Here is a 114,509-nt window from a genome sequence, read left to right as displayed (position 1 = left end):
GTCCTCCCGCCACTCCAATCGACCTGACGACGCCGCGTCTCAGGACTCCGGACCTGCCCGCGTGTGGACGCGCCGGACCCTGTTCCGGGGAACCACCGCGGCCGCCGGACTGGCCACTGTCGGAGGCGCCCCCGCCTACGCGGCCTCGACGAGCGCGCAGGTCTCCGATGCCGAGGCGGCTCCGGCAGGCGTCACGCTCAAGGTCTTGGTCAATACGCCGCATCTCGCCACGTACAACAACGTCCTGGCCCCCCGTTGGGAGCAGCAGACCGGTGGCAAGCTGGTGGCGACGGCGGTCCCCTACGACCAGTTGATCGCCGCGCAGATAGCGGACGCGCAGAGCGGGACCGGCGAGTACGACATCTTCGACTACTTCTACTACGGGCTGGGATCGCTGGTGGAGGCCGATGCTCTGGTCGACATCACCAGATGGATCGCCCGGCACAAGGAACTCAAGACCCGCGACTACCTGCCGTCCGTCTACGACGCGTACACCCTTTACGAGGGCCGGCGCTACGGCCTGCCGTTCGACGGCTGCCAGCACCTCGTCTACTACAACACCGAACTCCTCGACCGGTACGACCTCCAGCCGCCGACGACCTGGGACGAGTACGACGCCGCGGCCAAGAAGATCACCCAGGGCGGCGGTGGCGAGTACTACGGGGCCGCCGTGCAGGGCCAGCCGGCCGCACTGCTCCTGGGCTGCGCCTTCATCAACCGGCTCGTCGGGTACGGAGGCAGCCTCGTCAGCGCCTCCGGCAGGCCGACCCTGACCACCGACGCCGCGCTGGCCGCTGCCGAGCACCTGATCGACATCAATCAGTACGCGCTGCCCACACCGCTGACCACCGGCTTCTCCACCGCGAACAACGCCTATCTCAACGGCCAGGTCGCGATGATCGAGACCTGGACGGGCATGGCCCAGCGGGTCGCCGACCCCGCCCTGTCGAAGATCTCCGACAAGTGGGGCGCGGTCGCCATCCCGGTGGGCGGGAACAACACGACGCACCGTACGCCGCTCAACAACGGCTACGGCCTCGGTGTGTCGACCGCCTCCAAGCACCAGGCCGAGGCCTTGGCGTTCGCGGCGTGGGCGACCAGCCCCGAGGAGGTGCTCGTACAGGCGACCACGCCGAACAGCGCCATCGACCCCAACCGCACGAGCGTCCTGTACGACCCCTCCTACGCGGCGGCCACTCCGAGCGCCTTCGATCTCATCCGCGACGGCCTGGACGTCTACGCTCCCGCTGCCTGGCCCAAGGACGCCGCCGCGCCGCAGAACCTGCAGTTGCTGTGCGACCAACTCGCCCTGGCCGTCTCGGGCGAGCAGACCGCCAAAACGGCACTGCGGAACGCGCAGGCCGCCTGGGAATGGTGAGGTGAGCATCGGTCGTACGGCTGAGCAAGGTCTACACGCGTATCAGCCCGTGAAGACCCGTCCGACGTGAGAGGGGTCTACACGTCAGCCCGGGGACGCATCTGACGTGAGAGGGGTCTACACGTCAGCCCGGGGACCCATCTGACGTAAGAGGGGTCTTCACGAGCGTCAGCCCGTGAAGACCCCTCAGTCGTATGCCGGTTCGGTCAGCCGACGCCGACGCCGAACAGGTGCGTGTTTACACTCTTCGGCAGCGTGACCGACGCGATCCGCTTGCCCTCGGGTGCCTCGAAGGGCGCGGTGGCGAAGACGTACGCTGGACCGGCATGGCCCGGATTGCGGTACTCGGTCTTGGCCACCACGGTGTTGTCGAAGACGGGTTGGGAACCGCCGCCCGGATACACCCAGTCGCCGAACGACAGGTCGGCCTGCTCCGTACTGCCGTCGGTAAAGGTGACCGTGGCTGTCGTCCGTACGTCCCCGTAGATCGCCGCGCCCACGAACACCAGCCGTTGCGCGTCCGCGAGGTCGATGGTCTGACCGTCCGCGTAGAGGTGGTCGGGGCGGCCGGGCGGGGAGTCCGGCCAGGTGAACGTGGTGCCCGAAACCTCCACCTGGGCACCGGAGTTCAGCCCTGCGGCGGCCAGCGCCTGACGGGAGTAACTGCCGCCGGAGCGGTCGAAGTCGCCCTGCGAGGTGTCGGTGTCGCTGGAGACGGCGGTGGCGTTGTAGGCGGCCGCGAAGCTTCCCTCGGCGGCGACCTGGACGTAGACGGTCTGCTTGACCGCCGGGCCCCTGCCGCCACGCACGGTCACCGGGATCTCGTAGAACCCGTTGGGCGTGTCCGGCCCCGCGGTGGCGGTGAATTCGACGCTGCCGGAACCGCTGCTCCTGTCCAGCGTCAGCGTCTTCCTCTCCGCGCTCAGGCTCACTCCTTCCGGTGCCTCGGCGGTCACGGTGAGCTTGCGGTCCTGCCCGCTCAGCCGCTGCCCGTCCACGGCGAACGTCCCGGACTGGCCGGGCGCGACGGTGACCTGGTTGGGCGCGGCGCTCGCGAGGAAGCCTTCCTCGCCCTCCCGGTACGACGGCGGCGCGGCCTTCGCGGAGGTCGCCCAGGTGGTGTCCGGGGTGTCACTCAGCTTGAAGTCCAGCCTGGCGCCCTTGCGTACGACGTTCTGCGGCAGGTAAGTGCGCTCCCAGTCGGAGCCGTTGAGCTTGAGGTCGTGGACGTACTGGTTGTCCGCGGACGCCCCCGGCGCGCGGAGGTCGATCGTGTTCTTGCCGGGCAGATCGAGCACCGCGCGCTCGAACAGCGGGCTGTGCACGGTGAGATCGGAGGTGCCGGGCGTCGCGGGGTACAGGCCGAGGGCGGCCCACACGTACCAGGCGGACTGCGCGCCCAGGTCGTCGTTCCCGGGTTCGCCGTCGGGCGTGGGTCCGAAGAGCGTGGTGGCGACCTCGCGGACCGTCTCCTGCGTCTTCCAGGGTTCGCCGAGGTAGTTGTAGGCCCACGGCACCGCGAAGTTGGGCTCGTTGCCTGCCCACATGTAGGGCTCGTTGGGACCGGCGTTGAGCTTGGTCAGGAAGGTGTCGAGCCGGTCGGACGCCACCTCGCGGCCACCCATGGCGGTGGTGAGACCGGCCATGTTCTGCGGTACGAGCCAGTTGTACTGGGCGGCGTTGCCCTCGTCGAAGCCGCTCTGTCCGATCCCGGAGGTCGGGGCCTGGAAAGCGGGGCCGTCGGGGAAGAGCCCCTCCTCGGTGCGCGGCTGCAGGTAGTCGGTCGACGCGTTGAAGATGTTCTGCCAGTTCTGGCCGCGCCGGGTGAACTCGGCGGCCGTGTCGTCGTCGCCCACGGCCTCGGCGAGCTGCCCGATCGCGAAGTCGTCGATCGACCATTCAAGGGTGATGGAGGCACCGACGCGCTGGTGGTCGCCGCGCGCGGAGTCGTTGTTGGGCAGGTAGCCGAGGTCGACGTAACTCTCGATGCCTGGGCGCTCCTTGTACGCCCCGGGCGTCTCGTCCACCGTCGTCGCGCCCTTGACGAGGTACTTCAACGCCGTTTCCACGTCGAAGTCGCGTGCCCCGTAGGCGTACAACGCGGCTACCAGTGGTACGGAGTTGTCGCCGGTCATCTGGCTGGTGAACTGGTTGGCCATCGGCCAGCGGGGCCACCAGCCGCTCTGTTCGGCGTCGTTGACGAGCGACTGCGCCATGTCGCTCGCCTCTTCGGGAAAGAGCATGGCCTGGAGCGGCGCCAGCGAGCGGTAGGTGTCCCAGTCGGAGAAGTTCGCGTACTGCGTACGGCCCTTGGGCAGCGTGCGGATCTGGTCGTCGAAGCCGATGTAGCGGCCGTCGACGTCGTTGAAGGTGTTCGGGTGCATCAACGAGTGGTAGAGCGAGGTGTAGAAGGTCTTCAGCTCACCCTCGTTCCGGCCTGCCACCCGCACCTTGCGCAGCGTGTCGGTCCACTGGTCGCGGGTCTGCTGCGCGACCGCGCCGAGGTCCCAACCGGGTATCTCCGCCGCCATGTTGGCCTGCGCCCCGGCCACGCTCACATAGCTCATCGCCACCTTCGCCTGCACGGTGCGGTCCTCCCCGGCCGCCGTGTCGAAGGTCAGATAGGCGCCGGCCCGCTTCGCGTCCACCGTGTCGCTGCCCGGCTGGACCGTGGAGCCGTCCCAGGTGCCGTGGGCGGTGAACGGCTGGTCGAAGGTGATCGAGTAGTACAGCGTGTACGTATTGGACTTGCCGCAGAAGTGCCCTGTCGTGGCGGAGCCGGTGACCTGGTTGTCGCCGACGATCCTCATGTCGGCCGCGTCGTTCCCGCCGAGGCTCGCGCCGCCCTTGACCAGTACCTGGGCCGCGTCCGTGGCCGGGAAGGTGAAGGAGGCGAGCCCGGTCCGGGTCGTCGCGGCCAACTCGGCCCGTACGTCGGAGTCCTGCAGCGTCACCGCGTAGTAGCCGGGCTCCGCCTCCTCGGCGTCGTGCGAGTACTTCTCGGTGCGGTCCCAGGGCGCGGAGCCGACGTCGCCCACCACGGGCAGGATCGGCACATCGCCGAAGGCGCTGCATCCGACGGAGGCGTGATCGAGGCTGAAGCCGCGGATCCGGTCGTTGTGGTACTGGTACCCGGCGTAGCTGTTCTGGGTGTCGGGAGAGAACTGCATCATCCCGAACGGCGCCGCGGGGCCGGGGAAGTTGTTGATCTCACCGAACGAACTGCCGCTCAGGCCGGTGCCGATGAACGGATCGACATAGTCGGCGGGGTCGTCGACGAGAGCGGCTGCCCCGACGGCTGCCGACAACGTTGTCGGGGTGGCCTCGGCCGTTGTGGCGAGGCTCAAAAAGAGTGCCGTCGCGGCGGCAACGGCACTCAGGGAGTGGCGGATTCTTCGACGTCTCACGGGGAGGTCTCCGGGGGTGGGGGGCTGCGCGGGGACAGCGCCACTGTCCCGGCGTGATCGTTCCCGAGTCAACCCCTGCGACAGGCACGGCCGTCGGGCCGCCCCTCACGCGAGCTTCCCGGATATGAATCGACAAATAGACAGCCACGCCCTGTCGCCACCGCCCCATTGAGGAGCGGGACTTGATAAGGCATCAACACCCTCCGGAATTCGAGCTATTGACGGTCAGTCAAGTGTTCGTACGGTGATACGATCTGCGCACTTGCGGAGTGGGCAGATGGGTGTAAAACGACATCTCCGACTACGGGGACAGTCCGGGCGGCAACTCCGACGCCGGCAGTCCACCGGTCCACCGCATTGACGGAAATTCAGCAGCTGGCCGTCAGTCGCCTGAAGAGAGTCTTATGACGCATTACATACAGAACCCGATATTCTGGGCTCTCCTTCTCGTCTTCCTTGCCGCATTCGCCGTCATTGTTGTCCAACGCAGGGCGGCACGGGATTCGCGGCGGGAGATGGAAGAGCTGAGAGCTCGCCACTCCGAGCGAGAAAAAGATTACTCGCAATCCATTCTGGATTCCCAGGAGCAAGCCCAGGAGCAGGCCCAGGAAGAAATCCGAACAGTCCTCAAGTCCGCCATGCGGACACTCCAGGTAACCGCAGCTGAGCAGCAGAAAATCATCTCTCAGCTTCAGGAGAAATACGGGGACTCCGTAATTCTCCAGGACCTCCTGGAGATCGACCACACGAACTCACAGTTCGGCCGGCGCGCTCAGTCCATCGCCGTACTGTGCGGCGGCTGGCTGGGGAACCGGCGCGAGGTCGCCTCGGTCTACGACGTGGTCCGCAGTGCACAGGGAAGAATCCGCCACTTCCGGCGGGTGGACATTCTCTCGCAGGTCGACTTCGGCGTCACCAGCCGAGCCGTCGAACCCGTGGCACTGGCTCTCGCGGAACTCCTCGACAACGCCACGAGCTACTCCAGCCCGGACACCGTTGTCGAGATCAACATTCGTACCGTGCCCAAGGGGATCTGCATCGTCGTCGACGACGCCGGTGTCGGTATGAATGACGAGGAGAGGGCCCGGGCCGCGAAACTCCTGTCGAGTGAGCGGGTTTCCGGTGTTTCGGGACTCGGCAACCCTCCGCAGTTCGGTTTCGCCGTGATCGGCGTGCTCTGCGAGCGCTTCGGCTTCGAGGTATCCGTGGATTCCTCGTCCCCCTACGGGGGCGTGCGCTCGATTCTCCTGCTGCCGCACGAGCTGCTCGCCGGCATGCCGGAGCCGAAGGCTCAGCCGCCCGCCGTCCCCGTGGCCACGGTGTCGGGTCCGATCGGAACCGAACCCACCCTGTCCGTGTCCTCGACCGCCGACGGTCTGCCGAGGCGACGCCGCAAGCGGCCGATGGCCGTCGTGCCGGGCACCGCAACAGCGTCCGGCACCTCGACCCGCTCCGGCGCGGAGCGGGCAGCGATCTTCGGGGCCTTCCAACGAGGCACGACGTCCGGTCGAGACGCCGATCCGGACGCGACGGATCAGACGAGCGGCACACGTGGTGCAAGCAGCGAAGGACATGAGGTCTCGTGAACGACGATTCTGATCTGGCATGGATGCTCGACAGCGCCCTGGAGATACCCGGGGCCGTGCATGCGGTGCTGATTTCCGCCGATGGTCTGTTGATGACCCGGACAAAGGATCTCGACAGGGACGACGCGGACAGAGTTGCCGCCGCGATGAGCAGCATGCAGTCGCTCAGCCGCGCACTCGCGTTCTTCTGCGCCCACCCGCAGCAGCAGTGGCGGCAGACGCTGGTCGAGTTCGACGGCGGCTGGGTCTTCCTGATCTCCGCCGGACCGGGCGCCTATCTCGCGGTCTCGGCCTCCCCCGACGTCGACATGGCGGACATCACGTTCCGGATGCAGCAGCTCGTCAGCCAGCTGGGCAAGGCGCTGACGACGCCGCCTCGCGCGGACCTCGGCGCCCCCTCATGAGGCGGCACGACGAAGGGGAGTTCGAGGCAGGGGAGTTGGTGCGACCCTACGTCGTCACCAAAGGTCGCGGCCTCCCCGACGAGGCGAAGCTCTCGCTGATCACCCTGGTCACGGCGGTGGCCGACCACAACCAGCGGCCGACCCGGCTCTCTCCCGAGGAGCAACGGCTGCTGGACATCGCCGCCGTCGGTTATCTGTCGGTCGCCGAGGTCGCGGGGCACACGCAGTTACCCCTGGGAGTGGTGCGGATCGTTCTCTCCTCTCTCATCGAGGGGGGCTACCTCATCGCCCGGCCGCCCGTGGAACGTGCTGCCCTGGCTGACCAACAGATCCTTCAGGAGGTGCTGAATGGTCTCCGTTCAAGGTTTGGATGAACAGGCCTACGTCCGTGACGGGGCGACGCAGACCGCGGTGAAAATCCTGGTCGTCGGGCATTTCGCGGTGGGCAAGACCACCTTCATCGGGTCGATATCGGAGATCGTTCCGCTGTCCACCGAGGAGACGATGACGCGGGCCGCGGAAACGGTCGACGACCTCAAGGGCGTCCAGGGCAAGACGACCACGACGGTCGCCATGGACTTCGGCCGCCTGACCATCAGCGATCGGGTCGTCCTCTATCTCTTCGGAACGCCCGGCCAGCAGCGTTTCGTTCAGATGTGGGAGGACATGGCGCGGGGCGCGCTGGGAGCGCTGGTGCTGGTCGACCCCGATCGGCTCGCGGATTCCTTCCCCGTGATCGACCTGATCGAGCAGTACGGACTCGACTACGCCATCGCCGTGAACCAGTTCACCGGTGTGCCGGCCCGTGACGAGCACGCACTGCGCGAGGCACTGGACCTTCTCGACGACACCCCGGTCGTCACCTGCGACGCGCGGGACGAGAAATCGTCGGCCGAAGCACTGATCACACTCGTCCGCCACTTGCAGGACCGTGCCCTCTAGGAGCAGAGATGGACGCTCAATCCGCCGCACCCGTGCCCCCGCCCGGATGCCCGGCCCATAATTCCGGCGGCCGTGTGCCGCTGTACGGGCCGGAGTTCGCGGCCGATCCGCAGGCGTACTACGAGTTCATGCGCCACTACGGACCGACCGCGCCTGTGGAGCTGGCACCGGGGGTCGAGGCGACCCTCGTCACGGACTACGCGGCAGCCCTGCAGCTACTGCAGGACTCCAGTTCGTTCCGCAAGGACGCCCGCCGCTGGCGGGACTTCAACGACGGCAAAATCCATCCGGACAGCCCGGTCGCACCGCTGCTCGCGTACCGGCCCAACTGCATGTTCAGCGACGGCGCCGAGCATCTGCGCCTGCGCCAGGCTGTCACCGACAGCATGGCGCGCGTGGACTCCCGCCGGCTGGCCCGGAGCACCACACAGGTGTCGGACTACCTCATGGCCCAGTTCAGCGCTCGTGGTTCGGCCGACTTGATCAGCGACTACGCCAAGCAGGTGCCGCTGTTCGTGTTCAACGAACTCTTCGGCTGCCCCGCCGAGATCGGCGACCGGGTTCTCTTCGGTATCTCCGGCATGTTCGACGGCGTCAATGCCGAGAAAGCGGCCGGGGTGCTCTTCCAGGCCGTGGGCGAACTGGTCACGCTCAAGCGGGCCAGGCCCGGAGACGACGTCACCTCGTGGCTGATGCAGCACGAGGCAGCGCTTACCGACGAGGAAATGGTCTATCAGGTCGCGCTGCTCCTGTCCGCGGGGACCGAACCGCTGCGGAACCTTGTCGGCAACACCCTGCACCGCCTGCTCACCCACGACAAGTACGCCCACTCCGGCGGCCTGATCGAGGAAGCCCTCGAAGACACGCTGTGGGAAAACCCGCCCATGTCGAACTTCGCGCCGCACTACCCGGCATCCGACATGGAGTTCGCCGGGGGGAGGCTCGCGGCAGGCGATCTGGTGATGGTCAGTTTCGCGGCCGCCAACACCGGACCGGCGCTCTCGGCCGCACGTCAGGCGGGCAGCAGCCGGGCCCACCTGGCGTGGAGTGCGGGTTCGCATGCGTGCCCGTCCAAGGATCCCGCCATGCACATCACCGTCACCGCCATCGAGAACCTGCTCAACCGGCTGCCCGACACCCGGCTCACCGTGCCGGAGGACAGCCTGACCTGGCGGCCCGGCCCCTTCAACCGCGCGCTGGCCACACTCCCCACCCGTTTCACCCCGGTTCAGCCGGCGCGGCAGACAACCCCGGCGTCCCGGACCGAGGCGCCCGCGCGCGACAATGACGTCGCCGCGGCCCGCAAGCCGGAACGCTCAGGGTGGAGCGGGTTCCTGTCCTGGTTGCGGGGGTGACGTACCCGGCGACCGTCAACTCCCCATGACCGCATGAACCTTCAACCGCAGGGGTAATGAGCACGCGGCGTTGGTGCCGTGCTGAAGAAGGGGTGTGTGGTGTCTCACATATCCGTCGGCACCGCTTTCATCCAGCACTCCACCGCGTCGCTCCGCCCCCGGTCGTACATGTTCAGGGAGCGTGCGGACAGACCCGTACGGAGAACCCCACCGCACCAGCAGGCAGTCAAGGTACCCGCCCTCCGCAGGCGGGTACCTTCTTGCGGTCCTCTCCCACGTGCTGCTGCCTCAACACCGCGAAGTCGAGGGGCCTCCCGTTTCGCGCGTTCTTTCGGAGGTATGACGTGATTCGCACGGAAGCGGCCTGGGTGCTGTTCTTCGCAGGGCTCATATTTGTGTGGGCCCTGGTTCTCGGGGTGTGGAAATGGCAGCAGATGGCCGCCTCGCCGGACGGCACGGCGCACCCGTACGTCGACATCGCCCACAGATCCGCGCTGCTGTACTCATTCGCGACGGGGCTCATCGCGGCGTTCGTCCAGCTGTCCGGCTGGCCGTCCGCGGTCAACGGCAGCGCGGCTGCGGTGATCATCCTACTGTTCGCTGTGACGATTGCGAACTATGTCCGGCTTGCATGGCAAGGCGAGACCGACAACCAAATGCGCAACGCACCGCACAGCATGCGTTTTGTACTGGCCACACTGATCGCCGGTGAGATCGGCGGCTTCATCGTCCTCCTTGCAGGCTTCGCCGAAGCCCAGCTCTAGGGCCTGTCTGACAATTCCCGTCGTCGCCCGAAGGGCGGCGTCAGGTGCGTGCTCTCGGCGTGCCGGGCGTAGGGCCTCGCACTGGACGTACTCGGGTCTGCGCCCGGTGCGGCGAGAGTGCGTGCATGGCGTCGCGGGGCAGACGGGAATTGTCAGACAGGCCCTAGTCCTCGGCGGGCGGCGGAGCCGACGGCGACAAGTGGAGGCATTTCCTGTCCCGTTTGACAAGGTGATGTACACGACAACCGTCAACTCCCCATGACTGCATGGCAGTTCAGCTGCACGGGTAGTGAGTAACGCGGCAGTTGAGTTGCTACCAGACATAGGGGGTGTCGTGTACCACATACCTACCAGCGCCGCGATCACGGCCCAACGCCTGAGACGGCAAGACAAGATACCCGCCCCCGCAGGCGGGTATCTTCTTGTGCGCTCCGGCGTACAGCGAGACGAACGGTGACGGCCGCCCGGCCCGGTGACCGAAGCGGTTCGAGCACGCCGACACTCGGCGGGTTCACGACAGGCCAGCTTGTACGGCTGTGCGACGTCGTAGGTCTGGAACCGGCCGACGCGGAGATCTACGCGCGTGTACTCATCGAGGCCCTGGGTCCGTCGGCCGAACGTCCGCTCGACCGGCCGCCGCCCTCGGAGAGTCTGCTCTCAGACGATCACACCCCGGTGGAGTTCTCGCTCTCCTTCCTGCCGGACGCGGTCCCCACACTGCGCCTGCTGCTGGAACCGGGATGCGGTGCCCACGGTCCGACGCAGAGCGGTCGCACGGGACTGCGCGTCGTCCGGGAGATGGCGCAGCGCTGGGACATCGCCACCGGCCAACTCGACGAGTTGGAGGACCTGTTCTTCCCTGCCTCCGCCGAGGGCCCCTTCGCGCTGTGGTGTGCGCTGGAGCTGCGCCCCGGCGGGGTGCCCAGGGTCAAGGTGTATCTGAACCCCGCGGCGTCCGGCCAGGAGCACTCCGCCGGGACAGTACGGGAGGCCATGCGCCGACTTGGTCACCCGCGAGCGTTCGCGAGCCTGCCCGAGGCGGACGGCTACCCGTACTTCGCCCTGGACCTGGGTGACTGGGACACCCCCCGTGCGAAGGTCTACCTCCGGCACGACGACCTGTCGGCAGCAGAGGCCGGCCGCCTGCCCCGTACGAGCCCTGGCCACGTCGGATGCGCGGAGACCGAGGAGTTCTTCCGCACCGCAGCCGGCCTCGGGGCAGGTCCCGGGGAGAACGCGGTGCTGGGTGGCGGGCGCACGCAGTCCTGTCACGCCTTCACCGAGACGGCGTCCGGGCTGGCGAGCGGCTTCACGCTCTACGTCCCGGTCAGGGACTCCGTCGGGCACGACGGGGAGGCTCTCGCCCGTGCGGAGGCCGTACTCGAACGCCGCGGCGTGGACACCGCGCCGCTTCTGCGGTCACTGGAAGCCGTCACCTCTCGCTTGCCGCAGGACGGTGTGGGGCTCATCGCCTATCTCTCGCTCACCCACCACCGCGGTCGGCCACCGCGGGTGAACGCGTACATCTCCTCGGAGGCATACGCGGTCCGGCCGCCGGTCACCCGGCGGCATCATCAGGTCGAAATGGTGCACTGAAGCACTCCCGCACCGGCGAAGCTTGCCGGTGGTGGTCGGGCGTCACCGGACCACCACCGGCAGGAGCTTCGCCTACGACGTGTACGAGCCGTCCTGTTCGGCGCCCAGCTCCTGGAGATACGGAACGACGTCGACCTGGATGGAGGACCCCTCCGCCTTCCCGTAGCGGTCGACGACCCCGCGCACGTAGGCGCTGATCTCCTTGTGCATGACCTCCGCTGACGGCAGGACGACGTCGCCGTCGACGATCCGAGCCACCCAGTGCGCCTGGGCCTCCACGAGGCGGGTGATAGTGCCCACAGGGCGGACCAGACCGACGAAGTGCAGGCCCGGGTGATCAGGTGCGACGACCCGCTTGTACAGCTCGACCGCCCCCTGCGGGCCCGTCGGCCATCCATCGGGAAGGAACGGGAAGGCCATGCGGTACCCGGTGCAGTAGACGATCGCGTCGGCCTCTTCGGAGCTTCCGTCGGTGAAGCGAACCCGTCTTCCCGCCATGGACTCGATCGCCGGTCTGGGTATCACCGCGCCGTGACGTATGCGGCTGAGAATCTCGTCCGAGATGGTGACGGCCGAGGAGAAGATCCGGTGGTCGGGCTCGGGAAGGCCGTAGTCGGTCAGTCTCCCCCGCGCGACGAGCAGCGACTGCTCGACGAAGTGACGCTGCTCGGGCAAGGTCATCCGGGTCCACCATGGGGCGTTGGCTATCTCGTCGAGCGACAGGCCGTAGAGCTGCTTGGGAACGATGTGGAGCCCGCGGCGCACCGAGAGCAGCGTCCGCGCGGCGTGCCGGGACACGTCCGCCGCGATGTCCACCGCCGACGCGCCGAGCCCCACGACTATGACGCGCTTCCCCTGGAAGTCGCTGCCGTCGCGATAGTCGATGGAGTGCAGAATCGTTCCGTCGTACGAGTGGGATCCGGCCGGCAGTGGATCCGGGAAGGCCGGCCTCGTGTTGTGCCCCGAGGCGACGATCACTTGCCCGAACCGGCGCGATGCCGATACGCCGCCCGCGTCCCGGCTGACGACCGTCCATGTGCCGTCGGGATCCTGGCGCACGGACTCCACTTCGGTGCGCAGTTCGATACGTGACAGTACGTCGGCCCATTCCGCGTAGGAACGCAGATAGGTGGCGATGTCGCTGTGCCGGGGGTAGAGCGGAAAGGAGTCGGGCATCGGGAAACCGGTGTAACCGGTGAGCTGCTTGGCGGAGTTCAGGTGCAGCGCCAGATAGCCCGGACCGCGCTCCCCCGCCTGCGGCTGACGCCAGATCCCTCCGACGTCCGGTGCCTTCTCGAGGCAGACGAAATCGACGCCCCTGGCCGCGAGAGCGTGCGCGGTCGCCAGACCTGACAAACCCGCACCGATCACGCACACGGTCACGTTTACCCCCACAGAACACTTCCCTCCCACCAAGGGACATGAATGCCCAGTCACTTACAGCCCCACACCGATCAAAAAGAGCCACAGAAGGCCGAAGTTGGCCCTGCGCGGACCGGAGCCCGGACACGGTATGCCCAAGGTGACGATCACGCCGACCCGCGGTCCGCCATCTCAGCCGCCGACGGCGCCCGTCGTCCCCCTGATCTCCAGTGCGGGCGCAGCGAGATGGACGCGGCCCGGAGCACCGGGCGTGTCGAAGCGGTCGAGGAGGAAGCGCGCCGCGCGGCGGCCGACCTCGTGGCCGGCGTTGTCGACGGTGGTGAGCCAGACATGGCGCAGCCGGGCGATGCTCGTGTTGTCGTAGCCGGTGACGGAGAGGTCGCGGGGGACGCTCAGGCCGAGTTCCTCGGCGGCCGACAGCGCGCCGACCGAGGCGATGTCGTTGACGGCGAGGATGGCGGTGGGCCGCCGCGGTCCGCTGAGCAACCGCACCGTGCTGCGGTAGCCGCCCTCCTCGGTCATGTCGCTGGGCTCGACGAGCGCGCCGTCGGCGAGCCCGTGCGCCCGCATCGTCGCCTCGAAGCTCGCTCGGCGGAGCTCGCCGACGGCGCCGTAGCCCGCGATGTGCGCGATCCGGCGATGGCCGAGGCCGATGAGGTGCTCGGTGATCAGCCGAGCGCCCCGCTCGTCGTCGCCGGCCACCAGGTCGACGCCGGGCGGTACCGGCTCGCGGGCGCCCGCGACGACGACCGGGATGCGCCGGGCGACCGCGCCGAGTGCGGCCGGGTCCGGCAGGGTGCCGACCACGACGAGACCGTCGACCCCGAGGTCCAGGAAGGGGCCGGCCAAGTCCTGGCCGGTGCGGCGGTTGAGGCGGGCGTCCGCCAGGAGCATGTGCAGGCCGTTGTCGTGCAGCAGCGGGTTGAGGCCGTCCAGGAGGTCTACGAACCACGGGTTGCGCAGGTCGTTCAGAAGGACGCCGACGGTTCGGGTGCGCTGTTCGCTGAGGCTGCGCGCTGCGGCGTTCGGCCGGTAGCCGAGGTCCCGTACGGCCCGCAGCACAGCCTCGCGCTTCTCGGGGCGCACCTGGTCGGATCCGCGCAGCACCAGGGAGACCAGCGACTTGGAGACACCGGCGTGGTCGGCGACGTCGCGGATCGTGGGCGGTCGCGTGTCCGGACTCTCGGATCCCCTGTCCGGACTCGTCGGCGGTCTCATACCTGGACCGTTCCACGCACCACTCTCGCCTGTCAAAGGGTTGACAGCAGGCAGAACCCTGCCCAGGGTGGCCTGGACAGAATATGGACCGGTCCAAAGAGGGGCTGTCATGGTGGATGCGCTCGGTGTCGCCGTCGTCGGATTCGGCTGGATGGGCCGGGTGCACACCCAGGCGTACGCCCGGGTCCGCCACCACTACCCGCGGTTGGCCCTGCGCCCGGAGCTGGTGACGGTCGCCGAGGACGTGCCGGGCCGGGCCGAGGAAGCCGCCGCGCAGTTCGGGTTCGCCGGCGCGGTCCGCGACTGGCGTGAGGTGGCCGCCGATCCGCGCGTCCGGGCGGTGAGTATCACCGCGCCGAACTTCCTGCACCGCGAGATCGGCGTCGCGATGGCGGAGGCCGGCAAGCACATCTGGATCGAGAAGCCGGTGGGCCTCACCGCGGCGGACGCCCGGGCGGTCGCCGACGCGGTCGCGAAGGCCGGTGTGCAGGGGACGGTCGGTTTCAACTACCGCAACGCACCCGCCGTGGAAGCCGCCCGCGAGCTGATCGCCTCCGGTGAGCTCGGTACGGTCACCCATGTCCGCGTCCGCCTGTTCAGCGACTACGCGGCGCATCCCGAGGGCGCGCTGACTTGGCGGTACGAGCGGGAACGCGGCGGCAGCGGGGTGCTGGGCGACCTGGCCTCGCACGGCGCGGATCTGGCCCGCCATCTGCTCGGCGAGATCACCTCGCTCACCGCCGACACGGCGATCTTCGTGCCCGAGCGTGCCCGCCCGACCGGCTCGACCACCGGCCATACCCGTTCCGCCGACGGCGAGTTGGGCCCCGTCGAGAACGAGGATTACGTCAACTGCCTGCTGCGCTTCGCCTCCGGCGCCCGCGGTGTCCTGGAGGCCTGCCGGGTCTCGGTCGGCGAGCAGAACAACTACGGCTTCGAGGTGCACGGCACCAAGGGCGCGGTGTTCTGGGACTTCCGCAGGATGAACGAGCTGGGCGTCAGCCGCGGTACGGCGTACCAGGACCAGCCCGTCAGCACGGTGTATGTCGGGCCGGGCGACGGGGAGTTCGGCGCCTTCCAGCCGGGCGCGGCCAATGCCATGGGCTACGACGACCTGAAGGTGATCGAGGCGTACCGCTTCCTGCGTTCCGTCGCCGAGGGGAAACCGCACGGTGCCACGCTCCAGGACGCCGTGCGCAGTGCGGACGTACTCGATGCCATGGCGCGGTCGGCGGACAGCAGCTCGTGGGTCATCGTGGGGGCGTCGTAGGCATGTTGTAGGGCGTGACGACCTGGATCGCGGACGGGGGTGTCGGACCGGCGGGCGGCAGGGCGTCGTGGGCCCGCATGACGAGGCGGCAGGCCTCGCGCATGTCCTGGCGCAGATCGTGGTGGAGCACGGCGGACAGGCGGTGTTCGCGCAGCAGCCGGGTGTTGTCGTGGTCGAGGTCGTGGGCGATGAACACGGCACACTCACGGCCGAGGTCCGCGAAGGCGCGCAGGGTCGCGATGTTGCCGCCGCCGATCGAGTAGACCGCCCGGATGTCCGGGTCGCGCTTGAGCGCGGCCCGGACGAGGTCGTACTCGGTGGCGTCCAGGCCCTGCCCCTCGGCGATCTCGACGAGGGTCCGCTCCGGGTGCCGGGCGCGCATCGCGCCCCGGAAGCCCATCTCGCGCTCCTCCTCGTTGCGGAAGAAGCCGCTGCTGAGGCTGGTCAGTACATTGCCGGGCCGGTCGCCGAGCCACTGGCCCATGAGGTAGGCGGCCGTCGCGCCCGCCGCCCGGTTGTCGATGCCGACGTAGCCGAGCCGGGCGCTCGTGGGCAGGTCGGTGACCAGGGTGACGACGGGGATGCCGGTGGCGACGAGCCGGCCGACGGCGGCGGTCACCTCCGGCACGTCCGGGGCCTTGAGGATCACGCCCTGCGAGCCGCGTCGCGCGATTCGGTCGAGCGTCCTGACCAGCTCCTCCACCGGCCCGGTCTCGCGGAAGTGGAAGCGTGAACGCACGACCGCCGGGTGCAGGTCGGGCAGCTCGGCCTCCAGGGCGGCCCGTACGGCGGTGGAGAACCGCTCCGGTGTCTGCATCACGATGTCGATCATGAACGTACGGCCGACCAGCCGGACCTGGGTGCGCTGCCGGTCCAGATCGGCGATGGCCAGCCGCACCTCACGCACGGTGCTGTCCCGCACCCCGCCCCGGCCGTTCAGGACGCGGTCCACGGTGGCCTCGCTCAGACCCGCCTGACGTGCGATTTCCCGGATCGGGAAGGGGTGGCCCATGCGACGGCTCCCTGAGGGGTTTTTGATGGCTTGCTGCTGGTTGTTCGAAGGGTTTGTCATGACAAGAATGACAGAGCCGCACCGGTCCATGACCCGAGGGGACGACGATGTCCTTCACTTCCGCAGAACGCCGCGCCTGGCTCTCCGAGCAGGACTGCGACCTCGATTCCTTCCGCGCGCTGGTCGAGCGGCCGACCGACCTCTCCGCGTTCCCGTACGCCTCCTCCGTGGAACGCAACGTCCTCGTCTACGACAGCGACCGGCTGCGCAAGTCCGTGGCGGCCGGCGAGCGCCGCGAGGTCCAGGCCGAACTCGTCCGGGCCTTCGCCGAGGGGCCCGGAGTCGTCGTCCTCCAGGGCGCCTTCCCGGACACCTCGGTCGTCGACCGTACGACCGCCGTGTTCGACGCCCTGATCGCCGAGCAGCGCGCCTCGGGCGCGGGCGCCGGGGACCACTTCGCCAAGCCGGGGGCCAACGACCGGGTGTGGAACGCCCTGGAGAAGGCCGCGCTCTACGACCCGGAGGCGTTCGCCGACTACTACGCGAACGACATCCTGGCCCTGGTGTCCACCGCCTGGCTCGGCCCCGGCTACCAGGTCACCTCGCAGGTCAACGTGGTCCACCCGGGCGGCGCCGCGCAGACCGTGCACCGCGACTACCACCTCGGCTTCCTCACGAACGAGGTCGCCGCCTCCTACCCGGCGCACGTGCACCGCCTCTCCCCCGTGCTCACGCTCCAAGGGGCCGTCGCGCACTGCGACATGCCGGTCGAGTCGGGCCCCACGATGTACCTGCCGCACTCCCAGAAGTACGAGCCGGGCTATCTGGCGTGGCGACTCCCGGACTTCCAGGCCTACTTCGAGGCCCACCACATCCAACTCCCTCTCGCCAAGGGCGATGCCGCCTTCTTCAATCCCGCGCTCTTCCACGCGGCGGGCACCAACCGCACGGCGGACGTCCGGCGCATGGCCAACCTGCTCCAGGTGTCCTCCGCGTTCGGGCGGGCGATGGAGACGGTGGACCGCGAGGCGGTGACCAACGCGGTCTTTCCCGCACTGCTGAGGCGCAGGTCCGAGGGCGCGGGCGAGGAGTGGCTGGACACGGTGATCGCGGCCTGCGCGGAGGGCTACCCCTTCCCCACCAACCTCGACAGCGACCCGCCTGTGGACGGCCTTGCCCCGCCCTCGCAGGCGGACGTCGTACGCCGTGCCGTGCGCGAGGGATGGACCCCGGAGGCGCTCCGCGAGGAGCTGCGGGCCGGTACCGAGCGACGCGAGAGCTGAGGATCACCATGGGACTTCTCGACGACAAGGTCGTCCTCGTCAACGGCGGCAGTCAGGGCGTGGGCGCCGCGATCGCCCGGGCCGCGGTGCGCGAGGGCGCGGTGGTGGCCGTCACCGGTCGCCGCCCCGAGCCCGGTGAGGCCCTGGTGGCCGAGCTGACCGAGGCGGGCGGCAAGGCGATGTTCGTATGCGCGGACCTGGCGGACGCCGGGCAGGCGAAGGCGTCCGCGGCCGAGGTGATCGCCGCGCACGGCCGGGTTGACTGCCTGGTCAACTCCGCCGGGCTCACCTCGCGCGGCACGCTGCTCGACACCACGCCCGAGCTGTTCGACCAGCACATCGCGATCAACCTGAAGGCGCCGTTCTTCGCGATGCAGGCGGTGGTCGCGGACATGGTGGCGCGCAAGGCACCCGGCACGGTCGTCAACATCATCACGTCCTCGGCGCACGGCGGGCAGCCCTTCCTGGCGCCGTACGTCGCCGCGAAGGCCGGGCTGATCGGCCTGACCCGCAACGCCGCGCACGCACACCGCTTCGACCGGGTCCGGATCAACGGGCTGAACATCGGCTGGACCGCGACCGAGGGCGAGGACGCGACCCAGCGGGCCTTCCACGGCGCCGGTGACGACTGGCTCGAAAAGGCCGCCGAACGCGTCCCGATGGGCAAGCTCGGCCGGCCCGACGAGATCGCCGACTTCGTGGTGTTCCTGCTGTCAGACCGGTCCGGGGTGGTCACCGGTTCGGTCATCGACTGGGACCAGAACGTCCTCGGCGGACTCGACTGAGCCCCTTGCTCGACTGACCCCTTGTAAGAACCCGCACCTCCCAAGGAGCAAGAACCCATGCGTATCGGAATCCTCGGCCTCGGCCGCATCGGCGCCTTCCACGCCGAGACCCTCTCCGGACTCGGCGCGGTCGAGTCCCTCGTGGTGGCCGACCCGTTCGCGGAGGCCGCGAAGAAGGCCGCCGAGCGGTTCGGTGCCGAGGTCGCGGACTCCCCCGAGGCGGTGCTGGCCGCCGGGGTCGACGGTGTCGTGATCGCCGCGGCGACCGACGCCCATCCGGGCCTGATCCTCGCCGCCGTCGAGGCGGGCATCCCCGTCTTCTGCGAGAAGCCCGTCGCCAGGACCATGCGCGAGGGCGTCGAGGTCCTCAAGGCCGTCCAGGGCAGCGACGTGCCGATCCAGATCGGCTACAACCGCCGCTTCGACGCCGGTTTCGTCGCCGCGCGCGCCGCCGTGCACTCCGGCGAACTGGGCAAGCTGCACACCGTACGGTCGACCACGCTGGACCCGGCGCCCCCGCCCGCCGCGTACGTCGCCGCCTCCGGAGGCATTTTCCGCGACTGCAGCGTCCACGACTTCGACATCATCCGCTGGGTGACCGGCCGCGAGGTGACCGAGGTGTACGCGGTGGGCGGCAACCGGGGCGCCGAGTACATCAAGGAGGCGGGCGACGCCGACACCACCGGCGCGATCCTCACCCTGGACGACGGCACCATCGCGGTGGTCTCCAACTCCCGCCACAACGGCCGCGGTCACGACGTCCGCATGGAGATCCACGGCTTCAAGGACACCATCGCCGTGGGGCTGGAGGACAGGCTCCCGCTGCGCTCGGCCGAGCCCGGCGTGACCTTCCCGGCGGGCATCCCGTACGACTTCTTCATGGACCGCTTCGGGGCCGCCTACCGGGCCGAACTCACCGCGTTCACCGACGTCGTGTCCGGCACCCGGCCCTCCCCGTGCACGGTCGCCGACGCGTTGGAGGCCGGCTGGATCGCCGACGCGTGCACACTGTCCCTGCACGAGCACCGCCCCGTCACGATCCAGGAGGTACGGGAAGCATGAGCGAACCGGGCCGGGAGCCACTGCGCATCGGAGTGCTGGGAGCGGCTCGGATCACCGAGAACTCCCTCGTCGTCCCGGCCCGATCGACCGGCCACCGCCTCGTCGCGGTGGCCGCGCGCGACCGGTCCCATGCGCAGGCGTACGCCGCCGCGCACGGCGTCGAGCGGGTGGCGGACTCGTACGCCGACCTGCTCGCCGATCCGGAGGTGGAGGTCATCTACAACCCGCTCGCCAACGGCCTGCACGGACCGTGGAACCTCGCCGCGCTCGCGGCCGGCAAGCATGTCCTGTCGGAGAAGCCCTCGGCGAGCAACGCCGAGGAGGCCGCCGAGGTGCGGGAGGCGGCGGCCAAGGCCGGGACCGTCTTCATGGAGGCCTTCCACTACCTCTTCCACCCCGTCACGCGGCGCCTGCATGAGCTGCTGGCCTCCGGTGAACTGGGCGAACTGCGGCACGTCGAGACGCTCGTCGCGATCCCCGCGCCGCCGGACGCCGACCCGCGCTGGTCGCTTGAGCTGGCCGGCGGCGCCGTGATGGACCTCGGCTGCTACAGCCTGCACGCGCTGCGGATGCTGGCCCCCTGGGCGGGCGGCGCACCGCGGCTGGTCTCGGCCCGTGGCGGCGAACGTGCCGGTGCGCCGGGCGTCGACGAGTGGCTGGACGCCGAGCTGGCGTTCCCGAACGGCGCCACGGGCTCCGCCCGCTGTCACATGGCGTACGGCGAACTGGAGATGAGCTGCCGGATCGTCGGCAGCCGGGGCGAGGCGACCGCGCCGAACTTCGTGCTGCCGCACCGGGACGACCGGGTCGTGGTCCGTACGACGGACGGCGAGCGCACCGAGCGGCTCGGCACGCGGTCCTCGTACACCTATCAACTGGAGGCGTTCGCCGCCCGGTTGCGTAGCCGCGCTCCCCTGCCGCTGGGCCCGGACGACGCGGTGGCGACGATGACGCTGATCGACGCGTGCTACCGCGCGGCCGGATTCGAGCCCCGGCCGCGCACCTCCCTCCCAGGCTGACGGCGGCTGCGATCCAGCCGCCGTCAGGCGTCTTACGAGTCGTCAGACGCCGCAGGAGGGCAGGAACTTACGAGTCGTCAGGCGCCGCAGGAGGAGCGCAGGAAATTCACGAGTCGTCAGGCGCCGCAGGAACGCAGGAACTTGCGGGTGCGCTCCGCGATGGGGAACGGCTTGTCCGGTTCACACGGGTACATGTCCTGCTCGACGATCGCGAACAGCTCCACGCCAAGGCGCTGCGCCGCGACCAGCACCGGCTCCAGCTCCGGTACCCCGGACGGCGGTTCGCACATCACTCCGCGCGCCACGGCCGGTCCGAACGGCACCTCGTTCGCCCGTACGTCCGCAAGGATCTCCGGGTCGACCTGCTTGAGGTGGAGATAGCCGATGCGTTCGCCGTAGGTCTCGATCAGCTTGACGCTGTCGCCGCCGCAGTAGGCGTAGTGCCCGGTGTCCAGGCAGAGGTTGACCAGTTCGGAGTCGGTCGAGTCGAGGAAGCGCTCGACGTGGTCCTCGGTGTCGATGTGGGTGTCGGCGTGCGGATGCACGACGATGTCGAGGCCGTACGTCTCCTTGACCTCGTGCCCCAGACGTTCCATGCCCTTGGTGAGGTGGGCCCACTGGGCGCCCGTCAGCTCCGGCGGCTCCAGGACCTCGGCGGTCTTGTCGTCCCGCCAGAAGGAGGGGATGACGACGAGGTGCTCGGCGCCCATCGCCTGGGTGAGCGCGGCCACTTGGCTGACGTGCTCCCAGGTGGAGTCCCAGACGGCGGGGCCGCGGTGCATGCCGGTGAAGACCGTGCCCGCGGAGACCTTCAGCTCGCGCCGGGCGATCTCGTCGGCGAGCCGGGCCGGGTCGCTCGGCAGATAGCCGTACGGGCCCAGCTCGATCCAGGAGTAGCCGGCCTCGGCGACCTCGTCCAGGAAGCGCTGCCACGGCACCTGTTGGGGGTCGTCGGGGAACCAGACGCCCCAGGAATCGGGGGCGGAGCCGACCCGGATGCGGTCAAGGAAGGGACGGTCGGGCATGTCAGGAGGTCCCTTCGGGAGAAGCGGTCACCGAGGCCTTGAGGTCCCTCTCCTCGGGGAGCCCCTTCACATCGACACCGCGGACCTGGGCCAACTCGTTCTTGAGGGCCACGAGTTCGGTGCCGCCCGCCATGTGGTTGGTCAGTTCGTCGAGGGTGATCCGGTCGCGCTCCGCGCTGAGTTCGAGGGTGCCCAGGCGCAGCACGCTGAAGTGGTCGCCGACCATGTAGGCGTGGTGCGGGTTGTGGGTGATGAAGATGACGCCGAGACCGCGGTCGCGGGCGGCGGCGATGTACTTCAGCACGACACCGGACTGCTTGACGCCGAGGGCGGCCGTCGGCTCGTCCAGGATCAGCACGCGGGCGCCGAAGTAGACGGCGCGGGCGATGGCGACGCACTGGCGCTGGCCGCCGGAGAGGGTGCCGATGGGCTGTTCCAGGTTGTCCAGGACGATGCCCATGTTGCGGAGTTCCTCGTCCGCGGTCTTCTTCATCCTCTCGATGTCGAGGCGGCGGACCGGCCAGGGGCCCTTGGTCATCTCGGAGCCGAGGAAGAAGTTCCGCCACACCGGCATCAACGGGACGGTGGCCAGGTCCTGGTAGACGGTGGCGATGCCGCGGTCGAGGGCCTGGCGCGGGGTGGTGAAGTGCACCGGTTCGCCGTCGACGAGGAACTCGCCCTCGCTGTGCTGGTGCAGCCCGGAAATGATTTTGATCAGGGTGGACTTGCCGGCGCCGTTGTCGCCGAGGACGCAGGTGACCTGGCTGGGGCGGACGGTGAGGTCCACTCCGTGCAGGGCGCGGATGTTGCCATAGGACTTGCCGGCGTTGCGCAGCTCCACGAGGGAGGCTTCGCCCTGGGGCACGGTGTCCTTGAGGATGGCGCCGTGGGTGCCGGGTGCGTTGTTCGTCATAGGGGTCACCTCCGGGTCGCTGTGCGCTGGACCCACAGATTGATCAGGACGGCGCCGAGCAGCATCACGCCGAGGAACGCCTTGAACCAGTCGGGGTTCCAGCCGGCGTACACAATGCCCTGCTGCACCATGCCGAACATGAACGCGCCGAAGACCGGGCCGATCGCGGAGCCCGCGCCGCCGGTCAGCAGACAGCCGCCGATCACGGCCGCGGAGATGTAGATCAGCTCCTGGCCGACTCCCTCTCCCGACTGCACGGTGTTGAAGGAGAAGAGCTGGTGCATGCCGATGAACCAGGCTCCGAAGCCGACCAGCATGAACAGCGAGATCTTGGTGAAGGCCACCGGAACACCGACGGCTCGCGCCGACTCCTTGTTGCCGCCGACGGCGAAGATCCAGTTGCCGTACTTGGTGCGCAGCAGCACCCAGGTGGCGATGGCCGCGAAGAGCAGCCACCAGAAGATCGTGATCTTCACCTGCACGCCACCGATGTCGAAGCTCGACGCGAAGACCTTCTTGGCCTGGTCGAAGCCGTCCATGGTACTGATGTCGTCGGTCGCCACATTGCCGGTGACCAGCTTGGTGACCGCCAGGTTGACGCCCTGGAGGATCAGGAAGCTGCCCAGGGTGATCAGGAAGCTGGGCAGTCCGGTCTTGACCACCAGCCAGCCGTTGAGGAAGCCGATCCCCAGTGACACGACCAGCGCGGCGATCACACCGACCCATACGTTCATGGTCAGTTGGTAGCTGAGCATGCTGGCGGTGAGCGCGGAGGTGATGACCGCGACGCCGGCCGACAGGTCGAACTCCCCGCCGATCATCAGCAGGGCCACCGGCAGCGCCATGATGCCGATCGTCGACGACTGGTACAGGACGTTCGCCATCGAACTGGCCTCGCGCACCGGTGGCGCCGAGATCAGGAAGAACACGTAGACCGCGGCGGCGCCCAGGAAGACGCCGACCTCGGGACGGGCCAACAGCCTGAGCGCCAGGGGGCGTTGCGCGGTCCGGCCGTCGCTCTGCTTGGGGCCGGAGGCCGGCGGTGTGTTCACCGCCGGCTCGGCATGCTGGGTCATGCTCATCACCGGGTCCCGTTGGCGGCGAACTTGGCGACGCTCTCGACGTTGGTCTTGTCGACGAAGGCGGGGCCGGTCAGCACGGGCTGCTCACCGCCACCGCTGTAGTTGCCGTTGTTCTTGTAGAGCCACAGCGAGTCGACCGCCAAGTAGCCCTGGAGGTAGGGCTGCTGGTCCACGGCGAACTGGATGGTGCCCGCGCTGATGGCGCTCGTCAGGTCCTTGTTGAGGTCGAAGGTGGCGATCTTCGCCTGGCTGCCGGCGTCGGACACCGACTGCACGGCGGTCAGCGCGAACGGGGCGCCCAGCGTGACGACATAGTCGATGGCCTTGTCCTGCGTGAGCTTGGCGGTGATCGTCGACTTCACGGACGGCATGTCGGTGCCGTTGACGTTCAGCGTCTCGGTGGTTCCGCTGAAGGTCTTCTTCACACCGTCGCAGCGCTGGGTCAGACCGATGTTGCCCTGCTCCTGGATGACACAGACGACCTTCTTGGCGCCTTCCGAGTTCAGCTTGCTGCCGAGCGCCTCGCCGGCCACGGTCTCGTCCTGGCCGAAGAACTCCAGCAGGCCGAGGCTCTTCCAGTCGCTGACACCGGAGTTGAGGCCGACCACGGGTATGTTCGCGGACTTCGCCTTGCCCAGGACGTCCTTCATGGCGTCGGGCTTGGCGAGGGTGATCGCGATGCCGTCGACCTTCTGGTCGATGGCGTTCTGGACCAGGCTGGCCTGATTGCCCGCGTTCGGGTCGGCCGAGTAGATGAGCTTGATGTTGTCCTTGGCGGCGGCGGCCTCGGCGCCCTTGCGGACGATGTCCCAGAACGTGTCGCCGGGCGCCTGGTGGGTGACCAGGGCGACCGTCATACGCGGAGTGGTGGCCTGACCCGCGGAGGCACCGTCGGCGCTCTCCTCGGACTTCTTGCCGCCCGAACTGCTGGAGCAACCAGCGAGGGTCAGGGCCGCTGCCGCGGCCACGGCTACGAAGGGGGCCATTCTGCGGAAGCGGGTCTGAGAAGAGCGGTCCATCTTTCCTGCACCTCACTGTGCTGCGGTGGAAAGGGAGCAGAGATCACAAAGGATCCCGGGGCTCGGATCTGCGGAGATCCGGGTCTTACGTCACGAAAAGCGGCTGTCTCGTTGGGACGGAATCCAATCCCTGGGGGCGTCCGCTGTCAATACTTTGTTAAGACATCATTTCACAAGCAGGTCCGAATGTAAGTACAAACTATTGACAGCGTCCCCCTCCGCGACCTACACCTGGTAGGCGGCAGGCCCCCTCTGGGACCCGCCCCCTCCCCCTGCAGATCGAGGAGCGTCGCGCATGGCCGAGTCAGCCCAGTCCTTCGATCTGATCACTATGGGCCGGATCGGAGTGGATCTCTACCCTCTACAGACAGGCGTGCCTTTGGAGCGGGTGGAGACCTTCGGAAAATTCCTCGGCGGTTCGGCCACCAACGTAGCGGTTGCGGCAGCCCGGCTCGGACGCGGGACCGCGGTGATCACCCGCACCGGCGACGACCCCTTCGGCGTCTATCTGCACGAAGCGCTCAGGGAGTTCGGCGTGGACGACCGCTGGGTCACACCGGTCGCCGAATACCCGACCCCGGTCACCTTCTGCGAGATCTTCCCGCCGGACGACTTCCCGCTGTACTTCTACCGGCAGCCCAAGGCGCCCGACCTGGAGATCCGCACGGACGAGCTGGACTTCTTCGCTATCCGCGCGGCCCGGGTCTTCTGGATCACCGGCACCGGCCTGAGCGAGGAACCGAGCCGCTCCGCCACGCTCGCCGCCCTCAAGGCGCGCCACAGGGCGGGCATCACGGTCTTCGACCTCGACTGGCGGCCGATGTTCTGGCGGGACCCTGAGGAGGCCCGACCGTACTACGCCGAAGCGCTGCGTCACGCAACGGTCGCGGTCGGCAACCTCGACGAGTGCGAGATCGCCACCGGCGTCCGCGAACCGCGCGCCTGCGCCCAGGCGTTGCTTGACGCGGGCGTCGAACTCGCCGTCGTCAAACAAGGCCCCAAGGGCGTCCTGGCCATGCACCGCGACGGCACGACCGCCGAAGTGGCACCGGTCCCGGTCGAGGTGCTCAACGGCCTCGGCGCGGGCGACGCGTTCGGCGGCTCTCTCTGCCACGGGCTGCTGTCCGGCTGGGAGTTGGAGACAACCATGCGGTACGCCAACGCGGCCGGCGCCCTGGTCGCCTCCCGGCTCGCCTGCTCCTCCGCGATGCCGACCGAGTCCGAGGTCGAGGCCCTCCTCGTAAGTGCCGAAGCAGTTACTGAAGCAATCGCCGAAGCAGGCACCCGAGTGAGCGGCTGAGCGCCGTGGAGTACGCGGCCGACCGAGCCACCCCTGAACGGAGCTTCTCTTGAGCATCAGCATCGCCGACCTGGTCACGGTCAGAGCCCGGCATCCGGAGGCCGTCGCCGAGGCGGCCGCCCGGCGGGTGCGCCGCCCGCTGCTCGGTGACAGCGGCCGGCTGATGATCGTGGCCGCCGACCATCCGGCGCGCGGCGCCCTCGGCGTCGGCGGCCGGCGCGGCGCCATGGCCAACCGGGCCGATCTCCTGGAGCGCCTGTGCGTCGCGCTGTCCCGGCCGGGCGTCGACGGGGTGCTGGCCACCGCCGACATCCTGGAGGACCTGCTGCTGCTCGGGGTTCTGGACGGCAAGGTCGTGATGGGCTCGATGAACCGCGGCGGCCTCTCCGGCGCCAGCTTCGAGATGGACGACCGGTTCACCGGCCACCGCGCCCAGGACATCGCCCGGCTCCGCTTCGACGCGGGCAAGCTGCTGCTCCGTATCGACTACGCCGACGCGGGCTCGCTGACCACCCTGGAGTCCACCGCGCGCGCCATCGACGACATGGCGGCGGCTCGACTCCCGCTGTTCGTCGAGCCGTTCATCTCCCGCCGGATCGACGGCGCGGTCCGCAACGACCTGTCCGCCGAGGCCGTCATCCGCTCGATCGCCATCGCCTCGGGCCTCGGCGGCACCTCCGCCTACACCTGGCTGAAACTCCCCGTCACCCACGACCCGGACGACATGGCCGAGGTCCTGGAGACGTCGACCCTGCCCGCCGTCCTCCTCGGCGGCGAGGTCGGGGACGACCAGGAGGGCGCGTACGAACGCTGGCGCAAGGCGCTGCGCCTGCCCACCGTCCAGGGCATGGTCGTCGGCCGCTCCCTGCTGTACCCCGCCGAGGGCAGCGTGGAGACGGCCGTGGACACGGCCGTGGGCCTGTTGTGAACCGGAGGCACACGATGACCAGTGCGTTTCACCTTCCCGCCGGAAAGGCCCTGGGCGGCCCCTACGTCGTGGACGTCACCCCCGAGTCCGCCGTCTGGGGCTACTCCAGCCTGCGCGTCCTGGAGCTGCCGCCGGGCGGCGGGCACACCTTCGACACGGGCGACAGCGAGTGGATCGTGCTGCCGCTGAGCGGCGCCTGCACCGTCGCCGCCGACGACGACTTCGGTCACGAGACCTTCCAACTCCACGGCCGCGACAGCGTGTTCACCGGCGTCAGCGACTTCGGTTACGTCCCACGCGATTCCCGTACGACGATCTCGTCGACCGGCGGCGGACGCTTCGCCCTCACCGGCGCGCGCTGCACCCGCCGTCTGCCCGCCCGTTACGGACCGGCCTCGGCGGTACCGGTGGAGCTGCGCGGCACCGGGAACAGCTCCCGTCAGGTCAACAACTTCGGCGCGGCAGGAGTTTTCGAGTGCGACAAGCTGATCGCGGTCGAGGTGATCACGCCGGGCGGCAACTGGTCGTCGTTCCCGCCGCACAAGCACGACGAGCACCGCCCCGGCGAGGAGTCGGTGCTCGAGGAGATCTACTACTTCGAGTTCGCCGACCACGACGGCACTCCCGGCCTCGGCTACCAGCGCGTCTCCCCGTCCGGCCAGGGCCGTAACACGGACGTGCTGGCCGAAGTGCGCGGCGGAGACGTCGTGTTGATCCCCGACGGCTGGCACGGGCCCTCGATGGCGGTGCCGGGCCACCACATGTACTACCTCAACGTCATGGCGGGTCCCGAGGACGACCGCGCCTGGCTGATCTGCGACCACCCCGATCACGCCTGGGTCCGCGGCACTTGGCCCGAGCAGCCCGTCGACCCCCGCCTCCCCCTCTACACGGCACCGGAGAAGTCCTGATGAGCATCCCCACCCGCCGCCTGACCGTCGCCCAGGCCCTGGTGCGCTTCCTGTCGGTCCAGTACACGGAGCGCGACGGCGTACGGCACCGGCTGATCGCCGGTACCTGGGGCATCTTCGGCCACGGCAATGTGGCCGGCATCGGGCAGGCGCTCCTGGAGGTCGGCGAGGAGGCGATGCCATACCACCAGGGCCGCAACGAGCAGGCCATGGTGCACGCGGCGGTCGGCTACGCCCGCCACCTCGACCGGCTGTCCGCGCAGGCGGTCACCACCTCCATCGGACCGGGCGCCACCAACCTCGTCACGGGCGCCGCACTGGCGACGGTCAACCGCCTTCCGGTCCTGCTCCTGCCTGGCGACTACTTCGCCACGCGCGCCGCCGACCCGCTCCTCCAGCAGTTGGAGCACCCGGTCGAGGCGGATCTGTCGGTCAACGACACGCTGCGCCCGGTGTCCCGCTACTTCGACCGGATCACGCGCCCCGAGGCATTGATCCCGTCCGCTCTGAACGCCATGCGGGTGCTCGCCGATCCGGTCGAGACCGGAGCCGTAACTCTCGCTCTGCCGCAGGACGTTCAGGCCGAGGCCCACGACTGGCCCGAGGAGTTCTTCGCCGAGCGCGTCTGGCGCGTACGGCGGCCCGCGCCCGACCCGTTCGAGCTGGCGGAGGCGGTGGCTGCGATCCGGGCCGCCGAGCGCCCGCTGATCGTCGCGGGCGGCGGAGTCCACCACAGCCACGCCGAGGACGCGCTGAAGACCCTGGTGGACGCCACCGGCATCCCGGTCGCCTCCACCCAGGCGGGCAAGGGCTCACTCCGCCACGACCACCCCGCCGACCTGGGCGGCATCGGCCACACCGGAACAGCGGTCAGCGACGATCTCGCGCGCACCGCCGACCTCGTCATCGGCGTCGGCACCCGCTACACCGACTTCACCACGGCCTCCGGCACCCTCTTCCAGAACCCGGACGTCCGCTTCGTCAATCTCAACATCGCCGCGTTCGACGCGCACAAGCTGGCGGCGCGGACGCTGGTCGCGGATGCGCGGGCCGGTCTGGAGGCGCTTGCCTCAGAACTCCGGGGCCATCGCGTCGACGCCGGCTACGAGGCCGAGTACCGCACCGGCAAAGGGCGTTGGGAGCAGGTGGTCGAGGCGGCCTACCGCGCCGAGGACGAGAACGCCGTGCCGACGCAGACCCAGGTGCTCGGCGCCCTCGACGCGGTCGTGGGCGCCGAGGACGTGGTGATCAACGCGGCCGGTTCGCTCCCCGGCGACCTGCACAAGCTGTGGCGGGCGCGCAGCCCCCGCCAGTACCACCTGGAGTACGGCTACTCCTGCATGGGCTACGAGATCCCGGCCGGCATCGGAGTCCAGCAGGCCGCCCCCGGCACGCCGGTCTGGTCGCTGGTCGGCGACGGCACCTATCTGATGATGCCCACCGAGATCGTCACCGCCGTCCAGGAGCGCCTGCCCGTCAACCTGGTGCTGATCCAGAACCACGGCTACGCCTCCATCGGCGGCCTCTCCGAGTCGGTCGGCGGCGAACGCCTCGGCACCGCCTACCGCTACCGCGCCGCCGACGGCACCTTCACCGGCGCCCCGCTCCCGGTCGACCTCGCCGCCAACGCGGCCAGCCTCGGCATGGACGTGCTGCGCGCCAAGACGGTCCGCGAACTGCGCGAGGCGCTCGCCACGGCCCGCGCCTCCGACCGGCCGACCTGTGTGTACGTCGAGACGGACACCGCCACGTCGAACGCTCCCCCGGCCGAGGCCTGGTGGGACGTCCCGGTGGCCGAGGTGTCGTCCCGCGAGGCCGCGACGACCGCCCGCTCGGCCTACGACCGCCAGGTCGGCGACCGCCGCCGCCACCTCTGAACTTCCCTCCACCGAAAGGCCCTTGCACCATGAAGACCATCACCCACTGGATCGACGGCAAGCCCGTCGAAGGCACGTCGGGCCGTTTCGGACCTGTGTACAACCCGGCCACCGGCGCGCAGGAGAAGCAGGCCGCCTTCGCGACCGTGGACGACGTGGACGCCGCCGTGGCCTCCGCGAGGGCCGCGTTCGAGAGCTGGGGCACGGCCTCGATCGCCAGGCGCACGGCGATCCTGTTCAAGTACCGCGAGCTGCTGGACGCGCATCGTGACGAGATCGCCGAGCTGATCACCGCAGAGCACGGCAAGGTGCACTCGGACGCGCTCGGCGAGGTCGCGCGTGGCATGGAGATCGTCGAACTGGCCTGCGGGATCAGCGTGCAGCTCAAGGGCGAGCTGTCCACGCAGGTGTCGACCCGCGTGGATGTGGCCTCAATCCGGCAGCCGCTGGGGGTGGTTGCGGGTATCACGCCGTTCAACTTCCCTGCCATGGTGCCGATGTGGATGTTCCCGATCGCCATCGCATGCGGCAACACCTTCGTGCTGAAGCCGAGCGAGAAGGACCCGTCGGCCTCCTTCCGGCTGGCCGAACTGGCCTCCGAAGCGGGCCTGCCCGACGGCGTGCTGAACGTCGTACAGGGCGACAAGGTGGCCGTCGACCGCATCCTGGAGCACCCGGACATCGAGGCGGTGTCCTTCGTCGGCTCGACGCCGATCGCAAAGTACATCCAGCTCAAGGCAGTTGAGCACGGCAAGCGCGTACAGGCTCTGGGCGGCGCCAAGAACCACATGCTGGTGCTGCCGGACGCCGACCTGGACTTCGCCGCCGACCAGGCGATCAACGCGGCCTACGGCTCGGCGGGCGAGCGCTGCATGGCGGTGTCGGTCGTGGTCGCGGTGGGCGGCACCGGTGACGAGCTGGTCGCCAAGATCGCCGAGCGCGCCGGAAAGCTGCGCATCGGCCCGGGCAACGACCCGGCCTCCGAGATGGGCCCGCTGATCACCCGCGAGCACCGCGACAAGGTCGCCTCGTACGTCGCTTCGGCCGCCGAGCAGGGCGCACAGGTCGTGGTCGACGGCACCGGCTTCTCGGTCGACGGCCACGAGGACGGCTTCTTCCTCGGCGTCTCCCTCCTGGACAAGGTGCCGCTGACGGCGGACGCCTACCGCGACGAGATCTTCGGCCCGGTGCTCGTCGTCGTCCGCGCGGAGTCGTACGACGAGGCCATCAAGCTGATCAACGACTCCCGTTGGGGCAACGGCACCGCGATCTTCACCCGCGACGGCGGCGCCGCCCGCCGCTTCCAGCTGGAGGTCAAGGCGGGCATGGTCGGCGTGAACGTGCCGATCCCGGTGCCCGTCGGCTACCACTCCTTCGGCGGCTGGAAGGACTCCCTCTTCGGCGACCTGCATGTGTACGGCAACGACGGCGTCGCCTTCTACACCCAGGGCAAGGTGATCACCACGCGCTGGCCGGACCCGTCCGACGCCGGGATCAACCTCGGCTTCCCCAGCCACTCCTGACCCTCACCGACGATCCGAGAGGAGGAGCCGCCGTGGCCGCGACCCGTGACCGCTCCCGTGCCGTGACCGCCCCCGCACTCGACGCCGTGAACTTCGCCCTGAACCGCAGCAGTCCGGTGCCCTTGTACTACCAGCTCGCCCAGCAACTGGAGGCGGCGATCGAGCACGGGTCCCTTGCCCCGGGAAACCTCCTGGGCAACGAGGTCGACCTCTCCGTGCGCCTGGGCCTGTCCCGGCCCACCGTCCGCCAGGCGATCCAGTCCCTCGTCGACAAGGGCCTGCTGGTGCGCCGGCGCGGGGTGGGTACGCAGGTGGTGCACAGCCAGGTCAAGCGGCCACTGGAACTCAGCAGTCTCTACGACGACCTGGAGTCGGCCGGGCAGGGCCCCTCCACCCAGGTGGTGCGCAACGAGGGCGTGCCCGCGACCGCCGATGTCGCGGCCGCCCTCGGTGTCGCGGAGGGCAGCGAGGTCACCCTCCTGGAGCGGCTGCGCGCCACGCACGGCCAGCCCATGGCCCTGCTCTGCAACTACCTGCCCGCGAACCTGCTCGAACTCGACACCGCCCGGCTGGAGTCGACCGGCCTGTACCGGATGATGCGCACCGCGGGCATCACCCTGCACAGCGCCCGCCAGACCATCGGCGCCCGCTCGGCCACCGCCGAGGAGGCCGCCCGCCTCGACGAGCAGGAGGGGGCGGCACTGCTCACCATGCAGCGGACGGCGTACGACGACACGGGCCGTGCGGTCGAGTACGGGACGCACATCTACCGCGCGTCCCGGTACACCTTCGACTTCCAGTTGCTGGTCAGAAACTGACGTAGGACTCGCCTCGGCTCAGGTGCTGATTGCCCTGAGGATCAGCCGGCTGTAGCGGCGCCGGACGGCCGGATCGCGGATTTCCATGGCGCCGAGCTGCCGGGTGTAGCGGCCGAAGAGCACCCGGAAGTCCTAGATGGTGACCTCCGGGCCGATCCCGCCCTGTTCCCTGGCGGCGCCCAGCAGGGCTTCGATGCCGGTCATGATGTTGCGGTTGAGCTCCTCGGAGCTCTCGGGGACGACGTCCGCCAGTCCCCGGTCGCCCGCGAGCCGCTCTGCCACGTCGCCCAGAAGGGCACTCAGCGCGGGGTAGGCGTCAGCCTCCGCCAACGCCTGTGCGATCCGGTGTTCCATCCACCGCTGCAGAAGCTCTTCGAGGACTGAGTGACCGAGACGATGCGGGGCAGGTTCGTCCATCGATGCGAGGAGATGTTGTCGTTGAGCCACTCCCCTGAACCGGCGCCCGTGTTCGCGTCGAACTTCCACTCGCGTAGGTCGCCGAGTCCTACGCCGTTGTAGACGCCCCGGCGTGCGCCTGTGTAGTTCAGGCCCCAGTACACCCAGATGTCGTCCAGGTTGCCGGGGTAACCGTTGTTCCAGAGCGAGCTCACTTGGTTGCGGCAGCTGCCCCAGTCCGGGGCTTCTCCCGACCAGTCGTCGCACCATCCCGAGTGGTTGCTGTTGTAGTAGACGTGGAGATAACCGTCGGCGAGCTGGCTCTTCGAAGGCTCGGGAACGGGTTCCGATGCCTGAGCGGCCAGCGGAGTGGCTGCCACCGTCACCGGTCACTGCCGTCGCATACCTCCGCGCCGAATCGATCTCCCTGACCTTCGACCCGACCACCCGGACCCTGACCGCAGACACCCCACGAGGGAAAAGGATCGCCATCGACTGACAGGCACCACGGGCCACACGCGCGTGCACAACCACAGAGAAGGAGGAACAACGAAACACCCGCGCCCGACCAAAAGCCGGAGGCGGGTGTCAATTTGCCCTGCCCGCAAAACGGGCCTGAAGGGGGCCAATAGTGTGTCCGAGGGGGGACTTGAACCCCCACACCCGATAAAGGGTACTAGCACCTCAAGCTAGCGCGTCTGCCATTCCGCCACCCGGACTGGGTGTCTGCCACCTGGACGGGGGTGTTCCCCGTGGCGACATGCACAACAATACCAAGGTTTCGGAGCGCCTTTCACCTGCATATCCGGGCTGTCGGAGCGGGTACGCGGGCCCGCACTGAGGTGCTGTACGAGTCTCACCATGAGTGACGCGGGGACTACGGGAGAGACGGCGGGCGGCGCCCGGTTCCTGGGCGCCGCCCGCGCTGATCTCACCTCACGGCATGAGGTGGTAGTCAGGGAAGTTGCCCGGCAGCCGCTCCCCCGCCGGTCCCTGTGTCACCGCGCGCACCAGCAGTTCGCCGCCCACGAAGGCACCGCGCCACGACGCGCCGAAGCCGCCGAAGAGCTCGTCGCGGTCACCGCGGGAGCGGGGCTTGCCGTGCCCGACCTTGAACGCCCGGATCTGCGGTGCAAGGCGGTCGTACGTCGACTTGTCGTCCGTCGACAGGGTGGCGACCAGTGCGCCGTTGGACGCGTTCATGGCGGCGAGCAGCTCGGCCTCGGTGTCGACCAGGACGATGGTGTCGACCGGGCCGAAGGGTTCCGCGTGGTGCAGCGGTGAGGACGGGGGCGGGTTGAGGATCGTGACGGGATGGACGTACGCCGAGGTGTCCTGGCCCGGCAGGAAGCGCGCGTCGGACAGGTTGCCGCGGTGCAGCGGGACGGCGCCCCGGTCGATGGCCTCGGCGACCTGGTCGTGCAGGTCCTTGGCCTTGGCCGCGTTGATCACGGGGCCGAAGTCCAGGGACGGGAACGGGTCGTCGGGGTGCTCGACCGCGAGCGGGTGGCCGATGCGCAGGGTGCGGACCGCCGGGAGGTAGGCGTCCAGGAACTCGTCGAACAGGGTGCGCTGGACGACGAACCGCGGGTAGGCGGTGCAGCGCTGCTTGCCGTAGTCGAAGAGCTTGGGGATGACGGCGGTCAGTGAGTCCCAGTCCGAGTGGTTCCAGATGCCCCAGGTGTTCAGGCCCTCCTGCTCCAGGACGTGTCGCTTGCCCAGGTCGGCGACGGCGGTGGCCACCGCGGCGCCCGTGTCACGGCCGCCGACGAAGGAGACGCAGCCGATCTCGGGCGCGCGGACGAGCGCCTCGGACAGCTCGCGTCCACTGCCGCTGACGAGGGTGACGGGGATCCCTTCGCGCACGGCGAGTGCGCTGGCCAGGGTGAGGCAGGCGACGCCGCCGTCGGTCGGGGTCTTGGCGATGACCGCGTTGCCGGCCAGTGCCTGCACCAGCATTGCGTGAACGAGCACGCTCATCGGGTAGTTCCAGCTCGCGATGTTGGACACGGGCCCCTCCAGCGGGGTCCGGCCCTCCACCATGGGCTCGATGCCGTCGACGTACCAGCGCACGCCGTCGATGGCCCGGTCCACGTCGGCCTGGGCGAGCCGCCAGGGCTTGCCTATCTCCCAGACCAACAGGAGGGCGAGCAGTTCGCGGTGCTCGGTCAGCGCGTCGAGGGTCGCCGCGACGCGGGCCCGGCGCTCCGCGAGTGGCACATGGCGCCAGGCGCGGTGCTGGTCGAGCGAGGCGCGCACGGCCTGCTGGGCGGTGGCGCCGTCCAGGCGCGGCGGCCCCGCGATGGGGCTGCCGTCGACGGGGCTGATGGCGGGCAGCGCCCGGCCGTCCGCCTGCCAGCCGGAGCCCCAGAGGTTGAGGACCCGGTCGCCCTGGAACGCTTCCGGCGCCACCTGGAGGCAGCGCTGCCAGGCGTCGTTCCAGGACGTACCGGCCTTAAGGACGAGGTTGGTGGTGTCGAGGGTGGTTGTCATTGGATGTCTCCGCTCTCGGTGCACAGTCGGGGGCGGGGGGCCTGGCTTCTGCCGAACCGCAGGAAGCTCTGGCCCGCGCAAGCAGGTGTCGCGTACGTACGGAGTGGCTGTGAGGCAGCTGTGTCCGTACGAAGGAACGTAGTGAGGCCGTAATGTCTCCGGCAGTCACCTCACGTCAACTATGAGTGACGTCACGTTCCGCTTCGAGCTGGTTCAGTACCAGCCGCGCCGTCTCGGTCGGGGTGCCGCCCACGCGCACTCCGACCGCCTCCAGGGCCTTCTTCTTCGCCTGGGCGGTGCCCGACGAGCCGGAGACGATGGCGCCCGCGTGCCCCATGGTCTTTCCTTCGGGCGCGGTGAATCCGGCGATGTAGCCGACGACGGGCTTGGTGATGTGGTCGCGGATGTACGCGGCCGCCCGTTCCTCGGCATCGCCGCCGATCTCCCCGATGAGAACGATCAGTTCGGTGTCGGGGTCTTCCTGGAAGGCCGCCAGGCAGTCGATGTGGGTGGTGCCGACGACGGGGTCGCCGCCGATGCCGACACAGGTGGAGAAGCCGATATCTCTCAGCTCGTACATGAGCTGGTAGGTGAGGGTGCCGGACTTGGAGACCAGGCCGATGCGGCCGGGCTTGGTGATGTCGGCGGGGATGATGCCCGCGTTCGACTCGCCGGGACTGATCAGGCCGGGACAGTTGGGGCCGATGACCCGTGTGCCCTTCGCAGCGGCGTACGCGTTGAAGACCACTGAGTCGTGGACCGGGATGCCCTCGGTGATGACGACGGCGAGTCCGATCCCGGCGTCGGCGGCCTCAAGTACGGCCGCTTTGGCGAAGGCCGGCGGGACGAAGACGACGCTCACGTCCGCTCCGGTGGCCTCGATGCCCTCGCGCACCGACCCGAACACGGGTACCGCGCGGTCGTCGAAGTCGACGGTCCGGCCCGCCTTGCGCGGGTTGACGCCGCCGACGACGTCGGTGCCGGCCGCGAGCATCCGCCGGGTGTGCTTCATGCCCTCCGCGCCGGTCATGCCCTGGACGAGAACCTTGGATTCCTTGCTCAGAAAGATGGCCATGTCCACTTCCTTCAGGCGGCGTTGGCGAGTTGGGCGGCGCGACGCGCGGCACCGTCCATGGTGGTGGCCTGCTGCACCAGAGGGTGGGCGCGGTCGTCGAGGATGGCGCGGCCGCGGACGGCGTTGTTGCCGTCGAGGCGGACCACCAGCGGCTTGGTGAGGTGGACCGTGTCCAGGGCCTGCACGATGCCGTCGGCGACCGCGTCGCAGGCGGTGATCCCGCCGAAGACGTTGACGAAGACGGACTTCACGTCCGGGTCGGAGAGGATCACGGACAGGCCGTCGGCCATGATCTGGGCGGAGGCCCCGCCGCCGATGTCGAGGAAGTTCGCCGGGCGGGCTCCGCAGCCGGCGACCACGTCGAGCGTCGACATGACCAGGCCCGCGCCATTGCCGATGATGCCGACCTCGCCGTCGAGCTTGACGTAGTTGAGGCCCTTGGCGGCGGCCGCCGCCTCCAGCGGATCGTCGTGCTCGGTGCCCTGCTCGCCCCAGCGCGCCTGCCGGAAGCGGGCGTTGTCGTCGAGGGTCACCTTGCCGTCCAGGGCCAGGATCTGCCCCTTGGAGGTGCGGACGAGGGGGTTCACTTCGACGAGGACGGCATCCTCTCGAGTCAGCACCTGCCACAGTCGAACCAGGACGTCAACTGCCTGTGGTGGTAGGCCTGCTACCTGGATAATTTCGGTCGCCTTTGCGGACGTGACGCCTTCCGCGGGGTCGATCGGAATGCGCGCTACCGCTTCTGGCCTGCTAGCAGCCACTTCTTCGATCTCCATGCCGCCCTCGGCGGAGGCAATCGCGATGAATTGTCCGGCCGCCCTGTCGAGGACGTAGGAGACGTAGAACTCGCTCTCGATGTCCACGAGTTGGGCCAGCATCACGCTGCGAACGACGTGACCCTTGATGTCCATTCCGAGTATCTGACGCGCCGTCAGCTCGGCTGCGGCCGGGTCCGGGGCGACTTTCACCCCGCCCGCCTTGCCGCGCCCGCCGATCTTCACCTGGGCCTTTACCACCACATTGCCACCCAGTCGACGGGCGATCTCGCGCGCCTCCCGGGGGGAGTCCGTGACCTCGGCCCGCGGCACCACGATGCCGTGTTCCTCGAAGAGTGCCCGCGCCTGGTGTTCGTACAGGTCCATCATCAGGCTCCTGTCTTAAAAGTGGTGCACGCCCCCTGGACATCACCCATCGGATGCGGGATAACAATCTTCATACAGTATCCGTCGACTGTATGCAATGTGCCGAGCAGGGCTCAGGACCTGCGACGCCAGGGCGCTGGAAGCAACGGACAAGTGAGGTGACCTGTGACTACGAAGGCTCTCGAAGGCATCCGAGTCCTCGACATGACACATGTGCAGTCCGGTCCCTCGGCGACCCAGCTCCTGGCCTGGCTGGGTGCGGACGTCCTCAAGCTGGAGGCGCCGACCGGTGACATCACACGTAGACAACTGCGCGACCTCCCGGACGTCGACTCCCTCTACTTCACGATGCTCAACAGCAACAAGCGAAGCATCACCCTCAACACCAAAACCGAACGCGGCAAGCAGCTCCTCACCGAACTGATCAGCCGCTGTGACGTGATGGTCGAGAACTTCGGGCCCGGCGCCATCGACCGCATGGGCTTCCCGTGGGAGCGCATCCGCGAGATCAACCCGCGCATCGTGTACGCGTCCATCAAGGGCTTCGGCGAAGGCCCGTACACCAACTACAAGGCGTACGAGGTCGTCGCCCAGGCCATGGGCGGAGCCATGGCGACCACTGGCTTCGAGGACGGCCCGCCACTGGCGACCGGCGCGCAGATCGGCGACTCGGGCACCGGCATCCACGCCGTGGCAGGGATCCTCGCGGCGCTGTTCCAACGGGAGAACACCGGCCGCGGCCAGCGGGTCAATGTGGCCATGCAGCATGCTGTGCTCAACCTCTGCCGGGTGAAGCTGCGCGATCAGCAGCGCCTGGCCCATGGTCCACTCGCCGAATATCCCAACGAGGACTTCGGCGACGAGGTTCCCAGGTCGGGGAACGCCTCCGGCGGCGGCCAGCCCGGCTGGGCGGTCAAATGCGCCCCCGGCGGCCCCAACGACTATGTGTACGTGATCGTCCAGCCCGTCGGCTGGAAGCCGATCACCGCACTCCTGGGCCGGCCCGAGCTGGCCGAGGACCCCGAGTGGGCCACCCCCGAGGCGCGGCTGCCTAAGCTGGAGAAGATGTTCCAGCTGATCGAGGAGTGGACCAGCACCCTCTCCAAGATGGAGGTGCTGGAGCGGCTCAACGCCCACCACATCCCCTGCGGCCCGATCCTGTCCACGAAGGAGATCATCGAGGACGCCTCGCTGGTCGCCAACGAGATGGTCGTGACAGTGCCGCACCCCGAGCGGGGCGAGTTCGTGACCGTGGGCAGCCCGCTGAAGCTTTCCGACTCCCCCGTCGACGTGACCAGCCCGCCGCTGCTCGGCGAGCACAACGAAGAGGTCTACATCGGCGAACTCGGCCTCGGGGACGAGGAGCTACGGCTCCTCAGGTCGAGCGGGGTGATCTGACGTGACCACCGACGCGTACGGGATCACGGTCATCCATGAGATGGCCGTCCCGGACCACGAGCGGGAGGCAGGCGCCTCCCCGTACACGACCGAGAAGCCCATGGCCGCACTCCGCGCGAAGTACCGCCGGGGGCGGACGGCAGGGCTGTTGGGGGGCCGGTTCATGACCTAAGTCCGTGCGGGGGGACCCACGGTGCGCGTTGGCCACCCCCGGGACCCATAAGCGCACGAAAGGCATTTGGCAGGGGGCGCTGTCCAGATCTTTCGACGCAAGGGGTGCTTGAGCAATGACAACCACCGACTTCACAAAGCCCGTCTCCTACAGGGAGGTGACGGACACCAATGGCCGCCGGTACCGCATCGGAGAGACCGATCGGGACATCATGGGGCGACCACGATGGACCATGGTGCTCTTCCCATGGATGGGCATGCTGGGCATCAGCTCCTCGGAGTACGCGTTCACCTCGGCCGAGGACACGCTGCACGAGGCACACCTGTGGAACAGCGGGCACATCTTCTGGCTGATGGGCGTCTGGATCTTCTTCCAGGCAGCCGTCGCCTTCCCGGCCGGGCAACTCCGTGAGAGCGGAAAGCTGCCCGCGCGGTACGCCATGTTCCTCGGCGCGCTCGGTACGTTGCTGGGCTATCTCTCGCTCGCGTACGCACCGCACGTGATCGTCGCGTACATCGGGTTCGGCATGTTCAGCGGTATCGGAGCCGGTCTCGTCTACGCGACCTCCGTGAACATGGTCGGCAAGTGGTATCCGGAGCGCAAGGGTGGCAAGACCGGCCTGGTCAACGGCGGTTTCGCCTATGGCTCGGTGCCCTTCGTGTTCCTGTTCACGTCCTACTTGGACCTGAGCAACTACAAGACCGTCCTGGTTGCGGTCGGTGTGGTCTGCTGCACCGTCGTCGCCTTCGCGGGCTGGTTCTTCAAGGACCCGCCCAAGGGCTGGTGGCCGGCGCACGCCGACCCGCTGAAGGCCTCGGAAGACCCGAGGGTCCGCAAGGCGCTGGCGAAGAACCCGCCGGCGGTGAAGCAGTACACCCCCAAGGAGGCAGCACGTACACCTCTGCTCTGGATGATGTGGTTCTGCCTGCTGTGCACGGCCGGAATCAACATCTTCGGTATCGCATTCCAGGTGCCGTTCGGCAAGGACATGGGCTTCGCGGGCGGGATCGTGGCCACGGCGATGTCCCTGAAGGCCATCGTCAACGGCACCGGACGCGGCATCATCGGCTGGATATCCGACCAGGTCGGCCGACGCAAGACACTGATCATCGTGTGTCTGGTGCTCGGTACCGCCCAGTTCGGTGTGCTGGTCTCCGGCCAGATGGGCAGCATGCCGTTCTTCCTGTTCTGCTCCATGGTCTCCGGATTCGGCGGCGGCGCGATCTTCCCGCTCTTCGCCGCCATGACGGCTGACTACTTCGGCGAGGACAACAACGCCTCCAACTACGGAATCGTCTACAGCTCGAAGTTGATCTCGGGCCTGGTGGGCTCAGGCGTCGGCGCGCTGGTCGTCGACGCGTGGGACTACGAAGGTGCCTTCGTGATCGCCGGATCCATCGGGCTGATGTCGGCCGTGCTGGCGACGTTCCTCAAATCTCCGGGCAGGCCCAAGCCGCAAGATGCCCGGCGCATAGTTCCCAACCCGCAACCGCTTGGCGAGGAGATGGCGTAATGACGGCGGAACCAATCGCCGCGAAAGACTCGTCGGACAATTCCGACGCCTCGAACCGCGCATACCGTGAAGTCACCGATTCCCGGGGCCGTGTCTACCGGATCGGCGAAACGGACCGGGACATCCTGGGCCACTCACGCAAGTTCATGGTGTACCTGCCATGGATAGCCATGATGGCGATCAGCGTGTTCGAGTACGCGTACGGATCGGCCGAGGACACCCTGTCCCATGGACATGGCTGGACACAGAGCAACACCTTCTGGATTCTCAGCGTCTGGATCTTCTTCCAGGCCGGAATCGCCTTCCCCGCGGGCTGGCTGCGGGAGAAGGGGATACTGACCGCCCGCAAGGCCATGTACACGGGGTCGGTCATGTGTCTGCTGGGCTTCCTCGCCCTGTCGCACCTCGACAACGTCGTCCTGGCCATCCTGGGCTTCGGTGTCATCGGGGGCGTCGGCTCCGGCCTGGTGTACGCGACCTGCATCAACATGGTCGGCAAGTGGTTCCCCGAGCGACGTGGTGCGAAGACAGGATTCGTCAACGGCGGATTCGCGTACGGCTCCCTGCCGTTCATCTTCATCTTCAACTACGCGTTCGACACGGCCAACTACCACCGTGTGCTGGACCTCATCGGTGTCTACATCATGGTCGTGGTGCTGGCGACCGCGTTCTTCTTCAAGGACCCGCCGAAGAACTGGTGGCCCGCGGACATCGATCCGCTGACCTACGGCAGCACCACGAAGGGCGCGGCCAGCCTCGCCAAGAACCCTCCCGCGGTGAAGCAGTACACACCCAAGGAGGCCATCAGGACCGGGATGCTCCCCCTGATGTGGGTCGCCCTCGTCATGAGCGCGGGCGTATCCATCTTCGGCATCTCGTTCCAGGTCGACTTCGCCAAGGAGGTGGGCTTCGGTCCCCTCGTGGCGGCGTCTTCGATGGGTGTCATGGCCGTCATCAACGGCATCGGCCGTGGAGTGGTGGGCTGGCTGTCCGACACCTTGGGCCGTAAGCAGACCCTGGTGTCCGTCATCGTCATCCTGGGGCTCGCGCAGTTCGGCGTGATCTGGGCCGGTGACATCAAGAGCGAGTGGCTGTTCCTGGTGTTCGCCTTCCTCTCCGGCTTCGGCGGCGGTGCCTTCTATCCGCTGTTCGCGGCTCTGACGCCGGACTACTTCGGCGAGAACTACAACGCCACCAACTACGGGCTGGTGTACAGCGGCAAGCTGATCAGCGGCCTGTTCGGTGGCGGTCTCGGCTCTATGGTGGTCGCCGCCTGGGGTTACAACGGCGCCTACGCGCTGGCCGGCAGCATCTCCATGGTGGCGGCGGCGATAGCACTGCTCCTGCGCCAGCCGGGGCAGAACCGCACGGTGAAGGCATCCGTACCACAGCCGCAACCGGTGGGCTGAGCAAGGAGGTTCCGGTCGGCTGAGCACGTGCCGACCGGCGAAGCAAGGCAGTCCTGACATCGGGCGGCCCTCCCCACGTTCTGACTCGCGGGGAGGGCCGCCCGTCTGTGTTGCACGCGGTTCCGCTACCTGCGCTTCTTGCGGAGGGCCGCGAGGTTGTCGTAGCCGGTCTTCGCGTACGTCAGTGACTGCGCGAGATCCGTGGAACTCGGGGCGTTGTCCTGCTCGACCATCGGGTTGTGGTAGTTCCGCTCGCCGACGCGGGAGAAGAACGTGGTGTAGTCGATGACGCCGGTACCGAAAGGCACCATGTCGTAACCCATGCCGTTGGTGGTGTTGACGGTGCCGTCCTTCGCGTGGAACAGCGGGTAGCGCTTGTTGTTGCGGACGACGAGACCCGCCGGGTCGAAGACCTTCTCCCGGGTGGAGCCGTCGTGGGCGGTGTAGGTGTGGAACTTGTACTGGGCCACGTGCGCCCAGAAGATGTCCATCTCGAGCCAGACCAGTTTCGGGTCCGTGACCTTCAGGAAGTACTCCAGCTTGCGGATGCCGGAGCTGCGGGTGGGGCGGCCCTGGGCGTCGAGCGGCCCCCCGTCGAGCAGGAATCCATACGCCGCGTCGTGGTTGTGGGTGTACAGCTTGACGCCCTCACGGCGGGCGATCGCACCGAGCGCGTTCCATTTGTCGGCCGCCACGTCCCAGTCGGCGCGGTAGTCGCTGCCGGTGGGGTCGCCGCCGGTGCCCATGTGCGCGAGGCCCAGGATATTGGCGATCTCCAGGTGCCGCTTGAAGGTGTCGAGGTCGGGTGTCGTGAGCGGCCAGGACGGCGGTATGTAGCCGTGGTTGCCCTGCGCCCGCAGTCCGTAGTCGTCGAGCCAGGAGCGCAGCAGCTTTGCGCCCGTCACGGACTCCAGGTTGGCGCCGCCCGGGGCGTTGGCGTGCTGGCCGTATCCGGCGAACTCCACCTGCCGGTAGCCGTACCGCGAGAGCTGCTTGAAGACCTCTCGGAATCCGGAGGGCAGATCGGTGGTGAGCGGGTCACGGCCCGTGGCGTCACGGACGGTGTAGAGGATGATGCCGCGCCTGTTCGCGGGCACCAGGACCTCGCCGCGGTGGCCGCCGCCTCCCCGGCTCTGGGCCAGGGCCGGCGAGGCGCCGAAGACGGGTGCGGCGATCGCGGCGGTCGCAACGGCGGTGCAGGTGCTCAGAAAGCTGCGGCGGCCGACGCCGAGAGTGCGGCGCAGGGCCTCGTCGGTGCCGTCGGTGCCGACGGCTCTGTCGGTTCCGGGGGTGTGCTGAAGGTCGGTCACGGGTGCCTTCTCTCCTGTTGTTGCAGGTCAGACGCGTGCGTGCGGCTCCGCTGCACGCGTTGTCAGTGGCGCGTGCTTCACTTTCCGTAATTGCTCGTCACGTCTTGTCACGACTCGTCATGCGAGGCCGGCCAGGGTGAGGAGCAGGGATTTCACTTCGGTGGCCGCGACGCGGCCGGTGACTGTGCGGGGGGTGGAGCAGATGATGAGCGGACCGTCGTCGTCGCTCATGGGGAGGCGGCCGTGGCTGCCTCGAATAGGCGCGGGATCCAGCGGCACGACCGCCATGCGGTAGCGCATGCCGAGCTTCTTGCGGGCCAGCGCGCCCGCCGCCTTCACCTTCACATAAGGGTCGAGGGGGTCCATGAAGAGTTCGACCGGGTCGTAGCCGGGTTTGCGGTGGATCTCGACGAGCTGCGCGAAGTCGGGCGCGTGTGCGTCGTCGAGCCAGTAGTAGTACGTGAACCAGGCGTCCGGTTCCGCGACGGCGACGAGCTCGCCCGATCGCGGATGGTCGAGGTGGTGGGTCTTCTTGCCCTCGTCGTCGAGGAGTTGGTCGATGCCGGGCAGATCGGCGAGTGCCGCTTTCGTGGCGTCCAGGTCCTCGGGGCGGCGCACGTAGACATGGGCGATCTGGTGGTCGGCGACCGCGAAGGCGCGGGAGGCCATCGGGTCGAGGTACTCCATGCCGTCCTGCGTGTGCACTTCGAGGAGTCCGGCGCGGCGCAGGGCGCGGTTGATGTCGACGGGTCGGTTCACGCGGGTGATGCCGTACTCGGAGAGCGCGACGACGGTTCGGCCCTCGGCCTTCGCGTCGTCGAGAAGGGGAGCCATGGCCGCGTCGAGGTCCGCGGCCGCCTGGAGGGAGCGCGGGTCGTCGGGACCGAAGCGCTGCAGGTCGTAGTCGAGGTGAGGGAGGTAGCAGAGGGTCAGGTCGGGGTGCCTGGTGCGGATGATGTGGCGGGTCGCGTCGATGATCCAGCGGCTGGAGACGAGGTCGGCGCCGGGACCCCAGAAGTGGAACAGCGGGAACACACCGAGTTTGTCGGTGAGTTCGTCGTGCAGGGCCGGGGGCCGGGTGTAACAGTCGGGTTCCTTGCGGCCGTCGGCGTAGTAGACGGGACGGGGAGTGACGATGAAGTCGGTGTCGGCGCCCATGGCGAACCACCAGCAGATATTGGCGACCGTGTAGCCGGGGTGCGCGCGGCGGGCGGCATCCCACACCTTGTCGCCCGAGACCAGGCCGTTGTGCTGACGCCACAGGAGTACGTCGCCGAGCTCGCGGAAGTACCAGCCGTTGCCGACGATCCCGTGCTCGGAGGGGTGGGCGCCGGTGAGGAAGGTGGACTGGGCGGCGCAGGTGACGGCGGGCAGAACCGTGCCGAGCGGGGCGCGGGAGCCGGACTGGCCGAGCGCCTTGAGGTGGGGCATGTGGTCGAGGAGGCGGGGGGTGAGGCCTACGACGTCCAGGACGAGGAGCGGGGTGGGGCGCCCGGCATGTTCCGGTGAGGTGCTCTCGGGTGCTGTGCTCACGGCAGCTCCTTGAGGCCGAGGTCGGTCAACAGGTCGCGGGCGAGAGTGAGTTCGGCGGCGATGCCGTCGGCGAGCTGGGCTCGGGCGCGGGGGCGCAGTTCGGGTGGGAGGGCCTGCCAGGTGTAGGTCTCGACCTCCAGATGGTGGGTGAGCGGGTGCGGGCCGCCGACGAGACGGGTCAGGGCGGCGCGGAGTACGGGGAGTGTGGAGGTGAGGGGCGCGGCGGGGGCCGCGTGCAGCGGGACGTGGAAGTGGGCGCGCCAGGGTGCGCCGTCGGGCAGGGCGTCGCCGGCGAGGGCCTCACCCAGGTCGTCGGTGCCGCGCAGACCGGCGGACGTCCGGGTGCGGGTCTGGTGCAGGAAACGGGGTTCGTCGAAGGCGGCGAGGGCTGTTCGGACTTCGGGGAGATGGGGGTGTTCGGCGTGCAGGGCGGCTGAGAGCTGGGACTTGACGACGGGGACGCGGGCCTGTGCGAGGGCGTCCAGGGCGGTGTCCGGGTCTTCGAAGGAGGTGGCGAGGTGGCAGGTGTCGACGCAGATGCCGATGCGGGGGTGGCCGATGGCGGTGAGCGGGGCGATGGCGTCGTGCGTGGTCTCGACGGTGCAGCCGGGTTCCGGCTCCAGGCCGATGCGGATGGAGCGGCCGGTGAGTTCGTCGAGGGCGTCGAGTCGTTCGGCGAGCGTGGTCAGCGCGGTGCGGGCCGTCGCCGCCCGCTGGTCGTCGTACGCGGTGCGCCAGGCCAGCGGCAGGGTGGAGATGGTGCCTTCGGTGACGTCGTCGGGGAGCAGCTGGGCGAGGACACGGGCCAGGGCGGTGGTGTGGGCGAGGCGCTCCGGGTCGGCCCAGTCCGGCTGGTAGACGCGGTACTTGACCTCTTCGGCGCCGAAGCCCTCATACGGGAAGCCGTTCAGGGTGACGACTTCCAGTCCGCGGCGGTCGAGTTCGGTGCGCAGGCCGCGCAGTGCGGACGGGTCGGTGACCAGGGCGTGGGCGGCGTCCCTGGCGAGCCACAGACCGATACCGAGGCGGTCGCGGCCGAGGCGCCGGCGGACGGGTTCGCAGTGGTCGCGGAGTTGGGCGAGGACACCGTCGAGGGTCTCGGCCGGGTGGACGTTGGTGCAGTAGGCGAGGTGGACGGTCGAGCCGTCGGGGTGGCGGAAGCGCATCGTTCACTCCCCGCCGCGAAGGATGGAGTTGCCCTCGTGGGTGGCGTCCGGGGAGGTGAGGTCGAGGTTCAGGCGGCCGCTGAGCCCGTAGAAGGCCACGGGGTTGCGCCACAGCACCCGGTCGACCTCGTCGTCGGTGAATCCGGCCGCCAGCAGCGCGTCGCCGACCCGGCGGGTCTTGAGCGGGTCGCTTCTCCCCCAGTCCGCGGCCGAGTTGACCAGCACCTTCTCCGGTCCGTACGCCCGCAGGATCGCGACCATCCGTTCCTCGTCCATCTTGGTGTCGGGATAGACGGAGAAGCCCAGCCAGCAGCCGCTGTCCTTGGCCTCTTTGACGGTGGTCTCGTTGAGGTGGTCGACCAGGACGTGGTCCGGGGGCAGTGCGGACTCCCGGACCACGTCGAGGGTGCGGCGCAGGCCGGCCAGTTTGTCGCGGTGCGGGGTGTGGACGAGCGCGGGCAGCTCGTGGTCGGCGGCGAGCTGGAGCTGGGCGGCCAGGGCGGTGTCCTCGGCAGGGGTCATCGAGTCGTAGCCGATCTCGCCGACGGCCACGACCTGGTCCTTGACGAGATAGCGGGGCAGCTCGTCGAGGACGGGGACACAGCGGGGGTCGTTCGCCTCCTTGGGATTGAGGGCGAGCGTGCAGTGGTGGGCGATGCCGTACTGAGCGGCGCGGAAGGGTTCCCAGCCGAGGAGGGAGTCGAAGTAGTCGAGGAAGGAGGTGGGAGAGGTGCGGGGCTGGCCGAGCCAGAAGGAGGGTTCGACGACGGCGCGGACGCCCGCGGCGTGCATGGCCTCGTAGTCGTCGGTGGTCCGTGACGTCATGTGGATGTGGGGGTCGAAGATGCGCATCAGGACTCCTTGCCGGACGTGCCGGATGCCCGGGGCGAGCCGGAGCTGCCGGACGTGCCAGTGGGGGTGGCCGTGGGGTCGGTCAGGGTCAGGACACGGTGCAGGTCCTCGGGTACGGGACGGCCCGCGGCGGTGCGTTCGTCGGCGTAGTCGGCGAGCATGCGGGCGAGTTCGGCGTCGGCGCGGGCACGCCGGGGCAGCTCGGCCACCTCCGCGACGGGGACGCCGGTGAACAGGCACTTCAGCACGGCGTGGCGCCAGTTGTGGGCGTCGAGGTGGCGGGCGGCGTACGGACCGACGGCGGCGGCGACGAGGCGGGTGTCGTTGGTGCGCAGGGCGTCCTCGACGAGAGGCAGGGCGTCGGGCCCTGCCACCAGGTGGGGCAGCGCGTGCAGGACGGCTCGGCGTTCGGCGGCCGTCCCCTGGCGGTAGACGCGGGCGAGGGCGTTCATGTCGGCGCGGGCGGCGTGCAGGAGGAGCACGCGGGCGGCGTCGGCGTGCTCGGGTCCGCACCGGCGGCCGGCTTCGGCTATCCGTAGCTCCCAGACGGAGATGGGGCCGTGGGCGCCGGGGTGGGCGGCTGCCTCATCGAGGGCGTGGTCGAGCCAGGCGCGGGCGGCTCCGCCGAGGTGGGTGTTCAGGCGGGCGTGCAGCTCGGCGACGACGAGAGGGGTGGGGTTGCTCGCCGGTGCGTGGTGGCTGGGGTGCGGGTGGTTCACGGGATTCTCCCTTCGCGGCCGTGGGGGGTCTCCCGGGCCGCGCGGTGGAGGAATGGGAGGGACTGTTCGGCGAAGTGGGGGCCCGCGTGGGAGTGGCGGGGCAGTTCGACGACGGTGAGCGCCTGGTAGCCGGTGGCGGCCAGGGCTTCGAGTACGGGCGGGAAGTCGATCTCCCCGTCCCCGAAGGGGAGGTGTTCGTGGATGCCGCGTCTCATGTCCTCGATCTGGACGTGGCGCAGCCAGGGAGCGGCGGCCCGTACGCAGTCGGCGGGTGAGAGGGGTTCGAGGCACTGGCAGTGGCCGATGTCGAGGGTGAGGCCGAGGGCGGCCGGGTCGCCCAGTGCTCGGCGGAGGTGGTGGAAATCGGCGAGGGAGGAGAGCAGGTGGCCGGGCTCGGGTTCGACGGCCAGGGGGACTCCGGCGTGGGTGGCGGCGTCCAGCACGGGGGCGAGTGCCTCGGCGAGGCGCTTCCATGCGGTGTCCTCGTCCGTGCCGGCCGGGGTGACTCCGCTGAAGCAGTGCACGGCGTGGGCACCGAGGTCCGCTGCCACCCGCACGGCACGGGTGAGCAGGTCCACGCGGCGGGCGCGGTCCTCCGGATCCGGGTCGAGGAGGGACGGGCCGTGTTTGCGCCGCGGGTCGAGGACATAGCGGGCGCCGGTCTCCACGGTGACCGTGAGGCCGAGCTCATCGAGTCTTCGGGCCACCTTGGCGGTGCGGGCGGCGAGTTCCGGGGCGAGCGGGTCGAGGTGCATGTGGTCGAGGGTCAGACCGACGCCGTCGTAGCCGAGGTCGGCGAGCAGTGCGAGGGCGTCGTCGAGACGGAGGTCGGTGAGGCCGTTGGTGCCGTAGCCGAAGTTGAGGGGGTGGGGGGTCGGGATGGGGACGGTGCCCGGATACGAGGTCGTGCCGGGGCCCGGGGGTGGCGTCGGGCGGGGCTCCGGATGCACGGTCCGGTCCGGGGTGTGGGTCATGTGACGCTCACCTTCCTCGCGAACCTGCGGGCCGCCGGCGCGAGTGCGGCCGTCAGGAGGGCGGTGACGGGGGCGCCCGCGCGGGCGGCGAGGGCGGCCTGGAGGGGGATCATGGCGCGGATTCCGCCACCGACGGCTCGCTGGGTGAGCGGGGGTGAGGGGTTGAGCGCGGCGTGGAGGAGGGGCCGGGCGAAGGTCAGGGCGTAGACGAGGGTGAGGGCTCCGCGGAGGGCGGCTTCTGTGGGGGGCGGGGACGGGTCGGGGCCGGGTGCGGCTCGATTGGGGGTGAACGGGGGCGCGCTGACGGGGACTTGGCTGCTCCTCAGGACCGGGGTCTTGCTGGGTGCTCGGCCGCGCCACAGGACCGGGGTCTTGACGGGTGCTCGGCCGCGCCACAGGAGCGGGACTTCGACGGGAACCCGGCCGCTCCGCGGTACCGGTGGCTCGGTGGGTGCTCGGCCGAATGTCGGCTCCGATGCGACAACACGCCCTGAGTGAGGAGCTGTTGGTATACCCCCTGCGTCCTGTGCTCGTACGGCCACGGGGCGGCGTCCCGGCTGCTCTGCGACTCCCCGGTCGCTCAGCAGCCCCCAGGACAGCGCGCCCGTTGTGGCCAGCGCGGCCAGCGGCGCAACCGAGGAACCGCCTTGCGTCTCCCCTCGGGACACCACGGTCACCGCGAGGGTGTGGGTGGCCAGGGTGAGGGCGGAGGGGAGGGCCTGACGGACGGCCGTACGGCGATGGGTGTGTGGGCCGGGGAGAGAGGCCGTGGCCTGGGTGGCGGGGTCGGTGGTGGTCGCGCCGAGGAGTACGTCCAGGCCTCGGGCGGTGGCCATGGCCACCGGGCCCGCGGGGGTCTGCTTGAGCGCGAGGTCATACGCCCAGATGGTGGCCGCGAGGGGTACGGCGACCGCGAGAGAACGGCCGCCCGCGCGGGCCGCCAGGGCGAGGCCCGCCGCCGTCAGCGCTCCGGCCGCTGCGAGCGCCGCGGCCGGGTGGATACGGCCGGAGGGCAGCGGGCGATGCGGGCGGTCGACGGCGTCCTCGGCGCGGTCGGCCCAGTCGTTGAGGGCCATACCGGCCTCGTACAGACAGACAGAGGAACCGATGGCGAGCAGAGTGCGGGAGTTGGGGCGGGCCCCGACCGCGGCGGCACCCGTGAGTGCGTCTCCGGGGACGGTGAAGAGGGCGGGAAGGCGCAGGAGTTCGGCCCAGGCGCGGGCGCGAGACCGGATGCCGGCCCTGGGCCTGGCACTGGCACCGGCACCGGCACCGGCACCGGCACCGGCACTGGCACTGGCACTGGCACTGGCACCGATCCTGACACTGGCGTCGGATTTGCTGTCGGCTTTGGCGCCGGCACGGGCGTCGCGGCTGGTGCTGACGCCGGTGCCATCCCTGGCCTCGGCACGGGCGTCGGCACTGGTGCTGACGCCGGCACCATCGCCGGCCTCGGCACGGGCGTCGGCACTGGTCCTAGCCCCGGCCACGGCATCGCCACGGGTCCCAGCCACGGCATCGCTAGGGGCCCCAGCCTCGTCTCGCGCCGGCGTTCCGGCACTCACGGCATCGCGCCTTCCCGGCGCGCCCGACTTACCCAAGGCACCCAAACCGCCCACCTCCCCCGCCCCCTTCAACCCACTCAATCGACGCGACCTCACCGGACCCTCCGGACCCACCGGACCTGGTGGACCCACCGGACCTGGTGGACCCGGTGGGCCCACCGAACCCGCCGACCCCACCAAGCCCAGCCACCGCACCAGCCGCCCCCTCACAGCGCCTCCCCCGAGGATTCGCCAAGCGGTCCGGCAAGCCGCCCCGCCAGCCGGGCCAGCGCCGCGTACTGCTCCCCGAGCCCCGCGGGCGCCTCCCCCACCGGGTCCTTGAAGTAGAAGGCCAGTTCGCTCAACGGGCCGGAGAGGCCGACGTCGTGGGCGCGGGAGACCAGGCGGGCGAGGTCGAGGATCAGCGGGGCGGCGAGGGCGGAGTCGCAGCCCTGCCAGGTGGTCTGGAGGATCATGCGGGTGCCCAGGAAGCCGTCGAAGGCGATGTGGTCCCAGGCGGTCTTCCAGTCGCCGAGGGCGGGGACGTCGTCGATGTGGACCTCGCCCTCCGGGGCGGCGCCCAGCGTGTCCGCCAGCACGCGCTCCTTGCCGGCGTTCTTGGCCGCCGCGGCGGCCGGGTCGGCGAGGGAGGCGCCGTCGCCCCCGCCGAGGAGATTCGTGCCGGACCAGGCCCGCACCGTCAGGGCGCGCTGGGCGAACATCGGGCCCAGCACGGAGCGGAGCAGGGTCTGGCCGGTCTTGCCGTCGCGGCCCGCGTAGGGCAGACCGTCGGCCTCGGCGAGGGATGCCAGCGCCGGGTGGTGCAGGCCCGTGGACGGGGTGAAGTTCACGTAGGGGCAGCCGGCGCGCAGGGCAGCGGCCGCGTACAGGGAGCTCGGCGGCAGCGCGTCCCCGGTGGGCGCGGGCTCCGTGGAGGCCACGTTCACCACGACCGCGCGGGCCAGACCGCATCGCCGTACGAAATCCCGTATGTCCGTGGCGAAGGCCTCGATGAGCTCGTCGGGTTCCCGGGTGTCGCCGGGGCCGGGCCCGCCGGGACGGATCTCCCGGTCGGCGGCGGCCAGTTCGGCCGCCACCGCCGACGGGAGGCCGTACGGCAGGACGCCCCCGGCGGCCAGCGCCTCCGCGCGCTTGGGCAGCGGGCAGTCGACCGTGTCGTGGCCGCCGAAGACGAGAGACGACAAGGAGGGCAGGTCGCAGGCGGAGAACATGTCGGACTCGGTGACCATGCCGGTCGGGGCGTGCAGGCCCGCGGTGACGGCCGCGCAGCCCGCGACGACGGTGGTGGCGACGGAGCCGCGTGCTCCGATCAGCCACACCCCCACCCTTGGTTCCGAAAGGACCCTGGGTTCGGAAAGGGACGCGGACATGGGCAGCCTCCTTGTCGTACGTCAACCACGGAGAACAGGAGAAGGAGCAGAGAGGGAGCAGGAGCAGGAGCGGAAATGAAAGTGGAGGTGGAGTTGGAGTTGGAGGTCGAGTTGGAGAGGGGACGAGACGGCGGGCGGGAGTACGGCGTGTCCCGCCCGCCGCCGCTCAGTTGCCCTTCACGGGCAGTTCCTTGATCCGGATGTCGCGGAAGGACACCTCGTCGTCGGATCCGTGGTTCTGGATGCCGACGTGCCCGTCGCGCAGGCTTCGGGCCGGATCGGTGTTGGTGAAATCGTTGATCTTCACGCCGTTGAGCCAGACGCGGAGCCTTTCACCCTCCACGCGGATCTCGTACGTGTTCCACTCGCCGGGCGGGTTCAGCGCGCGGTCGCGCTTCTTGATGTCGGCGGACTGGAAGCTGTACACGGACCCGGTGGTGCGATCGGGAGCGTCGGTCGCGTCGATCTGGACCTCATAGCCGTTGTTCACGGCCGACCACGGGTCGTCGGAGGCCGGGAAGCCCACGAAGACACCGGAGTTGTCGTCTCCGGCGACCTTCCAGTCCAGCTTCAGCGAGTACGAACCAAAGCCGGCACCGGAGGCGGAGTTCGCGTACCAGAGCATCCCCAGCCCGCCGCCCGACGTCAGCGTGCCGTCCTCGCTCAGCGAGAAGGAGCCCGGCCCCGCCTGCCGCCAGGCCGACAGCGACTCGGCCGTGCCGTCGAAGAGCGGCCGGTAGCCGCTCTCCGGGCGACAGTCGGCCTGGGCGTCGCCGACGGCGTACCGGATTCCGCCCAACAGGTGCTCACGGAAGGCGGGTTCGGCGTACGACTCCTTGGTGTGGCCGGCCCCGGTGTAGAAGGCACGGCCGCCCCGGTACTCCTGGCACCAGGCGATCGGATGGTCGCCGCTCATCGTGCCGCCGGTGTAGGAGGACTCGTCGAGCGAGGCCAGGACGTGGGCGTGTTCCCGTGGGTTGGAGCGGTAGTTGTACCACTCGTCGGTACGGTTCCACGCTCGCGCCAGTCCAGAGGTGGCCGGGTGTGCCCGGTCCTCGACGTCGACCGTCGCGGGCTGGATCGCCGGGTGCGACTGGAAGTACGCCCCCGCGAGACCGCCGTAGAAGGCCCAGTCGTACTCGGTGTCGGCGGCCGCGTGGACACCCACATAGCCGCCGCCCCGCTTGATGTACCGCTCGAAGGCGCTCTGTTGGGCGGCGTCGAGGACGTCGCCGGTGGTGGACAGGAAGACGACCGCGCCATAGCGGGCCAGGTTGCGGGAGGTGAAGGCTCCGGCGTCCTCGGTCGCGTCGACACTGAAGCCGCCTGCCACGCCCAACTCTCTTACGGCCGCGATCCCTTCGGGTATCGAGTCGTGCCGGAAGCCGGCGGTCTTGGAGAAGACCAGGACCCGTGTCTCATCGGCCCCCGTCGACGCGGCGCCTTCCGACGCGGCTCCCGTCGACGCGGGTCCCTTCTCCTCGGCTCCCTTCGACGCGGCCGGTCCCGACACGGAGCCGATGAGCACGGCCGCCGCCGCGGCGGACGTCATCACTCGCGCTGGTGCGCGCATCACGGCAACACCCCCTCAGCCGCTCGTCGTGAAGGTGAAGTCGTCCACGTCGTACAGCGCGCCCGCACCGCTCCCCTTGAAGACGAGGTAGAGCGAGGTCGTGCCGCGCGGTGCGCGGGACAGATCGGCGCTGACGTCCTGGAAGGTGTCCCAGCCGCCGGTCACCGGCACGGTGGCCTTGCCCAGCAGCCGGCCGGTCGGGGAGCCCGCGCGGACTTCGAGCGTGCCGCCCGCGCCGGCGGACGAGATACGTGCCGTGATCTTCTGGGCGTTGCCCAGCACGTACGGCGTGAACGAGATCCAGTCGCCGTTGCTGATGTCGCCGACCGTCTCGCCGCCGTGGGCGGTCGCCTTCGACATGACCGTGATCCCCGAGGACGTGCCGAAGTGCTCGGCCTGGCGGTGCTTGGGCTGGACGACGTGCTGGTCGTGGCTGGTCAGCGGAGCCTGGCCGCCGCCACCGGCGTCGGTGTACTCGGCGTCGAATACCCCGAAGATGTTCGCGTCGTCGTCGTGGCCGTCGCCGGCGCCGGTCACGATGGCGCCGGTGCAGCCGTTGGCCGAGGTCAGCACATGGCCGTGACTGTCGTGGCCGAGAATGAAGTTGACCTTCACCTTGGCGCAGTCGATCGTCCTGCCGTCCTCCGGGTCGGTGACCTTCACCTTGAACGGCACCGTGTCACCGAAGCTGAACAGCTGCCCGTCCTGCGGCAGTTGGAGTGTCACCGTGGGCGCGGTGTTGCCGACCACGATCTGCACGCTCGAACTACCCGTCCGGCCGGTCGGGTCCTTGGCGGTCAGTGTCGCCGTGTAGGTGCCGTTGTTCTTGTACTTGTACGTCGGGTTCGCCGCGGTCGAGGTGCCGCCGTCGCCGAAGTCCCAGCTGTAGGTGAGGGCGTCACCGTCGGCGTCGGTCGAACCAGCCGAGGAGAACTTCACCTTCAGCTTCGCCTGCCCCGAGGTGCGGTCGGCGGTGGCCTGCGCGACCGGGGAGTGGCCGTCGGTGGCGTTCTCGATCCGGTACAGGCCCGAGTGCTCGTCGCCGCCGAACCAGGCGGTGCCGTAGTCGAGGACGTACAGCGCTCCGTCAGGGCCGAACGCCATGTCCATCACCTGGGTGCCCGTCCAGGGGATGTCGTTGATGGACTGCACGGCGCCGCTCGCGTCCGACTCGATCCGCTTGATCCAGCGGCGGCCGAACTCACCCGCGAAGAAGTCGCCGTCGTACGCCTCCGGGAACTTCACGGGCGAGTCGAGCGAGGCGTCGTAGTGGTAGACCGGGCCGCCCATCGGGGACTCCGAGCCGTCGCCGAACTCCGGGACGGACGCGCCGTCGTAGGGGATCCAGGCGGCCTGGGCCGGGGGCAGGTCCGTGAGACCGGTGTTGTGGGGCGAGGTGTTCTTGGGGGCGGCGCAGTCGAAGGCGGCGCCCGAGGTGCCGGTGGCGAAGTCGTAGTCCACGTAGGCGTCGTTGTCGCCGGTGCAGTACGGCCAGCCGAAGTTGCCGGGGGCGGTGACGCGCGCGAACTCGACCTGTCCCGCGGGACCTCGCGTCGGGTCGGCGGCGCCGGCGTCCGGGCCGTACTCGCCGACGTACAGGATGCCCGTCGCCTTGTCGACGCTGAAGCGGAACGGGTTGCGGAAGCCCATCGCGTAGATCTCGGGGCGCGTCTTGTCCGTGCCGGGCGCGAAGAGGTTGCCGTCCGGGATGGAGTACGAGCCGTCGGCGTTCACCTTGATGCGCAGGATCTTGCCGCGCAGGTCGTTGGTGTTGCCGGCCGAACGCTGGGCGTCGAAGGCCGGGTTGCGGTCGGCGCGCTCGTCGATGGGCGTGAAGCCCTGCGACTGGAAGGGGTTGGAGTCGTCGCCGGTCGACAGATAGAGGTTGCCGGCCGCGTCGAAGTCGATGTCGCCGCCGACGTGGCAGCAGATGCCGCGGGAGGCCTGCACGTCGAGGATCTTCGTCTCGCTCGCGTTGTTCAGGGTGCCGTCGGCGTTCAGGACGAACCGCGAGAGGCGGTTGACGCCGTCGAAGGGGGCGAAGTCGGCGGCCGTGCCGGTCTCGGGGGCGTCGCCCGCCGGGGTGTTCAGCGGGGGCGCGTAGTAGAGGTAGATGAATCGGTTCTGCGCGAACCCGGGGTCGAGGCCGACGCCCTGGAGGCCCTCCTCGTCGTGCGAGTACACGGCGATCTTGCCGGCGAGTTTGGTGTTGCCCGCCTTGTCGGTGAGGCGGAGTTCGCCGTCGCGTGAGGTGTGCAGGACCGAGCTGTCCGGGAGCACGGCGAGCGACATGGGCTCGCCGACCTCGGGCTCGCCCTTGGCGAGGGTGACCTGCTGGAAGTCCTCGGCAGCGGCGGTGACTTCGGCGGGGTCGGCGACGGCTGCGCCGGCCGATGGCGACGTGAGGGTGAGCGAGGCGGCCGCCAGGATCGCGCCGCTCAGCAGGGCGAGTGCCCCGCGGAGCCTCGGGCGTCTGATGCGGCTTCCGTTCTTCCTGTTACTGGCCTTACGGGCGTACGGGTGCACGAAATGCCTCCATGAAGGGGCTGGTCGTACGGGCGGGTGCCGCGGTGCGGCGATACGCCGGGGTGCGCCGTCACCCCGGAACCTTGAAAGATGTGAACCGCGCGACGAGAACGCCGCGAGGTGAACTGGGTTGTGCGGCCTAGTCGTTGCCGCCGAACGCCGCGTCGAACGAAGCCGACGGCGGATCGAAGTCGTATGCCTTGAGGCGGGTCAGGGCCTCCGGTGCGCCCTGGAGCCGGTCCATCCCGGCGTCCTCCCACTCCACGGAGATGGGACCCGTGTAGTCGATGGAGCGCAGCATGCGGAACACGTCCTCCCAGGGGACGTCGCCGTGGCCGGCGGAGACGAAGTCCCAGCCGCGCCGCGGGTCACCCCAGGGCAGGTGTGAGCCGAGGCGGCCGTTGCGGCCGTCGAGCCGCTTGCGGGCCTCCTTGCAGTCCACGTGGTAGATCCGGTCGCGGAAGTCGTAGAGGAAGCCGACCGGGTCGAGGTCCTGCCACACGAAGTGCGAGGGGTCGAAGTTGAGGCCGAAGGCGGGACGATGGTCAACCGCCTCCAGTGCCTTGTGAGTTGTCCAGTAGTCGTACGCGATCTCGCTCGGGTGGACCTCGTGCGCGAACCGCACGCCCTGCGCGTCGAAGACGTCCAGGATCGGATTCCAGCGTTCGGCGAAGTCCTCGTATCCGCGCTCGATCATCGACTCGGGCGCGGGCGGGAACATCGCGACCAGGTGCCAGATGGCGGAGCCAGTGAAGCCGATGACGGTGTCGACTCCGAAGGCGGCTGCCGCGCGTGCGGTGTCGGCGATCTCGGCGGCGGCCCGCTGCCGTACGCCTTCACCGTCGCCGTCGCCCCAGATGCGGGCGGGCAGGATGCCCTTGTGGCGTTCGTCGATGATGGCGTCACAGACGGCCTGGCCGACCAGGTGGTTGGAGATCGCCCAGCACTTGAGGCCGTACTTGTCGAGGAGCGCGTGCCGGGACTCGATGTAGGTCGGGTCCGCGAGCGCCTTGTCTACCTCAAAGTGGTCGCCCCAGCAGGCGAGTTCGAGTCCGTCGTAGCCGAAGTCGCGGGCCAGTCGGCAGACTTCCTCAAGGGGCAGGTCGGCCCACTGGCCGGTGAAGAGTGTGAAGGTACGCGGCATCGTTAAAGGCCTCCTCGAACCGCTATGGGCGTATGGACCGCTGTCGGTGTGTAGACGGAGTTCTTCTCGGCGCTCTCCTCCACCGCCGCCAGCACGCGCTGCACCTGCAGCCCGTCGGTGAAGGAGGGCACGGGACGCCGGCCGGCCGCGATGGCCTGCACCAGGTCGCGGGCCTGGTGCACGAAGCTGTGCTCGTAGCCGAGGCCGTGGCCCGGCGGCCACCAGGCGTCCAGGTAGGGGTGTTCGGGCTCGGTGACGAGGATGCGGCGGAAGCCCGCGTACGAGCCGGGCTCGGTGTGGTCATGGTAGGAGAGTTCGTTGAGGCGTTCCAGGTCGAAGGCCAACGAGCCCTGCTCGCCGTTGAGTTCGATGCGCAGCGCGTTCTTGCGGCCGGTCGCGAACCGGGTGGCCTCGAAGGAGGCGAGGGCGCCGGAGGCGAAGCGGCCGGTGAAGAGGGCGGCGTCGTCGACGGTGACCGTGCCGATGCCTCCGCCGGTTTCCGAGGCCGCCGACAGGCCGCTCGTCGTCCCGCCGGGCAGCGGCCGCTCCCGTACGAACGTCTCGGTGAGCGCGGAGACCCCGACGACCGGCTCCCCCGCCAGATACTGCGCGAGGTCGATGATGTGGGCTCCCAGGTCGCCGAGCGCTCCCGAGCCCGCGACCTCCTTGCGCAGCCGCCAGGTGAGCGGGAACTCCGGGTCCACCAGCCAGTCCTGAAGGTACGTCACCCGCACGTGCCGCAGGGCGCCCAGTCGTCCCTCGGCGACCATCGAGCGGGCGAACGACGTCGCGGGCAGCCGACGGTAGTTGAAGCCGACCATGGCCAACTGCCCGCGCTGCTCAGCTGCTTCGGCGGCCTCCGTCATCGCCTCCGCCTCGGCGACGGTGTTCGCGAGCGGCTTCTCGCACAGCACGTGCTTGCCGGCCTCCAGGGCGGCGATGGCGATCTCGGCGTGGGTGTCGCCGGGGCTGCAGATGTCGACGACGTCGACGTCGTCCCGGGCGATCAGCGCACGCCAGTCGGTCTCGGCCGCCGCCCAGCCGTGCCGGTCCGCCATGGCCCGGACGGCTTCGCCGTCACGGCCGCAGACGGCTGCGAGGACCGGTCGGCGCGGCAGGTCGAATACGTGGCCGACAGTGCGCCAGCCCTGGGAGTGGGCGGCGCCCATGAAGGCGTAACCGACCATGCCCACGCCCAATGGCGGCTTCGCGGCTTCGGCGTCCGCCGACGCCCCGGCGGCTGCCTCGGCCTCGTCGCCCTGGTGCGGCTGTCCCATGCGGATGTCCTCCTCGTGGTCGTAACACGGTGGGGGGTGAGGGCCTGCTCCCTGGGCGGGACCCTGGAGGCCTGAGCCAACGGCCGGCCTCCGGAGGCCCGACCCGAGAGCGGGCCCGGAAGACCTGATCCGTGGGCCAGGCCCCGGAAACCTGACCCCAGAGCCGACCCCGAAGACCTGATCCATGGACCAGGCCCCCGAAACCCGACCCCAGAGCCGACCCCGAAGACCTGATCCATGGACCAGGCCCCCGAAACCCGACCCCAGAGCCGGGCACGGGCGCGCGGCGCGGCACTCGCGCACGGCGCGGGCCACCGAAGGCCCGATCCGTGGGCCGGCCCCTGGAGACCCGATCCGGGAGCCAGACTCCGAAGACCTGGTCCATGGGCCACGCTCCGAAGACCTGGTCCATGGGCCACGCTCCGAAGACCTGGTCCATGGGCCAGACTCCGGAGACCCGGTCCCTGGGCCGGGCCCCTGCCTGCCGGCCGCCTCACTTGAAGCCGGTGGCCATGTACTGGCCGACGTTCTCCTTGTCGACGACGGCCGAGTAGAGCGTCAGGGAGGCGGGGATCTCGAACTCGGCGAGGCCGCCGATGCCCTTGCTCTGGCCGAGCGCGCGGGCGAGGTCGATGGCGGAGGCGGCCATGGTCGGCGGGTAGAGGACGGTGGCCTTGAGGACGCCGTCGTCCGATTCGATGGCCTGCATGGCGGAGAGCGCGCCCGCGCCGCCGACCATCAGGAAGTCGTCCCGCCCGGCCTGCTCGATGGCGCGCAGGGCGCCGACTCCCTGGTCGTCGTCGTGGTTCCACAGTGCGTCGAAGTCCGACTGGGCCTGGAGGAGTTGGGACATCTTCGCCTGTCCCGACTCGACGGTGAACTCGGCGGCCTGCCGGGCGACCTTCCTGATGTTCGGGTAGTTCTTCAGGGCCGCGTCGAAGCCCTGGGTGCGCTGCTGGGTCAGTTCCAGATTGTCGAGCCCGGCGAGTTCGATGACCTTGGCGCCCTGCTTGTCCTTGAGCTTCTCGCCGATGTAGTTGCCGGCGTTGAGACCCATGCCGTAGTTGTCGCCGCCTATCCAACAGCGGTAGGCCTGTGGGGAGTTGAAGATCCGGTCGAGGTTGACGACCGGGATCCCCGCGCGCATGGCCTTCAGGCCCACCTGGGTGAGCGCCTTGCCGTCGGCGGGCAGGATGACCAGGACGTCGACCTTCTTGTTGATCAGGGTCTCGATCTGGCCGATCTGGGCCGCCGTGTCGTTGGAGCCCTCGGTGATCTCCAGCGTCACGTCCGAGTACTTCTCGGCACGGCTCTTGGCGTTGTCGTTGATCGCGTTGAGCCAGCCGTGGTCGGCCTGCGGCCCGGCGAACCCGATCGTCACCTCCTTGCCGGGGGTGTCGGAGGCGGCCGGCTGGTCGTTCGCCGCGGGGTTGTCGTCGGACTCGTTGCTGGTGCACCCGGCGAGCAGGACGCCGGCCCCGACGGCGGCGGTCCCGAAGAGCAGTCCCCTGCGGCTCGTGAGCTCTGGCATGGCGGTGGACCCTTCCCTCAAGTCGTGCTTGCGGTACGGCGCTGGACGAGCACGGCGGCCACGATGATCGCGCCCTTGGCGATCTGCTGGACGTCGCTCTGCAGGTTGTTGAGCGCGAAGATGTTGGTGATCGTGGTGAAGATCAGGACGCCGAGCACCGAGCCGACGATGGTGCCGCGGCCCCCGGTGAGCAGGGTGCCGCCGATGATCGCGGCCGCGATGGCGTCGAGTTCGTAGAGGTTTCCGTTGGTGTTCTGGCCCGATCCGGACAGGATGATCAGCAGGAAGGCGGCGATGCCGCAGCACAGTCCGGAGAGCAGATACAGGTACAGCCGCTGCCGTCGTACGTCGATGCCCGCGAGCCGTGCCGCCTCCGCGTTGCCGCCGACGGCTACCGTGCGGCGGCCGAAGGTGGTGCGGTTGAGCAGCAGCCAGCCGATGATCGTGACGACGGCGAAGACCATGACCAGCGGCGGTACACCGAGCACGTACGAGTCCCGCTCGCCGAGCTTCAGGATGCCGTCGATGGAGACGATCTGGGTTTTCCCGTCGGTGATCTGTAGTGCCAGTCCGCGGGCCGAGGCGAGCATGGCCAGCGTCGCGATGAACGGGACCATCGCGCCGTACGCGATGAGCATTCCGTTGACCAGACCGCAGCCGACGCCGACGAGGACGGCCGTGAAGAGGACGCCCGCGAAACCGAAGTCCTGGGTGGCGACCGTGGTCGCCCACACCGAGGAGAGGGCGACGATCGCGCCGACCGACAGGTCGATGCCGCCCGAGGTGATGACGAAGGTCATGCCGACGGTGACGACCCCGATCACCGAGGCCTGGGTGAGGACGAGTTGGAGGTTGCGGGTGTCGAGGAACTCCTCGGGTTTGGTGATGCCGCCGATGATGATCAGGGCGGCGAGTACCCCGAGGAGGGAGAGCGTACGGACGTCGGCGCGGGCCGCGACCGTCCGCCACGGGCTTGTCCGGTCCACCGGCGGGACCTTGCGGGTGTCACCGGGCCTGGGAGGTGACGCTGGCTGCGTCATGACGTTGACGTTCCTTCCATGACGAGGTCGAGGACGCGGTGTTCGTCGAGCTCCCGGGCCGGGGCCGTGTGGACGACCCGCCCCTCGCGCAGGACGAGCACCCGGTCGGCGAGGCCGAGCACTTCGGGCACTTCGCTGGAGACCAGCAGGACGGCGAGGCCCTCGTCGGCGAGGCGCCGGATGACGGCGTAGAGCTCGGCGCGGGCGCCGACGTCGACGCCTCGGGTCGGCTCGTCGAGCAGCAGCACCCGGCAGCCGCGCAGCAGCCAGCGTGCGAGGACCGCCTTCTGCTGGTTGCCGCCGGACAGCGTCCGGATCGGCACGGACGGGTTGTCCGGGCGCAGGGACAGCTCGCGGGTCGCCGAACGCGCCGCGGCGCGTTCGGCGCCGCGGTCGATCCAACCGGCGCGGGAGAAGCGGGACATGGAGGACACCGACACATTGCGGGTGACGGACTCCAGCATCAGCAGGGCCTGCGCCTTGCGCTCCTCGGGGGCGAGCCCGAGCCCGGCGCGGACGGCGGCGCGCACGCTGCCGGGTCGCAACACCCGCCCGTCGACGATGACTTGGCCCTGCGACGCCTTGCGCGCCCCGTAGATCGTCTCCAGGATCTCGGAGCGCCCGGAGCCCACGAGCCCGGCCAGTCCGACGATCTCGCCGGGCCGCAGATCGAGGTCGAGGGACTCGAACTCCCCCGCACGGGCCAGGCCTTGGACCTGGAGAATCGGTTCACCAGGAGGCCGTGTCACAGGCCTGTCCGGGAAGACGTACTCGACGTTGCGGCCCGTCATCAGCGCCACCACCTCGCGCGTCGGTGTGGACTTCGCGGGCAGCCCGCCCGCCACCGCACGCCCGTCCTTCAGCACGGTCACGCGGTCGCCGATGCGGCGGATCTCCTCCAGGCGGTGCGAGATGTAGACGACGGCGACGCCGTCCGCGGTGAGGTCTCCGACGATGCGGAAGAGGTTGTCGACCTCGTCGGGGTCGAGGGCGGCGGACGGCTCGTCCATGACGATGAGCCGTACGTCGTGGGAGAGCGCCCGCGCCATGGACACGATCTGCTGCTGGGCTGCCGACAGTTCACCGACGAGCCGCGCCGGATCGATCTCGGAGTGCCCAAGTCTTCTGAGGAGGGCAGCCGTTGACTCCTTCGCCGCCTTCCCTCGTACGACGAAACCGGCGGCCGTGGGCTCATGCCCGAGGTGCACGTTCTCGGCCACCGACAGGCCCTCCACCAGGTCGAGTTCCTGGTAGATGGTGGCGATGCCGAGGCGCATGGCGGCGATCGGCGACCGGAGGGTGACGTGGTCGCCGCGCCAGCCGATGGTGCCGTCGTCGGGCTGGTGGGCGCCGGCCAGGACCTTGATCAGCGTGGACTTTCCGGCGCCGTTCTGGCCGAGCAGACAGTGCACCTCGCCGGCCTGGACGTCGAGGTCGACACCGTCGAGGGCCCGGACTCCGGGGAACGATTTGGTGATGCCGGACATGGTGAGCAGCGGTGGTTCTGGTGCCATGACGGTTCCCTTTGGCAGGCGTGCGGGCCGGTTGCAGGGCGGTGCGCGTGCGGAGCAGGCGTGTTTCGGGCAGGGCAGAGCAGGGCGCTGTGCTGGTGATCCGTTGAACCGAGAGTGGTTACGCGGGTGAGAACAGGTGGTCGCTGATGAGCCGGGCACCGCCGATGACTCCGGCGGTCGGGCCCAACTCACCCAGCACGATGGGGAGATTGCCGGTCGCCAGGGGCAGCGACTGGCGGTAGACCTGGGTACGGATCGCGGCGAGCAGGGTGTGGCCGAGACCCGTCACCCCACCGCCGATCACCACCAGGCCCGGATTGAAGAAGCTGACAAGGCCGGCGATGACCTGACCGGTACGGTTTCCGCCCTCGCGGATCAGGTCGAGCGCGGTGGCGTCGCCCGCGGCGGCCGCGGCGGCGACATCGACCGCGCTCAGGCTGCCGTTCGCCTCAAGACGGGTCGCGAGGTCCGTGGAAAGTCCCTGCTGGGCGGCGTCCGTGGCATCGCGGGCGAGCGCGGCACCGCTGAAGTGGGCTTCCAGGCAGCCCCGGTTGCCGCAGGCGCACGGACGGCCGTCGGGCACGGCCTGGATGTGCCCGATGTCGCCCGCGCTTCCCGTCGTACCGCGGTAGACCTCGCCGCCGACGACGATGCCGCAGCCGATGCCGGTACCGATCTTGACGCAGAGGAAGTCGCCCACGGAGCGTGCGACGCCCGCGTGCTGCTCCCCCATGGCCATCAGGTTCACGTCGTTGTCGACCATGACCGGGCAGCCGAGATCCTGGCTGAGCGCCTCCCGGACCGGGAAGCCGTCCCAGCCGGGCATGATCGGCGGCGCGACGGGGATGCCCTCGGGGAACCGGACGGGTCCCGGTACGCCGATTCCGGCGCCGTCGAACCCTTCCGCCAGCCCCGACGCCCTCAACTTGGCCGCCATGGCGAGGACTTGCTCGAAGACCGCGACCGGGCCCTCGCGTACGTCCATGGGCTGGTTGATGTGCCCGAGTACTTCCAGCTCGGCGTTGGTGACGGCCACGTCGATCGAGGTCGCGCCGATGTCGACGCCCAGGAAGCGCAGCGCCGGTGCGAGCCGGATGTTGTGGGAGCGACGGCCACCGCGGGAGGCGGCCAGTCCGTCGGCGACCACGAGGCCGGTCTCCAGGAGCCGGTCCACCTCGACGGCCAGCTTCGACCGTGAGAGGTCGATCTGATCGCCCAGCTGGGCACGGGAGTTGGGGCCGCCGTCACGCAACAGCCGCAGCAGCCGCGCCTGGTGCGCGTTGGCGGGTCGTGCCGTCATACGTCTCACGAGCCCCTCCCCGCCTCAATTGGCTTGCGTCCGCCAGTTCCGGCCACCTCGCCGGGTCTGCTTTCGAGTGGAACGTAGCAGCGGCTGCCTGGGGTGGGAAGAAGTCGCGCAGAGATTGCTGCCAACTTTCTCCACTGACAGGACAAAGAAGGGTCCGCGGGCATGCAAAACGGGCCACAGCCAGGGCTGTGACCCGCTCTCCCGGTGTCCGGATCCCGTCCGGGCTACTTCTCCCGCTCGTGGTACATCTTCCGCGTGTGCTCGGTGTGGGTGCGCATGACCGCCGTGGCACGCTGCTCGTCACGGTCCGCTATCGCCGCTATCAACTCGCGGTGCTCGATCCAGGACTGACGGCCACGCTGGCGGGCGATCGGTGTGTAATACCAGCGGACGCGCCGGTCGACCTGCGCGGCCAGCTCGGCGAGGACGGTGTTTCCCGCGAGTTCCATGACCGTCGCGTGGAGCCGGGCGTTCGTCGCGACCGCGGTGTCCACGTCGTCGGCGGCGACCGCACGCTCACCCTCCGCGCACAGTGCCTCGAGGGTGGCGATGGCCTCGGGACCCGCGTTGGCGGCGGCGAGCCGGGCGGCCTCGGCCTCCAGGAGCGTACGGACCGTCAGGAGCTGGTCCGCCTCCTCCTCGGTCGGCTCGTGCACGAAGGCGCCCTGGGCGGGCCGCAGATCGACCCATCCCTCGGTGCTGAGCCGCTGCAGGGCCTCGCGCACGGGCTGCCGGGACACCCCGAGGTGCCTGGCGAGTTCGCTCTCGACGAGGTGCTGGCCCGGTGCCAGGGCGCGGGTGGTGATGAGTTCGAGCAGCGCTTCGTAGACACGGTCGCGCAACGGGCCGGGCCGTTCGAGCTTGGGCACCGCTCCCTGCGGCAGTCCTGTCGACAACATCACGGTCCCCTCCTGGGCAGCGTTGTCGCTGCATTGCGAAAGGCAATTATGAATTGTCTTTCGCCTACAGTCTACGGCGCACAAAGGCCAGCAGGCACGGGAGTTGGGCTCGGCACACCATCATGCCGGGGGCTGTTCACGGGCAACGGACGACCTGTCCGGCGTACGACAGGTTCCCACCGAAGCCGAACAGCAGTACCGGGTCCCCCTTGGAGAGTTCTCCGCGCTCCACGAGCTTGGAGAAGGCAAGCGGAATACTAGCCGCCGATGTGTTCCCCGATTCGACGACGTCACGGGCGACGACGGCGTTGACCGCGCCGATCTTCTCGGCGAGGGGCTCGATGATGCGCAGGTTCGCCTGGTGCAGGACGAGCCCTGCGAGGTCCTCGGGAGCGAGTCCCGCGCGTTCGCAGGCCTTGCGGGCGATGGCCGGGAGCTGGGTCGTCGCCCAGCGGTAGACGCTCTGGCCCTCCTGCGCGAAGCGGGAGGGCGTCCCCTCGATCCGCACCGCGTTGCCCATTTCGGGGACCGAGCCCCACAGCACCGGGCCGATCCCCGGTTCGTCGGAAGCCTCGACCACGGCGGCGCCCGCCCCGTCGCCGACGAGCACACAGGTCGTACGGTCGCTCCAGTCCGCCACGTCGGACATCTTGTCGGCGCCGATGACCAGGGCCCGGGTCGCGGCGCCCGCGCGTACGGCGTGGTCCGCGGTGGCCAGCGCGTGGGTGAAGCCCGCACAGACGACGTTGATGTCCATCGCGGCCGGCGAGGGGATGCCCAGCCGGTTGGCGACGCGGGCGGCCATGTTCGGGGAGCGGTCGATCGCCGTGGAGGTGGCGACCAGGACCAGGTCGATGTCGCTCGGGGTCAGGCCCGCCGCGGCGAGCGCCTTGGCGGCGGCGTACGCGGCCAGCTCGTCGACGGGCTCGTCGGGCCCGGCGATGTGCCGTGTGCGGATGCCCACCCGGCTTCTGATCCACTCGTCGCTGGTGTCGACCAGGCCCGCCAGGTCCTCATTGGTGAGTACCTTGGCGGGCTGGTAGTGACCGACGGCGGCGATCCGTGAGCCGTTCATGGGTGGGTCCCCCTCGTTGCCTTGGGTAGCGGGATCCTCCAGTGTGATCAGTGACCCATGGGTACGACGGCAAGTGATGCCACAGGATTGGGGCGCCAGGCTTGTCGGCTTCTGTCAGCCCCCGGGACACCCGAACAGTCATCCCGTGAACAGCTGGGTCGCCTTCTGTACGAGTTCGTACACCCCGTAGACGAGCGGCGCGCCCACCCAGAGCCAGGCGAAGGCGATCAGCGGCCGCCGGTCGGGCGGGCTGTCGCCGGTCGTGTCAGGCGGACTGCTGCTGGACATCGGTGGCCTCCCTGGGTGCGGGAATGTGGTGCCGGACGTGGACGGGTCGTACGAGCTCGTTGGCCACGAAGCCGACGACGAGCAGGCCGATCATGATCAGGAACGACGTGCCGTAGAGCGCTGAGCCGGACTTGCCCGCCTCCTCCTGCCGGTCGGCGATCCAGTTCACGATCAGCGGGCCGAGCACGCCCGCGGTGGACCAGGCGGTGAGCAGGCGGCCGTGGATCGCGCCGACCTGGTAGGTGCCGAAGAGGTCCTTCAGATAGGCGGGGATGGTCGCGAAGCCGCCGCCGTAGAAGGAGAGGATCACCAGCGCGCAGAGGATGAACAGCGGCTTGGACGAGTCTCCGAACCAGGCGATGGTCGCGTACATCAGGGCGCCGACGCCGAGGTAGACGCGGTAGATGTTCTTGCGTCCGATCAGGTCGGACGTCGAGGACCAGCCGATACGGCCCGCCATGTTGGCCGCGGAGAGCAGCGCGACGAATCCGGCGGCGGCCGAGACGGACACAGGTGTGGAGGAGTCCGCGAAGAAGTCCGTGATCATCGGGGCGGCCTTCTCCAGGATGCCGATGCCCGCGGTCACGTTCATGCAGAGGATCACCCACAGGCACCAGAACTGCGGGGTGCGTACGGCGTTCCGGGCGGAGACCTGCACTCCGTCGAGGGAGCTGGGGCCGGCGGCGACGGGCTTCTCGCTGCGCGGCACGCGGACCAGCAGCACGCCGAGCGACATGAAGACGGCGTACGTCAGCCCGTGCACCAGGAAGGCGAGCGCGATCCCGGAGGAGTCGGAGCCGAAGGACTCCAGCATCTGCGCGGACCACGGCGAGGCGATCAGCGCGCCGCCGCCGAAGCCCATGATCGCGATGCCGGTGGCCATGCCGGGCCTGTCCGGGAACCACTTGATCAGGGTCGATACGGGCGAGATGTAGCCGATGCCGAGGCCGATGCCACCGACGAATCCGTAGCCGAACACGATCAGCCAGTACTGCTCGGTGGCGGCGCCGAGCGCGGCGATCAGGAAGCCGGAGGAGAAGCAGACGAGGGCGACGGTCATCGCCCAGCGCGGCCCGTTGCGCTCCACGAGCGTGCCGCCGAACGCGGCGGACAGACCGAGCATGACGATGCCGAGCTGGAAGGGCAGCGCGCTCTGGGTGCCGCTGAGGCCGAGCGCGGATTCGAGCGGCGGCTTGAAGACGCTCCAGGCGTAGGCCTGGCCGATGGAGAGGTGGACGGACAGGGCCGCCGGCGGGACGAGCCAGCGGCTCCAGCCTGGGGGTGCGACAGGGGGGCTCATGATCCCAAACGATAGGAAGCGGTTGCTCGTTGGGGAAGCCGGGCGGCAGAAACGCGTCGACGGTATGCGGTGAGCGGTATCCCTGACGCGACGAACGGCAGCCGGGGTCCGACGAACGGTTTACGCCACCGTGATCGCGCCAACGGTCCGAGCACACGCGAACCGCGGCCCAACGCGACTGAAGCGCCTCGCAAAAGCCGTGCAAAGGCAGCGTTGTCGGCCCCCCACGTGCTGTCCCAGCCCTTGCCGCCCATCATTCCATCCTGTAGACAATATTTCGTCGACAGAGTTCGGCAGTTCCTCGGTACCCTCGACCGAACGGAGCGCCACACAGTGAAAGTCGCAGTTCTGGGCGCCGGTGCGATCGGCGCCTACGTCGGCGCCGCGCTGCACCGCGCAGGCGCCGATGTGCACCTCGTCGCCCGTGGACCGCATCTCGCGGCCATGAGGCAGCACGGAGTCCGCGTGCTCAGCCCCCGCGGTGACTTCACCGCGCGTGCCCACGCCACCGACGACCCGGCCGACATCGGTCCGGTCGACTACGTCTTCCTGGGTCTCAAAGCCAACTCGTACGCGGCGTGCGGGCCGCTGATCGAGCCACTGCTGCACGACAAGACAGCGGTCATCGCCGCTCAGAACGGCATCCCCTGGTGGTACTTCCACCAGCACGGCGGGCCGCACGACGGCCACCGTCTGGAGAGTGTGGACCCCGACGGCGCGGTCAGTGCGGTGCTCGCGCCCGAACGGGCCATCGGATGCGTGGTATATGCCGCAACGGAGCTGGAAGGGCCGGGAGTTGTCCGGCATCTGGAAGGCACCCGGTTCTCCATCGGTGAGCCGGACCGGTCCACCTCCGAGCGCTGTCGGGCGTTCAGCGAGGCCATGGTGGAGGGCGGGCTCAAGTGTCCGGTCGAGCAGGACCTGCGCAATGACATCTGGCTCAAGCTGCTCGGCAACATCTCCTTCAACCCGATCAGCGCGCTGTCCCGGGCGACGATGCGGCAGATGTGCCTGCACGGCGGCACACGCAAGGTCATCGAGATCATGATGGCCGAGACGCTCGCGGTCGCGGAGGCCCTCGGCTGCAAGGTGGGCATCTCCATCGAGCGGCGGCTGGCCGGCGCGGAGCGCGTCGGCGACCACCGCACCTCCACGCTCCAGGACCTGGAGCGCGGCAAGCCGCTCGAACTCGACGTGCTGCTCGCGGCCGTCGTGGAGCTGGCGGAGATCACCGAGGTCCCGGTGCCGACACTCCGCACGGTGCACGCCATCTCGGATCTGCTCGCGCTGCGGACCGCCGCATGAGCAGACCCGAACCGCAGCTCCACACCAGGCCGGTACGTCCACCGGTCCTGGACGTCGACAGCGACATCGCGCTGGCCCACGCGGTCGGCCGCGAGATCATCCGCGCGGGCCTCGCCGACCATGCCTTCATCGAGAGCGCCACGAGCGGTTTCGAGGAGTACAGACAGCTGGTCGAACCGTGGACACCGTCGCTGGCCGCGAAGGTGACGGGCGTACCGGCGTCCGCCGTACGGCAGTTGGCGCAGTCGTACGCCCGGCAGGACCGGGCGTACGGCAGCGCCGAGCAGCCTGACGGCGACGGCTCGGAGCACGCTCGCGCGCTGGCCAACCTGTCACTGCTGACGGGGCGCTCGGGCGTGGGCGGCGGTCGCCGGGCGGCCTTCGAGCTCGTCCGGCACGACCCGCCCGTCGGCCTGACGGACGAGCGCTACCCGATCCGGCTCACCACGGGTCGCCGTCTGGGCGGCGGCGGTGCCAGGCCGCCACGGCACCGCAGTGAGTACGTAGAGCTGTGCCCGGAGGACGCCGAGCGTTACGGCGTGGTCGTGGGCGAGCAGGTCAGGGTCGCCTCGCGGCAGGGCTCGGTGGTGGCACCCGTATGGGTGGACACCGAGCTGCGGCCCGGGCTGGCCTTCATGGCGGCAGCGCACGTTCCCGACGAGGTGGACACCGGCCTGCTGGCGACCGGGACGAACAGTCCCATCGCCGGTACGGCGGAATTCACCGCGTCGGCGGTCCGGATCGAGCGGCTGCCGGCCGTGACCGGGCCCCCGGCGGACGAGGGGGTGGAGTGGGCCGCCCCCTGATCGCGCGGGTGCAGGACAATGGCCGGGTGAAGGTCACCCGGCCGTACGACGGTCCGGCGACTCACGGCAACCTCCACAGCAAGGGCCGCTCAGGCCACCAGTACGGACAGAACCGGGGCTGATCAACATGGGACGAGTGACGGAACGACGCAAGGTGCTCCGTATCCGCGACGGGGCGGTCTCCACCCGGCCGGACACACTCGTCGCCGAGGAGCCTCTGGAGATCCGGCTCAACGGCAAACCCCTCGCCATCACGATGCGCACCCCCGGTGACGACTTCGCGCTGGCGGCGGGCTTCCTCGTCAGCGAGGGGGTCCTTGGCCGGGCGGACGAGCTCGCCAACATCGTGTACTGCGCGGGCGCCACGGTGGACGGCTCCAACACGTACAACATCGTCGACGTGCGGACGGCGCCGGGCCTCGTGATGCCCGACATCACGCTCGAACGCAATGTGTACACGACGTCCTCCTGCGGTCTGTGCGGCAAGGCGAGCCTGGACGCGGTCCGTACGACGGCCCGCTGGACCATCAACGACACTCCCCCGGTGCGGCTGGAGCCCGAGCTCCTCGCCCTCCTCCCCGACCGGTTGCGGGCGGCGCAGCAGGTCTTCGACCGGACCGGGGGTCTGCACGCGGCGGCGCTCTTCACCGAGGAGGGCGAGCTCGTCGACGTACGGGAGGACGTGGGCCGGCACAACGCGGTCGACAAGCTGGTCGGCCGCGCCCTGCAGAACGGCACGCTGCCGCTGTCCCGGACCGTACTTCTGGTCTCGGGGCGGGCCTCCTTCGAGCTGGCGCAGAAGGCGGTGATGGCGGGCATTCCGGTGCTCGCGGCGGTTTCGGCCCCGTCGTCCCTCGCGGTCGACCTGGCCGCGGAGACGGGCCTGACACTGGTCGGGTTCCTGCGCGGCGCCTCCATGAACGTGTACGCGGGCGAGCACCGCATCGCCCTGCAGGCCGCGGCCGCCCAGGGCTGACCGGCTTTCCCGCGTCACGGCGGCGGGGCCTCTACCGGCGGGGAGCGCCCCCTGCGCCGGAGAGGCCCCGCCTCAGCCTCAGCTCCACTCCTAGGTGAACCGCACCTCCGCGGAGGTCACCACCGTGCCCAGGCGCGGGAAATTCAGGCTCACCGCCGCCTCGTGCTCGGGGGCGGTGAGAGCGGCCATGGCGTCCTCGACGAAGACGAGGTCGTAGCCGAGGTCGCCGGCCGCGCGGGCGGTGGACTCGACGCCCAGGTTGGTGGCGACGCCGCCGAACACCAGGGTGGTGACGGCGCGTTCACGCAGGCGCTCGTCCAGCCCGGTGCCCTGGAAGGCGCCGATCGTCCGCTTCACGATCTCCACATCACCCTCCGTCGCAAGCCCGGCGACGAGTTCACTGCCGGGCGGCTGCCGGGGAATCCCGGGCCGCTCCACCCGGACGAGCACGACGGGCGCTCCCACCGTGCGGAACGCGGCCGCCAACTCCTCGGCCACTGCGAGGACTTCGGTCCCCTTGCGGGGTTCCAGGGGCAGCCCGACGATGCGGTCCATCAGATCGACGAGCACCAGCGCGGTGTGAGTGGGGTCGAGGGCGAGCCTGGGTTCGGCTTGGGGTGCGTTCATGACGGAACGTTAGCCCGCGTCAGCCGTCCGTATCGGAAATCCGGATCAACAAGCCCGTGAACTGCTCCCGTTCGGCCGTCGAGAGCGAGGCGAGCAGTTCGTCGTTCGCCTCGCGCGCCGCCTTCTCGCAACGCTTCAGGAGCCGGCGCCCCTCCTCGGTGATCGACACCGCGTTCTTGCGGCGGTCCGCGGGGTCCGGCTCCCGGACGACCAGGCCGGCGGACTGCAGGTCGTTCAGGACGCCGACCAGGTCCTTGGGGTCGAGCCGGATACCGCGGCCCAGCTCCGCCTGGGCGACGGGGCCGAGGTCCGAGACGGCGGAGAGCGCCACGTGGTGCCACACCTTCATGCCCTCGGCGGCCAGCGCCTCGGCGACGAGCGCGCGGCCATGGGCTGCCGCCCGGCCGAGGAGCCAGCTGGGGAGCGCACGAATGGCGGACAGAGACGCAGACACACAAACATCCTATCCAATAATCATTGGACATCCCAACGATTCTCTGGATATCGTTGGGACTCCCAACGAATCAATGCCCTCAGGAGGACGCTGCGTGACCGCACCGCGGAGCACCCCTGGCACAGCGATACCCCGGCCCTGACACCTCGTCACCAGTTGTCCAGCCGTATGAAGGGCAGGGCCGCACCATGCCGTCGAGTCTCCGCGCTCGTCTCAGATCGACCGTCACCGCCGTGCTGACCACCGCCTCGCTGCTCGCGCTGCCGGTCCCGGCCGGAGCCGAACCGGCTGCGGCGGCGAGCGAGTTCGAGCAGCAGGTGCTCTTCAAGGCCTCGCAGGATCCGGGCTACTCCTGCTTCCGCATCCCCGCCGTCGTACGGACGGCCAAGGGCACACTGCTGGCGTTCGCCGAAGGGCGGGTCCTCAACTGCGGGGACGCGGCCGACATCGACATCGTGGTCAAGCGGTCCACCGACGACGGCCGCACCTGGAGTCCGCTCCAGGTCGTCAACGAAGGCGACGGCGACACCCACGGGAACCCGGCACCCGTCGTGGACCGCGAGACCGGCCGCATCCTGCTGGCCGAGACCTACAACACGGGCCGGACGGACAGCGCGAACTGCGCGGTTCCCTGCGACCGCACCCCGCACATGCAGCACAGCGACGACGACGGCCTCACCTGGTCGCAGCCGCGCGACCTGAGCGAGGAACTCCTCCCGGCCCACTGGAACTCCTGGTACGCCACCGGTCCCGTGCACGGCATCCAGCTCACCGCCGGCGCGCACGCGGGACGCCTCGTCTTCGGCGTCAACACCGAGACGTGGGAGGGGAGCCGGCCCATCACCAACCACGCGGCGCTGATCACCAGTGACGACGGCGGCGAGCACTGGGCCATCGGCGCGACCGACTCGTGGCCCATCGCCGACGACGGGACCTTCCGCCAGAAGCCGTCCGAGATCGCGCTCACGGAGCGCGCGGACGGGTCCGTCCTGGTCAGCGGGCGCGAGCAGGACGGCGCCGACCTCGGGCACCGCACCCAGGCCGTCAGCAGCGACGGCGGCAGCACCTTCGCCGCGCCCTTCAAGGACATCCCGGATCTCTACACACCCCAGGTTCAGGGCTCCCTGCTGCGGCTGGGCAACCGGCTGCTGCTCGCCTGCCCCGGCGACCCGGACCGCCGCCGGACGATGATGATCCGCTCCTCGTACGACGAAGGGGCCACCTGGGAGAGCGTGGACCGCGGCACGGTCGTCACGACGGACTGGTCCGGCTACTCGGACATGGTCGCGATCGACTCCGGCACCGTGGGCCTGCTGTACGAGGGCGGCGCCGTCGACGCGCGCGACGAGATCCGCTTCGCCCGCTTCACCGAGGACTGGCTGAAGCCCAGCCGCGGCGCGGACCCGACGACCCTCGACCTGGCACCGGGCGCCGAGCCGGCCGCGGTCCTCGGCGGCGCCCGGGAGACGCCGGGCGTGCTCGGCGGCGCGCTCCAGTTCGACGGCACCGACGACGCCGTACGCCTGCCCTACCGGGAGCAACTCCCGCTCGGAAGCAAGGCCTTCACCGCCTCCCTGTGGTTCCGCTACACGGCCACCACCGGTGAACAGCCACTGCTGTGGATGGGCGGCTCCGGCAACTCGCAGCCGCAGGTGTGGCTGCGCGGCGAGCCCGAGTCCGGCCGCATCACGGGGCTGATCACCACCCGGGACGGCGCGGCGCCCCCGACCACGACGTCCGTGCGCACCATGGGCGCGTACAACGACGGTCAGTGGCACCACCTGGCGCTGCGCCGCGGGGACGGGCAGCTGACGCTGTTCATCGACGGTACGTCGCTCAGCTCGGCGGACCTGCCCGGATCGGTCAGCCGGAACTCGCCGTTCGGGGTGCACATCGGGCAACGGATGGACGGCCGGGCGCACTTCACCGGCGCGATCGACGAAGTCCGGCTCGACGCGCGGGCGTTGACCGACGAGGAGCTGACCGACCTGCGCACGGACAACTTCCTCCCTGTGACGCAGGACACGGTGCTGTGGCTGCCCATGGACCACGTGAGCGGCGGCCGCTAACGTCCCGTGCGTGCCGGACGCCGCAGGAGCACGACGCCAGAACGGGACCGCGCTCGGCATCCTGCTCGCCCTAGTCTGCGCCGCCGTACTGCTCACCGCCCTCCCGGACGACGACCGGGAGGGCGGCGACGCGTGCACGGCTCGTACGCTCACGTCCTGGACCGCCGAGGAGCGGCTCACGGACGAGTTCGCGCGGTACGGGGACGACGCCTCACGCGTCGACGACTGGACCGGCGGCGACGGCACGCACTCGGTGCGGCTGCCGGACGGGCGGTTGCTGTGGCTGTTCTCGGACACCTATCTCGGCCAGGTGTACGCGCCGCCGAACCCGGTGGGCGAGTCCTTCGCCTGGCGCGACGCCTCGGCTCCGCTGGTGCGCAACTCGGCCGTGGTGATGTCGGAGTCCGGGCGCCTGGAGACCACGCTCCCCGCGCCGGTCTTCCCCGATCCGGCGCCGCAGCAGTGGCGCTGGCCGGTCGCGGCACAGGTCGAGCCGCGCTCCCCCGGCTCCTCCGAGCAGGTGCTGCGCGTCCTGCTGTGGACCCGTACGGCGGGCCAGGCCCCGTGGATCTACGGGGTGCCCACGGCCACCGAGGTCGCCACGCTCTCCCTCCCGGACCTGCGGCTCGAAGGCATCACGACGGTCCTGGACCAGAGTTCCGTCGCGGATCCCTCCCGGCGCGTGCTGTTCGGCACCACGACGGTCGACGCGGGCGAGTGGACGTACGTCTTCGGCGGCGACGACGGGCAGGCCGCCTCCCGGCCGGCCTCGAAGGCGTACGTGGCGCGCGTGCCGCGCGGCGGGCTCGCCGAGCCGGGGGCCTGGGAGTACTGGGACGGCGAGCGCTGGGCGGCGCGGGCGGCTCCGCGGCCGGTTCTGGGGGACGGGCAGCGCACGGGGGTGGGCAGCGCGTTCAGCGTGGTGCGTGACGACGGGACGTACGTGCTGTTCACGATGGCGGCGGGGACCGCGGGACTGAGCACGGTCACGTCGTACTGGGCGTGCTCGCCGACGGGGCCCTGGCACGGGCCCACCCGGAGTTTCAGTCCGGAGCTGCCGCAGGGCGAGGTGGCGGCGTACAACCCCCAGGTGCACCTGGAGTTGAGCGACGAGGACCGGCTCGTGCTGAGCTACGACGTCAACTGGCTGGACGCGACAGGTGCTTCGGCGCAGGCGAACCTCAGCCGGAATGTGTCGCTGTACCGGCCACGATTCTTGACCCTGCGACTGGGGTCCGATCCCTGACCACCTCGGGGTCGAGGGAGCGCCGCTTGGCGATCACCGCGCACACCATCAACTGCATCTGGTGGAAGAGCACCAGCGGCAGCACGGCGAGTGAGGCGTGCGCGCCGAACAGCACGCCGGCCATGGGGAGTCCGGAGGCCAGGGACTTCTTCGACCCGGCGAACTGGACGGTGATCCGGTCCTCCCGGTTGAAGCCCAGCGCCTTCGCGCCGTACCAGGTGACCGTGAGCATCACGGCCAGCAGCACGGCCTCGACCAGCAGGAGCCCGGCCAGCCGGGCGGGGCTGACCGCGTGCCAGATGCCGTGCACCATGCCCTCGCTGAACGCCGTGTAGACCACCAGGAGGATCGAGCCGCGGTCGACATATCCGAGGAGCTTCCTGTGCCGCACGATGAAGGTGCCGATCCAGCGCCGCAACACCTGTCCGGCCACGAACGGCACGAGGAGCTGGAGCACGATCTCGACGATCGAGTCGGCGGAGAAGCCGCCGCTGCCGCCGAGCAGCGAGGCCGCGAGCAGCGGCGTGACCACGATGCCGGCCAGCGAGGAGAAGGAGCCCGCGCAGATCGCGGCGGGCACGTTGCCGCGCGCCATCGAGGTGAAGGCGATCGACGACTGGACGGTCGAGGGGACGAGCGTGAGGAAGAGCAGGCCCTGGTAGAGCGGGTCGGTCAGGAACACCGGTTCGAGGCCGCGGGCGGCGAGCCCGAGCAGCGGGAACGCCACGAAGGTGCAGACGAGAACGGCGGTGTGCAGCCGCCAGTGGCGCAGTCCGTCGATCGCCTCACGGGTGGAGAGGCGCGCTCCGTAGAGGAAGAAGAGGAAGGCGATCGCACCCGTCGAGGCGCCCGAGGCGACGTCGGCGCCCGTACCCCGCGCGGGCAGCAGCGCGGCGAGGCCGACTGTTCCGAGCAGCATCAGGATGTACGGGTCGATCGGCATCCAAGCCGGCCACTTCAGGCGTCTCACGGTTCTCCACTGCTCGTTCTGTGCGGGTTTCAGTACGTCATCGTCTGAGGTGGGTCGTGCCCTCTCCATCGTCCTCCCCCCGAGCGCAATCGGGAATCCTTCACACTGCTCTGACTGTCATCACGTCTCGCGATAACATCCGGACATGTACGACCCGTCCCAGCTGCGTACCTTCCTCGCGGTGGCGCAAACGCTGAGCTTCACCCAGGCCGCCCGGCGCCTGGGGCTGCGCCAGTCCACGGTCAGCCAGCACGTACGGCGTCTGGAGGACGCCACCGGACGGCAGCTGTTCACCCGCGACACGCACTCCGTGGAGCTCACGGAGGACGGCGAGGCGATGCTCGGTTTCGCCCGCCGGCTGCTGGACGTGCAGGAGCAGGCGACGGCCTTCTTCACGGGGACCCGGCTGCGCGGCCGGCTGCGGTTCGGCGCCTCCGAGGACTTCGTCCTCACCCGGCTCACGGAGATCCTGGAGAGCTTCCGGTACGACCATCCCGAGGTGGACCTGGAGCTGACCGTCGAACTGTCCGGCACGCTCCACGAACACCTCGCGGCGGGCAAGCTCGACCTGGTGCTGGCGAAGCGGCGGCCCGAGGACCCGCGCGGCGAACTCGTCCGGCACGACCGCCTGGTGTGGATCGGCGCGGAACGCCTCCGCCTGGATCCCGACCGCCCGGTCCCGCTGATCGTCTACCCGCCGCCGGGCATCACACGGGCCCTGGCGCTGGAGGCGCTGGAACGCCAGGGCCGGTCGTGGCGGATCGCGTGCACCAGCGGCAGCCTCAACGGACTCATCGCGGCGGCCAGGGCCGGGCTGGGCGTCATGGCCCACTCAAGGGGACTCATCCCGCCGGGGCTGGTCCGGGTCCCCGAGCGGGCCGGGCTGCCGGAACTGGGCGAGGTCGACTTCGTCCTGCTGCACGGGCGGCGCCGGAGGGCGGCCCAGGGGGCGGCGGACGCGCTGGCGGCGGCGATTCTCGGGGGCGGGGACCGATTGCGGCGGGGCTAGCCTGGCGGGCGGCGGCGCCGCTGACAGCAGGGCGCCCATCCGGTGACAGTGGGTGACACTCAAGGGCCGGAAGAGGACTTCCAACCCGGCATCCGGTGCGGAACGGCTCGTACAGATTCGGTGGAGATTACGGGACGGAAACCTACGGAACCGTAAGAGTTTCCGGCCGGCCCTTCCCCATGTGCGGGCATTTCCGCGACATGTGTGGGCATTTCCGCGACTGACCAGTAGGTATGCCTAACCTCTGTGCGCTCCGACCCCCCTCCCGCCCCGCCTCACGGTGAGGTAGCTTTCACGGCGCTGTGCGGAGCGCCACTAGGAGCGGATTTGCGCGAGTTCACCAACCCTCCGTTGGCGTCGGCGCCGCCGGTGGGCGGTTTGGCCGACGTCGTCTTCGATCATGCCCAGGAGGACCCGCTCCACATCGCCCTCGGCCGCAAGGACGAGCAGGGGCAATGGCGTGATGTGACCTCCGCCGAGTTCCGCGACGAGGTGCTCGCGCTGGCCAAGGGGCTCCTCTCCGAGGGGATCCGGTTCGGGGACCGGGTCGCGATCATGTGCCGTACGCGCTACGAGTGGACGCTCTTCGACTACGCGCTCTGGACGATCGGCGCCCAGGTCGTACCCATCTACTCCACCTCCTCGGCCGAGCAGGTCTTCTGGATGCTGTACGACGCACAGGTGTCGGCCGTCATGGTGGAGCACGAGGACCACGCGATGACGATCGCCACGGTCGTGGACCGGCTGCCGCAGCTCCACAAGCTGTGGCAGCTCGACGTCGGCGCGGTGCACGAGCTCTACGAGGCGGGCGCGCACATCGAGGACGAGGTCGTCCACCGGCACCGGCGCGCGGTCACACCCGAGTCGGTCGCGACGATCATCTACACCTCGGGCACCACCGGGCGCCCCAAGGGCTGTGTCATCTCCCACGCGAACTTCATGTTCGAGGCGGACACCGTCATCGAACGCTGGGAGCCGGTCTTCCACTCCAAGCGCGGCGACGAGGCGGCCACGCTGCTGTTCCTGCCGCTCGCGCATGTCTTCGGACGCATGGTGCAGGTCGCCGCGATCCGCGGGCGGGTCAAGTTCGGGCACCAGCCGCAGCTCAACGCCGCGGCCCTGCTGCCGGACCTGGCCGCCTTCCAGCCGACGTTCTTCCTCGCGGTCCCGTACATCTTCGAGAAGGTCTTCAACGCGGCCCGCCGCAAGGCCGAGAAGGAAGGCAGATCGGGTCCCTTCGAGAAGGCCGTCGACATCGCCGTGCGGTACGCGGAGGCGATCGAGGCGAAGGCCTGGGGCATCGGTCCCGGCCCCTCGGCCGGTCTCCGCATGCAGCACCAGGTCTTCGACAAGCTCGTCTACTCCAAGGTCCGGGCCGCGATGGGCGGCCGGGTGAAGCACGCGATGTCGGGCGGCTCGGCGATGGACCGGCGGCTCGGGCTGTTCTTCGCGGGCGCGGGCGTCTTCATCTACGAGGGGTACGGGCTCACCGAGTCCACGGCGGCCGCGACCGCCAACCCGCCCGAGCGCACCCGGTTCGGCACCGTGGGGCAGGCCATCCCCGGCACCACCGTGCACATCGCGGACGACGGCGAGATCTGGCTGCGCGGCGACAACGTCTTCCAGGGCTATCTGAACGACCCCAAGGCCACCGACGCCACCCTGCACGACGGCTGGCTCGCCACCGGCGACCTGGGCTCGCTCGACGAGGACGGCTACCTCACCATCACCGGGCGCAAGAAGGAGATCCTGGTGACCTCCGGCGGCAAGAGCGTCTCGCCCGGGGTGCTGGAGGAGCGCGTACGCGACCATCCGCTGGTCGCCCAGTGCATCGTCGTCGGCAACGACCGCCCCTACATCGCCGCGCTCGTCACTCTCGACTCCGAGTCCGTCGAGCACTGGCTCCAGATGCGCGGCAAGGAGCGGATGGCCCCGGCCGACCTCGTGCGCGACCCCGACCTGGAGACCGAGGTACGGCGTGCGGTGGTCACCGCGAACACGCTGGTGTCGCAGGCCGAGTCGATCCGTACGTTCCGGATACTGGCCCACCAGTTCACCGAGGAGCACGGGCTGCTGACGCCCTCTCTGAAGCTGAAGCGGAAGGCGATCGAGGACGCGTACTCGGCGGAGGTCGAGGCGCTCTACAAGGCGTGAGCCCCTCCTCGTCCTACAGGCGTGAGCCTCCTCGTCTCACCAGGCGTGAGCCTCCTCGCTAGGCGCGGTGGCGGGGTCGGTCGGGTGGCGAATCCACCGACCAGGAATGCGACACGGCCCGTGATCGTTGACGATGGTGGTATCACCCGACGACTGAAGGATCGAGAGCTCGTGAGCAAGGTCCCCCCGATCATCCTGAACAACGGCGTCGAGATGCCGCAGCTCGGTTTCGGCGTCTGGCAGGTGCCGGACGACGAGGCGGAGCGGGCGGTCGCCACCGCGCTGGAGGCCGGGTACCGCAGCATCGACACGGCTGCGATCTACGGCAACGAAGAGGGCACCGGCAAGGCGATCACCGCCTCCGAAGTCGCCCGTGAGAATCTCTTCGTCACCACCAAGCTGTGGAATGGCGACCAGGGGTACGACTCCACCCTGCGCGCGTTCGACACGTCCCTGGAGAAGCTCGGCCTGGAGTACGTGGATCTGTACCTGATCCACTGGCCGACGCCCAAGCGGGGCAAGTACGTCGACACGTACAAGGCCTTCGAGAAGATCTACGCGGACGGCCGCGCCAAGGCCATCGGTGTCTCCAACTTCCTTCCGGAGCACCTGGAGTCGCTGATCGAGGCGACATCCGTCATCCCGGCCGTCAACCAGATCGAGCTGCACCCGCAACTTCAGCAGATCGCGGCGCGTGAGTTCCACGCGGAGCAGGGCATCGCCACCGAGGCCTGGTCCCCGCTCGGCTCGGGCAGGGGCCTCCTCGAAGTGCCGGCGATCGTGGCCATCTCCCAGAAGCACGGCCGCACCCCGGCCCAGATCGTGCTGCGCTGGCACCTTCAGCTGGGGAACGTCGTGATCCCCAAGTCCGTGACCCCGTCCCGGATCAAGGAGAACATCGACGTCTTCGACTTCTCCCTGGACGCCGAGGACATCGCGGCGATCTCCGCCCTGAACGAGAACCGCCGCCTGGGTCCCGACCCGGCGACGTTCAACGGCGCCTGACCCGCACAGACACCGGGATCGGCCCGGATGCGCACCGCGCGTCCGGGCCGACGTCGTACTCGGAGGGTCCGTCAGACCGGCTGCCCGATCGGCCGCACCACCACCGTGTTCACATCGACCCCTTCCGGCTGCCGGATCGCCCAGACGATCGACTCGGCGAGCTGGTCGGCAGTCAGCAGATGGCCGGGCGGCAGGCTGCCGTAGCTGTCCCAGAACGGGGTCTCCACGCGCCCGGGCGAGATCAGGGTGACGCCGACCCCGAACTCGGTGACCTGACGCCGGGTGTTCTCGGCGAGCCCGGTGACGGCCCACTTCGTCGCCCCGTAGATGTTGCCCGGGCCGTGCACATGACCCGCGACGCTGCCGACCAGCACGATCCGCCCCCGCGTCTCCTTGAGGGCGTCGATGGAGGCCCTGATCAGCAGCGCGGGACCCAGCACGTTGGTCAGCACCATCTCGGGCCACCCCGCGGGGTCGCCCTCGGCGACGGTGTCGTGCGTGGCGAAGCCGGCGTTGGCGATGACGGTGTCGAGCCGCCCGAACTCCTTGAGCGTCGCCTCGACCGCCGCCTGCACATGGTCGTACTCGGCCGCGTTCCCGGCGATCGTCAACAGGCCCTCGGGGCGGCCGAGTTCCTCGGCGAATCCGCGCAGCCGCTCCTCGCCCCGCCCGGTGACCGTCACCCGGTGCCCGGCGTCAAGGAGCCTCCGTGCGACAGCGGCGCCGATACCGCTGCCGCCGCCGGTGATGAGCGCTACAGGCGAGTCGGTCATGGTTTCCCCCATACGTTGGCCATGCGGTTCAGGTGAACGCGGGAAGTCCATCATTTGGAGCGCGCTCGAAGTCAAGTGGCCTCAATCTCGGCCGGGCGGGGCATGCCTGGCGCCGGCGCCCCCAGCGGGAAACTCCGTTGCGTGCCGGGCGGGCGTCGACGGACAGTGGATCCATGAGCATGCCCACCCCACCGTCCGGCCTGACCGTGCGCCCGGCGACGTTCGACGACGCGGCGGCGGTGCACGCGCTGCTCAACGAGATCGACCTGCTGGAGATCGGTCGCGCCGACACCGAACTGACCGAGATCCAGACGGACTTGAAGCACCCCGAGACCGACCTGGAGCACGACTCCTGGCTGCTCTTCGACGACGCCCGGCTGGTCGGATACGGCCTGCTGTGGGACGAGTCCGGCGGCGAGCGGATCGACATGGACCTCTACACGCTGCCCGACCAGCCGCAGGGGACCCAGCACCTGTTCGGCCTGATGGAGACCCGGGCCGCGGAGCGCGCGGCCGCCAACGGGGCGGTACGAGCGGTGGTGCACCTGCACCTCAACATCGCCCCCACCCTGGACCTGGCGGCGTTGCGCGGACGGGGCTGGCTCCCGGTCCGCCGCTACAACGTGATGGACCGTCAACTGTCCGGCACCGCCGACCCCTTGCCTGCCCCTCCGCCCGGTGTGGCCCTGCGCCCCTGTCCCACCGAGCCGGACCGCCGACTCGCCCACGCACTGCTCCAGGAATCCTTCGCCGACCACTTCGACTTCCAGCCGCGTACGTACGAGCAGTGGCTGGACGACATCGACGCCGAGCGGGTCGACTGGTCACTGGTCTGGATCGCGCACCTCGACGGCCTCGGGGACGTGGCGGCGCTGCGCAGCACCGACAAGGGCGACTCGGCGGCCTGGATCGCCAGTATCGGCGTCCTGCGCAAGGCCCGGGGCCAGGGCCTTGGCAGTTATCTGCTGCGCCACGCCTTCGGGCACTTCGCGGCGCGGGGCCGCGACCGGATCGGCCTCGGCGTGGACACGGACAACAGCACGGGCGCGCTCGCGCTGTACGAACGGCACGGCATGACTCTCGACTTCGCCGTCGACACCTGGGAGCTGATCCGCCCGGTCTGACCGAGCGCGTCGCTCCCTGCTCCGGGGGCCGGCCGAGTGGCTACTCCGGCTTCACTCCCACGTACACGGTGTGTGCCATCAGCAGGAACGCGTCCGGCCGGTGATGCACGCTCGCCTTGTCGTCCGGGTCGAGGAGCCGGTCGAGGGTGGCGAGGTCGTCGGCGTCGAGGTGCTCGCCGAGGACCTCGCGGCGGTGGGTGAGGGCGGAGACGACGAAGGTGCGGGCGTCGTCCGCGAGGGGGGCGGGCAGGTCGAGGAGGAACGTGCGGGTGGCGGTGTGGCGCAGCCCGACGGCGTTCATCAGGGCGGGCCAGTCCTCCGTCTCGGCCACCGCACCGGGCAGCTCGGCCCGCATCGTGGTGAACCCCTCCTCCTGGATCGCGTCGATGCGGGACTGCAGGCCGGGGCGGCCGATCCCGAGGTCGCGCGGGAAGTAGCGCGCCGGCAGTCCGCCTTCCAGGAGGGCCACCGCGCCGCCGGGTGCGAGCGCCCGCGCGAAACCCGCGAGAGCGGCCCGCTGGTCGCCGACGTGGTGCAGGGACCTGCTGGCCCACAGCAGGTCGGCGGGGTATTCCAGGTCGTCAAGTCCGTCGTCGAGCTCGGTCCGCAGGGTGCTGAAGCGGTCGGCGAGGCCGAGCCTGTCGGCGCGCTCGCGGGCCCGCTCCAGGAGGGGTTCCACGGCGTCCACGGCGACGACCCGCGCCTGCGGGAAGGTGCCGGCGAGGAGACAGGCGACGACGCCGGGTCCGCTGCCCGCGTCCACGATCATCTCGGGCTCGGGCTGCCACTCACGCAGCCACGCCGCCACGCTCGCGTAGAGCGGGGAGGACAGCTCGGCCTCCTGTTCCAGGTAGGGCAGCATCTGGGCGAAGTCCATGTGCGCGTGGTCGTGCGCCGGGTGACCCTCATGCGTGTGGTCATGATCGTGTGCCATGTTCCGAGCCTCTCGTCCGGGTGTGGACAGCGTGCTCCGCCACTCCCGGAAACGGCTACTCGTGTTGCGCAAACAGCAAAATCCCGGGGCGGCACAGGTGCGTCGGCATCGGCCACAACACCGGGTACGCCGAACTGGGTCGCAGCCTCACCCGAGGGACGGTTTCCTGAAGGCCAGCAGGGTGAACTCCGGGTCGGTACGCGGGACTTCCTGTTCGGGGAGAGCCTCGATGCGGGCGATGAACTGCTCGGTCAAGGGGTCGTCCGGCGCCAGCTGGGTGAACCAGCCCCGGCGCAGGTCCGCCGTCGTGCCGCGGGGGCTGCGGCCCTGACCGTGGCCCCGGAACCGGGCCCGGCCCGCCGGGACGAGTCCGTGCTCGACGGCGTACGACGCGACGCGCTCGGCCCGGTCCTGGGCGGGGCGGCGCGGCCGCGGGGCGAGCACGGCGTCGATGTCGCTGCCGACGTCGTGCGCGGCGGCCTTGTCGACGGTGGTGACGTACACCCCGCCTGGCCGCAGCACCCTCGCGCACTCGGAGACGACGGCCCGCGCGTCCCCGGGGCGGTCCATCAGATGCAACAGCCACACAGTGGTCACGGCGTCGAACTCCCCTTCGGGGAAAGGAAGTCGGCGGCTGTCGGCGAGTGCCACGGCGCCCGGCAGCCGGGCCGCCGCCATCCGCGCCATGCCGTCCGCGGCGTCCACTCCCGTCACCCGCAGTCCCGGGCGCCCGGCTGCCAGCCGCCGGGTGACCATCCCGGTGCCGCAGGCCACGTCGAGCAGAGTGCGCGCGGTTTCGGGGACGAGGCCGAGTACGGCGTCGGCGGCCGCCGTGGCCCTCGGCTCACCGCCGCGCGTGCTGTCGTACGCCTCGGCTTCCTTGTCGTAGTCCAGCATGCGGGTCAGCGCGCGCCGTGCCCGGGGGCCAGTTCCTCGACCCTGCGGGCGAGCGTGAGGTCGAGCTCCGTGACCGCGCCGCCGACGCTGTGGGTGTTCACGGTGAGGGCGACGGTGTTGTAGCCGAGGGTGAGGTCGGAGTGGTGGTCGAGTTCGTCCTGCACCTGCGCGATGTGCACGACCAGACCGGTCGCCGCGAAGTGCGAGCCGAGCCGGTAGGTGCGGGCAATCCGGTCGCCGTCCAGGGACCAGCCCGGCAGCTCCGCCAGTTGCTCCTCGATCTCCTTCTGCGCCAGCGGTTCGACGGGCATGACCTGGGCTCCATTCGTACGGCGAGAGGGTGCGTTCGGGGCTGTTCCTCAGCGTGCCACAGTCCCCGGAACCCGGCTCCGGCTGAGCTCCCGGTGGACGCGCTCAGGCCCGTACGCACTCCGCCGCGAAGTCGTCCGCCAGGACCGTGATCGTGGCGCGTCCCTCGATCCGCTCCAGCCATTCGTGCGGCAGCCCGTGGTCGCCGTGCAGGGCGCCTAGGAGGTTGCCGCAGAGGGAGCCGGTGGAGTCGCTGTCGCCGGAGTGGTTGACGGAGAGGAGGAGGGCGTCGGTGACCTGGGGGGTGGCGAGGGCGCTGTAGACGCCGATGGCCAGGGCCTCCTCGGCGATCCAGCCGGCGCCGAGGGATTCGAGCTTCTCGGCGCTCGGGGCGCCTTCGGAGGCCAGGTCGAGGGCCCTGTTCAGGGCGGCCGTCGTCTCCTCGTGGCCGGGGTGGCGGCCCAGCAGCCGCAGCGTGCGCAGGACGGCGCCCTCCAGGGAGTCGCCGGAGACCAGGTGCGTGACGATCGCGGCGAGAGCGCCGGAGGCGTAGTAGCCCGTGGGGTGGCCGTGGGTCATCTGGGCGCAGCGGGCGGCCATGCCGAACGCGGTCTCGGCCGATGTCCTGGCCAGGCCGAAGGGTGCCGAGCGCATGACCGCGCCGCAGCCCTTGGAGTCGGAGTTGACCGGCCCTGGCGGGCCGAGCACGGCCGCCGGGTCGGGGACGTGGTCCTCCTGCTGGAGTCCGGAGAGGCAGGCGTTGCCGGGCGCCCGTCGCGCGTACAGCCAGCTCTGCGCGGCGAGTCCGCCGTGGACGTCCTGGTCGGGGCCGGCCTTCAGCTGTGTGTCCAGCCACCGCCCGTACGCCCATCGCACCAGCCGGGACCAGCCGCCCCCGATGCCCTTCAGCCGCTCGCGCGTGTGCGCCTGCTGGACGCCCTCCGCCGTGAACAGGGTCATCTGCGTGTCGTCGCTGACGCGGCCCACCACGCCGTCGCCGTCGGGGACCAGGCCGGTCACCCCGCGGGGGCCGTGCGCGGCGCGGATCCGTTCCAGCGAGTCGAACTCGACGGGATAGCCGAGCGCGTCCCCGATCGCCCCGCCCAGCAGACAGCCGCGTACCCGTGCCCGGTAGACCGCCTCGGCCTCCCGGACCGGCCGCCGGTTCCCCATCTCGTTCACGCACCACTCCTCGACTACGGTCCTCGTATGAGCATTGTCGCGCCGAGTGCCTCCCCGCTTCCAAGTGCCCCCGCCGGCAAGGGCGTCGGGCCGCTGCTGCGCGGCTGGCGGGAGCAGCGGCGGGTGAGTCAGTTGGAGCTGGCGCTGCGGGCCGGTTCGTCTTCGCGGCACATCAGCTTCATCGAGACCGGCCGCTCCCGGCCGAGCGAGGAGATGGTGCTCAGGCTGGCCGAGCACCTGGAGGTCCCCGTCCGGGAACGCAACGCGCTGCTGCTGGCCGCCGGATACGCGCCCCACTACGCCGAGACCCCGCTCGACGACCCGGCGATGAACGCCCTGCGCGAGGGCGTGGAACGGCTGATCCAGGGCTACGAGCCGTATCCCGCGCTGGTGGTCGACGCCACCTACAACGTCCTCGCCGCGAACCAGGGCATCACCATGCTCCTGGACGGCATCCCCGAAGCCCTGCTCACGCCCCCGCTGAACGCGATGCGTCTCACCCTTCACCCCGAGGGCCTGGCGCCGCGCATCCGCAACCTCCACGCCTGGCGCGGCCACCTGCTCGACCAGATGGAACGGCAGGTCGCGCTCAGCCGCTCCGAGCCGCTGCGCGCGCTGTACGAGGAGGTGGCCGCGTACCCGGTCCCGGATCCCGGCCGGGAGGACGAACTCTTCGACGCCGTCCCCTGTTTCGCGCTCCCGATGCGGATCGAGCACGACGGCCGGGTCCTGTCCTTCGTCTCCTCCATCTCGACCTTCAACACCCCGATGGACGTGACGGTCTCCGAGCTGGCCATCGAGACGTTCCTCCCGGCCGACCCGGCGACGGCCAAGTACCTTCAGAGCCTCGTTTCCTGATCAGGGCCTCCTCTCCTGATCAGAGCCTCGTTTCCTGAGGCGAGGCCGGGGTGACCCGGCCGACCCTGTGAGGGCCGTGGGGGAACATGACACACTGCGCGTGTACTTCGGCGCTTGGGGAGGCGTGGCGTGAGTGAGCGGCGGCCCGCGCCCACGGTGGGTCAGGTGGTTCTGGGGCGGAGGCTCCAGGAGCTGCGGGAGAGAGCGGGCCTCAAGCGGGAGGAGGCCGCGCGCGTACTGCGTGTGGCCCCGGCGACCGTACGGCGGATGGAGATGGCCGAGGTCGCGCTCAAAATCCCTTACGTACAGGTGCTGTTGACGACCTACGGCGTGGCCTCCGACGAGGTGGCCGCCTTCGTCGGGCTCGCCGAGGACGCGAACCGGCCGGGCTGGTGGCAGCGGTTCCACGACGTGCTGCCGGAGTGGTTCAGCCTGTACGTCAGCCTGGAGGGCGCGGCCCGGCTGATCCGCTCGTACGAACCGCACTTCGTGCCCGGGCTGCTGCAGACCGAGGACTACGCGCGGGCCGTGCTGGAGGCGGGAACGGTCGGGCAGACGGGTCCGGAGGCCATCGAGCGGCATGTGGCGCTGCGGATGAAGCGGCAGGGTCTGCTCACCGGCGAGAACCCGCCCCACCTCTGGGTGATCATGGACGAGACGGCGCTGCGGCGCCCCGTGAGCATCGACAGCTCGGTCATGCGCGACCAGATCGACCGGCTTCTGGAAGAGGCCGAGCACGATCACATCACGCTCCAGGTCGCCGAGTTCGCGAACGGCCCGCACCCGGGGACGTACACGTCCTTCGCGCTGTTCCGCTTCGCGGAGCCGGAGCTGCCCGACATGGTCTACAGCGAGTACGTGTCCGGTGCCCTCTACCTCGACTCGCGCATCGAGGTGGCCCTGCACCTGGAGGTCCTGGACCACATGACGGCCCACGCGTCCTCCGCCCAGCGCACCAAGCAGATCCTCCAGGAGTTCCGGGCGCGCTTCTGAACTGCAGAAACGTACCCCCTGATCGCTGAACCCATCACTGAGCCCGTTGCCGAACGCAATTGAAGACCCGACACCGAGGAGCACTGTTGTGACCGGAAGTGACGCCGAGTCCATCCGTATCGACACCAGTCGGCCGCATCCCGCCCGGGTGTACGACTGGTGGCTGGGCGGCAAGGACAACTACCAGGTGGACGAGGAACTGGCCCGCAAGATCCTCGGCGTGGACGAGGCCGCGGTGCGCAGTGCGCGCTCCAACCGCCGGTTCATGCACCGGGCCACCCGGGTCGCGGCCCGGGCCGGGATTCGTCAGTTCCTGGACATCGGCACGGGCATTCCCACCGAGCCCAACCTCCACCAGGTCGCCCAGGAGATCGCCCCCGAGTCGAGGGTGGTCTACGCCGACAACGACCCGATCGTCCTGCGGCACGCCGAGGCACTGCTGCAGGGCACCGCCGAGGGCTCCACCGAGTACGTGCACGCCGACGTCCGCGACCCCGACACCATCCTGCGCCTGGCCTCCGAGTACCTGGATCTCGGCCGGCCCGTCGCGCTGTCGCTGGTCGCGCTCACCCACTACCTCGACGACGCTCCCGACGGCGACGACGTGTACGGCCTGGTCGGCAGGTACGTCAACGCCCTCGCCCCCGGCAGCTTCGTGGTCCTCTCCCAGGTCACCCCGGACCTCAGCGCCGCGACCATCGGGAAGGTCGCGGCACTCTTCCGGGAGAGCGGCACGCCCTTCCACCCGCGCACCCACGCCGAGTTCTCCCGCTTCCTGGACGGCCTGGAGCTGCTGGAGCCGGGCGTGGTCCCGGCCGTCGACTGGCGGCCCGAACCCGTGGACGTGGCCGCCAAGGCGGAGGGCATTGTGCCCCTGTACGCGGGGGTCGCCCGCAAGTCCTGACCCGTGTGGACGCCATGAGCGGACGCAATGCACTGCCCGCCCCCAGGTTCGACCTGGGGGCGGGCAAGGGCGCGTGCTGCGAGCTGCCCTGACGGCGGGGGCACTCCGGTCCGCGGCCGAGCCGCCGGCCCCGGTCGCCGTCCATGGGCGATGCATTTATGTTGGGTCGGGGGTACCTGGAGGCCGTCTTGGACCACTCGCCCGAAGCCACGTCCGTACCCGAGCCCGCGCGGGGCCTTCAGGCCGCGCCGCCCGGCGGCGATGTGCCGCAGGCCACCGGTGGCAGTCACGAGCACCGGTGGCTGATCCTCGCGGTGGTCGGTATCGCGCAGCTCATGGTCGTCCTCGACGCGACGATCGTGAACATCGCGCTGCCGTCCGCGCAGAAGGACCTGGGTTTCACCAACGGCAACCGCCAGTGGGTCGTCACCGCGTACGCGCTCGCCTTCGGCAGCCTGCTGCTGCTCGGCGGGCGCATCGCGGACCTGGTGGGCCGCAAGGTCGTGTTCCTCGCCGGGCTCGCGGGCTTCGCCCTGGCCTCCGCGCTCGGCGGTGCCGCGACCAGTTTCGCGATGCTGGTGGGGGCCCGTGCCCTCCAGGGGCTGTTCGGCGCGTTGCTCGCGCCGGCCGCCCTCTCGCTCCTCACGACGACGTTCACGGATCCACGCGAGCGCGCCAAGGCGTTCGGCATCTACGGCGCCATCGCGGGCGCGGGCGGCGCGGTGGGACTGCTCCTGGGCGGCGTACTCACCGAGTACCTGGACTGGCGCTGGTGCCTGTACGTGAACGTCTTCTTCGCCGCCGTGGCCATGGTCGGCGGGGCGCGGCTCCTGCACGCCGGAAAACCCGCGGACCGGCCCAAGCTGGATGTGCCGGGCACGCTTCTGGTGTCGGCCGGGCTGTTCTGCATCGTCTACGGGTTCTCGAACGCGGAGACGTCCTCGTGGAGCGACGTGAAGACGTGGGGCTTCCTCGTGGTCGGCGCGGTCCTTCTCGTGGGATTCGCCTGGTGGGAGACACGGGCCGAGCATCCACTGCTGCCGCTGCGCGTGGTCCTGGACCGCAACCGCGGCGCGTCGTACCTCGCGATGTTCATCGCCGGTGCCGGCATGTTCGGCGTCTTCCTCTTCCTGACCTACTACCTCCAGGAGATCCTGGACTACTCGCCGATCAAGACGGGGCTGGCGTTCCTGCCCATGGTCGCCGTGATGGTGGTCATGTCCGTGACCACGACCAACTACCTGGTGCCGAAGCTCGGTCCGAAACCGATCGTTCCGCTCGGCATGGCCCTCGCCTCGGCCGCGATGGCCTGGCTGACCGCGCTCGGTCTCCACAGCAACTACCCCCAGCACGTGCTGCCGCCGCTCCTGATGGCCGGCCTCGGCCTCGGCATGATCTTCGCCACGGCGATGAACCTGGCGACGTCCGGCGTCGCCGCGCACGATGCGGGCGTGGCCTCCGCGATGGTCAACACCAGCCAGCAGGTGGGCGGTTCGATCGGTACGGCCCTGCTCAACACCCTCGCCACGAGCGCGGCGACGAGCTACCTCGTCGGCAAGCAGCCCACGGCACAGGTGCAGGCGCAGGCCTCGATGGAGAGCTACTCGACCGCGTACTGGTGGTCGGCGCTGTTCTTCGCGATCGGGTTCGTCGTGACGCTGGCGCTCTACCGCCGCGAGGTGCCCACGCAGCAGGCGGCGAGCCAGGCGGTGCACATGTGACGCGGCCGGCCGCGACCCGATGCGGTTCGGGCCGCGGCCGGCGCGGCGGTGCTGAAGTCCGGCTGGTGCGGAGTTACTTGAGGGCTCGCTTGTCCGCCTTCAGGCTCTCGGTGAGCTTGAAGGTGATGAACTCGTTGTTGTCCGCCTTGCCGGGCGTACGGCCGGAGGAGAACGGGAAGTTGTTGTCGTTCAGGACTGCCAGCGTCCGGTTGTCGAGGAGGACGACGTCCTCGATCGTGGTGAACGGGAAGGTGAACGTCTCCCCGAAGCCGCCGAGGCCCTTCGGGTTCGCGATGTTCATCAGGTCGGCCACGAGGGTCTTGTCCATGACCCCGTCACCGTTGCGGTCGCGGGTGTCGGCGAGGTAGATCCGCTTGAACTTGGCGTCGGCGCCCTGGCCACCGTCACGCTCGATGACCAGGAAGCGGTTCCTGTCGACGGCGATGGCGTCACCGATGGCGTTGGAGGGCGACTCCAGCCGGTAGGTGAAACGCTTCCCGGTGTAGTCCCGGATCTTCAGGTCGAACTCGCTGAAGCGCAGGTCGCCGGGGGTGTCACCGTTGACCGTGCCTTCGAGCAGCGGGTAGAGGTGCCGGCCGTCGACCGAACGGACCATGCCCTCGAAGCCCTTGCTGCTGCCGGTGGTCGGCTGGGCACCGTTCAGGTACGGGTTCTCCGGCGCCTGCACTCCGTCGAGCGAGATCGGGGCTTCGAGAAGCTTGCCGGTCGAGGAGAAGTGCAGCAGGAACGGGCCGAACTCGTCGCCCAGCCAGTACGAGCCGTCGTACGCCCGCACGATGGACTCGACGTCGAAGTCGGCGCCGGTCAGCACCCGGTCGGTCCGGGTGAGCGGGAACGGCACCTTGTGGTACGGGTCGCTGAGGTTGAAGCCGCCCAGGACCTTGACCTTGCCGGTCTTGGTGTCCGGCTCGACGCGGTGTATGCGCAGCAGGAAGTCGGCGCTGTTGGCCTTGTTGCCGTAGCCGTTGTCGGACAGCACGTCGTAGCTGCCGTCGTGGCGGTTGACGGCGCCGCTGAAGCCCTGGACCGGCTGGTCGGCGAACGGGCCGGTGATGCCGTTGAACGGACCCGCGCCGACGGCCGAGCCGGACGGTTCGCTGTTCGGGACGAACGTCTCGGCCGGAAGCGAGGCGAAACCGGTCAGCGTGGCCTGGCCGAAGGGGGTGGTCCGACCGGAGGCGGTGGCCTCACCGGAAGCCGTGGCCTGACCGAGGTCCGTGGCCTGACCGAGGTCCGTCGTCTGACCGAGGTTCTCGGAGTCGCGGTCGGCCATGGCGGGCGACGCGAGTCCGACGGTCAGCGCGACTGCGCTGACCGTGATCGAAAGTCTCTTCATGACCCGCACGTTAGGGAGGCCGGGTGACGGGCGGCCGAACACCGGGCAACACCAGGCCCCGCTGTACTAGGCAGCACCACCCCTCGCATCCTTCCCCGTGTCCGCATCTCCACCCCTTTCCCTCTCTTCGTCCACGATCTCCGCGTCCACCACGCCCTCCTCCTCGCTCGGGGCATGCTCGGTGGCCGGCTCGTCCTGCGGGGGCGTCTGCGGCGGCGCCTGCTGGGCCTGCGCGTACATCGCCTGCCCCATCCGCTGGCTCACCGTGGCGAGCTTCTCGACGGCGGCCCGCAGCGCGCTCGTGTCGGCGGGCTCCTCCAGGAGTTCCTTCAGCTCCGCGATGGCGGACTCGACCTCCGGCTTCGTGTCGGAGGGGATGCGTTCCTCGTTCTCCCGGAGGAACTTCTCGGTCTGGTAGACGAGTTGCTCGGCCTGGTTGCGGGTCTCGGCGGCCTCACGGCGCCCGCGGTCCTCGTCGGCGTACTGCTCGGCCTCGCGCATCATGCGGTCGATGTCGTCCTTGGGGAGCGCGGAGCCGCCGGTGACGGTCATCTTCTGCTCGCGTTCCGTGGCGAGGTCCTTCGCGGAGACGTGCATGATCCCGTTGGCGTCGATGTCGAAGGCGACCTCGATCTGCGGCACCCCGCGCGGCGCGGGCGGCAGCCCCGTGAGGTCGAAGACGCCGAGCTTCTTGTTGTACGCGGCGATCTCGCGCTCGCCCTGGTAGACCTGGATGCCGACCGAGGGCTGATTGTCCACGGCGGTCGTGAAGATCTCCGAACGCCGGGTCGGGATCGTGGTGTTGCGCTCGATGAGCTTGGTCATGATGCCGCCCTTGGTCTCGATGCCCAGGGACAGCGGGGTGACGTCGAGCAGCAGGACGTCCTTGACGTCACCGCGGATGACACCCGCCTGGAGCGCGGCGCCCACGGCGACGACCTCGTCCGGGTTGACGCCCTTGTGCGGGTCCTTGCCGGTGAGTTCCTTCACCAGGTCGGTGACGGCCGGCATCCGGGTCGAGCCGCCGACCAGGATGACCCGGTCGACCACGGACAGCTTCACGCCCGCGTCCTTCACCGCCTGGTGGAAGGGGTTCTTGCAGCGGTCGAGCAGGTCGGCCGTCAGTTCCTGGAACTGGGCGCGCGTCAGCTTCTCGTCGAGGTGCAGCGGGCCGTCGGCGGTGGCGGTGATGTAGGGCAGGTTGACGGTGGTCTCGGAGGCGCTGGACAGCTCGATCTTGGCCTTCTCGGCGCCCTCGCGCAGCCGTTGCAGCGCCATCTTGTCGTGTCCGAGGTCGATACCGTGCGAGGCCTTGAACCGCTGGGCGAGATGCTCGACGATCCGCTGGTCCCAGTCGTCGCCGCCCAGTTTGGTGTCACCGTTGGTGGCCTTGACCTCGATCACGCCGTCGCCGATCTCCAGGAGCGAGACGTCGAAGGTCCCGCCGCCCAGGTCGAAGACGAGTACGGTCTGCTCCTCGCCCCGGTCGAGCCCGTACGCCAGGGCCGCGGCCGTCGGTTCGTTGATGATCCGCAGGACCTTGAGCCCCGCGATCTCGCCCGCCTCCTTGGTGGCCTGGCGCTGCGCGTCGTCGAAGTAGGCGGGCACGGTGATCACGGCGTCCGTGACGTCCTCGCCGAGATACGCCTCGGCGTCCCGCTTCAGCTTCTGCAGGACGCGCGCGGCCAGCTCCTGCGCGCGGTACCGGGTGCCGTCGATGGCGCCCGTCTCCGGAAAGCGCCAGCTCGCATCTCCCATGTGACGCTTGGCGGAACGCGCGGTGCGCTCCACGTTCGTCACGGCCTGCCGCTTGGCGACCTCCCCGACGAGCACCTCGCCGTTCTTGGCGAAGGCCACCACGGAGGGCGTGGTGCGCGCACCCTCCGCGTTGGCCACGACCGTGGGGTCGCCGCCTTCCAGAACAGCGACCACGGAGTTCGTCGTACCGAGATCGATCCCGACCGCACGTGCCATGTCCGTCCCCTTCCGCCCGGTTCTGCCCGCCCCCAAGCACAAAACTTGAGTGCGTTCTTGTCAATGGGGCGGGAGCCCCGGGTGGGGACGGGCGGGCATGGGCGGGCCCGGACGGAGGCCTTGTACGGCGGCCCGGAACATGACGGCGCCGCGACCCCCTCCGGGGACCGCGGCGCCGTAGTGCCTACTGGACCGTCAGGCGAGCTTCGCCGACAGGGTGATCGTCGTGCCGGTGAGCGCCTGGCTTACCGGGCAGTTCTTCTTGGCGTCCTCGGCCGCGGCGATGAAGGCGTCCTCTTCGATGCCCGGCACCGTGCCCTCGACGGTGAGGTGGATGCCGGTGATGCCCTCGCCCGGCTGGAAGCTGACGTCGGCGGAGGTGACGAGCTTGGTGGGCGGGGTACCGGCCCCCGCGAGGGCGTGCGAGAACGCCATGGAGAAGCAGCTGGAGTGGGCGGCCGCGATCAGCTCCTCGGGGCTGGTCTTGCCGTTCGCGTCCTGGGAGCGCGACGCCCACGTCACGGGCTGCTCGTCGATGGCGCCGGAGGAGTCGAAGGTGACGACGCCGTTGCCCTCGAGCAGGTTGCCTTCCCAGACGGTGTGTGCAGAGCGCGTGGTTGCCACGATGAGTCCTTTCGGGTGTGGTCCCGTTACCGGGGTTCCGTATCCCCCATCCGATCACACCTCCGCCCGGACCACCCAGTTGATGCGGCTCGCGCCCCCTCAACTCACCCGGAACACCGGCCCCCGCGCGGTGAACGGCAGCCGCGCGCCCTGCGGAATCAGGTACGCGTGCTCGCGCCGTACCCGCAGGACGTCGCACCAGCCGTCCGTGATGACCAGCATGGGCGCGCCCGGCGGGAAGTCGTCCGCGCGGTGCAGCAGATCGATGCCCGGCTGCAGGACCGTACCGCCGCGCCCGCGCACCTGTACCCGCCCGGCGATCTCCGTCACCGGCAGATATCCGGCGTCGTGCGGGGCGGCGTCGCAGAAGACGACGCGTGCGGCCGGTACGTCACGGGCCTCGGCGTACGAGGCGATGGCACCCAGCGCCTTGCCGAGGAGCGTGCGGTCCATGGAGGCCGAGGTGTCGAGAACCACGCCGAAGGTGCAGCGGGCGATCTCCTCGGGCGGGAAGTAGCGGCCCGCGCGCGGGATGTCCGGGGTCGCCGCCTGGCGGCGGGAGGGACGCGCGTACGACCGCAGCGGCTCGGGGCGGGGCACGAACTCGTCGAACCAGCGGGCGAGTTGGGCGTCCCAGGCCAGCGGCGGATGGCTGAGCGCGCGGATCTCCTCGACCAGGCCGCCGGGCAGGAAGCCGCGCTCCTCCCGCTGGTGCAGGTCGAGTCCCTGGGCCAGGCCCCTGCGGTAGAACTCGTCGAGGTCCACGTAGTCGCGCGGTGAACCGAGCGGGCCGCCGAGCATGTCGCCGACGCCCTTGCCGCGCAGTGTGGACAGGCGGCGCATCCGGCGCAGGTCCGTCGCGATCCGGTCGTACACCTCCTCCGCCGACAGATCCCGCAATTCCACGTCGTACAGCAGCCCTTCGGGCATGACGCCGACCTGCATGTCGCACAGCCAGCCGTTGATGACGTAGTCCGCGGCGATGTTGAAGAGAAACTGGTCGCGGGTGCCGCAGCGGTCGCTGTGGCGCAGGGCGGCGTGCAGCATCTCGTGGGCGAGGACGAACCGCCATTCCTCGTCGTCGAATTGGCGCAGCGGGTTGATGTAGATCTCGGCCGCCTCCGCGTTGACCGCGGCGATGGAAATGCCGTGGGCGCGGGCGAGTTCGGCGTCGGCGACGACGGTGATGCCGGCCGCGATGCCACCGAGGAGGGGGTAGGAGGACACGAACCAGCTCAGCGCCTTCTCCCAGGGCTGCAGTTGGGTGGGGCCGCCGCGCATGGAGTCGCGGCGGCCGCCCGCCATGTCCATCGCGGCGGCCATGGTCCGGGTCAGCGCGTGTGCGAAGGCGAGCTGCCAGTCGGGCGCGGTGCCGCCGTTCCAGGTGTGCCAGGTCACCAGGAGCTGGTCCGGCTCACCACCGGCCGTACCGCAGCGCTCGTACTCCGCCGGAATCCCCTCGCGGCGCCAGCGCGCGGCGAGCTGCTCCTCGTCGCCGGCGGGGTAGGAGGCCGGCAGGTCCTCGGGGGTCTGGCCGATCGGGAAGCCGAGCAGGAAGCGGTTGACGACGGCACAGCGGGCGGCGAGGTCGAAGCGGTCGGGCTGCACGCGTTCGCCGGTGGCCGCCGGGACATGGCCGAAGCCGAGGTGGATGACGGCGTGCGCGGCGGCCCAGGCCCACTCGGCCGGCTCCGCGCGGCGGGTGGGGTGCACATGCAGCACTCCGCTGGAGTCGACGAGGACGAGGCCGTCGCGGGGCCCTGCCGGGCAGTCCTTCTGACGGCAGACACTGAACTCGACGGCGGCCAGCGCGCGGTTGCCCCGCACCAGCCGCATCCCCTCCGCGAAGGCCTCGGCGGCCGGATCCGGCTTCTCCTTGTCGCCCTGCTTGCGCCTACGGCTCACCGCCGCGCCTCCACCGTGCACTCGCTGCTCATCGCCGCGGCCCTGCCCTTCACTCGCTGCTCATCGCCGCGCCCCGACCCTGAATTCGCCGCTCATCGCCGCGCCCCGACCCTCCACTCGCTGCTCACCGCCGCGCCTCCACCAGGCGGGGCATGTCGCGTGCCGCCTCCACGAGGAACCACGCGGGCAGTACGGGGTTGCCGTCGAGGTCGGACGCGATGACGCTCTGGGCGACCTCGACGGAGATCTCGGCGAGCTGGACGAGCAGCGACTTGGCGCGGAACGCGGTCTGCCGCCCGTGCTCCGAGGCGTGCTCCTTCCTGGCGGGCAGCTCCTTGACGAGGCGGCCGCGGAAGGACTCGGCGAGGTAGTAGAGCAGGTCGCGGTCCTCGATGCGGCTGGGCCAGCGGGCTTCGCCCTTGATGATGGCCTCGATACCGAACCGGCTGCGCACGATCTTGACGTAGCCGCAGAAGGCGACCGCGTGCGCGGGCGTCAGCGTGCCGTGCGCGATCACCTTCAGGGTGCCCTCGTCGAGGTCCGGGCCGAAGGAGCGCAGGGCGTCGGACAGCATGTGCCAGGAGCGGGGCGTGGAGAAGGGCTCCTCCGTCTTGGGCGGCTTGGACCACAGGTGGTCGGGGCGGTCGGTGAGATGGTCCAGGACCCACGGGTGGATGTCGTTGGCGGCGGCCCACCCGAGCCAGTCCTTCGAGGACGCCTCCAGATGCACATGGGCCAGGCGGTTGATCAGCGCGGAGGAGATGGGGCGCGCGAGGGCGTTGTCCGTGGCGCGGTTCCCCGCGCCGATCACGATCGAGCCCTTCGGCAGCTCGTAGTTGCCGATACGGCGGTCCAGGATCAGCGAGTAGAACGCCTTCTGGACGTCCGGCGTCGCCGCGTTCAGCTCGTCCAGGAACAGGCAGTACGGCTCGTCGCGGGCGATCGCCTCCGGCGGGCAGAACACCGAGCGCCCGTCGCGGATCTGCGGGACCCCGATGAGGTCCTCGGGCGCGAGCTGGGTACCGAGCAGGCTCACGCACTCCAGGCCCAGCGACTCGGCGAACTCCCTTACCAGGGAGGACTTTCCGATGCCCGGAGCACCCCAGAGGAAGACCGGCCGAACGGTCGCGAGACCGAGCAGCAGCTCCGGTATACGGGCGGGAGTGACGGTGACGGCTGCCTGCACGCAAGTGCTCCAGGGGTGTACGGGTAGGACGCGCAGGTGTGCGATGTCCGGTGCGGCCAGTGTGTGCGCGGGAACCGTTCACCGCAGCCCATTTTCCGGCGCGCGTGACGAGGACCTGTCCTAGGCAGCCCGCTCGTCCGGCTGTATCCCCAGCGGCACTTGAGGGCCGTCCAACTCGCGCAGCCACCGGCGCAGTACGTGGTGCACCTGCTCCGCGCCGACCAGTTCGGCTCCGTCCTCGACGGGCAGGGACAGCGCGACCGGCGACAGCAGGAAGGGCCGTCCCTGGGCGCCGCCGAGTCCGCCGTGCGAGCCGATCTGCTCCTCGAAGGCGAGGACTTCGTCCTCCGCGGGGTCGTACCAGGAGTTGACCATGATGTCGGCGACGTGCGGGAAGGAGTGGGTGCGCCGGACGGCGTCGGCGGCTCCGGGGCCGAAGTCGGCCAGCGGGCCCGGGTGTTCGTCGTCGAGCTCGTCCACCGGAACCTCCGCTCCGTGCGCGCCGAGGACGAGTCCGCCGTACTCCTCGCTGCGTACGAGGACGAAGCCGACACCGGGATGGTTGGCGAGCGTGGACAGCAGCGCGGGATGGCGCCGGTCGATCTCCTCGCGGCTCATCCGGTGCGGCACGTCCGGGAAGGAGACGAGTCCCAGGTTGCCGGAGGCCAGCACGACGGGCTCGGCGCCGCGCGAGGGCCGGTGCTGTTCGGCGCCCTCCTCGACGGGCCTGCGCAGCGCGGCCCGCACGGCCGCCCGCGCCTCGGCGCCGCTGTGGGTGCGCCGCGCCTTGCGCGGCACGGGCAGCCCGCAGCCTGCGCGGACCAGGTTGCCGAGGGTGAGCCCGTAGCGGGTCAGGAAGGTCTCCCCCGGGCTCTGGCCGTGGTCGGAGAGCAGCACGATCCGGTACGGCCGCGGGGCGTGCTCGGCGACCTTCGCGATCAGCGCGAGCGAGCGGTCGAGGCGGGCCAGGACCTTCTCCGCGTCGCGGCTGCGCGGCCCGGAGTGGTGCGCCACCTCGTCGTACCCCACCAGGTCGGCGTAGACCGAGTTGCGCCCGGCGAGCATGTCGCCGATCACCGCGGCGACGACGACGTCCCGCTCGACGATGGTCGCGAAGGCGCGGATGAAGGGGTACAGCCCGCCTCGATTGACGCGCGGACGCTGTTTCCTGGCACGGCACCGGGTGGACTGGCCGATCTCCCGGAACACCTCGGCGACGAAGGACATGGCGGTGCGGACGGCGTTGGCGGGGTCGCTGAAGTACGCGAAGTAGCCGGAGCGGGAGCGGTTCTCCTTGCCCCTCCGCGCGGCCATGGACAGCACCAGGGCCAGTTGGTCGGCGCCGCCGCTGAAGAGATTGCCGCGGCTGGCTCCGTCGACGGTGAGCAGTCCCCCGTCACCCGTGTACTCGACGGCCCGGCGCTGGAGTTCGGCGGCGCTGCTGGGCCGGTTGCAGACCATGACCTCCTGGCTGTCCTTCTCGTACCACCGGAAGGCCGGGACGTCATGGTTGCTGCCGTGCAGGATGCCGAGCTGACTGGCGCCGGTCTGACTGGACCAGTCGGTGCGCCAGTGGATGAGCCGGTGGGTGGCGCGGGGCCTCACACCGCCGCTGCCCAGCCACTGCGCCACGGTCGGCATGAGTCCCTTGCCGACGGCCTCCCGCAGTACGTCGTGACCGACTCCGTCGAGCTGGAGGAAGAGGGCGGCGGGGGTCGAGGGGCCCGCCTGCCCGTCGGCGCGCCTGCGACGCCGGTCGGCGAGCCGGTACAGCCTGCGCCGGTAGGCGTCGTCGTCCCGTACGGCGAGGGCACCACCGGTGGCCGAGGCGACGGCGGACATCACGGCGGCCACGACCACGGCGGTCTCGGGTGCGGCCTCGCCCCGCCCGGAGGGATTGATCCGCAGGGCGATCAGCAGCAAGGACCCGTTGAGAAAGAAGACGAGCAGCCCCAGGACGAGCGCGGGCACCAGCAGCAGCGCTCTGACGAGGAGGGGCCACACCAATGAGGACAGCAGACCGAAGACGCCCGCGCCGACCCCCGCGGTGATCGCGATCCGGGTGGCGCTGTCACCGGTGTCCGTCTCCAGCTCGAAGTCGGGCAGCACACCGGCGAGAACAAGCATCGTGACCGTGGACACGGCCCACACCGCGACACTCCGCCACACCCCGCTGAGAACCCGCCGCCATCCCCCGCCGCCCACGCCCTGCCCACCTCGCATCCCGGCCCGCCCGGTCCGCGAGGCCTGCTTCCACCCTGTCACAACGGACTGACACGGCCGATTGTCACCAGGTTACGAGCCGGATCGCAGGTCAGCGCCTCAGCGGCTCAGCGGCTCAAGGGGACGGGCTGTCGCTCAGCGGCCGTCGTACCCCGCCGTCGGCATCGACAGGCGGCGGTGGACCCGGGCCTTCATCTGGGCGTCGTACGAGGGTTCCGCGCTGCCGACGGTCTCGACCCGTACACCGCGGCGTGAGCACTCGGCGGTGAACTCGTCCACCGAGGCGAGGGCGCGCTCCAGGACGCGGTGGCTGGGCGCGACGAACAGATCGACGAGGCCCGCCTCGACGTCGGCCCACAGGGTCCGGTGGTCAGGACGCAGACCCCGTACGAGTAACTCGCGCGTGACGACGTACCCGTGTTCGGCGGCCCAGCGGGCGCACATCGCGTGCTGGCTGCGGGAGTCCACGAGGAACGGGTCCGCGTCCAGTTCCTCCAGGGGAGTCAGGCTCGCGATCGCCGTCACACGAAGCGACAGGGGCCCCGCCTCGCCGGGCGGGCACCTGAGGGCATGCATGCCTGCGGCACCGCGCGCTTCTCCCATGGCGTCCCCCCTCACCTCCGGGTTTCGTCGCAGACCCTACTCCTGCCCGTAGGCTCGGGGGGAGTCGCGCGAAGGAGGCAAAGAAGTGCCGGTGGAGATCACCTGGTGGGGGCACGCCACCTGCACGCTGGAGGACTCCGGCACGCGCGTGCTCACGGACCCGCTCTTCGCGCGCCGGCTCGCACACCTCAGGCGCAGGCGCGGGGCGCCGCCCCCGCCGTCGGCCGCGGTGGCCGACGTGGTGCTCGTCTCCCATCTGCACTCCGACCATCTGCATCTGCCCTCGCTGGCGCGGCTCGCGCCCGGGACGCGCGTCCTGGTGCCCCGGGGTGCGCCGCGCGCGGTGCCCGCGCTGCGCCGGCTGGACCATCTGCTGCTCACCGAGGTGGCGCCCGGCGACCGGACTGACGCCGGTGACGTGGTCGTACGTACCGTGTCGGCGTGCCATGACGGGCGGCGGCTGCCGCTCGGTCCGCACCGGGTGCCCGCCCTGGGGTTCGTGGTCGAGGGTGAGGCACGCACGTACTTCGCCGGGGACACCGGGCTGTTCGAGTCGATGGCCGAGGAGGTCGGACCGGTCGATGTCGCGCTGTTGCCCGTCGGCGGATGGGGACCGCATCTCGGGGAAGAACATCTTGACGCGGGGCGCGCGGCCGAGGCGCTCGTCCGGCTGATGCCACGCAGCGCTGTGCCGGTGCACTACGGCACGTACTGGCCGATCGGATTGGACGCCGTGCGCCCCCACGAATTCCACGCGCCGGGCGAGGAGTTCGTGCGCCTCGCCGCCGAACGCGCGCCTCAGGTCGCGGTGCACCTGCTCGGCCACGGCGAGAGCGTACGGCCGGAGGTCGCGAGGTGACGGTCTCCGACCGCCGCGGCCCCGGGCGCGAACGCACATCCAGAGAGCGCGAAGTGACGGTCATATCCGCGCCGGCCGCCTCAGCGGCGGCGAGGCTGTGTGCGCGTCCGGAGGTGGTCCGGTGAGTTTCCTGGCCGCGGCCTCGACCACGGCACCGGAGACCGCGCAGCAGGCGATCGGGTATCCCACGCTCTTCGTGCTGGTGCTGCTGGGCGCGCTGGTGCCGGTGGTGCCGACGGGCGCGCTGGTCAGTTCGGCGGCCGTGGTGGCTTTTCACCAGACGGCGCCGCTCGCGATGCTGCTGGTCTTCGCGGTGGCGGCGCTCGCCGCGTTCCTCGGTGATGTCACGCTGTACTGGCTGGGGCAGCGCGGGATGAACTCCAAGAACGGTTCGCGCTGGCTGGAGGCGCTGCGCGCCCGCGCCCCCGAGGACCGCCTCGCCCAGGCCCAGGAGAAACTGGGCGACCACGGCATCGCCGTGCTGGTCCTCTCCCGGCTCGTCCCGGCCGGCCGCATCCCGGTGATGCTCGCCTGCCTGCTGGCGAAGATGCCGCTGCGCACCTTCGCCCGCGGCGACATCCCCGCCTGCCTGGCCTGGGCGGCGACCTACCAGCTCATCGGCGTCGCGGGCGGCTCCCTCTTCAGCGAGCCCTGGGAGGGCGTCGTGGCGGCGGTGGTCCTGACGGTGGTGATCAGCCTGCTGCCCGGTGTGTGGCGCCGGGTGCGCAGGACGGCGCCCCAGTAGGGGCTCGGGCCCCTTGGAGCCCGGGAGACTCACCCCAGAACCCGGGAACCCCCCACCGGCAGGTCCCACAGATCCTCCCGGTCCAGCCCCGCCCTCTCCCAGGCCGCCCGGACCCGGGTCAGCGGTTCGAGAACCGGCTCGGCGGAGAGGACGAACGTCCCCCAGTGCATGGGCGCCATCCGCCGGGCGCCGAGATCGACGGCGGCTCGAACGGCCTCCTCCGGGTCACAGTGCACATCGCTCAGCCACCACCGGGGGTCATACGCACCGATGGGGAGCAGCGCGAGGTCGATGCCCGGATAGCGGCGGCCGATGTGGGCGAACCAGTGGCCGTATCCCGTGTCGCCCGCGAAGTACACGCGCTGTCCGTCGGGCGCGGTGAGGACCCAGCCGCCCCAGAGCGTCTGACAGGTGTCGGTGAGGCTGCGCTTGGACCAGTGGTGCGCGGGGACGAAGTCGAAGCGGACACGGTCGAGTTCGGCCGCCTCCCACCAGTCGAGTTCGGTGACCTGGGTGAACCGGCGGCGCCTGAACCAGCGTGCGAGTCCGGCCGGTACGAACACCGGTGTGTCCCGCGGGAGTCGGCGCAGGGTCGGCGCGTCCAGGTGGTCGTAGTGGTTGTGGCTGATGACGACGGCGTCGACGCGCGGAAGCGCGCTCCAGGCCACGCCGACGGGCGTGATCCGGGCCGGGGTACCGAGGATCTTGCGGGACCAGACCGGGTCGGTGAGGACGGTGAGCCCGCCGACACGGATCACCCAACTCGCGTGCCCCGCCCAGGAGACGGCGACGGTGTGCGCGCCCGCCCGGGGCAGTGGCCCCGGCTCGAACGGCAGCGCCGGGATATCGGCAAGACCGGCGGGGCGCGGCCGCAGCGCGCCCTCGCGAGCGAACCGCGCCAGGGCCCGCAGCCCCGGCAGCGGCGCCGTCAGCCGGTCCGCGAAGGACCGCGGCCAGAGACGCCGCTCGCCGAGCGGACGGGGCTCGGCGAGCGGAACGGGAGGAGACAGCGGGGACAGTGGAGAGACACCTGCCTCGGGCTGCGCCAAGGTCGGGGTCGGGGTCGGGGTCGGGGCCGGGGAGGACGCCGGATCATCCGCGTCCCGCGTGGTCGTGGATGTCGTAGAGCTGCTCGTGGTCGACTCGGACTGCTGCGTCATCGAGGAGGCTCCCATCGCTGAGCGTCATCTCGGAGATCGTCGAAGGCCGACTCCAACAGGGTCAACGCGCGTTGCACATGCGGCGGTTCCAGCGTCGAGGGTGACGTGAGGCATTCCACCCGTTCCTCGTCCGTCGTCCCGAGCAGCGGCGCGGTGGCCAGCCGTACCCGGAGCGCGGCGAGTTCGTCGCCGAACCGGTGGCCGCCCGGCGCGGGCAGGCCGAGCCGGGCGGTCAGGAAGTCCTCCAGGTCCTGTGCGTCACCCACACCGTGCGCGCCGAGCGCGGAGCGCAGCGGTCCGAGGTCCACGTACAGGTGTCTGCCGGCCCGCGGGGGCCGCGCGAGGGCACCGGAGCCGACCACCGCCCGGTGCGCGGCGGCGGCCACGCGCGCGTGGAGGCGTACGGAGGCCGTGAGCCGTGTGGTGATCGCGTCGGGCTCGCCGAGCGCGTACGCGGCGGCCGCGGCGACGGGTTCGGCGACCCTGGCGCCGAGGGCGGTGAGTACGTCGAGGACGCGGGCGCGCAGCCGGACGCCGGAGTCGTTGTCGGCGAAGCGGGCGACGGCGGCGGGCCAGCCCTGCGGCAGGAAGGGGCCGGCGAGGTCCGTGAGGACGGTGACCTCGCCGGGGAGCATCTCGGCGGGGCTGAGCAGCACGGTGTCCCGCGGCTGGTGCAGGGTGTCACGCCAGGTCTCGTCGCTGACGACGTGCAGTCCCTCGCCCACCGCGGCCTCGACGGTCTCGTGGACCACCTCGGGGGGCGCGACGGTGCCGGTGGGGTCGTCCGCGACGGAGACAACGAGGAGCCGCGGGTCGCCGCCCTCGGCACGCACTCTGCGTACGGTCTCCAGGAGGGCGTACGGATCCGGCACACCGCCGCACTCCGCGGGCGTCGCCACATGGAACACGGATCTTCCCAGCAGGCGTGCCTGCGGCGCCCACCAGGCGGCGCACGGCCGCGGCAGCAGGACGTCGCCGCCGAGCGCGCCGGTCAGCGCGAGGAGCAGTGCGGGGGCGCCTGGTGCGGCGGCCACCCTGTCCGGTGCGGTGGGCAGGCCACGCCGGGCCCAGTAGCCGCAGGCCGCGTCCAGGAGCGCCGGTCCGCCGCCCGAGGGCTCGGTGTCGGGCCGGTCCGCGGCGGCGGCGAGCACGGCACGCAGTTCCGGGAGCACGGGCAGACCCTGATCGGGAAGCGGCGGCCCGTAGCGGACGGGCCCGTGCCCTTCCGGATGCGTCCGCCGCATAGGTGCCTCCGCGCATTCCGCGCAATCTGTGGTGCAGTGCCGGGTCGTACTCGGGACTGGGGGCCGGGGGGTCTCTGGGCCGGGAGTCCGCCGCCGTCCGTGGACCGGGCGGTCTCTGGGCCGGGGGTCTGCCGCCGTCCGTGGACCGGGCGGTCTCTGGGCCGGGGTCTGCCGCCGTCTGCGGGCCGGGCGGTCTCTGGGCCGGGGTCTGCCGCCGTCTGCGCGCCGGATGACCTGTCAGCCGTCCGCCGACGCGTCCTTGGTCCGCAGGCGGTACACGGCCGCGCCCAGCGCGCCGGTGATCAGGACGCCGCCGGTGATCAAAGCAGGCAGGGAGTCGGTGAAGGCGCCGCCCTCACCGGCCTGGACGCCGCGCTGGACGGGGGCCGAGGCCGGGCGCTCCCCCGTGCCGTGTGCGGTGGCGTTGCCTCGGGCCACTGTGTACGAGGCGGTCCACTGTTTCTCGCGGCCGCCGGACGCCCCGGGGCAAGCACCGTCGACGCCCCACTCGGACTCGGGGCGGTTCACCGCGTCGTTGCCGCCGCCGTCGTCGTCGTAAGTCTCGTCGCCACCGCCACCGCCACTACCGCTGCTACTACCGCTGCCACTACCACTGCTTTCGCCGTTCCCGTCGGCCGGGATGCGGGCCGTACCGCTGTACGCGGCGCCCGCCGCCGTCTCGTCGTTGCCGGTGACCCGGCGCAGCTGGACCTTGCCCTCCTCGAAGCCCTGCGAGGTGGCCTCGATGTAATCGGGCGGAGCGCCGCTGATCGCGTCGCAGGTGACGGAGATGGTGACGGTGCCGCCGGGCTCGACGGAGCCCGGGGTGACCTCCGCGGCCGGGTCCGCGTACGCGGCCGAGGCGGCGGCCCCCAGGGCGGCACCGGCCAGGGCGGTGGCGGACAGGACACGGGCGGTACGGCGCATGGGGTGGGCTCCTTCGGCGGGGCGCTGCGAGGGCACGGCCGTCGTGCCTCCGGGCCCATCACAGCCCGCCGGGGCGGCGGGCGCCCGCCGCCGGGCACCATTCGCGCTACCCGCACCGCCGGGTGGGTGACTGTGCGGGGCCTTCAGTCGCCGTTCGGGGCGGCCCTCGATTGCTCCCCCCGTTGTCCCTCTCCTGTCCCCCTGCTGTCCCTCAGTCGGACAGCAGGACCAGCTCCCGTTTCAGGCCACGGCCACGCTTCTCCACGACGGCGGCGGCCACCTCGGACAGTTTGCGGTTGGTGCCCTGGGAGATCCGGCGCAGCACCCCGAAGGCGGCGTCCGCGTCGCAGCCCAGTACATGCATGACCATGCCGCAGGCCTGGTCGACGACGGGCCGGGATCGCAGGGCGGCGCCCAACTGGTCGAGTTCGGTGAGCGCGGCACGGTAGGAGAGGTCGCGGACCAGGCAGCTCGCGGCGAGGTCGCCGAGCGCGCGGGCGGCTCCGTGGTGGGCGTCTTCCAGAGCTCCGGGCCGGAAGCTGTAGAGGCTGAGGGTCACGGTCAGCCCGGGGCGGCGGAAGGGAAGGGTGACGCTGGAGCGCACGCCGGCGTCGAGGGCCATGGCGCGGTACTCCGGCCAGCGCTCGTCATGGAGCAGGTCCGCCGAGTCGACGATCTCACCGCGTTCCAGTGCTGCCGGGATCGGCCCGTCGCCGGAGCGCAGTTGCACCGAGACGAGTCCGGCGAGGTCGGGGTGGGTCACCGCGGCCGGCCGTTCCGCGCTGCCTTCGGCCACCATGCTGCTCGCGCCGCAGCAGTCGGTGGTGCAGCGGGCGGCCTGCTCGACGAGTTCCGACAGTCTCCTGCCGGGGTGGGCGGACTCGGGTGATTCCGTTCCCAGGCAGCCGAGTTGCACGGATTCCGGCATGATTCACTCCTTCCAGTTTTTCTCGCCTTCCCGCTCACCTGCGTGGAAAACTGGTGACGCCGGTTCCACCCCCTGCCGCTCCCGGAACCTCCCCCTCGGGCTACGTTCATCGCATGGCGGAGACGGAAGAATTCGGTGAAGAACTCGCGGATTTCGTGCGCCGTGTCGCGGAGTTGAAGTCGGCACGGTCCGTGCCCGCCGACGAACTTCCGACCGTGCTCGACACGGCGATCTTCGAACTGGACCATGTGGCCGACCAGTTGTGGCCGAGGTTCCAGCGGCTTTCCTCGGACGGGCGTCCGTCCGGCATCGCCTCGACCGACCGCCAGGAGCAGCAGCTCCTCAAGGCTCTCTTCCAGCGGGTCCCCGTGCCTGTCGCGCTGGTGAACCGCGAGACGGTGGTGCGCAGGCTGAACTTCGCTGCTGCCTCCTTCACCGGTGTCCGGGCCGGCTATGCGACGGGGCGGCCGCTGACCGGGTTCCTGGCGCACGCGGACCGTGCCGCGTTCCGCTCGCAGGCGGCGGCTGTGGCGCGCGGCGAGGGCGACCGCAGTCTCACCGTGCACCTCCAGCAGGAGCCCTCGGTACCGGTGCGGGCGACGCTCACCGAGCTGCGGCTCAGCGGCGAACCGCGGGCCGCCGTCCTCGTCGTACTGCAGCCCGCGGATTCCCGGGTGCCGTCGGGGGCGAGCACGCCGGGCCCGGCACCGAACCTCACCGAGACCACCCGGCACGCGGTGCTGATGGACCTGGTGGACGCGATGACCACGACGTTGCTGAGCCCGCCCGCGGGAGCGAATCGCGCGGTGCCCGAACGGGCGGCGGGGGTGCTGCACGGGCGGTTCGCGGACTGGGTGGTGGTGGACACCGGGACCGCACGCCTGTCCCGTACCACCGTCCTGGGGCCGCCGTCCGGCACGGCGGTCGCGGCATCGGCGGACGGTCCCGAACCACCGGAGTACGCCGAGGTGGTGGCGGCCCTCGCCGCACAGGATCCCTCCGCGTGTCCGATCGTCGTCGAGACGGCACGCGGTGGTTCCACGGCGTTGCGGGTGCGCCCCGAGGACCCGGACGCCTACGGCCGGGACACCGCGGGCGCCCCCTTCCTCGTACGGGCGAATGTGACGTCGCTGCTCTGCGTGCCGCTGACGGCCGCGCCCGGACCCGTACGGGGAGTCCTCACGCTGTTCCGGAGTGGCGGCCGACTGGCGTTCTCGATGGCCGAGGCGCGGGCGATGGACATGATGTCCCGTCATATCGCGCTGGCGATGGCCCGGTTGAACTAGTCCCCACTGCGCGGGGTCCCCTGGACGACGTCGTCGTGCATGACCTGTTCGCGGAGTCGGTCGCAGCAGCGGGTGATCAGCCGGGAGACGTGCATCTGGGAGATGCCGAGCTCCTCGGCAATGCTGCTCTGGGTCATGTCGCTGAAGAACCGCATGTAGAGGATGGCGCGTTCCCGCTCGGGCAGGGCTCGCAGACCGGGTTTGACGGACTCGCGGTCGATGACGGTGCTCAGGGCCGGATCGGCCGAGCCGAGGGCGTCGCTGAGCGAGTAGCCGTCCTGGCTGCCGGGGAGTTCGGCGTCGAGGGAGAGCGCGGTGAAGCTCTCCAGGGCCTCCAAGCCGGTCCGGACGTCCTCCTCGCTCATCTGGGCGCGCTCGGCGATCTCGGCGACGGTGGGCCTGCGGCCCGTCATGGACCCGGACAGGTCCTGGCTCGCGAAGCGCACGCGGTTGCGCAGGTCCTGGACGCGGCGCGGTACGTGCAGGGTCCACATGTGGTCGCGGAAGTGCCGTTTGATCTCGCCGGTGATGGTCGGCACGGCGTAGCTCTCGAATGCGTTGCCGAGGTCGGGGTCGTAGCGGTCGACGGCCTTGACCAGGCCCAGGGCCGCGACCTGACGCAGGTCGTCGGAGCTCTCACCACGGTTGCGGAACCGTCCCGCGAGCCGTTCGGCCATCGGCAGCCAGGCTTCGACGATCTCCTCGCGGAGGGCGTCGCGCTGCCGGCCGGCGGGGAGGGCGGCGAGCGTGCGGAACGACTCCGCGGTGTCGGGGGCGTCGTCGTGCGGATGGCGCTTCGCGCTCACTTGAGTTCGCATGATGCGTCGCAACTCCCTTACAGGTGCCTGGTCTGGACAGTCACCGTGGGAGCACATCCGTACGCCGGACGGGCACACCCGGGGCGAGTGGTACACCACTCCCACGGACGTGCCTCCTGTCCGAAGCACTTGGGTTGCGCCTGCCCCCGCAATGGAGGGGCAAACACACGTTCATTGTCCCACAAGGGGTCCGCGCAGGTCGGCCCGGCCCATTCACCGGTGAATCCGGCTCATTCACCGGTGCGGAAAGAGGGCGGACGGCGGGGACGGGGGGACGGCGGGCCTCGGAAACCGGGTCGCGGTCACCCTCTCCGGTCACTCCCCGGCAGGGCCCCGCTCGCGGGCTCCCTCACGGGTCCGGCCCGCGGCGACCGGGCGGCGCGGGTGGCGGCGCAGATACTCGCCCTCCAGCTGCGCCATGCGGTCGTTGTGGGTCCGCAGCGCGTCGTTCGAACCGTGCAGCAGCGTGTCGTGGCGCGTGCGGTGGATCGTCTCCAGCTCTTTCATCAGCTGCTGGTCGTCCAGCCGGCCCGGGTCGACTCCGGTCATGGTGGTACCCCGCTCGTCGTGGCCTTCGGCGCGGTCCGGAGACCCGCCCGGCGAGCGTGCACCGAGCGGCGTCCGGGAGGGAGCCGTGGATCCCGCCGTCTCCCTCCACTCTACGAACATCCGGGGCCCCGGTCCTCCGGGACCGGGGCCCCGATTCCAGGCGTTACCGGGCCCGCTCCACACGCCGCTCGTCCCAGACCGGCTCCTGCGTCTCCCGCACCCGGCCGTCGGAGCCGAAGACCAGGTAGCGGTCGAAGGAGCGGGCGAACCAGCGGTCGTGGGTGACGGCGAGGACCGTCCCCTCGTACGCCTCCAGACCCTCCTGGAGGGCCTCCGCGGAGTCCAGGTCGAGGTTGTCGGTCGGCTCGTCGAGGAGCAGCGCGGTGGAGCCCGCCAGCTCCAGCAGGAGGATCTGGAAACGGGCCTGCTGGCCTCCGGAGAGCCTGTCGAAGCGCTGCTCAGCCTGTGCGGTCAGTTCGTAGCGGCGCAGCCGGGACATGGCGGCGCCGCGGTCCTGGGCATGCTCGGACCACAGGATGTCGAGCAGCGCCCGGCCCTCCAGCTCCGGATGGGCGTGCGTCTGCGCGAAGTGCCCCGCCACGACGCGGGCGCCGAGCTTCCACTCCCCCGTGTGTGCGACGGTGTCTCCGGCGAGCAGCCGCAGGAAGTGCGACTTGCCCGAGCCGTTGGAGCCGAGGACGGCGACCCGTTCGCCGTAGAAGACCTCCAGGTCGAAGGGGTTCATCAGGCCGGTGAGCTCAAGTCCCTTGCAGGTGATGGCCCGTACGCCGGTACGGCCGCCGTGCAGCCGCATCTTGATGTCCTGCTCGCGCGGCGGCTCCGGAGGCGGCCCGGCCTCCTCGAACTTCCGCAGCCTGGTCTGCGCGGCCTGGTAGCGGGACGCCAACTCATGGCTGATGGAGGCCGCCTGACGGAGGTTCAGCACCAGCTTCTTCAACTGGGCGTGCTTCTCGTCCCAGCGCCTGCGCAGCTCCTCGAAGCGGGCGAACCGCTCGCGCCGCGCCTCGTGGTACGTCGCGAAACCGCCGCCGTGCACCCAGGCGTCCGCTCCGGCGGGGCTGGGCTCGACGCTGACGATCTTCTCGGCGGCGCGGGCCAGCAGTTCCCGGTCGTGCGAGACGAACAGAACGGTCTTGCGGGTCTCCTTGAGCCGCTCCTCCAGCCAGCGCTTGCCGGGGACGTCGAGGTAGTTGTCCGGCTCGTCAAGGAGCAGCACCTCGTCGGTGCCGCGCAGCAGCGCTTCGAGCACCAGCCGCTTCTGTTCACCGCCGGAGAGCGTCCGCACCTGCCGCCACTGCGCCTTCTCGTACGGAATGCCGAGCGCGGCCACCGTGCACATGTCCCAGAGGGTCTCCGACTCATAGCCCTGCACCTCGGCCCAGTCGGACAGCGCCTGCGCGTACCCGAGCTGCGAGGCCTCGTCGTCGACGGTCATCATCGCGTGCTCGGCAGCGTCCACGGCCTTCGCGGCCTGCTGGATCCGTGGCGGCGACACCGACACGAGCAGTTCTCGTACGGTCGTCTCGTCCCGGACGGATCCCACGAACTGGCGCATCACCCCAAGGCCGCCCCCTACGGTGACGGTCCCCCCGTGCGGTTTCAGCTCCCCCGAGATCAGCCGCAGCAGTGTCGTCTTTCCGGCGCCATTGGGCCCCACCAGGGCGACGACGGCCCCTTCGCCCACCCGAAACGACACATCGCCGAGCAGCGCCCTCCCGTCGGGAAGGTAGTACTCAAGGTGTGCGGCTTCGAGGTGTCCCATGGGGGTGCATTCTCCGGGGGTGGGGCCGTACTGGGCAAACGCGTTTCGTTTCAGCCCGTCCGGCGTTTGAGGACGAGGCCGTCCAGGCCGGAGCGGGGGTCTGGGGGCGGCAGCCCCCAGGAACGGGACGGGCAGGGGCGGAGGGGGCGAAAAACCAAACCCGGGGTACACGGACCCCCATGACCCCGATCCCAGACGTGGACCTCACCCTCCGCCCCCCGGGCCCCCGCATCCTCCGGGACCGGCTCCTCAACGCCGACTACCGCCTGTTCGAGGCGGTCGCGTCCCGCCACTGGCCGGGCGCCGACCACATCCTCCCCAGGCTGACCCGCACCGCGAACCACGGCGTCCTGTGGTTCGCCACAGCCGCGGCGATCGCGGCCGCCCGCACCCCGAGGTCCCGCGCAGCCGCCGCCCGCGGCCTCGCCTCGCTCGCCGTCGCCTCGGCCACGATCAACACCGTCGGCAAGCGCTCGGTGCGCCGCACCCGGCCCGTCCTGGATCCCGTCCCGCGGATCCGGCAGCTCAAGCGGCAGCCGATCACCACGTCGTTCCCGTCGGGTCACGCCGCCTCCGCCGCGGCTTTCGCTGCGGGTGTAGCCCTGGAGTCGCGGGGCTGGGGCGCGGCCGTGGCGCCGCTGGCCACCGCGGTCGTGGTGTCCCGGGTCTACACCGGTGTCCACTTCCCGAGCGACGTCCTGGCGGGCGCGGCCCTGGGTGTGGGCGCCGCGTATGCCGTACGCGCCCTGGTTCCGACCCGCGACCAGGTTCCCCGGCCCGACCGGCCCAGTGCGGGAGCGCCCGCACTGGCCGACGGGGACGGTCTGGTGATGGTGGCCAACAAGGGCTCGGGCACTGCGGACCGGATACACGCCTTGCATGACGCCCTGCCGCTTGCCGAGATAGTGGAGAGCGAACCGGCCGACGTCGAGGCCGAGTTGGAGAAGGCGGCGACCCGGGCCGTGGTACTCGGCGTATGCGGTGGCGACGGCACCGTGAACACCGCCGCGCGGATCGCCCTGCGCCACGGCCTCCCGCTCGCGGTCCTGCCGGGCGGCACCCTGAACCACTTCGCCCACGACCTCGGAGTGGAGGGCCCGCGTGATCTGATCCGCGCCCTTCAGGAGGGCAACGCCGTACGCGTGGACGTGGGCCGGTTCTCGTCGGGCAGCAAGCAGGGCATCTTCCTCAACACCTGCAGCCTGGGCGTCTACCCGGAACTGGTGCGGGAGCGGGAGCGCTGGTCCCGGCGGATCGGCGGATGGCCCGCCGGGGTGCTCGGCGCCCTGCGCGTCCTGCGCACGGACGGCCACCCGCTGCGGGCCGAACTCGGCGGCCGCAGCCACCCGTTGTGGCTGCTGTTCGCCGGCAACGGCACCTATCACCGGATGGGTCTCGCCCCCGCCCGCCGCTTCGACCTGGCGGACGGACGCCTGGACGTACGGGTCGTGCACGGCGGCCGCCGCCCCGCGGTCCGCCTGCTGGCCGCCGCCCTCGCGGGACCGCTGACCCGCTCCCCCGCCCACGCGGCGGTACGCGTGCGCCGCCTGCGCGTGGACGGCGTCGCGGCCGGCACCCTCCTCGCGTACGACGGTGAGGTCACGGAGGTGGCGGGCGAGGTGACCCTGCAGAAGATCCCCGAGGCCCTGACCGTCTACCGCCCGCACCCCTGACACGGCCTGTCCGGATTCCGCTTGCCCGGATTCCGCTTGCCCGGATTCCGGCTGTCCAGATTCCGGCCGTCCACATCTCGGCTGTCCACATTCCGTCTGTCCGTATTCCAAGACGCAGGTCTCATCATTCGACATCGGCGCGTACCGTGATCCGTACCCGACGGGCAGACGAGAAGGGGACCGGTCATGTCGAAGTCGCAGGAGACCGCCGTCTACACGCACGGCCACCACGAGTCCGTACTGCGCTCGCACGTCTGGCGCACCGCCGCCAACTCGGCGGCGTACCTCCTCGGCTCGCTGAAGCCCCATATGAAGATCCTGGACATCGGCTGCGGCCCGGGGACCATCACCGCCGACCTGGCGGAACTGGTCCCCGACGGGCAGGTCACGGCCGTCGACCACGCGCCGGGAATCCTGGACACAGCCCGCGCCACGGCCGCCGAACGCGGCCTGGAGAACGTCGAGTTCGCGGTCGCGGACGTGCACGCGCTGGAGTATCCGGACGACACGTTCTGTGTGGTCCACGCCCATCAGGTGCTCCAGCACGTGGGCGACCCGGTCCAGGCGCTGCGCGAGATGTACCGGGTGACCAGGCCGGGCGGGTTCATCGCCGTGCGCGATGGGGACTACGAGGCGATGAGCTGGTATCCCGAGGTGCCGGGCATGACGGACTGGCAGGACCTGTATCTGCGCGTCGCCCGCGCCAACGGCGGCGAGCCGGCCGCCGGACGGCGTCTCAAGTCCTGGGCGCTGGCGGCCGGCATCCGGGACATCGCGGCCACGTCGAGTACCTGGACCTTCGCCACCGAGGACGAGCGGGAGTGGTGGGGCGGCCTCTGGGCGGACCGCACACTCGCCTCGGCGTACGCGGAACGCGCCACGGAGGGTGGCCACGCGACCACGGAGCAGCTGCGGGCCGTGTCGGACGCCTGGCGGGAGTGGGCGGAACAGGAGGACGGCTGGTTCTCCGTACTGCACGGAGAAATTCTCTGCCGTAAGGACGTCTAATCCGTCGGCTTCGGGAAACCCGGGAACGCAGGAGGTCGAAAACTATGGTTCCCATCCTGCTGGTACTGCTTCTGGCCCTGATTCTCTTCGGTGCCGGATTCGCGGTGAAGATTCTCTGGTGGATCGCTCTGATCGTTCTCGCTGTGTGGCTACTGGGCTTCCTGGTACGCGGCACAAGCGCCACCGGGTCCCGGGGGCGCTGGTATCGGTGGTGACCCCATTCCCGTAAGCCACTTCCCCGGGAAATGGCGGAGGAAGTAGAAGTGTCCGGAAGATCCGCTAGGAAGATCCGGTAGCAGAAATAGCGGTTCAACGGCCCGAGGTCCTGATTCAGGACCTCGGGCCGCAGCCTGTGCGCAATGCGCTCCAGCCTGTGTGCGATGCGCTCAGCGCACGACAGCCGTCTCGACCAGCAGCCGGGCCGCCGTCGCGATCGACTCGGCGTCGATGCCCGCGGCGTGCAGCTGCTCGGCCGGGGTCGCCGAGCCCGGCATCGTACGGACGGCGAGGCGCACCAGACGCGGCACGGGACGGCCGTCGACGAAGGCGTCGAGGACCGCGTCGCCGAGGCCGCCCTCCTCACGGTGGTCTTCGACGGTGAGGAGGCAGCCGGTCTGATCGGCGGCCACGCGCAGGGTGGGGCGGTCGACGGGCTTGACCGAGTAGAGGTCGATCACCCGCACCCGGATGCCCTCGCCGTCGAGCGAGTCGGCGGCGGCGAGCGCCTCGTGGACGGTGACGCCTGCCGCGACGAGGGTCAGCCGGTCCTCGTCGGAGCTGCGCAGGACCTTGCTTCCGCCGACGGGGAACTCCTCCGCCGGGCCGTAGATGACGGGCGCCTCCCCGCGCGAGGTGCGCAGATAGCGGACGCCGTCCAGGTCGGCCATGGTGGCGACGAGCTTCGCCGTCTGGTTGGCGTCGCACGGGTACAGCACGGTCGAACCGTGCACCGTCCGGAACATCGCCAGGTCCTCCAGGCCCATCTGGGAGGGCCCGTCCTGGCCGATGGAGACACCCGCGTGCGAGCCGACGAGATTGATGCCGGCGCCGCTGACCGCGGCCATCCGCACGAAGTCGTACGCCCGGGTGAGGAAGGCGGCGAACGTGGAGGCGTACGGCACCCAGCCGCGCGCCGACATCCCGACCGCCGCCGCGACCAGCTGCTGCTCGGCGATGTAGCACTCGAAGAACCGCTCGGGGTGGTCCTTGGCGAAGTACTCGGCGCGCGTGGAGTCGCTCACCTCGCCGTCGAGGGCGACGATGTCGCCGCGGGAGGTGCCGAGCGCGGCGAGCGCCTGCCCGTAGGCGTCGCGGGTGGCGGCCTTGTCGCCGGTCTCGTAGCGCGGCAGGTCGATATGACCCACCCGGACGGCATGCAACATCCTTGCGGCAGGCGGCTGTTGGACCTCCACGCGGAGGTCTCGGACTCCGCCGAGTTCCGCGATCGCCTCGTCGGCATCCGGCAGCGGCTTGCCGTGCAGGCCCTCGCGGTCCTCGACGGACGCGACACCCTTGCCCTTGAGGGTGCGGGCGAGGATCGCGGTGGGCTGTCCCCCGGTGGACCCGGCCTCGGCGTACGCGCGGTCGACGGCGTCGACATCGTGCCCGTCGATCTCCACGGTGTGCCAGCCGAAGGCCTGGAACCGGCGCGCGTAGGCGTCCAGGTCATGCCCGTGCCGGGTGGGTCCGCGCTGGCCCAGACGGTTCACGTCGACGATCACGGTGAGGTTGTCGAGGTGCTCGTATCCCGCGTGCTCGGCTGCCTCCCACACCGATCCCTCGGCGAGTTCGCTGTCCCCGCACAGGACCCAGACGCGGTATCCCGTACGGTCCAGCCGCTTGCCGGCGAGTGCGATGCCGACGCCGACGGGCAGTCCCTGCCCCAGCGAGCCGGTGGCGGTCTCCACCCACGGCAGCCGCTGCGGCGTCGGGTGCCCTTCGAGCCGGCTGCCCAGCTTGCGGAAGGTGAGCAGCTCGGCGTCGCCGACAGCCCCGGCGGCCTTGTACGCCGCGTACAGCAGGGGTGAGGCGTGCCCCTTTGAGAGGATGAAGCGGTCGTTGCCGGGATGCTGGGGGCGTTCGAAGTCATAGCGCAGATGGTTGGCCAGCAGAACCGCCATCAGGTCCGCGGCGGACATCGAGGACGTGGGGTGGCCTGAGCCCGCCGCGTCGGAGGCGCGGATGCTGTCGACGCGCAGCTGCTGCGCGAGGTCGATGAGCTGTCGGGTGTCCATGACTTTCCTTCCGGACGCCGGCTCTCGGGCGCCTTGGGGGGTGTCGCTCGTACGGGACTTTCCGCGTCCCCCTGGTCAGGGCACCCAAACACGTGCGCGCCGGGCGTTTGGTCCTCGTCCGATCCCCCCGAAGCGATCTCGTTTCCGGCCGGTCCCAACTAGGCTCATCGGCATGGAGATTCTGGGAGCCACGCTGCGTATCTGCGTCGACGACCTGGAGGCTTCCGTCCCGTTCTACGAGAGACTCGCGGGCGGGCAGGCCCTGCGATTCGAGCGTGGCGGCGTATCGGTCGCCGCGGTCGGCTGCTTCCTGCTCATGAGCGGACCGCCGGCCGAACTGGACGTCCTCCGCAAGGTCGCCGCCACCATCGCCGTCAAGGACGTCGAGGAAGCCCATCGCGTCCTCACCGACTCGGGAGCCCGGGTCCTGGCGGGGCCGGTGACGACCCCGGTGGGCCGCAATCTGATCGCGTTGCACCCTGACGGGTCGGTGTACGAGTACGTGGACCGGCGGGCCGGGGAGTAGCGGGGGTGGTTTTTCGCCCCCTCCGCCCCTTCCCGTCCCTTGTTCCTGGGGCTCCGCCCCAGACCCCGCTCCTCAAACGCCGGAGGGGCTGAATCTTTCCCCGGCCGGGGCTAGAGATCTTTTAGCCCGTCCGGCGTTTGAGGACGAGCGCGTTCAGC

At 70.2% G+C, this 114,509-nt stretch carries 98 protein-coding genes, 1 tRNA gene and 1 pseudogene (1 of these 100 running past the window's edge); 43 read left to right on the top strand and 57 right to left on the bottom strand.

The genetic code is table 11. From position 1 onward, the window contains the following. Positions 1 to 1,378: the 3' portion of an extracellular solute-binding protein gene (locus tag ACFVKT_RS00500; RefSeq protein ID WP_385726030.1), read on the top strand. It extends 2 nt beyond the left edge of the window; the window shows 1,378 of its 1,380 coding nt (coding positions 3–1,380); its start codon straddles the left edge of the window (only 1 of its three bases is visible, at position 1); it ends in the stop codon at positions 1,376 to 1,378. Between the two features lie 206 nt (positions 1,379 to 1,584). Here the strand turns inward: ACFVKT_RS00500 and ACFVKT_RS00495 are convergent, their stop codons facing one another. Further along, a complete protein-coding gene (locus ACFVKT_RS00495; RefSeq protein ID WP_385726028.1) occupies positions 1,585 to 4,785 on the bottom strand; it encodes a GH92 family glycosyl hydrolase in 3,201 nt (1,066 codons plus the stop codon). Positions 4,786 to 5,189: 404 nt separating this feature from the next. Between ACFVKT_RS00495 and ACFVKT_RS00490 the strand changes: the two genes are divergently transcribed. The 7 genes from ACFVKT_RS00490 (at position 5,190) to ACFVKT_RS00460 (ending at position 11,432) form a co-directional block, all read left to right on the top strand. After that, positions 5,190 to 6,371 (top strand): ATP-binding protein, encoded by a 1,182-nt coding sequence (locus tag ACFVKT_RS00490; protein WP_385726026.1) that lies wholly within the window; start codon positions 5,190 to 5,192, stop codon positions 6,369 to 6,371. Continuing rightward, positions 6,368 to 6,775 (top strand): roadblock/LC7 domain-containing protein, encoded by a 408-nt coding sequence (locus ACFVKT_RS00485; protein WP_384393235.1) that lies wholly within the window; start codon positions 6,368 to 6,370, stop codon positions 6,773 to 6,775. Before ACFVKT_RS00490 ends, ACFVKT_RS00485 begins: the two co-directional genes overlap by 4 nt. Next, on the top strand, positions 6,772 to 7,149 hold the full coding sequence (locus ACFVKT_RS00480; RefSeq protein WP_385726024.1) for a DUF742 domain-containing protein: 378 nt from the start codon (positions 6,772 to 6,774) through the stop codon (positions 7,147 to 7,149). The genes ACFVKT_RS00485 and ACFVKT_RS00480 overlap by 4 nt, the downstream gene beginning before the upstream one ends. Continuing rightward, the gene (locus ACFVKT_RS00475; RefSeq protein WP_385726022.1) at positions 7,124 to 7,717 is read left to right on the top strand and encodes an ATP/GTP-binding protein; all 594 of its coding nucleotides are present in this window, start codon (positions 7,124 to 7,126) and stop codon (positions 7,715 to 7,717) included. Before ACFVKT_RS00480 ends, ACFVKT_RS00475 begins: the two co-directional genes overlap by 26 nt. A gap of 8 nt (positions 7,718 to 7,725) precedes the next feature. Further along, positions 7,726 to 9,072, top strand: a complete 1,347-nt coding sequence (locus ACFVKT_RS00470) for a cytochrome P450 (protein WP_385726020.1) — start codon at positions 7,726 to 7,728, stop codon at positions 9,070 to 9,072. A 344-nt stretch (positions 9,073 to 9,416) separates the two neighbouring features. Beyond that, positions 9,417 to 9,836 (top strand): hypothetical protein, encoded by a 420-nt coding sequence (locus ACFVKT_RS00465; RefSeq protein WP_385726018.1) that lies wholly within the window; start codon positions 9,417 to 9,419, stop codon positions 9,834 to 9,836. Between the two features lie 453 nt (positions 9,837 to 10,289). Next, positions 10,290 to 11,432, top strand: a complete 1,143-nt coding sequence (locus ACFVKT_RS00460; RefSeq protein WP_385726016.1) for a tryptophan dimethylallyltransferase family protein — start codon at positions 10,290 to 10,292, stop codon at positions 11,430 to 11,432. A gap of 72 nt (positions 11,433 to 11,504) precedes the next feature. Here the strand turns inward: ACFVKT_RS00460 and ACFVKT_RS00455 are convergent, their stop codons facing one another. Then, positions 11,505 to 12,815 carry a flavin-containing monooxygenase gene (locus ACFVKT_RS00455; RefSeq protein WP_385728064.1) on the bottom strand — a complete coding sequence of 437 codons (1,311 nt, stop codon included), beginning with the start codon at positions 12,813 to 12,815 and terminating at the stop codon, positions 11,505 to 11,507. Positions 12,816 to 12,986: 171 nt separating this feature from the next. Further along, the gene (locus ACFVKT_RS00450) at positions 12,987 to 14,033 is read right to left on the bottom strand and encodes a LacI family DNA-binding transcriptional regulator (RefSeq protein WP_385726014.1); all 1,047 of its coding nucleotides are present in this window, start codon (positions 14,031 to 14,033) and stop codon (positions 12,987 to 12,989) included. Between the two features lie 109 nt (positions 14,034 to 14,142). Between ACFVKT_RS00450 and ACFVKT_RS00445 the strand changes: the two genes are divergently transcribed. Next, positions 14,143 to 15,303, top strand: coding sequence for a Gfo/Idh/MocA family protein (locus tag ACFVKT_RS00445; RefSeq protein WP_385726012.1), 1,161 nt, complete (start codon positions 14,143 to 14,145; stop codon positions 15,301 to 15,303). On the opposite strand, the gene ACFVKT_RS00440 is transcribed toward ACFVKT_RS00445, so the two are convergent. Next, positions 15,284 to 16,315, bottom strand: a complete 1,032-nt coding sequence (locus tag ACFVKT_RS00440) for a LacI family DNA-binding transcriptional regulator (RefSeq protein WP_385726010.1) — start codon at positions 16,313 to 16,315, stop codon at positions 15,284 to 15,286. The two genes, ACFVKT_RS00445 and ACFVKT_RS00440, sit on opposite strands and share 20 nt — an antisense overlap. Before the next feature lie 107 nt (positions 16,316 to 16,422). On the opposite strand from ACFVKT_RS00440, the gene ACFVKT_RS00435 reads away from it, so the two are divergent. Genes ACFVKT_RS00435 through ACFVKT_RS00420 form a run of 4 tightly spaced genes read left to right on the top strand, consistent with a single transcriptional unit; the run spans position 16,423 to position 20,464 of the window. After that, a complete protein-coding gene (locus ACFVKT_RS00435) occupies positions 16,423 to 17,598 on the top strand; it encodes a phytanoyl-CoA dioxygenase family protein (protein ID WP_385726008.1) in 1,176 nt (391 codons plus the stop codon). 8 nt (positions 17,599 to 17,606) lie between these two features. After that, positions 17,607 to 18,383: an SDR family oxidoreductase gene (locus ACFVKT_RS00430; protein ID WP_385726006.1), complete on the top strand. Its 777-nt coding sequence runs from the start codon at positions 17,607 to 17,609 to the stop codon at positions 18,381 to 18,383. A gap of 57 nt (positions 18,384 to 18,440) precedes the next feature. After that, positions 18,441 to 19,445 (top strand): Gfo/Idh/MocA family oxidoreductase, encoded by a 1,005-nt coding sequence (locus ACFVKT_RS00425; protein ID WP_385726004.1) that lies wholly within the window; start codon positions 18,441 to 18,443, stop codon positions 19,443 to 19,445. Then, on the top strand, positions 19,442 to 20,464 hold the full coding sequence (locus ACFVKT_RS00420; RefSeq protein WP_385726002.1) for a Gfo/Idh/MocA family protein: 1,023 nt from the start codon (positions 19,442 to 19,444) through the stop codon (positions 20,462 to 20,464). The genes ACFVKT_RS00425 and ACFVKT_RS00420 overlap by 4 nt, the downstream gene beginning before the upstream one ends. Before the next feature lie 116 nt (positions 20,465 to 20,580). Here the strand turns inward: ACFVKT_RS00420 and ACFVKT_RS00415 are convergent, their stop codons facing one another. The 4 genes from ACFVKT_RS00415 to ACFVKT_RS00400 are packed head-to-tail and all read right to left on the bottom strand — an operon-like array spanning position 20,581 to position 24,503. Next, a complete protein-coding gene (locus ACFVKT_RS00415) occupies positions 20,581 to 21,489 on the bottom strand; it encodes a sugar phosphate isomerase/epimerase family protein (protein ID WP_385726000.1) in 909 nt (302 codons plus the stop codon). 1 nt (position 21,490) lies between these two features. Beyond that, positions 21,491 to 22,402: an ATP-binding cassette domain-containing protein gene (locus tag ACFVKT_RS00410; RefSeq protein ID WP_385725998.1), complete on the bottom strand. Its 912-nt coding sequence runs from the start codon at positions 22,400 to 22,402 to the stop codon at positions 21,491 to 21,493. Between the two features lie 5 nt (positions 22,403 to 22,407). Beyond that, positions 22,408 to 23,484: an ABC transporter permease gene (locus tag ACFVKT_RS00405; protein ID WP_385725996.1), complete on the bottom strand. Its 1,077-nt coding sequence runs from the start codon at positions 23,482 to 23,484 to the stop codon at positions 22,408 to 22,410. Continuing rightward, positions 23,484 to 24,503: a sugar ABC transporter substrate-binding protein gene (locus ACFVKT_RS00400; RefSeq protein ID WP_385725994.1), complete on the bottom strand. Its 1,020-nt coding sequence runs from the start codon at positions 24,501 to 24,503 to the stop codon at positions 23,484 to 23,486. Before ACFVKT_RS00400 ends, ACFVKT_RS00405 begins: the two co-directional genes overlap by 1 nt. A gap of 295 nt (positions 24,504 to 24,798) precedes the next feature. Here ACFVKT_RS00400 and iolC point away from each other — a divergent pair, with 295 nt between their 5' ends. Genes iolC through ACFVKT_RS00370 form a run of 6 tightly spaced genes read left to right on the top strand, consistent with a single transcriptional unit; the run spans position 24,799 to position 31,860 of the window. Further along, positions 24,799 to 25,803 (top strand): 5-dehydro-2-deoxygluconokinase, encoded by a 1,005-nt coding sequence (iolC, locus tag ACFVKT_RS00395; RefSeq protein ID WP_385725992.1) that lies wholly within the window; start codon positions 24,799 to 24,801, stop codon positions 25,801 to 25,803. A 49-nt stretch (positions 25,804 to 25,852) separates the two neighbouring features. Beyond that, on the top strand, positions 25,853 to 26,731 hold the full coding sequence (locus ACFVKT_RS00390; RefSeq protein WP_385725990.1) for a deoxyribose-phosphate aldolase: 879 nt from the start codon (positions 25,853 to 25,855) through the stop codon (positions 26,729 to 26,731). A gap of 14 nt (positions 26,732 to 26,745) precedes the next feature. Next, positions 26,746 to 27,642 carry a 5-deoxy-glucuronate isomerase gene (gene iolB / locus ACFVKT_RS00385; protein WP_385725988.1) on the top strand — a complete coding sequence of 299 codons (897 nt, stop codon included), beginning with the start codon at positions 26,746 to 26,748 and terminating at the stop codon, positions 27,640 to 27,642. Then, positions 27,642 to 29,519: a 3D-(3,5/4)-trihydroxycyclohexane-1,2-dione acylhydrolase (decyclizing) gene (gene iolD, locus ACFVKT_RS00380; RefSeq protein ID WP_385725986.1), complete on the top strand. Its 1,878-nt coding sequence runs from the start codon at positions 27,642 to 27,644 to the stop codon at positions 29,517 to 29,519. The genes iolB and iolD overlap by 1 nt, the downstream gene beginning before the upstream one ends. Before the next feature lie 29 nt (positions 29,520 to 29,548). Further along, on the top strand, positions 29,549 to 31,042 hold the full coding sequence (locus tag ACFVKT_RS00375; RefSeq protein ID WP_385725984.1) for a CoA-acylating methylmalonate-semialdehyde dehydrogenase: 1,494 nt from the start codon (positions 29,549 to 29,551) through the stop codon (positions 31,040 to 31,042). Positions 31,043 to 31,074: 32 nt separating this feature from the next. Next, positions 31,075 to 31,860 carry a GntR family transcriptional regulator gene (locus ACFVKT_RS00370; protein ID WP_385725982.1) on the top strand — a complete coding sequence of 262 codons (786 nt, stop codon included), beginning with the start codon at positions 31,075 to 31,077 and terminating at the stop codon, positions 31,858 to 31,860. A gap of 132 nt (positions 31,861 to 31,992) precedes the next feature. Here ACFVKT_RS00370 and ACFVKT_RS00365 read toward each other — a convergent pair whose 3' ends face one another. The 6 genes from ACFVKT_RS00365 to sucC all read right to left on the bottom strand — a co-directional run bounded on the left by ACFVKT_RS00365 (position 31,993) and on the right by sucC (position 36,966). After that, positions 31,993 to 32,142 carry a hypothetical protein gene (locus ACFVKT_RS00365; RefSeq protein WP_385725980.1) on the bottom strand — a complete coding sequence of 50 codons (150 nt, stop codon included), beginning with the start codon at positions 32,140 to 32,142 and terminating at the stop codon, positions 31,993 to 31,995. 17 nt (positions 32,143 to 32,159) lie between these two features. Then, positions 32,160 to 32,636 carry a hypothetical protein gene (locus tag ACFVKT_RS00360; protein ID WP_385725978.1) on the bottom strand — a complete coding sequence of 159 codons (477 nt, stop codon included), beginning with the start codon at positions 32,634 to 32,636 and terminating at the stop codon, positions 32,160 to 32,162. A 254-nt stretch (positions 32,637 to 32,890) separates the two neighbouring features. Next, positions 32,891 to 32,975: transfer RNA gene (locus ACFVKT_RS00355), tRNA-Leu, on the bottom strand. 217 nt (positions 32,976 to 33,192) lie between these two features. Beyond that, a complete protein-coding gene (locus tag ACFVKT_RS00350; RefSeq protein WP_385725976.1) occupies positions 33,193 to 34,749 on the bottom strand; it encodes an aldehyde dehydrogenase family protein in 1,557 nt (518 codons plus the stop codon). Positions 34,750 to 34,924: 175 nt separating this feature from the next. Next, positions 34,925 to 35,824: a succinate--CoA ligase subunit alpha gene (sucD, locus tag ACFVKT_RS00345; protein WP_385725974.1), complete on the bottom strand. Its 900-nt coding sequence runs from the start codon at positions 35,822 to 35,824 to the stop codon at positions 34,925 to 34,927. 11 nt (positions 35,825 to 35,835) lie between these two features. Continuing rightward, positions 35,836 to 36,966 carry an ADP-forming succinate--CoA ligase subunit beta gene (sucC, locus tag ACFVKT_RS00340; RefSeq protein WP_385728062.1) on the bottom strand — a complete coding sequence of 377 codons (1,131 nt, stop codon included), beginning with the start codon at positions 36,964 to 36,966 and terminating at the stop codon, positions 35,836 to 35,838. 165 nt (positions 36,967 to 37,131) lie between these two features. Between sucC and frc the strand changes: the two genes are divergently transcribed. From frc to ACFVKT_RS00320, 4 genes are all read left to right on the top strand, one after another. Further along, a complete protein-coding gene (frc, locus tag ACFVKT_RS00335; protein ID WP_385725972.1) occupies positions 37,132 to 38,364 on the top strand; it encodes a formyl-CoA transferase in 1,233 nt (410 codons plus the stop codon). A 1-nt stretch (position 38,365) separates the two neighbouring features. Then, on the top strand, positions 38,366 to 38,536 hold the full coding sequence (locus tag ACFVKT_RS00330; protein ID WP_385725970.1) for a hypothetical protein: 171 nt from the start codon (positions 38,366 to 38,368) through the stop codon (positions 38,534 to 38,536). A 115-nt stretch (positions 38,537 to 38,651) separates the two neighbouring features. Then, complete coding sequence (locus ACFVKT_RS00325) at positions 38,652 to 40,049, top strand: OFA family MFS transporter (RefSeq protein ID WP_385725968.1); 1,398 nt, start codon at positions 38,652 to 38,654, stop codon at positions 40,047 to 40,049. Further along, positions 40,049 to 41,458 (top strand): OFA family MFS transporter, encoded by a 1,410-nt coding sequence (locus tag ACFVKT_RS00320; protein WP_385725966.1) that lies wholly within the window; start codon positions 40,049 to 40,051, stop codon positions 41,456 to 41,458. Before ACFVKT_RS00325 ends, ACFVKT_RS00320 begins: the two co-directional genes overlap by 1 nt. 125 nt (positions 41,459 to 41,583) lie before the next feature. On the opposite strand, the gene ACFVKT_RS00315 is transcribed toward ACFVKT_RS00320, so the two are convergent. The 20 genes from ACFVKT_RS00315 to ACFVKT_RS00220 form a co-directional block, all read right to left on the bottom strand. Next, positions 41,584 to 42,768, bottom strand: coding sequence for a sugar phosphate isomerase/epimerase family protein (locus ACFVKT_RS00315; protein WP_385725964.1), 1,185 nt, complete (start codon positions 42,766 to 42,768; stop codon positions 41,584 to 41,586). A gap of 117 nt (positions 42,769 to 42,885) precedes the next feature. Next, on the bottom strand, positions 42,886 to 44,301 hold the full coding sequence (locus ACFVKT_RS00310; protein WP_385725962.1) for an alkaline phosphatase family protein: 1,416 nt from the start codon (positions 44,299 to 44,301) through the stop codon (positions 42,886 to 42,888). After that, positions 44,298 to 45,467: a metabolite traffic protein EboE gene (gene eboE / locus ACFVKT_RS00305; RefSeq protein ID WP_385725960.1), complete on the bottom strand. Its 1,170-nt coding sequence runs from the start codon at positions 45,465 to 45,467 to the stop codon at positions 44,298 to 44,300. Before eboE ends, ACFVKT_RS00310 begins: the two co-directional genes overlap by 4 nt. Positions 45,468 to 45,470: 3 nt before the next feature. Beyond that, positions 45,471 to 46,319 carry a TatD family hydrolase gene (locus tag ACFVKT_RS00300; protein ID WP_385725958.1) on the bottom strand — a complete coding sequence of 283 codons (849 nt, stop codon included), beginning with the start codon at positions 46,317 to 46,319 and terminating at the stop codon, positions 45,471 to 45,473. Further along, positions 46,319 to 47,038, bottom strand: coding sequence for an EboA domain-containing protein (locus ACFVKT_RS00295; RefSeq protein ID WP_385725956.1), 720 nt, complete (start codon positions 47,036 to 47,038; stop codon positions 46,319 to 46,321). The genes ACFVKT_RS00300 and ACFVKT_RS00295 overlap by 1 nt, the downstream gene beginning before the upstream one ends. Continuing rightward, positions 47,035 to 48,012, bottom strand: a complete 978-nt coding sequence (locus ACFVKT_RS00290) for a sugar phosphate isomerase/epimerase family protein (protein WP_385725954.1) — start codon at positions 48,010 to 48,012, stop codon at positions 47,035 to 47,037. Before ACFVKT_RS00290 ends, ACFVKT_RS00295 begins: the two co-directional genes overlap by 4 nt. Further along, entirely contained in the window at positions 48,009 to 49,526 is a 1,518-nt protein-coding gene (locus tag ACFVKT_RS00285; protein ID WP_385725953.1) for an SCO3242 family prenyltransferase, read from the bottom strand. The genes ACFVKT_RS00290 and ACFVKT_RS00285 overlap by 4 nt, the downstream gene beginning before the upstream one ends. A gap of 257 nt (positions 49,527 to 49,783) precedes the next feature. Further along, complete coding sequence (locus ACFVKT_RS00280; protein WP_385725951.1) at positions 49,784 to 50,947, bottom strand: inositol-3-phosphate synthase; 1,164 nt, start codon at positions 50,945 to 50,947, stop codon at positions 49,784 to 49,786. 166 nt (positions 50,948 to 51,113) lie between these two features. Next, positions 51,114 to 52,520 carry a ThuA domain-containing protein gene (locus ACFVKT_RS00275; protein WP_385725949.1) on the bottom strand — a complete coding sequence of 469 codons (1,407 nt, stop codon included), beginning with the start codon at positions 52,518 to 52,520 and terminating at the stop codon, positions 51,114 to 51,116. Between the two features lie 15 nt (positions 52,521 to 52,535). Further along, on the bottom strand, positions 52,536 to 55,046 hold the full coding sequence (locus ACFVKT_RS00270; protein ID WP_385725947.1) for a PQQ-dependent sugar dehydrogenase: 2,511 nt from the start codon (positions 55,044 to 55,046) through the stop codon (positions 52,536 to 52,538). Positions 55,047 to 55,185: 139 nt separating this feature from the next. Further along, positions 55,186 to 56,190 carry a sugar phosphate isomerase/epimerase family protein gene (locus tag ACFVKT_RS00265; RefSeq protein ID WP_385725945.1) on the bottom strand — a complete coding sequence of 335 codons (1,005 nt, stop codon included), beginning with the start codon at positions 56,188 to 56,190 and terminating at the stop codon, positions 55,186 to 55,188. A gap of 2 nt (positions 56,191 to 56,192) precedes the next feature. Further along, positions 56,193 to 57,467, bottom strand: coding sequence for a Gfo/Idh/MocA family protein (locus ACFVKT_RS00260; RefSeq protein WP_385725943.1), 1,275 nt, complete (start codon positions 57,465 to 57,467; stop codon positions 56,193 to 56,195). A 493-nt stretch (positions 57,468 to 57,960) separates the two neighbouring features. Beyond that, a complete protein-coding gene (locus tag ACFVKT_RS00255; RefSeq protein ID WP_385725941.1) occupies positions 57,961 to 58,998 on the bottom strand; it encodes a substrate-binding domain-containing protein in 1,038 nt (345 codons plus the stop codon). Positions 58,999 to 59,015: 17 nt separating this feature from the next. Next, a complete protein-coding gene (locus tag ACFVKT_RS00250) occupies positions 59,016 to 60,038 on the bottom strand; it encodes an ABC transporter permease (RefSeq protein ID WP_385725939.1) in 1,023 nt (340 codons plus the stop codon). Then, the gene (locus tag ACFVKT_RS00245; RefSeq protein ID WP_385725937.1) at positions 60,035 to 61,552 is read right to left on the bottom strand and encodes a sugar ABC transporter ATP-binding protein; all 1,518 of its coding nucleotides are present in this window, start codon (positions 61,550 to 61,552) and stop codon (positions 60,035 to 60,037) included. Before ACFVKT_RS00245 ends, ACFVKT_RS00250 begins: the two co-directional genes overlap by 4 nt. A 118-nt stretch (positions 61,553 to 61,670) precedes the next feature. Beyond that, positions 61,671 to 62,852, bottom strand: coding sequence for an ROK family protein (locus tag ACFVKT_RS00240; RefSeq protein WP_385725935.1), 1,182 nt, complete (start codon positions 62,850 to 62,852; stop codon positions 61,671 to 61,673). Positions 62,853 to 63,085: 233 nt separating this feature from the next. Next, positions 63,086 to 63,760 (bottom strand): GntR family transcriptional regulator, encoded by a 675-nt coding sequence (locus ACFVKT_RS00235; RefSeq protein ID WP_385728060.1) that lies wholly within the window; start codon positions 63,758 to 63,760, stop codon positions 63,086 to 63,088. A gap of 136 nt (positions 63,761 to 63,896) precedes the next feature. Next, on the bottom strand, positions 63,897 to 64,835 hold the full coding sequence (locus ACFVKT_RS00230) for a beta-ketoacyl-ACP synthase III (RefSeq protein ID WP_385725933.1): 939 nt from the start codon (positions 64,833 to 64,835) through the stop codon (positions 63,897 to 63,899). Between the two features lie 138 nt (positions 64,836 to 64,973). Beyond that, positions 64,974 to 65,123: a hypothetical protein gene (locus tag ACFVKT_RS00225; protein WP_385725931.1), complete on the bottom strand. Its 150-nt coding sequence runs from the start codon at positions 65,121 to 65,123 to the stop codon at positions 64,974 to 64,976. Further along, a complete protein-coding gene (locus ACFVKT_RS00220; RefSeq protein WP_385725929.1) occupies positions 65,101 to 66,423 on the bottom strand; it encodes an OFA family MFS transporter in 1,323 nt (440 codons plus the stop codon). Before ACFVKT_RS00220 ends, ACFVKT_RS00225 begins: the two co-directional genes overlap by 23 nt. Positions 66,424 to 66,756: 333 nt before the next feature. On the opposite strand from ACFVKT_RS00220, the gene ACFVKT_RS00215 reads away from it, so the two are divergent. The 3 genes and pseudogenes from ACFVKT_RS00215 to fdhD all read left to right on the top strand — a co-directional run bounded on the left by ACFVKT_RS00215 (position 66,757) and on the right by fdhD (position 69,510). Then, on the top strand, positions 66,757 to 67,728 hold the full coding sequence (locus ACFVKT_RS00215) for a 2-dehydropantoate 2-reductase (RefSeq protein WP_385725927.1): 972 nt from the start codon (positions 66,757 to 66,759) through the stop codon (positions 67,726 to 67,728). Positions 67,729 to 67,775: 47 nt separating this feature from the next. Beyond that, a pseudogene (locus ACFVKT_RS00210) lies at positions 67,776 to 68,534 on the top strand (molybdopterin dinucleotide binding domain-containing protein); the annotation flags it as partial. A gap of 127 nt (positions 68,535 to 68,661) precedes the next feature. Next, positions 68,662 to 69,510: a formate dehydrogenase accessory sulfurtransferase FdhD gene (fdhD, locus tag ACFVKT_RS00205; protein ID WP_385725925.1), complete on the top strand. Its 849-nt coding sequence runs from the start codon at positions 68,662 to 68,664 to the stop codon at positions 69,508 to 69,510. Between the two features lie 90 nt (positions 69,511 to 69,600). Here fdhD and ACFVKT_RS00200 read toward each other — a convergent pair whose 3' ends face one another. Both ACFVKT_RS00200 and ACFVKT_RS00195 read right to left on the bottom strand, forming a co-directional pair. Then, a complete protein-coding gene (locus tag ACFVKT_RS00200) occupies positions 69,601 to 70,137 on the bottom strand; it encodes an isochorismatase family protein (RefSeq protein ID WP_385725924.1) in 537 nt (178 codons plus the stop codon). Between the two features lie 19 nt (positions 70,138 to 70,156). Then, a complete protein-coding gene (locus ACFVKT_RS00195) occupies positions 70,157 to 70,591 on the bottom strand; it encodes a MarR family winged helix-turn-helix transcriptional regulator (protein WP_385725922.1) in 435 nt (144 codons plus the stop codon). 188 nt (positions 70,592 to 70,779) lie between these two features. Between ACFVKT_RS00195 and ACFVKT_RS00190 the strand changes: the two genes are divergently transcribed. Next, positions 70,780 to 72,660: an exo-alpha-sialidase gene (locus tag ACFVKT_RS00190; RefSeq protein ID WP_385725920.1), complete on the top strand. Its 1,881-nt coding sequence runs from the start codon at positions 70,780 to 70,782 to the stop codon at positions 72,658 to 72,660. Positions 72,661 to 72,670: 10 nt separating this feature from the next. Then, a complete protein-coding gene (locus ACFVKT_RS00185; RefSeq protein WP_385725918.1) occupies positions 72,671 to 73,906 on the top strand; it encodes a DUF4185 domain-containing protein in 1,236 nt (411 codons plus the stop codon). Here the strand turns inward: ACFVKT_RS00185 and ACFVKT_RS00180 are convergent. Further along, positions 73,842 to 74,876 (bottom strand): bile acid:sodium symporter family protein, encoded by a 1,035-nt coding sequence (locus ACFVKT_RS00180; protein ID WP_385725916.1) that lies wholly within the window; start codon positions 74,874 to 74,876, stop codon positions 73,842 to 73,844. The two genes, ACFVKT_RS00185 and ACFVKT_RS00180, sit on opposite strands and share 65 nt — an antisense overlap. Positions 74,877 to 75,021: 145 nt before the next feature. Between ACFVKT_RS00180 and ACFVKT_RS00175 the strand changes: the two genes are divergently transcribed. The 3 genes from ACFVKT_RS00175 (at position 75,022) to ACFVKT_RS00165 (ending at position 79,044) form a co-directional block, all read left to right on the top strand. Further along, the gene (locus ACFVKT_RS00175; RefSeq protein WP_385725914.1) at positions 75,022 to 75,885 is read left to right on the top strand and encodes a LysR substrate-binding domain-containing protein; all 864 of its coding nucleotides are present in this window, start codon (positions 75,022 to 75,024) and stop codon (positions 75,883 to 75,885) included. A 327-nt stretch (positions 75,886 to 76,212) separates the two neighbouring features. Beyond that, positions 76,213 to 78,039, top strand: a complete 1,827-nt coding sequence (locus ACFVKT_RS00170) for an AMP-dependent synthetase/ligase (protein WP_385725912.1) — start codon at positions 76,213 to 76,215, stop codon at positions 78,037 to 78,039. Positions 78,040 to 78,252: 213 nt separating this feature from the next. Continuing rightward, a complete protein-coding gene (locus tag ACFVKT_RS00165; protein ID WP_385728059.1) occupies positions 78,253 to 79,044 on the top strand; it encodes an aldo/keto reductase in 792 nt (263 codons plus the stop codon). Between the two features lie 71 nt (positions 79,045 to 79,115). Here the strand turns inward: ACFVKT_RS00165 and ACFVKT_RS00160 are convergent, their stop codons facing one another. Further along, positions 79,116 to 79,817 carry an SDR family oxidoreductase gene (locus ACFVKT_RS00160; RefSeq protein ID WP_385725910.1) on the bottom strand — a complete coding sequence of 234 codons (702 nt, stop codon included), beginning with the start codon at positions 79,815 to 79,817 and terminating at the stop codon, positions 79,116 to 79,118. A gap of 173 nt (positions 79,818 to 79,990) precedes the next feature. Here ACFVKT_RS00160 and ACFVKT_RS00155 point away from each other — a divergent pair, with 173 nt between their 5' ends. Next, the gene (locus tag ACFVKT_RS00155; RefSeq protein WP_385725908.1) at positions 79,991 to 80,941 is read left to right on the top strand and encodes a GNAT family N-acetyltransferase; all 951 of its coding nucleotides are present in this window, start codon (positions 79,991 to 79,993) and stop codon (positions 80,939 to 80,941) included. A 40-nt stretch (positions 80,942 to 80,981) separates the two neighbouring features. Here ACFVKT_RS00155 and ACFVKT_RS00150 read toward each other — a convergent pair whose 3' ends face one another. From ACFVKT_RS00150 to ACFVKT_RS00135, 4 genes are all read right to left on the bottom strand, one after another. Next, a complete protein-coding gene (locus ACFVKT_RS00150; RefSeq protein WP_385725906.1) occupies positions 80,982 to 81,875 on the bottom strand; it encodes a class I SAM-dependent methyltransferase in 894 nt (297 codons plus the stop codon). 147 nt (positions 81,876 to 82,022) lie between these two features. After that, positions 82,023 to 82,772 (bottom strand): class I SAM-dependent methyltransferase, encoded by a 750-nt coding sequence (locus tag ACFVKT_RS00145; RefSeq protein ID WP_385725904.1) that lies wholly within the window; start codon positions 82,770 to 82,772, stop codon positions 82,023 to 82,025. Positions 82,773 to 82,777: 5 nt separating this feature from the next. Next, entirely contained in the window at positions 82,778 to 83,083 is a 306-nt protein-coding gene (locus tag ACFVKT_RS00140) for a 4a-hydroxytetrahydrobiopterin dehydratase (protein ID WP_385725902.1), read from the bottom strand. Between the two features lie 103 nt (positions 83,084 to 83,186). Beyond that, positions 83,187 to 84,254 (bottom strand): ADP-ribosylglycohydrolase family protein, encoded by a 1,068-nt coding sequence (locus ACFVKT_RS00135; RefSeq protein WP_385728057.1) that lies wholly within the window; start codon positions 84,252 to 84,254, stop codon positions 83,187 to 83,189. Between the two features lie 36 nt (positions 84,255 to 84,290). On the opposite strand from ACFVKT_RS00135, the gene ACFVKT_RS00130 reads away from it, so the two are divergent. The 4 genes from ACFVKT_RS00130 (at position 84,291) to ACFVKT_RS00115 (ending at position 88,739) form a co-directional block, all read left to right on the top strand. Beyond that, positions 84,291 to 85,121, top strand: a complete 831-nt coding sequence (locus tag ACFVKT_RS00130; RefSeq protein WP_385725900.1) for a helix-turn-helix domain-containing protein — start codon at positions 84,291 to 84,293, stop codon at positions 85,119 to 85,121. Positions 85,122 to 85,250: 129 nt separating this feature from the next. Next, positions 85,251 to 86,114, top strand: a complete 864-nt coding sequence (locus ACFVKT_RS00125) for a helix-turn-helix domain-containing protein (protein WP_385725898.1) — start codon at positions 85,251 to 85,253, stop codon at positions 86,112 to 86,114. 88 nt (positions 86,115 to 86,202) lie between these two features. After that, positions 86,203 to 87,018: an SAM-dependent methyltransferase gene (locus ACFVKT_RS00120; RefSeq protein WP_385725896.1), complete on the top strand. Its 816-nt coding sequence runs from the start codon at positions 86,203 to 86,205 to the stop codon at positions 87,016 to 87,018. A gap of 263 nt (positions 87,019 to 87,281) precedes the next feature. Beyond that, positions 87,282 to 88,739 (top strand): DHA2 family efflux MFS transporter permease subunit, encoded by a 1,458-nt coding sequence (locus tag ACFVKT_RS00115; protein WP_385728055.1) that lies wholly within the window; start codon positions 87,282 to 87,284, stop codon positions 88,737 to 88,739. Between the two features lie 73 nt (positions 88,740 to 88,812). Here the strand turns inward: ACFVKT_RS00115 and ACFVKT_RS00110 are convergent, their stop codons facing one another. The 7 genes from ACFVKT_RS00110 to ACFVKT_RS00080 all read right to left on the bottom strand — a co-directional run bounded on the left by ACFVKT_RS00110 (position 88,813) and on the right by ACFVKT_RS00080 (position 98,584). Continuing rightward, complete coding sequence (locus ACFVKT_RS00110) at positions 88,813 to 90,096, bottom strand: esterase-like activity of phytase family protein (protein ID WP_385725894.1); 1,284 nt, start codon at positions 90,094 to 90,096, stop codon at positions 88,813 to 88,815. 66 nt (positions 90,097 to 90,162) lie between these two features. Next, positions 90,163 to 92,070 carry a molecular chaperone DnaK gene (gene dnaK / locus ACFVKT_RS00105; RefSeq protein ID WP_385725892.1) on the bottom strand — a complete coding sequence of 636 codons (1,908 nt, stop codon included), beginning with the start codon at positions 92,068 to 92,070 and terminating at the stop codon, positions 90,163 to 90,165. Between the two features lie 195 nt (positions 92,071 to 92,265). Further along, entirely contained in the window at positions 92,266 to 92,694 is a 429-nt protein-coding gene (locus tag ACFVKT_RS00100; RefSeq protein ID WP_385725890.1) for an OsmC family protein, read from the bottom strand. A gap of 99 nt (positions 92,695 to 92,793) precedes the next feature. After that, the gene (locus ACFVKT_RS00095; protein WP_385728053.1) at positions 92,794 to 94,530 is read right to left on the bottom strand and encodes a hypothetical protein; all 1,737 of its coding nucleotides are present in this window, start codon (positions 94,528 to 94,530) and stop codon (positions 92,794 to 92,796) included. A 193-nt stretch (positions 94,531 to 94,723) separates the two neighbouring features. Next, entirely contained in the window at positions 94,724 to 95,785 is a 1,062-nt protein-coding gene (locus ACFVKT_RS00090) for an ATP-binding protein (protein WP_385725888.1), read from the bottom strand. A gap of 120 nt (positions 95,786 to 95,905) precedes the next feature. Beyond that, positions 95,906 to 98,008, bottom strand: coding sequence for a phage holin family protein (locus ACFVKT_RS00085; RefSeq protein ID WP_385725886.1), 2,103 nt, complete (start codon positions 98,006 to 98,008; stop codon positions 95,906 to 95,908). 135 nt (positions 98,009 to 98,143) lie between these two features. Then, positions 98,144 to 98,584, bottom strand: a complete 441-nt coding sequence (locus ACFVKT_RS00080) for a hypothetical protein (protein WP_385725884.1) — start codon at positions 98,582 to 98,584, stop codon at positions 98,144 to 98,146. 112 nt (positions 98,585 to 98,696) lie between these two features. Between ACFVKT_RS00080 and ACFVKT_RS00075 the strand changes: the two genes are divergently transcribed. Together ACFVKT_RS00075 and ACFVKT_RS00070 are read left to right on the top strand one after the other, a co-directional pair. Beyond that, positions 98,697 to 99,470 (top strand): MBL fold metallo-hydrolase, encoded by a 774-nt coding sequence (locus tag ACFVKT_RS00075; RefSeq protein WP_385725882.1) that lies wholly within the window; start codon positions 98,697 to 98,699, stop codon positions 99,468 to 99,470. 121 nt (positions 99,471 to 99,591) lie between these two features. Next, entirely contained in the window at positions 99,592 to 100,215 is a 624-nt protein-coding gene (locus ACFVKT_RS00070; RefSeq protein WP_385725880.1) for a DedA family protein, read from the top strand. Between the two features lie 29 nt (positions 100,216 to 100,244). Here the strand turns inward: ACFVKT_RS00070 and ACFVKT_RS00065 are convergent, their stop codons facing one another. The 4 genes from ACFVKT_RS00065 to ACFVKT_RS00050 form a co-directional block, all read right to left on the bottom strand. Continuing rightward, positions 100,245 to 101,375, bottom strand: a complete 1,131-nt coding sequence (locus ACFVKT_RS00065; protein ID WP_385725878.1) for an MBL fold metallo-hydrolase — start codon at positions 101,373 to 101,375, stop codon at positions 100,245 to 100,247. After that, positions 101,372 to 102,619, bottom strand: coding sequence for an aminotransferase class I/II-fold pyridoxal phosphate-dependent enzyme (locus tag ACFVKT_RS00060; protein ID WP_385725876.1), 1,248 nt, complete (start codon positions 102,617 to 102,619; stop codon positions 101,372 to 101,374). The genes ACFVKT_RS00065 and ACFVKT_RS00060 overlap by 4 nt, the downstream gene beginning before the upstream one ends. Positions 102,620 to 102,856: 237 nt before the next feature. After that, positions 102,857 to 103,546, bottom strand: coding sequence for a hypothetical protein (locus ACFVKT_RS00055; protein WP_385725874.1), 690 nt, complete (start codon positions 103,544 to 103,546; stop codon positions 102,857 to 102,859). A 211-nt stretch (positions 103,547 to 103,757) separates the two neighbouring features. Then, a complete protein-coding gene (locus ACFVKT_RS00050) occupies positions 103,758 to 104,474 on the bottom strand; it encodes an ANTAR domain-containing response regulator (RefSeq protein ID WP_385725872.1) in 717 nt (238 codons plus the stop codon). Positions 104,475 to 104,587: 113 nt separating this feature from the next. Here ACFVKT_RS00050 and ACFVKT_RS00045 point away from each other — a divergent pair, with 113 nt between their 5' ends. Further along, positions 104,588 to 105,760, top strand: coding sequence for a PAS domain-containing protein (locus tag ACFVKT_RS00045; protein WP_385725870.1), 1,173 nt, complete (start codon positions 104,588 to 104,590; stop codon positions 105,758 to 105,760). Here ACFVKT_RS00045 and ACFVKT_RS00040 read toward each other — a convergent pair. The 3 genes from ACFVKT_RS00040 to ACFVKT_RS00030 form a co-directional block, all read right to left on the bottom strand. Next, positions 105,757 to 106,578 carry an RNA polymerase sigma factor SigF gene (locus tag ACFVKT_RS00040; RefSeq protein ID WP_385725868.1) on the bottom strand — a complete coding sequence of 274 codons (822 nt, stop codon included), beginning with the start codon at positions 106,576 to 106,578 and terminating at the stop codon, positions 105,757 to 105,759. The two genes, ACFVKT_RS00045 and ACFVKT_RS00040, sit on opposite strands and share 4 nt — an antisense overlap. 315 nt (positions 106,579 to 106,893) lie before the next feature. Beyond that, entirely contained in the window at positions 106,894 to 107,127 is a 234-nt protein-coding gene (locus ACFVKT_RS00035) for a DUF6158 family protein (protein ID WP_384387189.1), read from the bottom strand. A gap of 163 nt (positions 107,128 to 107,290) precedes the next feature. Beyond that, positions 107,291 to 108,910 carry an ATP-binding cassette domain-containing protein gene (locus tag ACFVKT_RS00030; protein ID WP_385725866.1) on the bottom strand — a complete coding sequence of 540 codons (1,620 nt, stop codon included), beginning with the start codon at positions 108,908 to 108,910 and terminating at the stop codon, positions 107,291 to 107,293. Between the two features lie 179 nt (positions 108,911 to 109,089). Between ACFVKT_RS00030 and ACFVKT_RS00025 the strand changes: the two genes are divergently transcribed. The 3 genes from ACFVKT_RS00025 to ACFVKT_RS00015 all read left to right on the top strand — a co-directional run bounded on the left by ACFVKT_RS00025 (position 109,090) and on the right by ACFVKT_RS00015 (position 111,806). After that, entirely contained in the window at positions 109,090 to 110,583 is a 1,494-nt protein-coding gene (locus ACFVKT_RS00025; RefSeq protein WP_385725864.1) for a bifunctional phosphatase PAP2/diacylglycerol kinase family protein, read from the top strand. 186 nt (positions 110,584 to 110,769) lie between these two features. Further along, positions 110,770 to 111,591, top strand: a complete 822-nt coding sequence (locus ACFVKT_RS00020; RefSeq protein ID WP_385725862.1) for a class I SAM-dependent methyltransferase — start codon at positions 110,770 to 110,772, stop codon at positions 111,589 to 111,591. A gap of 44 nt (positions 111,592 to 111,635) precedes the next feature. Beyond that, on the top strand, positions 111,636 to 111,806 hold the full coding sequence (locus ACFVKT_RS00015; protein ID WP_385725860.1) for a hydrophobic protein: 171 nt from the start codon (positions 111,636 to 111,638) through the stop codon (positions 111,804 to 111,806). A gap of 171 nt (positions 111,807 to 111,977) precedes the next feature. On the opposite strand, the gene ACFVKT_RS00010 is transcribed toward ACFVKT_RS00015, so the two are convergent. After that, the gene (locus ACFVKT_RS00010; protein WP_385725858.1) at positions 111,978 to 113,825 is read right to left on the bottom strand and encodes a transketolase; all 1,848 of its coding nucleotides are present in this window, start codon (positions 113,823 to 113,825) and stop codon (positions 111,978 to 111,980) included. A 172-nt stretch (positions 113,826 to 113,997) separates the two neighbouring features. Between ACFVKT_RS00010 and ACFVKT_RS00005 the strand changes: the two genes are divergently transcribed. Continuing rightward, a complete protein-coding gene (locus ACFVKT_RS00005; protein ID WP_385725856.1) occupies positions 113,998 to 114,351 on the top strand; it encodes a VOC family protein in 354 nt (117 codons plus the stop codon). The last annotated feature ends 158 nt before the right edge of the window (positions 114,352 to 114,509 follow it).

Source organism: Streptomyces sp. NPDC127595 (assembly GCF_042671685.1).
Taxonomy (GTDB): Bacteria; Actinomycetota; Actinomycetes; order Streptomycetales; family Streptomycetaceae; genus Streptomyces.
This window is presented reverse-complemented; position numbering and strand designations above follow the sequence as displayed.

Coding starts and splice junctions, on each gene's coding strand:
- ACFVKT_RS00275 (WP_385725949.1), bottom strand. CDS start 52,520: ATGCGCGCACCAGCGCGAGTGATGACGTCCGCCGCGGCGGCGGCCGTG.
- ACFVKT_RS00015 (WP_385725860.1), top strand. CDS start 111,636: ATGGTTCCCATCCTGCTGGTACTGCTTCTGGCCCTGATTCTCTTCGGT.
- sucD (WP_385725974.1), bottom strand. CDS start 35,824: ATGGCCATCTTTCTGAGCAAGGAATCCAAGGTTCTCGTCCAGGGCATG.
- iolD (WP_385725986.1), top strand. CDS start 27,642: ATGAGCATCCCCACCCGCCGCCTGACCGTCGCCCAGGCCCTGGTGCGC.
- fdhD (WP_385725925.1), top strand. CDS start 68,662: ATGGGACGAGTGACGGAACGACGCAAGGTGCTCCGTATCCGCGACGGG.
- dnaK (WP_385725892.1), bottom strand. CDS start 92,070: ATGGCACGTGCGGTCGGGATCGATCTCGGTACGACGAACTCCGTGGTC.
- ACFVKT_RS00265 (WP_385725945.1), bottom strand. CDS start 56,190: ATGCCGCGTACCTTCACACTCTTCACCGGCCAGTGGGCCGACCTGCCC.
- eboE (WP_385725960.1), bottom strand. CDS start 45,467: ATGCGCTTCCGCCACCCCGACGGCTCGACCGTCCACCTCGCCTACTGC.
- ACFVKT_RS00050 (WP_385725872.1), bottom strand. CDS start 104,474: ATGCCGGAATCCGTGCAACTCGGCTGCCTGGGAACGGAATCACCCGAG.
- ACFVKT_RS00095 (WP_385728053.1), bottom strand. CDS start 94,530: ATGCGGCTGGTGCGGGGCAACCGCGCGCTGGCCGCCGTCGAGTTCAGT.
- sucC (WP_385728062.1), bottom strand. CDS start 36,966: ATGGACCTGTACGAACACCAGGCGCGGGCACTCTTCGAGGAACACGGC.
- ACFVKT_RS00140 (WP_385725902.1), bottom strand. CDS start 83,083: ATGCCCGTCGAACCGCTGGCGCAGAAGGAGATCGAGGAGCAACTGGCG.
- ACFVKT_RS00060 (WP_385725876.1), bottom strand. CDS start 102,619: ATGCGGCGGACGCATCCGGAAGGGCACGGGCCCGTCCGCTACGGGCCG.
- ACFVKT_RS00280 (WP_385725951.1), bottom strand. CDS start 50,947: ATGTCCGCGTCCCTTTCCGAACCCAGGGTCCTTTCGGAACCAAGGGTG.
- ACFVKT_RS00405 (WP_385725996.1), bottom strand. CDS start 23,484: ATGAGCATGACCCAGCATGCCGAGCCGGCGGTGAACACACCGCCGGCC.
- ACFVKT_RS00430 (WP_385726006.1), top strand. CDS start 17,607: ATGGGACTTCTCGACGACAAGGTCGTCCTCGTCAACGGCGGCAGTCAG.
- ACFVKT_RS00055 (WP_385725874.1), bottom strand. CDS start 103,546: ATGCGCCGTACCGCCCGTGTCCTGTCCGCCACCGCCCTGGCCGGTGCC.
- ACFVKT_RS00300 (WP_385725958.1), bottom strand. CDS start 46,319: ATGCGCATCTTCGACCCCCACATCCACATGACGTCACGGACCACCGAC.
- iolC (WP_385725992.1), top strand. CDS start 24,799: ATGGCCGAGTCAGCCCAGTCCTTCGATCTGATCACTATGGGCCGGATC.
- ACFVKT_RS00035 (WP_384387189.1), bottom strand. CDS start 107,127: ATGACCGGAGTCGACCCGGGCCGGCTGGACGACCAGCAGCTGATGAAA.
- ACFVKT_RS00420 (WP_385726002.1), top strand. CDS start 19,442: ATGAGCGAACCGGGCCGGGAGCCACTGCGCATCGGAGTGCTGGGAGCG.
- ACFVKT_RS00490 (WP_385726026.1), top strand. CDS start 5,190: ATGACGCATTACATACAGAACCCGATATTCTGGGCTCTCCTTCTCGTC.
- ACFVKT_RS00240 (WP_385725935.1), bottom strand. CDS start 62,852: ATGACGGCACGACCCGCCAACGCGCACCAGGCGCGGCTGCTGCGGCTG.
- ACFVKT_RS00475 (WP_385726022.1), top strand. CDS start 7,124: ATGGTCTCCGTTCAAGGTTTGGATGAACAGGCCTACGTCCGTGACGGG.
- ACFVKT_RS00415 (WP_385726000.1), bottom strand. CDS start 21,489: ATGCCCGACCGTCCCTTCCTTGACCGCATCCGGGTCGGCTCCGCCCCC.
- ACFVKT_RS00030 (WP_385725866.1), bottom strand. CDS start 108,910: ATGGGACACCTCGAAGCCGCACACCTTGAGTACTACCTTCCCGACGGG.
- ACFVKT_RS00130 (WP_385725900.1), top strand. CDS start 84,291: ATGAGCATTGTCGCGCCGAGTGCCTCCCCGCTTCCAAGTGCCCCCGCC.
- ACFVKT_RS00190 (WP_385725920.1), top strand. CDS start 70,780: ATGCCGTCGAGTCTCCGCGCTCGTCTCAGATCGACCGTCACCGCCGTG.
- ACFVKT_RS00350 (WP_385725976.1), bottom strand. CDS start 34,749: ATGACAACCACCCTCGACACCACCAACCTCGTCCTTAAGGCCGGTACG.
- ACFVKT_RS00230 (WP_385725933.1), bottom strand. CDS start 64,835: ATGAACGGCTCACGGATCGCCGCCGTCGGTCACTACCAGCCCGCCAAG.
- ACFVKT_RS00320 (WP_385725966.1), top strand. CDS start 40,049: ATGACGGCGGAACCAATCGCCGCGAAAGACTCGTCGGACAATTCCGAC.
- ACFVKT_RS00480 (WP_385726024.1), top strand. CDS start 6,772: ATGAGGCGGCACGACGAAGGGGAGTTCGAGGCAGGGGAGTTGGTGCGA.
- ACFVKT_RS00470 (WP_385726020.1), top strand. CDS start 7,726: ATGGACGCTCAATCCGCCGCACCCGTGCCCCCGCCCGGATGCCCGGCC.
- ACFVKT_RS00010 (WP_385725858.1), bottom strand. CDS start 113,825: ATGGACACCCGACAGCTCATCGACCTCGCGCAGCAGCTGCGCGTCGAC.
- iolB (WP_385725988.1), top strand. CDS start 26,746: ATGACCAGTGCGTTTCACCTTCCCGCCGGAAAGGCCCTGGGCGGCCCC.
- ACFVKT_RS00450 (WP_385726014.1), bottom strand. CDS start 14,033: ATGAGACCGCCGACGAGTCCGGACAGGGGATCCGAGAGTCCGGACACG.
- ACFVKT_RS00260 (WP_385725943.1), bottom strand. CDS start 57,467: ATGGGACAGCCGCACCAGGGCGACGAGGCCGAGGCAGCCGCCGGGGCG.
- ACFVKT_RS00325 (WP_385725968.1), top strand. CDS start 38,652: ATGACAACCACCGACTTCACAAAGCCCGTCTCCTACAGGGAGGTGACG.
- ACFVKT_RS00020 (WP_385725862.1), top strand. CDS start 110,770: ATGTCGAAGTCGCAGGAGACCGCCGTCTACACGCACGGCCACCACGAG.
- ACFVKT_RS00400 (WP_385725994.1), bottom strand. CDS start 24,503: ATGGACCGCTCTTCTCAGACCCGCTTCCGCAGAATGGCCCCCTTCGTA.
- ACFVKT_RS00175 (WP_385725914.1), top strand. CDS start 75,022: ATGTACGACCCGTCCCAGCTGCGTACCTTCCTCGCGGTGGCGCAAACG.
- ACFVKT_RS00160 (WP_385725910.1), bottom strand. CDS start 79,817: ATGACCGACTCGCCTGTAGCGCTCATCACCGGCGGCGGCAGCGGTATC.
- ACFVKT_RS00290 (WP_385725954.1), bottom strand. CDS start 48,012: ATGACCCACACCCCGGACCGGACCGTGCATCCGGAGCCCCGCCCGACG.
- ACFVKT_RS00085 (WP_385725886.1), bottom strand. CDS start 98,008: ATGCGAGGTGGGCAGGGCGTGGGCGGCGGGGGATGGCGGCGGGTTCTC.
- ACFVKT_RS00425 (WP_385726004.1), top strand. CDS start 18,441: ATGCGTATCGGAATCCTCGGCCTCGGCCGCATCGGCGCCTTCCACGCC.
- ACFVKT_RS00135 (WP_385728057.1), bottom strand. CDS start 84,254: ATGGGGAACCGGCGGCCGGTCCGGGAGGCCGAGGCGGTCTACCGGGCA.
- ACFVKT_RS00110 (WP_385725894.1), bottom strand. CDS start 90,096: ATGAAGAGACTTTCGATCACGGTCAGCGCAGTCGCGCTGACCGTCGGA.
- ACFVKT_RS00065 (WP_385725878.1), bottom strand. CDS start 101,375: ATGACGCAGCAGTCCGAGTCGACCACGAGCAGCTCTACGACATCCACG.
- ACFVKT_RS00410 (WP_385725998.1), bottom strand. CDS start 22,402: ATGACGAACAACGCACCCGGCACCCACGGCGCCATCCTCAAGGACACC.
- ACFVKT_RS00155 (WP_385725908.1), top strand. CDS start 79,991: ATGAGCATGCCCACCCCACCGTCCGGCCTGACCGTGCGCCCGGCGACG.
- ACFVKT_RS00150 (WP_385725906.1), bottom strand. CDS start 81,875: ATGGCACACGATCATGACCACACGCATGAGGGTCACCCGGCGCACGAC.
- ACFVKT_RS00005 (WP_385725856.1), top strand. CDS start 113,998: ATGGAGATTCTGGGAGCCACGCTGCGTATCTGCGTCGACGACCTGGAG.
- ACFVKT_RS00040 (WP_385725868.1), bottom strand. CDS start 106,578: ATGCGAACTCAAGTGAGCGCGAAGCGCCATCCGCACGACGACGCCCCC.
- ACFVKT_RS00235 (WP_385728060.1), bottom strand. CDS start 63,760: ATGTTGTCGACAGGACTGCCGCAGGGAGCGGTGCCCAAGCTCGAACGG.
- ACFVKT_RS00435 (WP_385726008.1), top strand. CDS start 16,423: ATGTCCTTCACTTCCGCAGAACGCCGCGCCTGGCTCTCCGAGCAGGAC.
- ACFVKT_RS00440 (WP_385726010.1), bottom strand. CDS start 16,315: ATGGGCCACCCCTTCCCGATCCGGGAAATCGCACGTCAGGCGGGTCTG.
- ACFVKT_RS00220 (WP_385725929.1), bottom strand. CDS start 66,423: ATGAGCCCCCCTGTCGCACCCCCAGGCTGGAGCCGCTGGCTCGTCCCG.
- ACFVKT_RS00165 (WP_385728059.1), top strand. CDS start 78,253: ATGCCGCAGCTCGGTTTCGGCGTCTGGCAGGTGCCGGACGACGAGGCG.
- ACFVKT_RS00200 (WP_385725924.1), bottom strand. CDS start 70,137: ATGAACGCACCCCAAGCCGAACCCAGGCTCGCCCTCGACCCCACTCAC.
- ACFVKT_RS00225 (WP_385725931.1), bottom strand. CDS start 65,123: ATGTCCAGCAGCAGTCCGCCTGACACGACCGGCGACAGCCCGCCCGAC.
- ACFVKT_RS00445 (WP_385726012.1), top strand. CDS start 14,143: ATGGTGGATGCGCTCGGTGTCGCCGTCGTCGGATTCGGCTGGATGGGC.
- ACFVKT_RS00375 (WP_385725984.1), top strand. CDS start 29,549: ATGAAGACCATCACCCACTGGATCGACGGCAAGCCCGTCGAAGGCACG.
- ACFVKT_RS00080 (WP_385725884.1), bottom strand. CDS start 98,584: ATGCATGCCCTCAGGTGCCCGCCCGGCGAGGCGGGGCCCCTGTCGCTT.
- ACFVKT_RS00025 (WP_385725864.1), top strand. CDS start 109,090: ATGACCCCGATCCCAGACGTGGACCTCACCCTCCGCCCCCCGGGCCCC.
- ACFVKT_RS00250 (WP_385725939.1), bottom strand. CDS start 60,038: ATGACGCAGCCAGCGTCACCTCCCAGGCCCGGTGACACCCGCAAGGTC.
- ACFVKT_RS00245 (WP_385725937.1), bottom strand. CDS start 61,552: ATGGCACCAGAACCACCGCTGCTCACCATGTCCGGCATCACCAAATCG.
- ACFVKT_RS00255 (WP_385725941.1), bottom strand. CDS start 58,998: ATGCCAGAGCTCACGAGCCGCAGGGGACTGCTCTTCGGGACCGCCGCC.
- ACFVKT_RS00045 (WP_385725870.1), top strand. CDS start 104,588: ATGGCGGAGACGGAAGAATTCGGTGAAGAACTCGCGGATTTCGTGCGC.
- ACFVKT_RS00145 (WP_385725904.1), bottom strand. CDS start 82,772: ATGCTGGACTACGACAAGGAAGCCGAGGCGTACGACAGCACGCGCGGC.